The 115,343-nt window shown below is 50.6% G+C and carries 99 protein-coding genes and 2 tRNA genes (2 of these 101 running past the window's edge); 63 read left to right on the top strand and 38 right to left on the bottom strand.

Annotated features, from left to right (window positions below; translation table 11 throughout):
- A protein-coding gene (gene rnhB / locus LG201_RS03995) for a ribonuclease HII (protein WP_226770878.1) crosses the window boundary here: on the top strand, positions 1 to 331 show its 3' portion. 245 nt of this gene lie to the left of the window's left edge; the window shows 331 of its 576 coding nt (coding positions 246-576); its start codon lies off the left edge, out of view; the stop codon is at positions 329 to 331.
- 50 nt (positions 332 to 381) lie between these two features.
- Here rnhB and LG201_RS03990 read toward each other — a convergent pair whose 3' ends face one another.
- From LG201_RS03990 to LG201_RS03970, 5 genes are all read right to left on the bottom strand, one after another.
- Positions 382 to 1,092 (bottom strand): SAM-dependent methyltransferase, encoded by a 711-nt coding sequence (locus tag LG201_RS03990; RefSeq protein ID WP_226770877.1) that lies wholly within the window; start codon positions 1,090 to 1,092, stop codon positions 382 to 384.
- Positions 1,089 to 2,525: a DUF4139 domain-containing protein gene (locus LG201_RS03985; RefSeq protein WP_226770876.1), complete on the bottom strand. Its 1,437-nt coding sequence runs from the start codon at positions 2,523 to 2,525 to the stop codon at positions 1,089 to 1,091. Before LG201_RS03985 ends, LG201_RS03990 begins: the two co-directional genes overlap by 4 nt.
- Before the next feature lie 29 nt (positions 2,526 to 2,554).
- Entirely contained in the window at positions 2,555 to 3,139 is a 585-nt protein-coding gene (locus LG201_RS03980) for a Maf family nucleotide pyrophosphatase (RefSeq protein ID WP_226770875.1), read from the bottom strand.
- A 108-nt stretch (positions 3,140 to 3,247) separates the two neighbouring features.
- Positions 3,248 to 5,098, bottom strand: coding sequence for a sodium-extruding oxaloacetate decarboxylase subunit alpha (gene oadA / locus LG201_RS03975; RefSeq protein ID WP_226770874.1), 1,851 nt, complete (start codon positions 5,096 to 5,098; stop codon positions 3,248 to 3,250).
- A 35-nt stretch (positions 5,099 to 5,133) separates the two neighbouring features.
- Positions 5,134 to 6,552, bottom strand: coding sequence for an acetyl-CoA carboxylase biotin carboxylase subunit (locus LG201_RS03970; protein ID WP_226770873.1), 1,419 nt, complete (start codon positions 6,550 to 6,552; stop codon positions 5,134 to 5,136).
- A 23-nt stretch (positions 6,553 to 6,575) separates the two neighbouring features.
- Between LG201_RS03970 and LG201_RS03965 the strand changes: the two genes are divergently transcribed.
- From LG201_RS03965 to LG201_RS03870, 20 genes are all read left to right on the top strand, one after another.
- On the top strand, positions 6,576 to 7,151 hold the full coding sequence (locus LG201_RS03965) for a YceD family protein (protein ID WP_226770872.1): 576 nt from the start codon (positions 6,576 to 6,578) through the stop codon (positions 7,149 to 7,151).
- 17 nt (positions 7,152 to 7,168) lie between these two features.
- Positions 7,169 to 7,348, top strand: coding sequence for a 50S ribosomal protein L32 (gene rpmF, locus LG201_RS03960; protein ID WP_226770871.1), 180 nt, complete (start codon positions 7,169 to 7,171; stop codon positions 7,346 to 7,348).
- 73 nt (positions 7,349 to 7,421) lie between these two features.
- Positions 7,422 to 8,501, top strand: a complete 1,080-nt coding sequence (plsX, locus tag LG201_RS03955; RefSeq protein WP_226770870.1) for a phosphate acyltransferase PlsX — start codon at positions 7,422 to 7,424, stop codon at positions 8,499 to 8,501.
- Positions 8,498 to 9,451 carry a beta-ketoacyl-ACP synthase III gene (locus tag LG201_RS03950; protein WP_226770869.1) on the top strand — a complete coding sequence of 318 codons (954 nt, stop codon included), beginning with the start codon at positions 8,498 to 8,500 and terminating at the stop codon, positions 9,449 to 9,451. The genes plsX and LG201_RS03950 overlap by 4 nt, the downstream gene beginning before the upstream one ends.
- A 24-nt stretch (positions 9,452 to 9,475) precedes the next feature.
- Positions 9,476 to 10,405: an ACP S-malonyltransferase gene (gene fabD / locus LG201_RS03945; RefSeq protein WP_226770868.1), complete on the top strand. Its 930-nt coding sequence runs from the start codon at positions 9,476 to 9,478 to the stop codon at positions 10,403 to 10,405.
- 9 nt (positions 10,406 to 10,414) lie between these two features.
- On the top strand, positions 10,415 to 11,149 hold the full coding sequence (gene fabG, locus LG201_RS03940; protein WP_226770867.1) for a 3-oxoacyl-ACP reductase FabG: 735 nt from the start codon (positions 10,415 to 10,417) through the stop codon (positions 11,147 to 11,149).
- 104 nt (positions 11,150 to 11,253) lie between these two features.
- Positions 11,254 to 11,490: an acyl carrier protein gene (acpP, locus tag LG201_RS03935; protein WP_226770866.1), complete on the top strand. Its 237-nt coding sequence runs from the start codon at positions 11,254 to 11,256 to the stop codon at positions 11,488 to 11,490.
- Between the two features lie 41 nt (positions 11,491 to 11,531).
- Positions 11,532 to 12,764: a beta-ketoacyl-ACP synthase II gene (gene fabF / locus LG201_RS03930; protein WP_226770865.1), complete on the top strand. Its 1,233-nt coding sequence runs from the start codon at positions 11,532 to 11,534 to the stop codon at positions 12,762 to 12,764.
- 340 nt (positions 12,765 to 13,104) lie between these two features.
- Positions 13,105 to 13,923: an aminodeoxychorismate lyase gene (pabC, locus tag LG201_RS03925; RefSeq protein ID WP_226770864.1), complete on the top strand. Its 819-nt coding sequence runs from the start codon at positions 13,105 to 13,107 to the stop codon at positions 13,921 to 13,923.
- A gap of 1 nt (position 13,924) precedes the next feature.
- Entirely contained in the window at positions 13,925 to 14,929 is a 1,005-nt protein-coding gene (mltG, locus tag LG201_RS03920) for an endolytic transglycosylase MltG (protein ID WP_226770863.1), read from the top strand.
- Positions 14,919 to 15,530: a dTMP kinase gene (gene tmk, locus LG201_RS03915; RefSeq protein ID WP_226770862.1), complete on the top strand. Its 612-nt coding sequence runs from the start codon at positions 14,919 to 14,921 to the stop codon at positions 15,528 to 15,530. Before mltG ends, tmk begins: the two co-directional genes overlap by 11 nt.
- Positions 15,527 to 16,540 (top strand): DNA polymerase III subunit delta', encoded by a 1,014-nt coding sequence (gene holB, locus LG201_RS03910; RefSeq protein ID WP_226770861.1) that lies wholly within the window; start codon positions 15,527 to 15,529, stop codon positions 16,538 to 16,540. Before tmk ends, holB begins: the two co-directional genes overlap by 4 nt.
- 60 nt (positions 16,541 to 16,600) lie before the next feature.
- Positions 16,601 to 16,921, top strand: a complete 321-nt coding sequence (locus tag LG201_RS03905) for a PilZ domain-containing protein (protein WP_226771917.1) — start codon at positions 16,601 to 16,603, stop codon at positions 16,919 to 16,921.
- 40 nt (positions 16,922 to 16,961) lie between these two features.
- Positions 16,962 to 17,738: a TatD family hydrolase gene (locus LG201_RS03900; protein WP_226770860.1), complete on the top strand. Its 777-nt coding sequence runs from the start codon at positions 16,962 to 16,964 to the stop codon at positions 17,736 to 17,738.
- The gene (locus LG201_RS03895; protein WP_226770859.1) at positions 17,729 to 18,499 is read left to right on the top strand and encodes an MBL fold metallo-hydrolase; all 771 of its coding nucleotides are present in this window, start codon (positions 17,729 to 17,731) and stop codon (positions 18,497 to 18,499) included. The genes LG201_RS03900 and LG201_RS03895 overlap by 10 nt, the downstream gene beginning before the upstream one ends.
- Positions 18,500 to 18,546: 47 nt before the next feature.
- Positions 18,547 to 18,921 (top strand): hypothetical protein, encoded by a 375-nt coding sequence (locus tag LG201_RS03890; RefSeq protein ID WP_226770858.1) that lies wholly within the window; start codon positions 18,547 to 18,549, stop codon positions 18,919 to 18,921.
- A 222-nt stretch (positions 18,922 to 19,143) separates the two neighbouring features.
- Positions 19,144 to 20,115 carry a M14 family metallopeptidase gene (locus tag LG201_RS03885; RefSeq protein WP_226770857.1) on the top strand — a complete coding sequence of 324 codons (972 nt, stop codon included), beginning with the start codon at positions 19,144 to 19,146 and terminating at the stop codon, positions 20,113 to 20,115.
- Between the two features lie 39 nt (positions 20,116 to 20,154).
- Positions 20,155 to 20,745, top strand: a complete 591-nt coding sequence (locus tag LG201_RS03880; protein ID WP_226770856.1) for a YceI family protein — start codon at positions 20,155 to 20,157, stop codon at positions 20,743 to 20,745.
- Positions 20,746 to 20,842: 97 nt separating this feature from the next.
- Positions 20,843 to 24,424, top strand: a complete 3,582-nt coding sequence (locus LG201_RS03875) for a DUF748 domain-containing protein (RefSeq protein ID WP_226770855.1) — start codon at positions 20,843 to 20,845, stop codon at positions 24,422 to 24,424.
- A 99-nt stretch (positions 24,425 to 24,523) separates the two neighbouring features.
- Positions 24,524 to 24,763 carry a hypothetical protein gene (locus tag LG201_RS03870; protein WP_226770854.1) on the top strand — a complete coding sequence of 80 codons (240 nt, stop codon included), beginning with the start codon at positions 24,524 to 24,526 and terminating at the stop codon, positions 24,761 to 24,763.
- A gap of 68 nt (positions 24,764 to 24,831) precedes the next feature.
- Here the strand turns inward: LG201_RS03870 and ribA are convergent, their stop codons facing one another.
- The 3 genes from ribA to LG201_RS03855 form a co-directional block, all read right to left on the bottom strand.
- A complete protein-coding gene (ribA, locus tag LG201_RS03865) occupies positions 24,832 to 25,458 on the bottom strand; it encodes a GTP cyclohydrolase II (RefSeq protein WP_226770853.1) in 627 nt (208 codons plus the stop codon).
- Between the two features lie 82 nt (positions 25,459 to 25,540).
- Positions 25,541 to 26,590, bottom strand: a complete 1,050-nt coding sequence (locus tag LG201_RS03860) for a sigma-54 interaction domain-containing protein (protein ID WP_226771916.1) — start codon at positions 26,588 to 26,590, stop codon at positions 25,541 to 25,543.
- 71 nt (positions 26,591 to 26,661) lie between these two features.
- Positions 26,662 to 27,864, bottom strand: coding sequence for an acyl-CoA dehydrogenase family protein (locus LG201_RS03855; protein ID WP_226771915.1), 1,203 nt, complete (start codon positions 27,862 to 27,864; stop codon positions 26,662 to 26,664).
- Positions 27,865 to 28,254: 390 nt separating this feature from the next.
- On the opposite strand from LG201_RS03855, the gene ssuD reads away from it, so the two are divergent.
- Positions 28,255 to 29,418: an FMNH2-dependent alkanesulfonate monooxygenase gene (gene ssuD, locus LG201_RS03850; protein ID WP_226771914.1), complete on the top strand. Its 1,164-nt coding sequence runs from the start codon at positions 28,255 to 28,257 to the stop codon at positions 29,416 to 29,418.
- Between the two features lie 36 nt (positions 29,419 to 29,454).
- A complete protein-coding gene (locus tag LG201_RS03845; RefSeq protein ID WP_226770852.1) occupies positions 29,455 to 30,660 on the top strand; it encodes an acyl-CoA dehydrogenase family protein in 1,206 nt (401 codons plus the stop codon).
- Positions 30,661 to 30,735: 75 nt separating this feature from the next.
- Here LG201_RS03845 and LG201_RS03840 read toward each other — a convergent pair whose 3' ends face one another.
- The 5 genes from LG201_RS03840 to LG201_RS03820 all read right to left on the bottom strand — a co-directional run bounded on the left by LG201_RS03840 (position 30,736) and on the right by LG201_RS03820 (position 36,354).
- A complete protein-coding gene (locus LG201_RS03840) occupies positions 30,736 to 32,007 on the bottom strand; it encodes an O-acetylhomoserine aminocarboxypropyltransferase/cysteine synthase family protein (RefSeq protein WP_226771913.1) in 1,272 nt (423 codons plus the stop codon).
- 86 nt (positions 32,008 to 32,093) lie between these two features.
- Positions 32,094 to 33,314 (bottom strand): SfnB family sulfur acquisition oxidoreductase, encoded by a 1,221-nt coding sequence (locus LG201_RS03835; protein WP_226770851.1) that lies wholly within the window; start codon positions 33,312 to 33,314, stop codon positions 32,094 to 32,096.
- Positions 33,315 to 33,330: 16 nt separating this feature from the next.
- On the bottom strand, positions 33,331 to 33,957 hold the full coding sequence (locus LG201_RS03830; protein WP_226770850.1) for an OmpW/AlkL family protein: 627 nt from the start codon (positions 33,955 to 33,957) through the stop codon (positions 33,331 to 33,333).
- A gap of 300 nt (positions 33,958 to 34,257) precedes the next feature.
- Positions 34,258 to 34,839, bottom strand: coding sequence for a beta-class carbonic anhydrase (locus tag LG201_RS03825; RefSeq protein ID WP_226770849.1), 582 nt, complete (start codon positions 34,837 to 34,839; stop codon positions 34,258 to 34,260).
- A 279-nt stretch (positions 34,840 to 35,118) separates the two neighbouring features.
- Positions 35,119 to 36,354, bottom strand: coding sequence for an SfnB family sulfur acquisition oxidoreductase (locus LG201_RS03820; protein ID WP_226770848.1), 1,236 nt, complete (start codon positions 36,352 to 36,354; stop codon positions 35,119 to 35,121).
- 413 nt (positions 36,355 to 36,767) lie between these two features.
- Here LG201_RS03820 and msuE point away from each other — a divergent pair, with 413 nt between their 5' ends.
- The 17 genes from msuE to LG201_RS03735 all read left to right on the top strand — a co-directional run bounded on the left by msuE (position 36,768) and on the right by LG201_RS03735 (position 52,224).
- Positions 36,768 to 37,340, top strand: coding sequence for an FMN reductase (gene msuE, locus LG201_RS03815; RefSeq protein WP_226770847.1), 573 nt, complete (start codon positions 36,768 to 36,770; stop codon positions 37,338 to 37,340).
- Positions 37,341 to 37,368: 28 nt separating this feature from the next.
- Positions 37,369 to 38,778 (top strand): LLM class flavin-dependent oxidoreductase, encoded by a 1,410-nt coding sequence (locus LG201_RS03810; RefSeq protein WP_226770846.1) that lies wholly within the window; start codon positions 37,369 to 37,371, stop codon positions 38,776 to 38,778.
- Complete coding sequence (locus tag LG201_RS03805; RefSeq protein WP_226770845.1) at positions 38,775 to 39,578, top strand: ABC transporter ATP-binding protein; 804 nt, start codon at positions 38,775 to 38,777, stop codon at positions 39,576 to 39,578. Before LG201_RS03810 ends, LG201_RS03805 begins: the two co-directional genes overlap by 4 nt.
- Positions 39,579 to 39,587: 9 nt before the next feature.
- A complete protein-coding gene (locus LG201_RS03800; protein ID WP_226770844.1) occupies positions 39,588 to 40,469 on the top strand; it encodes a branched-chain amino acid ABC transporter permease in 882 nt (293 codons plus the stop codon).
- Positions 40,470 to 40,513: 44 nt separating this feature from the next.
- On the top strand, positions 40,514 to 41,578 hold the full coding sequence (locus LG201_RS03795; protein WP_226770843.1) for a branched-chain amino acid ABC transporter permease: 1,065 nt from the start codon (positions 40,514 to 40,516) through the stop codon (positions 41,576 to 41,578).
- 29 nt (positions 41,579 to 41,607) lie between these two features.
- The gene (locus LG201_RS03790; protein WP_226770842.1) at positions 41,608 to 42,948 is read left to right on the top strand and encodes an ABC transporter substrate-binding protein; all 1,341 of its coding nucleotides are present in this window, start codon (positions 41,608 to 41,610) and stop codon (positions 42,946 to 42,948) included.
- Between the two features lie 102 nt (positions 42,949 to 43,050).
- Positions 43,051 to 43,824 (top strand): ABC transporter ATP-binding protein, encoded by a 774-nt coding sequence (locus LG201_RS03785; protein ID WP_226770841.1) that lies wholly within the window; start codon positions 43,051 to 43,053, stop codon positions 43,822 to 43,824.
- Between the two features lie 116 nt (positions 43,825 to 43,940).
- Positions 43,941 to 45,038: a dimethylsulfone monooxygenase SfnG gene (gene sfnG / locus LG201_RS03780; protein WP_226770840.1), complete on the top strand. Its 1,098-nt coding sequence runs from the start codon at positions 43,941 to 43,943 to the stop codon at positions 45,036 to 45,038.
- Between the two features lie 13 nt (positions 45,039 to 45,051).
- Entirely contained in the window at positions 45,052 to 46,203 is a 1,152-nt protein-coding gene (locus LG201_RS03775; protein WP_226770839.1) for an AMP-binding protein, read from the top strand.
- Positions 46,200 to 46,976, top strand: coding sequence for an ABC transporter ATP-binding protein (locus LG201_RS03770; protein ID WP_226770838.1), 777 nt, complete (start codon positions 46,200 to 46,202; stop codon positions 46,974 to 46,976). The genes LG201_RS03775 and LG201_RS03770 overlap by 4 nt, the downstream gene beginning before the upstream one ends.
- A 25-nt stretch (positions 46,977 to 47,001) precedes the next feature.
- Positions 47,002 to 47,883, top strand: coding sequence for a branched-chain amino acid ABC transporter permease (locus tag LG201_RS03765; RefSeq protein WP_226770837.1), 882 nt, complete (start codon positions 47,002 to 47,004; stop codon positions 47,881 to 47,883).
- A gap of 9 nt (positions 47,884 to 47,892) precedes the next feature.
- Entirely contained in the window at positions 47,893 to 48,960 is a 1,068-nt protein-coding gene (locus LG201_RS03760; RefSeq protein WP_226770836.1) for a branched-chain amino acid ABC transporter permease, read from the top strand.
- Between the two features lie 107 nt (positions 48,961 to 49,067).
- Entirely contained in the window at positions 49,068 to 50,405 is a 1,338-nt protein-coding gene (locus LG201_RS03755; RefSeq protein WP_226770835.1) for an ABC transporter substrate-binding protein, read from the top strand.
- Between the two features lie 84 nt (positions 50,406 to 50,489).
- On the top strand, positions 50,490 to 50,744 hold the full coding sequence (locus LG201_RS03750; protein ID WP_319006035.1) for an ATP-binding cassette domain-containing protein: 255 nt from the start codon (positions 50,490 to 50,492) through the stop codon (positions 50,742 to 50,744).
- Between the two features lie 34 nt (positions 50,745 to 50,778).
- Entirely contained in the window at positions 50,779 to 50,949 is a 171-nt protein-coding gene (locus LG201_RS03745; RefSeq protein ID WP_226770833.1) for an ATP-binding cassette domain-containing protein, read from the top strand.
- 21 nt (positions 50,950 to 50,970) lie between these two features.
- Entirely contained in the window at positions 50,971 to 51,213 is a 243-nt protein-coding gene (locus LG201_RS03740) for an ATP-binding cassette domain-containing protein (protein WP_226770832.1), read from the top strand.
- Between the two features lie 93 nt (positions 51,214 to 51,306).
- Positions 51,307 to 52,224: a DUF7669 domain-containing protein gene (locus tag LG201_RS03735; RefSeq protein ID WP_226770831.1), complete on the top strand. Its 918-nt coding sequence runs from the start codon at positions 51,307 to 51,309 to the stop codon at positions 52,222 to 52,224.
- Positions 52,225 to 52,293: 69 nt separating this feature from the next.
- Here LG201_RS03735 and LG201_RS03730 read toward each other — a convergent pair whose 3' ends face one another.
- From LG201_RS03730 to LG201_RS03715, 4 genes are all read right to left on the bottom strand, one after another.
- Positions 52,294 to 53,418, bottom strand: a complete 1,125-nt coding sequence (locus LG201_RS03730) for an OprO/OprP family phosphate-selective porin (protein ID WP_226770830.1) — start codon at positions 53,416 to 53,418, stop codon at positions 52,294 to 52,296.
- Positions 53,419 to 53,869: 451 nt separating this feature from the next.
- Positions 53,870 to 54,439 carry a manganese efflux pump MntP gene (locus tag LG201_RS03725; protein ID WP_226770829.1) on the bottom strand — a complete coding sequence of 190 codons (570 nt, stop codon included), beginning with the start codon at positions 54,437 to 54,439 and terminating at the stop codon, positions 53,870 to 53,872.
- Positions 54,440 to 54,684: 245 nt separating this feature from the next.
- The gene (locus LG201_RS03720; protein WP_226770828.1) at positions 54,685 to 55,050 is read right to left on the bottom strand and encodes a hypothetical protein; all 366 of its coding nucleotides are present in this window, start codon (positions 55,048 to 55,050) and stop codon (positions 54,685 to 54,687) included.
- Between the two features lie 230 nt (positions 55,051 to 55,280).
- Positions 55,281 to 55,487: a cold-shock protein gene (locus tag LG201_RS03715; protein WP_226757312.1), complete on the bottom strand. Its 207-nt coding sequence runs from the start codon at positions 55,485 to 55,487 to the stop codon at positions 55,281 to 55,283.
- Between the two features lie 292 nt (positions 55,488 to 55,779).
- Between LG201_RS03715 and infA the strand changes: the two genes are divergently transcribed.
- From infA to LG201_RS03690, 5 genes are all read left to right on the top strand, one after another.
- A complete protein-coding gene (gene infA, locus LG201_RS03710; RefSeq protein ID WP_226770827.1) occupies positions 55,780 to 56,034 on the top strand; it encodes a translation initiation factor IF-1 in 255 nt (84 codons plus the stop codon).
- A gap of 159 nt (positions 56,035 to 56,193) precedes the next feature.
- The gene (locus LG201_RS03705; RefSeq protein ID WP_226770826.1) at positions 56,194 to 56,721 is read left to right on the top strand and encodes a class I SAM-dependent methyltransferase; all 528 of its coding nucleotides are present in this window, start codon (positions 56,194 to 56,196) and stop codon (positions 56,719 to 56,721) included.
- A 272-nt stretch (positions 56,722 to 56,993) separates the two neighbouring features.
- Positions 56,994 to 58,172: a phospholipase A gene (locus tag LG201_RS03700; protein ID WP_226770825.1), complete on the top strand. Its 1,179-nt coding sequence runs from the start codon at positions 56,994 to 56,996 to the stop codon at positions 58,170 to 58,172.
- Positions 58,173 to 58,315: 143 nt separating this feature from the next.
- Positions 58,316 to 58,391, top strand: a tRNA-Ala gene (locus LG201_RS03695).
- Positions 58,392 to 58,432: 41 nt separating this feature from the next.
- Positions 58,433 to 58,508, top strand: a tRNA-Glu gene (locus LG201_RS03690).
- A gap of 106 nt (positions 58,509 to 58,614) precedes the next feature.
- On the opposite strand, the gene LG201_RS03685 is transcribed toward LG201_RS03690, so the two are convergent.
- From LG201_RS03685 to queF, 3 genes are read right to left on the bottom strand one after another with little or no spacing between them, the layout of a single operon-like run.
- Entirely contained in the window at positions 58,615 to 60,885 is a 2,271-nt protein-coding gene (locus LG201_RS03685) for a lipopolysaccharide kinase InaA family protein (protein ID WP_226770824.1), read from the bottom strand.
- An 18-nt stretch (positions 60,886 to 60,903) separates the two neighbouring features.
- Positions 60,904 to 62,910, bottom strand: a complete 2,007-nt coding sequence (locus LG201_RS03680; RefSeq protein WP_226770823.1) for an LTA synthase family protein — start codon at positions 62,908 to 62,910, stop codon at positions 60,904 to 60,906.
- 25 nt (positions 62,911 to 62,935) lie between these two features.
- Positions 62,936 to 63,355 (bottom strand): preQ(1) synthase, encoded by a 420-nt coding sequence (gene queF, locus LG201_RS03675; RefSeq protein WP_226770822.1) that lies wholly within the window; start codon positions 63,353 to 63,355, stop codon positions 62,936 to 62,938.
- 62 nt (positions 63,356 to 63,417) lie between these two features.
- Between queF and smc the strand changes: the two genes are divergently transcribed.
- The 8 genes from smc to LG201_RS03635 all read left to right on the top strand — a co-directional run bounded on the left by smc (position 63,418) and on the right by LG201_RS03635 (position 74,702).
- On the top strand, positions 63,418 to 66,924 hold the full coding sequence (gene smc, locus LG201_RS03670; RefSeq protein ID WP_226770821.1) for a chromosome segregation protein SMC: 3,507 nt from the start codon (positions 63,418 to 63,420) through the stop codon (positions 66,922 to 66,924).
- Positions 66,925 to 67,022: 98 nt separating this feature from the next.
- Positions 67,023 to 68,414, top strand: a complete 1,392-nt coding sequence (locus tag LG201_RS03665; RefSeq protein WP_226770820.1) for a cell division protein ZipA C-terminal FtsZ-binding domain-containing protein — start codon at positions 67,023 to 67,025, stop codon at positions 68,412 to 68,414.
- Positions 68,415 to 68,417: 3 nt separating this feature from the next.
- Positions 68,418 to 70,490, top strand: coding sequence for an NAD-dependent DNA ligase LigA (gene ligA / locus LG201_RS03660; protein WP_226770819.1), 2,073 nt, complete (start codon positions 68,418 to 68,420; stop codon positions 70,488 to 70,490).
- Entirely contained in the window at positions 70,487 to 71,287 is an 801-nt protein-coding gene (gene cysQ, locus LG201_RS03655; RefSeq protein ID WP_226770818.1) for a 3'(2'),5'-bisphosphate nucleotidase CysQ, read from the top strand. Before ligA ends, cysQ begins: the two co-directional genes overlap by 4 nt.
- A 2-nt stretch (positions 71,288 to 71,289) precedes the next feature.
- Positions 71,290 to 72,186 carry a tetratricopeptide repeat protein gene (locus tag LG201_RS03650; RefSeq protein ID WP_226770817.1) on the top strand — a complete coding sequence of 299 codons (897 nt, stop codon included), beginning with the start codon at positions 71,290 to 71,292 and terminating at the stop codon, positions 72,184 to 72,186.
- Positions 72,187 to 72,256: 70 nt separating this feature from the next.
- Positions 72,257 to 73,222 (top strand): protein-methionine-sulfoxide reductase catalytic subunit MsrP, encoded by a 966-nt coding sequence (gene msrP, locus LG201_RS03645; RefSeq protein WP_226770816.1) that lies wholly within the window; start codon positions 72,257 to 72,259, stop codon positions 73,220 to 73,222.
- Positions 73,223 to 73,819 (top strand): protein-methionine-sulfoxide reductase heme-binding subunit MsrQ, encoded by a 597-nt coding sequence (locus LG201_RS03640; protein ID WP_226770815.1) that lies wholly within the window; start codon positions 73,223 to 73,225, stop codon positions 73,817 to 73,819.
- A 208-nt stretch (positions 73,820 to 74,027) separates the two neighbouring features.
- Positions 74,028 to 74,702 carry a mechanosensitive ion channel family protein gene (locus tag LG201_RS03635; protein ID WP_226770814.1) on the top strand — a complete coding sequence of 225 codons (675 nt, stop codon included), beginning with the start codon at positions 74,028 to 74,030 and terminating at the stop codon, positions 74,700 to 74,702.
- Positions 74,703 to 74,778: 76 nt separating this feature from the next.
- Here LG201_RS03635 and LG201_RS03630 read toward each other — a convergent pair whose 3' ends face one another.
- The 3 genes from LG201_RS03630 to pepN form a co-directional block, all read right to left on the bottom strand.
- Positions 74,779 to 75,681 (bottom strand): beta-1,6-N-acetylglucosaminyltransferase, encoded by a 903-nt coding sequence (locus LG201_RS03630; RefSeq protein ID WP_226770813.1) that lies wholly within the window; start codon positions 75,679 to 75,681, stop codon positions 74,779 to 74,781.
- 264 nt (positions 75,682 to 75,945) lie between these two features.
- Complete coding sequence (locus LG201_RS14355) at positions 75,946 to 76,071, bottom strand: hypothetical protein (protein WP_264193261.1); 126 nt, start codon at positions 76,069 to 76,071, stop codon at positions 75,946 to 75,948.
- 266 nt (positions 76,072 to 76,337) lie between these two features.
- The gene (pepN, locus tag LG201_RS03625) at positions 76,338 to 78,944 is read right to left on the bottom strand and encodes an aminopeptidase N (protein WP_226770812.1); all 2,607 of its coding nucleotides are present in this window, start codon (positions 78,942 to 78,944) and stop codon (positions 76,338 to 76,340) included.
- 1,359 nt (positions 78,945 to 80,303) lie between these two features.
- Here pepN and LG201_RS03620 point away from each other — a divergent pair.
- A complete protein-coding gene (locus LG201_RS03620; RefSeq protein WP_226770811.1) occupies positions 80,304 to 80,723 on the top strand; it encodes a hypothetical protein in 420 nt (139 codons plus the stop codon).
- Positions 80,724 to 80,820: 97 nt separating this feature from the next.
- Here the strand turns inward: LG201_RS03620 and LG201_RS03615 are convergent, their stop codons facing one another.
- A complete protein-coding gene (locus tag LG201_RS03615; RefSeq protein ID WP_226770810.1) occupies positions 80,821 to 81,381 on the bottom strand; it encodes a GAF domain-containing protein in 561 nt (186 codons plus the stop codon).
- Positions 81,382 to 81,503: 122 nt separating this feature from the next.
- Entirely contained in the window at positions 81,504 to 83,036 is a 1,533-nt protein-coding gene (locus tag LG201_RS03610; protein WP_264193260.1) for an iron-containing redox enzyme family protein, read from the bottom strand.
- A gap of 445 nt (positions 83,037 to 83,481) precedes the next feature.
- On the opposite strand from LG201_RS03610, the gene LG201_RS03605 reads away from it, so the two are divergent.
- Both LG201_RS03605 and LG201_RS03600 read left to right on the top strand, forming a co-directional pair.
- Positions 83,482 to 83,640, top strand: a complete 159-nt coding sequence (locus LG201_RS03605; RefSeq protein WP_226770808.1) for a DUF3309 family protein — start codon at positions 83,482 to 83,484, stop codon at positions 83,638 to 83,640.
- 418 nt (positions 83,641 to 84,058) lie between these two features.
- Positions 84,059 to 84,334, top strand: a complete 276-nt coding sequence (locus tag LG201_RS03600) for a hypothetical protein (RefSeq protein WP_226770807.1) — start codon at positions 84,059 to 84,061, stop codon at positions 84,332 to 84,334.
- Between the two features lie 301 nt (positions 84,335 to 84,635).
- Here the strand turns inward: LG201_RS03600 and LG201_RS03595 are convergent, their stop codons facing one another.
- Positions 84,636 to 84,851, bottom strand: coding sequence for a hypothetical protein (locus LG201_RS03595; RefSeq protein ID WP_226770806.1), 216 nt, complete (start codon positions 84,849 to 84,851; stop codon positions 84,636 to 84,638).
- A 161-nt stretch (positions 84,852 to 85,012) separates the two neighbouring features.
- Between LG201_RS03595 and LG201_RS03590 the strand changes: the two genes are divergently transcribed.
- A complete protein-coding gene (locus tag LG201_RS03590; protein ID WP_226770805.1) occupies positions 85,013 to 85,738 on the top strand; it encodes a Crp/Fnr family transcriptional regulator in 726 nt (241 codons plus the stop codon).
- A 49-nt stretch (positions 85,739 to 85,787) separates the two neighbouring features.
- Here LG201_RS03590 and LG201_RS03585 read toward each other — a convergent pair whose 3' ends face one another.
- Positions 85,788 to 94,331: a GH36-type glycosyl hydrolase domain-containing protein gene (locus LG201_RS03585; protein ID WP_226770804.1), complete on the bottom strand. Its 8,544-nt coding sequence runs from the start codon at positions 94,329 to 94,331 to the stop codon at positions 85,788 to 85,790.
- A 532-nt stretch (positions 94,332 to 94,863) separates the two neighbouring features.
- Between LG201_RS03585 and LG201_RS03580 the strand changes: the two genes are divergently transcribed.
- Complete coding sequence (locus tag LG201_RS03580; RefSeq protein WP_226770803.1) at positions 94,864 to 95,103, top strand: hypothetical protein; 240 nt, start codon at positions 94,864 to 94,866, stop codon at positions 95,101 to 95,103.
- Between the two features lie 185 nt (positions 95,104 to 95,288).
- On the opposite strand, the gene LG201_RS03575 is transcribed toward LG201_RS03580, so the two are convergent.
- From LG201_RS03575 to modA, 4 genes are all read right to left on the bottom strand, one after another.
- On the bottom strand, positions 95,289 to 97,289 hold the full coding sequence (locus LG201_RS03575; RefSeq protein ID WP_226770802.1) for an acyltransferase family protein: 2,001 nt from the start codon (positions 97,287 to 97,289) through the stop codon (positions 95,289 to 95,291).
- Between the two features lie 87 nt (positions 97,290 to 97,376).
- Positions 97,377 to 98,441: an ABC transporter ATP-binding protein gene (locus tag LG201_RS03570; RefSeq protein WP_226770801.1), complete on the bottom strand. Its 1,065-nt coding sequence runs from the start codon at positions 98,439 to 98,441 to the stop codon at positions 97,377 to 97,379.
- Positions 98,431 to 99,111 (bottom strand): molybdate ABC transporter permease subunit, encoded by a 681-nt coding sequence (modB, locus tag LG201_RS03565; protein WP_226770800.1) that lies wholly within the window; start codon positions 99,109 to 99,111, stop codon positions 98,431 to 98,433. Before modB ends, LG201_RS03570 begins: the two co-directional genes overlap by 11 nt.
- Positions 99,111 to 99,890, bottom strand: coding sequence for a molybdate ABC transporter substrate-binding protein (gene modA / locus LG201_RS03560; RefSeq protein ID WP_226770799.1), 780 nt, complete (start codon positions 99,888 to 99,890; stop codon positions 99,111 to 99,113). Before modA ends, modB begins: the two co-directional genes overlap by 1 nt.
- 122 nt (positions 99,891 to 100,012) lie before the next feature.
- Between modA and mnmC the strand changes: the two genes are divergently transcribed.
- On the top strand, positions 100,013 to 101,962 hold the full coding sequence (gene mnmC / locus LG201_RS03555) for a bifunctional tRNA (5-methylaminomethyl-2-thiouridine)(34)-methyltransferase MnmD/FAD-dependent 5-carboxymethylaminomethyl-2-thiouridine(34) oxidoreductase MnmC (RefSeq protein ID WP_226770798.1): 1,950 nt from the start codon (positions 100,013 to 100,015) through the stop codon (positions 101,960 to 101,962).
- Between the two features lie 22 nt (positions 101,963 to 101,984).
- Positions 101,985 to 104,081 carry a tetratricopeptide repeat protein gene (locus LG201_RS03550; protein WP_226770797.1) on the top strand — a complete coding sequence of 699 codons (2,097 nt, stop codon included), beginning with the start codon at positions 101,985 to 101,987 and terminating at the stop codon, positions 104,079 to 104,081.
- On the opposite strand, the gene LG201_RS03545 is transcribed toward LG201_RS03550, so the two are convergent.
- A complete protein-coding gene (locus LG201_RS03545) occupies positions 104,044 to 106,482 on the bottom strand; it encodes an EAL domain-containing protein (RefSeq protein WP_226770796.1) in 2,439 nt (812 codons plus the stop codon). The two genes, LG201_RS03550 and LG201_RS03545, sit on opposite strands and share 38 nt — an antisense overlap.
- Before the next feature lie 224 nt (positions 106,483 to 106,706).
- Between LG201_RS03545 and LG201_RS03540 the strand changes: the two genes are divergently transcribed.
- Both LG201_RS03540 and dapC read left to right on the top strand, forming a co-directional pair.
- Positions 106,707 to 107,801 carry a PilT/PilU family type 4a pilus ATPase gene (locus LG201_RS03540; protein ID WP_226770795.1) on the top strand — a complete coding sequence of 365 codons (1,095 nt, stop codon included), beginning with the start codon at positions 106,707 to 106,709 and terminating at the stop codon, positions 107,799 to 107,801.
- Positions 107,802 to 107,875: 74 nt separating this feature from the next.
- Entirely contained in the window at positions 107,876 to 109,075 is a 1,200-nt protein-coding gene (gene dapC / locus LG201_RS03535) for a succinyldiaminopimelate transaminase (RefSeq protein ID WP_226770794.1), read from the top strand.
- A gap of 17 nt (positions 109,076 to 109,092) precedes the next feature.
- Here dapC and miaA read toward each other — a convergent pair whose 3' ends face one another.
- The 6 genes from miaA to tsaE all read right to left on the bottom strand — a co-directional run bounded on the left by miaA (position 109,093) and on the right by tsaE (position 115,224).
- Positions 109,093 to 110,031 (bottom strand): tRNA (adenosine(37)-N6)-dimethylallyltransferase MiaA, encoded by a 939-nt coding sequence (miaA, locus tag LG201_RS03530; RefSeq protein WP_226770793.1) that lies wholly within the window; start codon positions 110,029 to 110,031, stop codon positions 109,093 to 109,095.
- Positions 110,032 to 110,150: 119 nt separating this feature from the next.
- On the bottom strand, positions 110,151 to 110,798 hold the full coding sequence (locus LG201_RS03525) for a PEP-CTERM sorting domain-containing protein (protein WP_226770792.1): 648 nt from the start codon (positions 110,796 to 110,798) through the stop codon (positions 110,151 to 110,153).
- A 208-nt stretch (positions 110,799 to 111,006) separates the two neighbouring features.
- A complete protein-coding gene (gene mutL, locus LG201_RS03520; RefSeq protein WP_226770791.1) occupies positions 111,007 to 112,842 on the bottom strand; it encodes a DNA mismatch repair endonuclease MutL in 1,836 nt (611 codons plus the stop codon).
- Between the two features lie 76 nt (positions 112,843 to 112,918).
- The gene (locus LG201_RS03515; protein WP_226770790.1) at positions 112,919 to 113,284 is read right to left on the bottom strand and encodes a putative quinol monooxygenase; all 366 of its coding nucleotides are present in this window, start codon (positions 113,282 to 113,284) and stop codon (positions 112,919 to 112,921) included.
- Between the two features lie 177 nt (positions 113,285 to 113,461).
- Positions 113,462 to 114,784: an N-acetylmuramoyl-L-alanine amidase gene (locus LG201_RS03510; RefSeq protein WP_226770789.1), complete on the bottom strand. Its 1,323-nt coding sequence runs from the start codon at positions 114,782 to 114,784 to the stop codon at positions 113,462 to 113,464.
- On the bottom strand, positions 114,757 to 115,224 hold the full coding sequence (tsaE, locus tag LG201_RS03505; protein WP_226770788.1) for a tRNA (adenosine(37)-N6)-threonylcarbamoyltransferase complex ATPase subunit type 1 TsaE: 468 nt from the start codon (positions 115,222 to 115,224) through the stop codon (positions 114,757 to 114,759). Before tsaE ends, LG201_RS03510 begins: the two co-directional genes overlap by 28 nt.
- Here tsaE and queG point away from each other — a divergent pair, their 5' ends adjacent.
- Positions 115,225 to 115,343, top strand: the start of a protein-coding gene (queG, locus tag LG201_RS03500) for a tRNA epoxyqueuosine(34) reductase QueG (protein ID WP_226770787.1). Its footprint extends 961 nt past the window's final position; 119 of the gene's 1,080 nt are visible here — the first part of the coding sequence; its start codon is at positions 115,225 to 115,227; its stop codon lies beyond the right edge, outside the window.

Raw genomic sequence — 115,343 nt, 5'->3', positions numbered from 1 at the left:
TCTATTGGCGATGAAGCGCGCGATCGAGCAATTAAGCATAGTACCAGGCCAGGTGCTCGTGGATGGGCTGCATTGTCCTAACATCAGTATTCCAGCCCAGGGGATAGTGAAAGGGGATAGCAAGGTGAAGGAAATTTCTGCTGCTTCCATTCTAGCCAAAACCGCACGTGATCATGAAATGTATCAGATGCATGCCATGTATCCACAATACGACTTTGCCAAACACAAAGGCTACCCTACCGCCCAACATCTTAAATTGCTGGCTGAACATGGGGCATCCGAGATACACAGGCGCAGTTATGCGCCGGTGAGGCGAGTACTTGGTTTATAGCGCAGCGTGCTTTGTTTTATGCCAGCTTATCTTTTTGCATTGGGCTTGATTTAGGCCTGCAATAGAAAAACCGTGGGCTGTTTATGCAGCTCTGGGAGCTCGGATTTTTTCCAATCCTTGATGCTTTTACTCACAATCAATTCCGATGGCAGGCTGATATTGCGCGCGATGCACAGCCGTGTCTCCGGCTGGCATTGTGCCAGGATATCTTCCAGTAAATGCTGGTTGCGATAGGGCGTTTCTATGAAAATCTGTGTTTCACCCTGTTTCTGTGAGTGGCGTTCTATTTCTTTCAACCTGAGTACTCGAGCTTGCTTGTCACTAGGGATGTAACCCAGGAATGCAAAGCGCTGGCCGTTGAAGCCTGATCCCATCAGTGCCAGCAGAATGGAAGAGGGGCCTACCAAAGGCGCCACTCGCACCTGATGCCTGTGTGCCAGTGCTGCGAGCTTTGCACCGGGGTCTGCAATGCCCGGGCAACCTGCTTCTGACATCAAGCCAACATCCTTGCCTGCCAGTAAAGGTTGTAGCAAGGCGGGTAGGTCTTTATCGGTGGTATGTTCGTTCAGCAACAGTAATTCCAGCTCACGTATCGGTTTGAGCGGTTTGATCGTACTGAGGAAGTGCCTGGCGGTTTTCTCGTTTTCCACCACAAAAGTGTCGAGTTTCTGCGCCAGCGCAACTACATCAGGAGGTATCACCTGATTAATATTGTCTGCGCCCAGTGTGACCGGAATCAGGTATAAAGTACCGTAGCTCAATATTTCACCTGCACCCTGTAAGTTAACGTTGTGGTACTTTCTGCTGGAATGCTGATACTCCAGCTGGCTGTATTGCTGCTGGCTTTTTTGCTTTGATGGCTTTGCTGGAGAATTTTCCAATCGCCGGGGATGGGCTCTAGCACATTGACAGTGACCGCTTCTTTCTTGGCATTTTTCAGCACAATTTCATAAGCGCTTTCAAATTGGCTGTTACCTTTGGCCGGATTCGGCAGCTTTTTGAAGTCAGTCTGCTTTTTGTCAGCAGTGACGTCAAACGCCTCCCCCAGTTTAAGCCTGACGGTTTCATTTTTCGCTGTGTGGTCGATATTGTCCTCGCCGACAAACTGGGCATTGCCTTGGCTGTCTTTCTTATAGACCCGCATGATGCCCTTGGGTAGCGGCAACCCTAGTTTGGCACTTTCCTTGTTATCGAACTCAATGAATACGCCCACTTTCAGCTTTTGACCGAGGTCACCTTGGCTGGACTGGTAGTAATAATTGGCTCCACGCAACACCAACTCTTTGCGTACAGGCACCGCTGTGGCAGAAAGCAAGGTTACTTGTTTGCTCTGGTTCTCGGCTATGGTGGTGGGTCTGTCCAGACTATATAAGTGATACTCCAGCAGGGACTCTTCAGCCATGGGGGCTGCATCTGTCATCATCAACTCATTTTTGCGCATGGCTGCCATGGGTATAGTGCGAGGCGCTTGTACGCGGTTAACATCGCCAGCCACCAATTGGAGCTTGGCATTGCGGTAGCTGGTGCCACTAGTGTTAGACAGCGTGACCCAGCCTGATAAGTCCAGTTTGTCTTCAGCCGGGTTAAGTTCAGCCACATAGTCTGCCTTCCAGCCCAGGCCACCAGTGAGGTAGCTCAGTTCTATATTCTGTGTGCCTGTGCTCTTGTTCTGCAGCTGTACGACCAGGGTGGGACGATCACGCAAATTGGCGGGCACATCAGGATAGGCAATACGGCCAGGGATGCCGGTTTCTATACGATTGCCTATCTTGAGTACGGTGCCATTGTTGGCTGCCAGCACCTGTGCCTGTTCGCTGCTCTCCGCACCGGTGGCAGGATTCACCTTAATCACCTCCACGGTTTGTCCTACGTATTTTTCTAGCAGCTTGTCGGGGCTCAGTAAATCGTAATCAAAGTTCTGTTCCAGCGTTTGCAGGGAGCCATTCAGGCTGCGCAACAAGGCGGTCTCAGGCATGATCTGTGCACTGACATCGCGCAGGGCCAGGCTGTTGAGTCCTGCTTTCAGTTGCACCTTGCGTTGATCCTTGACTAGCGCCAGATCGCCATTATAGATGGTGACTGCAATGCTCTGCTGGTCTTGCAATGTGCTGCGGATTTCCTCTGTTTCAGCGGCCTGCAAGGGCTGGTTGAATACGGCGATTAAGCTACAAGCAAGAGCGGTACGCTTGAACATGGTTGATTTCCTTTATGATTGGCGCCTTGTTAAAGCACGCTAATTCCTTCATTTTCCAGCATGCTGACCAAACGGATCAGCGGCAGGCCTATCAGTGCATTGGGGTCATCGCCATGCATGGAAGCAATGATGGCAATACCCAGTCCTTCAGACTTTGCGCTACCTGCGCAGTCATAAGGCTGTTCTCGCTGCAGATAGTTCTCAATTTGTTGATCGCTGAGCTGACGAAAGTTCACAGTATAAGGGACAACTTCTGCCTGCATATTAGCAGTCGCTGTATTGTAGAGGCAGAGCGCACTATGAAAGATCACGCTACGTCCACGCATGAGCTGTAGCTGGCGTACCGCATTGTCATGCGTCATCGGTTTGCCAAGTTGCTGGCCATCGATGGTCGCTACCTGGTCGCAGCCTATGGTCAGGCTGTCGGGATTTGTTTCACCGACTTTTCTGGCTTTGACTTGTGCCAGACGCAGGGCGGTTTGTTCCGGTCGCTCATTCGAGAGTGGCGTTTCATCCACTTCGGGTGAGATGCTGGTAAATGGCAGTTGTAATCTATGCAGCAACTCACTTCGATAGGTCGAAGATGAAGCAAGAATAAGGCGGTAGTTGTCCATGGCTGAGTTCTAGAATGCTGAGTGAAACGTAGGGAGTTAACGTCATCGTAAACGATAAAAAGCCGGACGAGGCCGGCTTTTTATCTTGATTAAAGCACGAGGGGTGGTTTAGTCAGGTTGAATTTCCAGTAGCGCTTCATCAGGGGTGACGGTATCACCCTTCTTGACGTGGATGGCAACCACAACCCCTGTTTTTGAGGCCTGGATTTCGTTTTCCATCTTCATGGCTTCAATCACCAGTACGGCATCTCCAGCACTTACCTTATCCCCGACATTCACCTTCACATCGACAATAGTGCCTGGCATGGCGGTTGTAACGCAGCCAGGGTGGGAAGGGCGGGGGCGACCGCTGCCATTGCTGGAACTGCTGGACTTTTTCTTGCTTTCGCTATTACCATTTTGGGCACCAGACACTTCAATTTCACTCAGGGTTTCGACAACCACTTCTTCGGCAACGCCATCTACGGACACATAGAAAGGACGTTGTTCTTCACCATGGTGACCACTGCCAGTGAGCTTGATATGGAATGTTTCACCATGCAATGTGACATTGAATTCGCTAGGCGCGTAACGAGATGCACTGGTCGTGACCGCATCCTTGCTTAACAAGGCTTCAGGCTTCAGGCTGCCTGCATTGCGCTCTTGCAGGAAGGTCTTGGCAAGGTCGGGGAACATGGCATACGTCAACACGTCCTCTTCACTCTTGGCCAGACCCTCAACTTCATTGCGCAACTTGTCCAGTTCAGCGTGTAGCAAATCGGCAGGGCGGCAATCAATCACATTGGCATTGCCTACTGCAAGACTGCGTACATCAGCGTTGACTGTTGAAGGCGACTTGCCATAATGACCCAGCAAGTAGTTCTTCACTTCATTGGTGACCGATTTGTAACGGGCCCCCGTCATGACATTGAGTACCGCCTGAGTGCCGACGATCTGGGAAGTGGGCGTCACCAGTGGAGGAAAGCCCAAGTCTTCACGAACACGTGGAATTTCATCCAGTACTTCATCCATGCGGTCAAGAGCACCTTGCTCCTTGAGCTGGTTGGACAGGTTTGAGATCATGCCGCCTGGCACCTGATTCACTAAGACGCGGGTATCGACACCAGTGAAATCACTTTCAAATTGCCAATACTTTTTGCGTACTTCACGGAAATAAGCAGAGATTTCCTGTAGCAGGGCGATATCCAGGCCGGTGTCGTACTCGGTACCTTTGAGTGCCGCCACAATGCTTTCTGTAGTAGGCAGGCTCGCACCTTCGGCAAACGAGGAAATGCAACCATCGACAATGGATACACCATTGTCTACGGCACGTAGGATGGACATGCTTGCCAGGCCTGAGGTTGCATGCGCATGCAGGTGGATCGGCAGGCTGGTTTCAGCGCGTATCGCCTTGACCAGATCGCCTGTCACCTGCGGTGTCAGCAGGCTGGCCATGTCCTTGATGGCAATCGTGTCACAGCCGAAGCTTTCCAGTTCCTTCGCTAGGTTAACGAAGTAAGGAATGTCATGCACAGGGCTGGTGGTATAGCTAATGGTGCCTTCTGCATGCTTGCCAACCGCTTTGACCGCCTCAATCGAAACCTTGAGGTTGCGCATGTCATTCATGGCGTCAAAAATGCGGAAAACGTCTATGCCGTTGTCGGCTGACTTCTGCACAAAGGCACGAACGACATCATCAGAGTAATGACGATAGCCAAGCAGGTTTTGTCCACGTAGCAACATCTGAATGCGACTGTTAGGCAAGGCCTTGCGCAGCTTTTTCAGGCGTTCCCAGGGATCTTCACGCAGATAGCGCACGCAGGCATCAAAGGTGGCACCACCCCAGGCTTCAAGCGACCAGAAACCAACGGAATCAAGTTGGGAGCAAATGGGCAGCATATCGTCAGTGCGCATGCGTGTCGCAATCAGCGACTGGTGACCATCACGAAGAACTACGTCTGTTACATGTACTTTTGCCATAATCTTTTTACCACTTCAAGGTGTTAATGTAAGCCTCAGATACCCTCGTGGGCAGCTATTGCAGCAGAAATTGCCGCAGCAATCAGTTCCCGGGGGAATTCTGTTGCATAGTTGGCAAGCTCAGGGTGTGCCTCTACAAAGCTTGTATCAAACTTTGCGGCACGGAAATCCGGATGCTTAAGAATTTCCTGATAATAAGGGATGGTGGTTTTTACACCATAGACGACCGTGTCGTTCAGTGCGCGTCGACCACGCTCAACCACGCTTTCCCAGTTCAAGGCCCAAACGGTCAGCTTGGCGCACATGGAATCATAGTAAGGTGGAATGACGTAACCGCTATACATGGCGGCGTCCATACGAACCCCGGGGCCGCCAGGGGAATAGTAACGCGTAATCTTACCGAAACTAGGCAGGAAGTCATTCTTGGGATCTTCTGCATTAATGCGGAATTCCATGGCAAATCCACGATACTGCACCTCGGCCTGCTTGTATTGCAGACGTTGACCATCAGCAACACGAATCTGTTCCTGGACGATATCAATCCCGGTAATAGACTCGGTCACGGTATGTTCGACCTGGAGACGGGTATTCATTTCCATGAAATAGAAGTTATTGTCCGAATCCAGCAGGAATTCGACGGTGCCAGCATTCTTGTAACCAACCGCCTTGGCCGCCTTGACTGCCAGATTGCCTATATATTCACGCTGTGCCTTGCTCAGCTGAGGTGATGGGGCAATCTCAATCAGTTTCTGGTTACGGCGCTGGATGGAGCAGTCGCGCTCAAACAGGTGAATCACATTGCCATGGCTGTCGGCCAGAATTTGTACTTCTATATGGCGTGGGTTAACCACGCATTTTTCGAGAAATACTTCTGGTTTGCCAAATGCCTTGCTGGCTTCGGAAATCACGCGGTCATAATTGCCGAGCAATTCTTTTTCATCGTTACAGCGGCGTATGCCGCGGCCACCACCACCATTGGTTGCTTTCAGCATCACCGGGTAGCCGATCTTGCCAGCCAACTTGCGTGCTTCTTCCAGGTCGGCCAAGTTGCCTTCACTGCCAGGCACGCATGGAATGCCCGCCTTGATCATGGCAGTACGTGCCTGGATTTTATCTCCCATCTGGCGGATGACTTTGGCATCAGGACCTATGAATTTGATGCCTCGACGGGCACAAATTTCTGCCAGCTCTGGATTCTCTGACAGAAATCCATAGCCCGGATGTAGTGCATCACAGCCCGAGGCAACCGCAAGATTGACTATATTGTGTGCATTTAGGTATCCCAATACAGGGTCTGAACCTATGTTGTAAGCTTCATCAGCTTTTTTGACGTGCAATGCATGGCGATCTGCATCCGCATATATTGCCACCGACTTGATGCCCATCTCGGAGCAGGCGCGGACAATACGCACGGCGATTTCGCCACGATTGGCAATTAGAATTTTTTTGATCACGGAGTAAACCTAAACCTGAAAAAATGATGCTGATTTTTGACACGGAAACCCATAAATTATATCATGCGCGCCTTATGACTGCACAAGCAATCAACGTACCCGTTATTAATAGCCTCGAGTTTGCGAGAAAAGCACTCGAGTTTCATGATATACTCCCGCTCTTGCGATTTTCTCGCTTGGGTGAATATCTGGCGTCCTCTGATGGTGCGGTAGATATTGACTTGATCGGCAAGGTCGATGCGCAGGGCAGGCCGACGTTACATCTTAATGTGCGATCGGTATTGACGCTGACGTGTCAGCGTTGCCTGGATTCATTTGAGTATGCGCTTGATCTTGATGTTGATTTTATTATAGTCAGCAACGAGAACGCGATTCAGTCGCCAGATTCAGAAGAGTATGACGACGAGGTGGACTATCTGGTTGCGGAAGCGCAACTACAGATCATAGACCTGGTAGAAGACGAGATATTGCTAGCTTTGCCTCTGGCCCCCAAGCATGAAGAAAGTGTTTGTGGAGGAACGGGCAGGGTTGAATTAAAGAAACCGAGCCCTTTTGCTGTTTTAAAAGGTCTTAAAACTGGCAAAAGCCAAAACGATTAGTTCATTAGGAGTAAATTATGGCCGTTCAACAAAATAAAAAGTCACCATCCAAGCGTGGCATGCATCGTTCACACGATTTTCTGACTAACCCAGCACTGGCTGTTGAGCCTACTACAGGCGAAACTCACCTGCGTCACCACATTAGCCCAAATGGCTACTACCGTGGTCGTAAGGTATTACCAGCCAAGGGTGAGTAATTCCCCTGTTGTTGCAGGCATATGCGCCAGCCTTTATGGCTGGCGCTTTTGTATTTAACGTCCGATTGTGAGCATGGATATAACTGTTGCTATTGACGCGATGGGTGGAGATCATGGTCCTCATGTCACCGTTCCCGCTGCGCTCAACGCTATCAAGCAAGATAGCCAATTAAACATTGTTCTGGTTGGATTGAAGGACGTGATAGAGGCAGAGCTTGCCGCTAACGATGCTTCCGTCAGCCCGCGCCTGCGTATCCATCATGCGAGTGAAGTCGTTTCCATGGATGAATCACCGCAAAGCGCACTCAAGAACAAAAAAGATTCCTCCATGCGTGTTGCCATCAATCTTGTCAAGAGTGGTGAAGCCAACGCCTGTGTCAGTGCCGGTAATACTGGCGCCCTGATGGCCACAGCCAGATTCGTGCTGAAAACCCTGCCAGGGATTGACCGTCCCGCTATTGCCGGCATATTGCCGACCCAGAAGGGCACTACCTATATGCTGGACCTTGGGGCAAATGCAGATTGCACCCCCGAGCAGCTATTACAGTTTGCCATTATGGGGGCCATGCTGGTGTCTTGTGTCGAGCATAAAGAACGTCCCACCGTAGGTCTGTTGAATATCGGATCTGAAGATATCAAGGGTAATGAGGTGGTCAAGCAGGCGGGTGAGTTATTACGTGCCAGTCACCTCAACTTCTACGGTAACGTCGAGGGTAACGATATCTACAAGGGTACGACGGATGTCGTGGTGTGTGATGGTTTTGTCGGTAATGTTGCGCTCAAGACCTCTGAAGGTCTGGCGCAGATGGTTAATCGCTTTCTGACCCAGGAATTCAAGCGTAGCTGGTTAACAAAGTTGATGGCCCTGTTTGCGATGCCAGTGCTGAAGGCTTTCAAGCGCAGGCTGGATCCGCGCCGTTACAATGGTGCCACTTTCCTTGGCTTGCGCGGTGTGGTCGTCAAGAGTCATGGCGGTGCAGACAACCTGGCTTTTCAATACGCCATCTCCGCTGCCTCTGAAGAGTCGCGTAGCGGTGTTTTGGGCCGTATTACCAAGCAACTGGAAATTGAACATCTGAAACCACCGGTGGAGCATGCAACTATTGTGGCTGATAGCGCGACAGCTGACGTGGCAGTGAAAGAAAGCTTATGACCTATTCACGTATCGCTGGTACTGGAAGTTACCTGCCAGAAAAAATCCTGACCAATGCCGATCTGGAGCGCATGGTCGATACTACAGACGAATGGATATTCACGCGTACTGGCATCCGTGAGCGTCATATTGCAGCGGACAATGAATTTACCAGTGATCTTGCATTGCATGCCTCTCAGCATGCATTGCAGGCAGCAGGCATTGCAGCAACTGATCTGGATCTGATTATTGTTGCGACGACAACGCCAGATCGTGTGTTCCCGAGTACAGCCTGTTTGCTGCAGAAAAAACTCGGCAACTCTGGAGCGCCTGCCTTTGATATACAAGCCGTATGCAGTGGCTTTATTTATGCAATTGCTACCGCAGATAATTTTATTCGCAATGGCGCGGCCCGTAATGTCTTGGTAGTTGGTGCCGAAACCATGTCCCGCATCACCGACTGGACCGATCGCGGAAACTGTATTCTCTGGGGGGATGGTGCCGGTGCTGTTGTGCTGCAAGCCAGTGAAGAGCAGGGCATTATTTCTACGCATCTGCATGCCGATGGTAGTTATGCCAAATTGCTCAACGTCCCCAGTGGTGTGTCCGAACGGGATGGCGAGAAAACCATTTATATGGAAGGTAACGCAGTCTTCAAGATTGCGGTGAACACCCTAGATGCAATCGTAGACGAAACCCTGGCGGCCAATGGGATGGAAAAGTCAGATATAGACTGGCTGGTGCCACACCAGGCCAATATTCGTATCTTGCAGTCCACCGCGAAGAAATTGGGTATGGATATGAATCGGGTGGTGGTAACCGTGGATAAACATGGGAACACCTCTGCTGCCTCGGTGCCATTGGCGCTGGATGTTGCGGTGCGCGACGGTCGTATCAAGCGTGGTGAAACCGTATTGATGGAAGCATTTGGTGGTGGGTTCACCTGGGGCTCCGTGCTGCTCAAATATTAATTTCTTTCATAAAGAAGACCTTCTATGAATTTTGCATTCTTCTTTCCCGGTCAGGGATCTCAGTCTGTAGGCATGATGCAGGGGTTTGGTGACCTTGCGGTTATCAAGGATACCTTTGTTGAGGCGTCTGATATTCTTGGCGTCGATTTCTGGCATATGGCCACCGAGCCCAATGAAGTGCTCAATCTGACAACCAATACACAACCTTTGATGCTGGCAGCCGGTGTTGCTACTTGGCGTGCATGGCAGGCTCAAGGGGGGGCAATTCCCACCGTGCTGGCTGGACACAGTCTGGGTGAATATACTGCACTGGTAGCGGCAGGCATTATATCTTATGACGTTGCGTTGCCTTTGGTGCGGTATCGCGCAGAAGTGATGCAGGGCGCTGTGGGTGAGGGTGTTGGTGCAATGGCGGCTGTATTGGGCCTTGATGATGATATGGTGCGCGCGGCCTGTGTCGAAGCGGCGCAGGGCGATGTGCTTGAAGCTGTGAATCTGAACTCTCCCGGACAAGTGGTGATTGCAGGCCATAGGGCTGCAGTTGAACGTGGTATTGAGGTTGCCAAGGCAAAGGGCGCGAAACGCGCCTTGCTGCTGCCGGTCAGCGTGCCATCGCATTGTGCGCTCATGAAGCCAGCTGCCGTTGAGCTGCAAGGGTATTTACGCGATCTTTCCTTTGCTGCAGGCCAAATCCCAGTGCTGCATAATGCCGATGTCGCGGCTTATGATGATGCAGACAAGATCAAGGATGCACTAGTGCGCCAGCTCTACAATCCAGTGCGCTGGGTGGAAACTGTACAGGCAGTTCATGCCTCAGGTGTGACGGCAAGTGCTGAGTGTGGCCCAGGAAAAGTATTGGCTGGCCTGGTGAAGCGCTCAGGTGTTGAGCTATCTTGCCTGGCATTGATCAGCCAGGAAGCGCTGGCGGAAGCGCACGCACAATTTAATAGTTAGGAGAACGTTATGCTTAAGGGCCAAATTGCGCTGGTGACAGGGGCAAGTCGTGGCATTGGTGCTGCAATTGCGCTGGAACTGGCGAAACAGGGCGCTACAGTGATAGGCACCGCGACCACTGAGTCTGGTGCTGCGCAGATTTCACAGGCGCTGGCAGACGTTGGTGGCTTGGGTCTGGCGCTGGACGTGAATGATGCAGCACAGATTCAAGCTGTACTGAAGTCGATTGCTGATCAGTTTGGCGATGTGAGCATCCTGGTCAATAATGCCGGTATTACACGAGATACCTTGCTGATGCGGATGAAGGATGCTGACTGGGATGCGGTGATTTCCACCAATCTGACTTCGGTCTACCGTATGTCTCAGGCAGTGCTCCGCCCGATGATGAAGGCACGTACTGGCAGGATTATTAATATTTCCTCCGTGGTGGGTCACATGGGAAATGCAGGTCAGGCCAATTATGCCGCCGCCAAGGCAGGCATGGCAGGCTTTAGTCGCTCGCTCGCTGCTGAAGTTGGGAGTCGGGGTATTACGGTTAATTGCATTGCTCCTGGCTTTATAGATACCGACATGACCCGTGAATTACCGGATAATGTACGTGAAGAGCTGCTAAAGCGTGTGCCAGTGAACCGCTTTGGTGATGTGGCAGACATTGCGGCAGCTGTGGTGTTTTTGTCTTCTCCATCAGCGGGTTACATTACGGGTGAAACATTACATATTAATGGCGGGATGTACATGGCTTGAGGCCATATACAACTAAGTAATTCTGTTTTTTGAATTCTTCGGGACTTTTGATAGAATAGCCCGAGCTTTTTTAAGCGACCTAAAACTTGAAAGGAATATTTTAGATGTCTGACATCGAACAACGCGTTAAAAAGATCGTATCCGAGCAACTGGGTGCAAATGAGGCTGATGTGAAAAACGAGTCCTCCTTTGTTGACGATCTGGGTGCTGATTCTCTCGACACCGTAGAATTGGTCATGGCGCTGGAAGAAGAATTTGACTGTGAAATTCCTGACGAAGAAGCCGAGAAGATCACGACTGTTCAGCAAGCGATTGACTACGTCAATTCCAACCTGAAGTAAGCTTTCTCTCTTTAAATTCTGTTTTTTTTCTTGGAGTCGCCTTGTCCAAGCGTAGGGTAGTAGTGACTGGCCTCGGCGTAGTGTCACCAGTAGGTATTGGTGTGCAGTCGTCCTGGACCAACCTAGTTGCCGGTCAGTCCGGTATCACCAATATCACCAAATTCGATGCCAGTGCATTTGCTTCGCGCGTTGCGGGCGAAGTCAAAGGCTTCGATGTGTCGCAATATCTTCCTGCCAAGGAAGCGCGCCGTATGGATATTTTTATCCAGTATGGCATGGCTGCGGCGATTGAAGCGGTTAAGGATTCGGGTATTGTCGTGACTGAAGAGAACGCTGAGCGTATTGGCGTTTCTATCGGTTCCGGCATTGGTGGGCTGCAATTGATTGAAGACACGGACGCAATTTATCAAGAGTCCGGTCCGCGCAAGATTTCGCCATTTTTCATACCCGGCACCATTATCAACATGATTTCCGGCAACCTTTCCATCATGTATGGATTCAAGGGGCCGAATGTCGCTATCGTGACTGCCTGTACTACGGGCACGCACTCGATTGGTGATGCAGCACGCATGATTGAATATGGTGATGCCGATATGATGGTGGCTGGCGGGGCAGAAGCTCCAATCACCCAGCTGGCTGTAGGCGGTTTTGCTGCAGCAAGAGCACTCTCCACACGCAATGATGATCCAGCAACTGCCAGCCGCCCTTGGGATGCTGATCGGGATGGCTTCGTCATTGGTGAGGGTGCTGGCGTCATGGTGCTTGAGGAGTATGAGTCTGCCAAGAAGCGCGGCGCCAAGATATATGCAGAGCTGGTAGGCTATGGAATGAGTGCTGATGCCTACCACATGACTGCTCCCAATATGGATGGCCCGCGTCGTTCCATGCGTAATGCATTGAACAATGCTGGACTCAATGTTGATCAGGTTCAGTTCATCAATGCGCACGGTACCTCGACCCCTCTGGGCGATGCCAATGAAACCAATGCCATCAAGGCAGCATTTGGGGATCATGCCAGCAAGTTGGTGGTGAACTCGACCAAGTCTATGACGGGGCATTTGCTGGGTGGTGCTGGTGGTCTGGAATCAGTCTTTACTGTGCTTTCCATTCATAATCAGATTTCACCTCCTACCATCAATATCTTTAATCAGGATCCTGAGTGCGATCTGGATTTCTGCGCCAATGAGGCCAGGGATATGAAGATCGATGTGGGCGTCAAAAACAACTTTGGTTTTGGCGGCACTAACGGGACTCTGGTCTTCCGTAAGATTTAAAATCAGTGCTGAGTGTTGCAGACAACCGGGGCGTGTGTGTTAAACACTTAATGCACGCGCGCTTTATGCACAGTTTTCTTGCACATGACAGTAAGATGTAAGCTTTAATCATTGTTTCTATAGAGGTTTTGTTATCCCATTGATTTTTAATGGGATAATTTTTTGCCTAAAAACTGGGCAATAGCACAAAACTCCAATGCCAGCGGTGATTTAGCCCGCCTTTCCGGAAGACATCCACAAAATTATCCACAGCTTCTGTGGGCTAATGGCTGAGCTTCTGCTTTCTTCGCTCAGGTATATGCTTTACGATGGATAGCTGTGTATTCGCCGTGATGTTTTTATGAGCTTAGCCCCATCATTTCTGATTAATGGACAACCTGGCCAGACGATTTCTCCAATGGATCGTGGGTTTGCCTATGGCGATGGTATTTTTCGCACCATACGGGTGAAGGCCGGTCGGCCTGATGCCTGGGCATTGCATTATGCCAAGCTGCGATCAGATTGTGTCAGGCTGGGGATTGGTTGTCCTGCTGAGTCTATTTTGTTGGCAGAAGTCAGGGAGTTGTTTGCCGATGCCGGGGATGGGGTAGCCAAGATAACGATTACGCGAGGTCAGGGCGAGCGTGGATATATGGTCAACCCTGAACAAGCACCAACCCGCATTGTCATGCGTACTCAGTTACCTGAGTATCCAGCGCGCAATTTTGATCTGGGAATCACCGCGCATTTATGCAGGACACGATTGTCTCATCAGCCACTGCTTGCTGGCGTGAAGCATCTTAATCGCCTGGAGAATGTATTGGCGAGGCAGGAGTGGACTGATCCAGAGATCAGTGAGGGCGTGCTACTGGATGAAAATGGTTGGGTAATAGAAGGGGTCATGAGTAATATTGTGGCCCGTTCCGGTAAAATGCTTGCTACACCTGATCTGAGCCATTGTGGGGTGGCTGGCATCACACGCCAGCGTATTATTGATTCAGCTCCAGAACTAGGCTATGAGCTTAAGATCGGCGAGTTGTCGTTATCGGGGTTGATGGCTGCAGACGAGTTCATCATGTGCAATAGTCTCTATGGTGCGTGGCAGGTGGTGAAATTCAATGGCAGAACCTGGCCAGTGTTGGGGCTAGCAGCCAATTTACGTCAAATTTTGCAGGATTAGCATGCGTTTATTGAGGTTTCTGGTTTTTTTGTTGATGCTAGGTGTCATTGGCTTTTGTGGATGGATGGCCTATTTTGTCTCTACTCCTCTGCAATTTCCTAATGCGACCCAGGAGTTTGAGATTAGGGCCGGTAGCAGCCTGCGCAGTATTTCTCAGCAAATGGTGGATAAAGAGATGCTGCAAGAGCCGTGGAGCTTCATATTGCTGGTGCGTGCCATGCGCATGGCTGGTGGTATCAAGGCTGGCAACTATTTGCTTGAGTCTGGTCAGACCCCTTATCAATTATTCATTACCCTGAGTAATGGCAATGTTACTCAGGACAGCATTACGTTTATCGAGGGCTGGACGTTTGCTCAGATGCGTCAGGCATTGAATAGCCATGAGTCAGTGCGGCATCTGACCATGGCCTATACCGATGAAGAAATCATGCGGAATATCGGCGCAGGCAATGCCTATCCAGAAGGCCTGTTTTTTCCTGATACCTATTATTTCAGTCGCGGCATGAGTGATCAGGATATTCTCAAGCGTGCCTACATCGCGATGCAAAATAGGCTGGAAGCTGCCTGGCAGGAGCGTGGGCAAGGTTTGCCCTATGCGTCGGCATACGAGGTTCTGATTATGGCCTCGATAGTGGAAAAGGAAACCGGGAAAGCCAGTGAACGGCCCCTGATTGCCGGGGTGTTTCTTAACCGATTGCGTATTGGTATGCGCTTGCAGACGGATCCAACGGTGATTTACGGGATGGGCGAGTTGTTTGATGGCAATTTGCGTAAACGCGATCTGATCAAAGACACCCCCTTCAATACATATACCCGTGGCGGTCTGCCACCTACACCGATCGCCATGCCAGGCTTGGCTGCCATACAAGCAGCCCTGCATCCGGCCAAGACCGATGCCATTTACTTTGTCGGTAAAGGCGATGGTAGCCACGAATTTTCCCGCACCTTGGGCGAGCATAATCGCGCTGTGGTGCGCTACCAGTTGAAAGGCAGAAATGCGCGGTAAATTTATCAGTCTCGAGGGGATGGATGGAGCGGGCAAGAGTTCGCATATCGATACGATTATCAGCACCCTGGAACACCGTGAGATTGAGGTTGTGTCGACACGCGAGCCAGGCGGTACAGGGCTAGGTGAAAAATTGCGTGAGCTATTGTTGCACGAGCCCATGCATGCTGAAACTGAAACCTTGTTGATGTTTGCTGCCAGACGAGAACATATTGCACTGGTGATCGAGCCTGCGCTGGAACGCGGTGCCTGGGTCGTCTCTGACCGTTTTACTGATGCTTCGTTTGCCTACCAGTGTGGTGGGCGCGGCGTTGATACTCACAAGATGGGCATACTTGAACAATGGGTGCAGCAAGCGCTGCAGCCTGATCTGACTCTGTTGTTTGATGTGCCGGTAGAGGTCAGTGTTCAACGGCTGGCAGCGGCGCGCAGTCCAGACAAGTTTGAGCGTGAAAGCCATGAGTTTTTTAGCAAAATCCGTCATGCCTATCTTGCACGGGCGGAAGCGTTTCCCAATAGATTCCGCCTGCTAGATGGCAACCGTGCATTGGATCTAGTCAGGGCGGATGTGGTGGAAATCATGAGTACCTTCGCCGAATGATCACCAGTAAGTATCCCTGGCAGTCTTCTGTCTGGCAGCGCTTGGTGCAGTCCAGAGAACGCAGGCATCATGCCTTGCTGCTCAAGGGACGTAATGGCACTGGTAAGCTGGATTTTGCCGTGGCGTTTGCACAGTCCCTGCTGTGCCGCTCTCCTGATCAGGAGGGGATGGCATGCGGACAATGTGTGAGTTGTAGCTGGTTCTTGCAGGAGGGGCATCCTGATTATCGCTTGTTGACGCCAGAACAGGACGTGCCTGCAGAAAACGGAGAGACGGCTGCAAGCAGTAAAAAGCCGATCCGCAAGAGTAGCCAGATTTCAGTTACCCAGGTACGTGAGCTGGCGGGCTTTCTCGAACTGTCTAGCCATCAGACCAATGGGATGCGTGTCATTGTCATCCACCCGGCGGATGCGCTCAACCAGATTGCCGCCAATGCCTTGCTCAAGCTGCTCGAAGAGCCTCCTGCCGATGTGGTATTTATCCTGGTCACTAGTCATCCTCAGCGTTTGTTGCCGACTATCATCAGCCGTTGCCAGCAGGTTGAAATGCCTGCGCCAGAGTTTGACGAGGCGCTGGGGTGGCTGCAGCAGCAAGGTGTGGAAAATGCATCACAGTGGCTTGCCTATCATGGTGGTTCACCCATGGCAGCCAGGCAAGATGCCAGTCAAACGGGGCCACAGCTAGACCAGCTCTTTCATAGTCTGGCGCAAGCTAAAAAGCTGGATCCCTTTATTTCTGCCACTCAATTTGCGGCTTACGGAATGGAGCAGGCGATGACTGCGCTGCAGAAGTGGCTATATGATTTGCTGGCTGTGCGGCTGACTGGTGTGGTGCGATATCACAATCAGCATGTGGCAGCTTTGCAAGCCCTGAGCAAAAGCGTAGACTTGAGCGCATTGCTGGTTTTCCAGCGTCAAGTGGATGAAGCAAGGCGCGCAGCCAACCATCCTTTGAATAATGAATTGCAGCTGGAGCATTTGCTGTTGCAATATACCCGATTATTTTCCTGAGCCCGAACCGTGACCCAACCGGACACTACAGACCAGCAGTTGGCGCCCAAGCCCAGTGTAATGTCGCTTGCGATCAAGGAAAAAGCTGCACTATACGCGGCCTATATGCCTTTTGTTAAAGGCGGAGGCTTGTTTATCCCCACCAATAAATCATTCAAGATCGGCGATGAGGTGTTCATGTTGCTCAGCTTACTGGATGAACCGGATAAGCTTAAAGTGGCAGGGCATGTCATTTGGGTGACTCCTGTCGCACATGGTAACCGGCCGCAAGGAATAGGCATTCAATTGAGCGAGAAGGAAGGTGGTTTGGAAGCTCGCAACAAGATTGAAGGTTTGCTGGCCAATGTGCTTAAATCACAACGCCCCACACATACGATGTAAGTAGTACCCCTCATTATTTCAACGGTTTAAAAGTAACACTATGCTGGTCGATTCCCACTGTCATCTGAATTTCCCTGAACTTGTGAACAATATGCAGGCTTTGCGTCAGTCCATGACGGATCAGCGTGTCGGCCATGCCCTGTGCATTTCTGTGACCTTGCCAGACTTTCCGCAGGTGCTTGCTATTGCAGAAGCGCACGATAATTTTTATGCCTCAGTTGGCGTGCATCCTGATTATGAGGACGAGCCTGCATTTACCGAGGATGAGCTGGTAGCCCTGGCATCGCACCCCAAGGTGATTGCTATTGGCGAAACTGGACTTGATTATTTTCGCCTCACCGGTGATCTGGAGTGGCAGCGCGATCGATTCCGTACGCACATTCGTGCTGCGATCCGCGCGCAAAAGCCATTAATCATACACACTCGCTCTGCGGCAGAAGATACATTGCGTATTATGCGCGAAGAGCATGCAGAGCAGATTGGCGGCGTCATGCATTGTTTTACGGAAAGCCTGGAAGTGGCCTTGCAGGCGATAGAGCTCGGCTTTTATATTTCGTTTTCAGGCATCCTGACCTTCAAGAATGCCTTGTCCTTGAAAGAGGTCGCCAAGGCCTTGCCGCTGGATCGTATTCTGGTGGAAACTGATTCCCCCTACCTGGCTCCTGTCCCGTTCCGTGGCAAGACCAATCAGCCTGCCTATGTGAGATACGTGGCGGAAGAACTGGCCATATTGCGCGGAATTAGTTATCAAGATATTGAACAAGCGACTACCGAGAATTTCTTCCGCTTATTTAAACAGGCGCTCCCGTGCAATTAACCATGCTCGGTGTCGGCTCAAGTGCTGGTACGCCAGTGATTGGCTGCCGTTGTGCCACTTGCATGTCAGACAATCCCCGAAACAAACGCACACGCTGCTCCTCCTTGCTCACGCTGGCCAATGGCAAGAATATCCTGATCGACACTGGCCCCGATCTGCGACAGCAAGCCCTGCGGGAGAGCGTAGATCACATAGATGCGGTGCTCTATACCCACACTCACGCAGATCATTTGCATGGCATAGATGATATGCGGGCTTTCTGCCAGAGGCAACGGCAGCAGATTCCTCTCTATGGCAAGCCTGATGCCATGGCGCATATTGTCAGCAAGTTTGGCTATGCCATCCGTGAGCCCAGTGATTTCTGGGATCTGCCTATATTGAGCGTGAATCCGGTGGTGGATACTTTCAACCTGTTTGATGTTGATGTAGTGCCTATCCCTATCTTGCATGGGCGGCTTGAGATGTATGGGTATCGCATAGGAAAGCTGGCCTATCTGACAGATGCTTCAGCCATTCCAGCTTCATCATTAGACTTATTGCATGATCTGGATGTGTTGCTGCTGGATTGCCTGAGGTATACGCCGCACTATACGCATTTCTGCCTTGAGCAAAGTCTGGAGCAAGCGGCCCTTATTGGTGCAAAGCAGACCTATCTGATTCATATGACGCATGAAATGGAGTACGAGGCAGTGACTAAAATGCTCCCACCGTCAGTACAGGTAGGGTATGATGGCCTCAGGATGGAGATAGCGGGCGCCTAGTCCTGCAACATAATAAGTCTATTTGATCGAGGAATAAGGAGTTGGTAATGGTGTTAAGCAAAAAGTGTTCGTTAGCAGCGGCAGCATTGTTGGCATGTATCATGGTTTCTGCGCCTGTCATGGCTGAACCCAAAAAATCCAGTTATACCGAACAGGAATTTCTGAACAGCTTCGGTAACAAAACGACAGAGGTGGTAGCCAAGGAATTAGGCCAGCCGCTGAAGAAAGAGCAGTCAGTCAAGCCCACCAATGCCTCCAATGTGCTGGGACGCCCCACTGAAAAAGGCGGCAAGCAAGACCAGGTTGAGATGTGGTACTACAAGGATCTGGTGAAATACGACGCCAAGAGAACCTATAAAACCATTGAGCTGACTTTTGTGAATGATCGCTGTGTCAATATCGCATTTTTCAATAACCGATAACGCTGATGCTCAATCTGAAAAGCCGGGATTTCCCGGCTTTTTGCTATCTATTGCCGCCTTAATCAATGATCAGTTGTCAATTTCCAAGCCTGGTACCAGCTAAATTTTCCTACTCGTTTGCAAGCCAAATCAAGCTGGAAGCGATGCCAGGGGCGGCGTGGTCAGATAGCGCTATATTCGCAATCGATTGCACAAACGACAATTAAGCGGGGATAATCGGGTATGAGCCATGCTGAACGATATCATTTTCAATCCATTAGTTTCTCCGGCCTGCAGTCAGGAAAGCGCCTGATCGTACTCGGTGGAGTGCATGGAAATGAGCCTTGTGGCACCCAGGCTATACGCCGGATTGTGAAGCAACTGGAGGATGGTGACATCGCGATCAGCCATGGCACTGTGACTTTTGTCCCGGTCACCAATCCCAAAGCTGCCCACTATTACCGGCGTAGTGGTGATCGCAATCTCAACCGACATTTACAGCCGACAGCAGACCCCGCTGAATTTGAAGACCATGTTGCCAACTGGCTTTGCCCGCTGTTGAGTGCGCATGAGGTATTGCTCGATTTGCATTCCTTTCACACCGATGGCCAGCCTTTTGCCATGCTGGGGCCGAAAAACAACCAGGGTGCCCTGGAGCCCTTCAAATTCGATGCGGAAGAGGAGTCCCTGGCCCGGCGCCTGGGTGTCAATCGCTTTGTGGATGGCTGGCTTGATACGTATGCGATTGGCGTTAAGCGGCGTCTGCAGCAAGCTGTTGAGCAACCGGTAGGAAATTCTTCCAATAGTGATGCCTGCTATGGCATTGGCACCACCGAATATATGCGTAGCCAGGGGGGGTATGGCTTGACCCTGGAATGCGGCCAGCATGAAGACCCTGCTGCTCCCGAGATTGCCTATCAGGCGATTCTAAATACATTGGCTTGGCTTGGATGTATTGATGCGCCTACACCGGATGAGGTACCAGAGCGTGAGACATTGCGCTTGTTTGAAGTGGTGGACCGTATTGATGCAGGCGACCGCTTGGCGAAAAATTGGGCCAGCTTTGATCAGTTGCAGGCTGGTGAGCTGATTGGTACCAGAGCCAATGGGGAACAATTGCTTGCACAAGAGGCTGGATACATCGTGTTCCCTAACCCAAATGCAGAGCCGGGAAATGAATGGTTTTATCTGGCAAAATCGACTTCCAGAGTTTGATATTGATATAATAATCAAAAATTTACAAAGGATACTTAAATGAATTTATCTAAAAAAATCACTATGTCATTATTGGCTTCAAGCCTGCTGCTGCTTTCAAATGGCGTATATGCAGACTGGAAATTGAATAATGAAGCCTCCAGTCTTAACTTCGTTTCCATCAAGAAAAACACGATAGGAGAAGTGCATAGGTTCAAGCAGCTGGCGGGTACGATCAATGCAAAAGGTGAATTCAATACCAGCATCAGTCTTGCCAGCGTAGATACAAAAGTGGCGATTCGTGACGAGCGCATGAATAGCATGCTGTTTGATACGGCCGCTTTTCCCAAGGCAGAAATCAGTGGCAATACAGTTAATCCATTCAAAGCGCCTAATGCCGGTGAGGCAAAAACAGAATCTGTGAAGTTGCAGCTTGCCATCAATGGTAAAAAAATAGAGCTGGAAACCAAGCTGCGCGTGGTGGGTCTTGGCAAGCAAGGGCTACTTGTGACCACAATTGAGCCTTTGCTGCTGGATGCGGCTGCGTTGGGCTATGGCGAAGGCCTAGACAAGTTACGTGATATTGCCCAGCTACCCTCTATCAGTACCGTGGTGCCTGTCACGCTGAATCTGGTGTTTGATCAGCAATAAAGCATACCGCAGGAGATCATCAACCCTGCGTGTTGTTATCACTCATTGCCAGGTCATCAGGCTGCTGTGAGTGAGCATGGGCAATAAAGGAGAGCTTATGCCAAGCAAGGCCAGAACAATAACAAGAAAAGTCAGGAAGATCATCAGCAGCCTGCCATTTATGATGGCGGTGGGATTTTTTGTTTCATACCTACTATTCGGGTATTACGCAGTGAATCCGCTGGCGCAGAAAATCTTGCCCTGGGTTGCTGAAAACAAACTGGCTAGCCGCCTCAATGTAGAGCGCGTGAGCTTTGATCCTTTACGGCTGGCGGTGACGGTGGATAAGCTGCGTCTGACTACGCCTGAAAATTCCAGCCTTGCAGGCTTTGAACAATTACATGCTGATCTTGAACTGAGGGGGTTATTTCGCTTCGCATGGCGCCTTAAGGACATCAAGCTCAGTGCACCTCATGTGACATTTGATGTGGCCCCTGGCGGCATCTCTAATTGGTCTCAACTGATTGCCAAGTTGAATGAAAACTCGGATGAAGAGCCTTCAGAAGGCATGGCGCGGTTACTTATCGACCATATCCTGATTGAGCGTGGCGATGTCGAATACATAGACCGTAATCGCGCCGAAACTTTCCGGGCAGTGCTGGAGCCACTAGGGCTGGAACTGGATGGCTTCTCCACCTTGCCGGAAGATCTGGGAGATTACACCATTCTGGCCAAACTGCCGGAGCAGGGTGGTACCCTGAAATGGAAGGGAGAGCTGGGGCTTAATCCTGTGTTATCGAGCGGAAAAGTGGAGCTGAATGGGCTCAAATTACCCAGCCTGTTAAAAGTGCTGCCGCCTGATGCGTTGCCTGTAAGGCTGGATAGCGGATTGCTCAACACCAGCCTCGATTACCAGTTTGCCATGGTGCAAGATAAGCCTCAGGCTAGCCTGAAAAAAATTAAGCTGATACTGAGTGATCTTGGTGGCACATTGCTGGACTCAAGGGATCAAAAAGGTCATGTTGGCCTGCAGCAGCTACAACTGGATTTACCTGCGCTGGAATTTACCTCACAGCCACAACCTCAAGTGGTTTTTCAGGGTGCTAGCCTAGCGCTCAAGCAGGTTTCATTGGCGCAGGATGGCAAGGCTCTATTGGAGCTGCCGCAACTGAGTGCTACAGATATCGGTTTCGACCTGTTGCAACATCAGTTAAAAGTAGCGGATCTGACACTGGCGCAAGGCAAGATGCATGCGGTACGTACTCAAGATGGTCGGTTTGACTGGCAACATTTACAAGCGGCCGTACAGAACAAGCCTCATTCTAATGAGTCTTCAGTACCAGCATCTGACAACAGCGATCAGCCTTTTAATGTTGAACTTGCCAATATCAATATTCAGGGTTGGCAGGCTGACTATCTGGATCAATCATTCAAACAAGCGCTGGCGCTCAAGGTTCAGGATATTAATCTTGATCTGAATCTGGCCAGCAATGCAGGCAACCTCAGTGTGGGTGGGCTTAACAGCCATATTGGCCCGGTGACCCTGAGCTCCGCTTTGTACAAAGAGCCAGCCGCGGTATTGACCAAACTGGCAGTGCAGGGCGGCAAGATTGATGTTGCCGAGCGCAAGGCAACATTAGATTCGATAGTATTCAGCGGGCTGCAAGCCCAGGTGCTCAAGCGGGATCAGATCCTCAACTGGCAAGCGATGCTGGAGCCTGCTATCAAGGCTGGCAGGATTCAATCTGCGCCAGCGCCTGTGAGCAATCAGGATGCCTCTGCGTGGGAACTTGCACTCAAGCGATTGGCCCTGGAGAATGGTGCCGTCCATATTGAAGACAGCAGTACTCCAACGCCTGTGCGTATGGATATTCAAGGTACCTCTCTGGAGGTTCAGGATGTCACGCTGAATAGCAAGCGTCCCCTGCCATTGCAGTTGGCGTTTCAGGTAAAGCAGGGGGGGCAGTTTGAGGCCAAAGGCACGTTCACACCGGAGCCCATGCAGGCGGACTTCAAGCTTAAACTTGCGGGCCTTTCTCTGCAGCCATTGGCACCTTATGTCAATCAGGCAGCTTTGCTCAAGCTTAATCATGGCGTTGTGAATAGCGCTGGAACACTCAAATTGCATCAGGGCAAAGCCCTTGCTGTAGCTTACAAGGGTGGATTTAGTGTCAACAAGCTGGACATTGTGGAGGAAGAGGGTGGGCAGGCTTTCCTCGGCTGGAATAGCCTTGCCACTGACAATCTGGAGCTGACGCTGTCACCAAACAAGCTGCATATTGGCGAACTGAGGATTGATCAGCCAATCAGCAAGTTTATTATCTATGAAGATCGCAGCCTCAATGTGACACGTATATTGCGCGACCAGAGTGCTCAGGCTTCGACAGTCCCTGAGGCGAAAACCACCAGCAACGCTGGGATTAAACCTGCCGCTAATCGCGCCCGTTCTGTGCCAGCAACTCAGCCCACTGCAGAGCCGGAGTCATTTCCTGTGACAGTGGATCGTATCCGGGTGGATAAAGCCAATCTGGAGTTTGCCGATCTTTCGTTAACACCGCAGTTTGGTACTTATATCAACTCTTTATCTGGTGTGATCAATGGCTTGTCGACCAATCCCAGCACGACTGCCCAAGTGGAGTTGGATGGCAAGGTGGATGATTACGGCTCTGCGCGTATCCGTGGTTCTTTGCAGCCATTCCAGGCAACGGAGTTTACTGATCTCAAGCTCGTATTCCAGAATCTGGAGATGAATCGGCTTACCCCTTATTCAGGTAAGTTTGCCGGGCGGCGCATAGATTCCGGCAAGTTGTCGGTTAACCTCGAATATAAAATCAAGCATCGCCAGTTAGCAGGCGAAAACAAGTTTGTCCTGAATAAATTGAGGCTGGGAGAAAAGGTAGATAGCAAGGACGCAGTCAATCTTCCGCTGGATCTGGCAATAGCCTTACTGGAGGATAGTGATGGTGTGATTGATATGGATCTACCCGTTTCGGGCAGCCTGGATGATCCTGAGTTCAGTTACGGGAAAATCGTCTGGAAGGCGGTTGTCAACGTGCTAGGCAAGATCGTCACCTCACCATTCCGTGCCCTGGGTAATTTGTTAGGCATCAGCTCTGACAAGCTGGAGTCTGTTGTGTTTGATGGTGGTAGTGCAGAGCTTGCCCCACCTGAGCAGGAGAAACTCAAGACCATCGCCCAGGCTCTGACAAAGCGGCCGGCATTGACGCTATCAATAGCACCAGTAGTGGATGACAAGGTGGATGGCGCTGCCTTGCAGGAACAGTTTGTGCGTAACCAGGTTGCGGCAAAAATGGGCCTCAAGCTCATGCCGGGAGAAAGGCCAGGGCCCATAGACCTGAGTAATAAGAAAGTACGTGCTGCGCTGGATAAGCTGGCGAAGGAGCAACTCAAGAGTGAACAGGTGTCTGCAATCCGAGATAGCGTTGCTTCCTCTGAAAAAGATGAAACAGTGCTGTATGCCAAGTTACAGGAGCAGTTGGTCAAAAACACTGTGGTTCAGGAACCCTGGCTCACCGCATTGGCGACAGCGCGTGCAGCATCTGTGAAAGCCTATTTATTGGAAAATGCAGGACTTTCAGCCGATCACTTGAATGTTTCTGCGCCAGTCAAGCAGTCCGGTGATGGCCAAGCGGTTAACATGAAACTGGACTTGGGAACTCAAAAGAATACCGGCTCATGACAACTTGGGCACTTTTGGCGGAAAATAAGGTCAGTTACTAACAGCTATGTAAATAAAGCGGAAGATTGAAGCCCTACTCAACCAAGGATGGAGACAATCATGAAAGTGGATATTTATAAAAGTGTGACCAGCAGCAATAAATACCTATCGGTTCAAGCTGGCTCGGATGTTTCACAACTTAAGGTGAAGGATCCTGATTATGCCAAGCTGATCCGGCAAACCTCCGATGTTGAGGTGACGGGAGATGTCCATCAGCCGGGGTATGATTCCAGTGTGATTATCAAGGATATCAAGCAGCATGGATATCATCTGCATCACGTCAAGCATGTATTCAGTTAACAAATGAGTAAGTAAAAAGAGCGGAACAACCGCTCTTTTTTTATTCTGCTTGCTAGGAATTCTCGGAGTTATAGTTCACCGAAGTCAGGGCCGGGTTCATTATGGGCGAAAAAATGGCCCAGTTTGTCGCGCTTGGTGAGTATGTATTGCAGATTGTCCTGATTCGGCTGAATCACTAGGGGGATACGCTCATTAACCTGCAAACCTGCCTGTTGCAGGCTGGTGACTTTTTCCGGGTTGTTAGTCAGCAGGCGTAGTGAATTCACCCCCAGGTCGCGCAATATGTCTGCCGCCGCGTCATAGCTGCGTTGATCAATCGGTAAGCCTAAGTGCAAATTGGCATCTACCGTGTCCAGCCCCTGATCCTGCAAGGCATAGGCGTGTATCTTGTTGGCCAAACCAATGCCGCGCCCTTCGTGTCCCTTGAGGTAGAGCAGCACACCCTGACCAAGCTCGGCAATCATGCTTTGCGCTAGCACCAGTTGTTCTCCGCAATCACAGCGATTGGAAGAAAAAATATCACCTGTGAGGCATTCCGAGTGTACGCGCACCAGCACATTGTCATTGCTGAGCACCTGTCCAGCCACCAGGGCAACGTGCTCCTGTCCGCTGGACTGATCCTGGTATACATGAATGATGAATTGACCGTATTTCGTAGGCAGGGTGGAGGAGGATATTCTGCTGATCGTGCTCATATAGGATGTTACTGTTGTTCTGAAATGCTTGGCTGTCAGGCGCAAAGAAGCAGATTAAATTAAATCTGCTTACTATGCCAGTTTATTTCAATGCGGTAATGGCGCCCATCTTGATCAGGCGTGCGCGCACTATATTTCGGCTGACACCAAGCAAGCGAGCGGTTTGTACCTGATTGTTATGGCAATAATGGTAGGCGGTCTTGACCACTGTGTCTTCTATATGGTCATAAAGGCCTTCCTGACCGGCTTCAAACAGCAAGTGCAGCGCCTGTTGCAGTGGATCGCCAAAACCCTGGCCTGCCTGTCCTTCCGTGCGCTGTCTATGCAGTTGTATAGAGGATAACTGCAGGTCTTCGCTGCGCAATACATTGCCTTTGCATATCAACAGGGCGTGATGAATCGCATTTTCCAGCTCGCGGATATTGCCGGGCCATGGATGAGATAACAGCTTACGCTTGGCATCTTCATCAATCTGCACCTCGGAATAGCCAAGGCGCCGGCGATACTCACTGACAAAATAATCAGCCAATGGCTGAATATCCCCTGGACGATCACGCAGGGTAGGCAGCTCCAGATGCGCTACGCGCAAACGGTAAAACAGATCCTCACGGAAGTGCCCTGCCAATACGGCTTCTTCGAGACGTACATTAGTGGCAGCTACCAGCCTGACGTCAATTGCGGTGGGCTTGCGCGCCCCCAGCCTGACGACCTCGCGCTCCTGAAGCACCCGTAACAGCTTGACCTGGATACTTAATGGCAGGTCCCCGATTTCATCAAGGAAAATGGTGCCGCCATTGGCGGCCTCAAACCAGCCAGTCTTGGCAGAAAATGCTCCGGTAAAGGCGCCTTTTTCATGACCGAACAGCTCGCTTTCCACCAGTGTTTCAGAAAAAGCGCCGCAATTGACGGCAACAAATGGCTTGCCTTTGCGTTGACTGAGATCATGCACATGACGCGCAATCAGCTCTTTACCGGTACCTGTCTCGCCAATGATAAGGACGTTGGCATCGCTAGGCGCAATTTTTTGAATGCGGGCGAGCAATGCCAGGGATTTTGGATCTTCAAACACCTGGGCAGTTGCCCGGATTGAAGTCGTGAGCGCTTGAGAGTTAGGTAGTGTCAACAGGTTCATTTCTTCCTCTTTCGAGTAAATGCTCTCATATTCGTGACGGGCGATTCCCATGTAATCGTTATCCAATATATTCATGAGTAAAATGATGGTGTTGGGTACTGTTGTTTCAGCGCCCATTCACCAAGCTCCTTGATCTTGTAATCGACGGGATCGTGCAGGGTATGCGTGCGTAAATTACGCCAGTGCCTGTCCAGTCGCAAGCCAGCATGGGTCGCCCTTGATCCGGCAACCTCAAACATGCGGCTGGTAATATCCAGACCTATCCTAGTGGTCAGGATTTTGGCGGATGTGATACTGACCGCTACTTGGCCGCGCTCCTCTTCTGTCAGATGATTCTGTTGTTCCCAGGCGGCATCAAAGCGCGCTGCTGCAATATCCGTCAGCGCTCTTGCGCTTTCCAGGCTGACCCAGAATTCGCCATAGTGAGCGAGTATGTAAGGATCTTCATCGGTTTGCCGACTTCCGGATCTATGCCAGGGCCGTGCTTCATTCAAGGTGTAATGCCTGGCATCTTCAAATGCTCCTTCGGCGATGCCGAGATAGATATTGGTCAGAATCAGTTGTGCCAGCAGTGGCCTCAAGCAGGAAAAAGGTGTGCTCAATGGCCCTGGGTCAGACAGTATGTCATTGTCATCTACTCGCACTTTTTCAAAGTTGACGCTTCCACTATCAGTTTGACGCTGACCTATGTTGTCCCAGTCCTGCAATACCGAAATCCCGATCCGCCCTGTGGGCACTGCTGCAACTACCAGGTTACGGCTGTCTTGATGATAAGCCGAAACAATCAGCATCTCAGAATCTGTGGCTCCAGAGCAAAAACTCTTTTGACCAGAAAACTCATGCCAATGCCCGACCTGGCGGCTGATCGTTCTTTCATCCAGCGGGTTTAATGCATTGCCCCAAAACCAGTTAAGTCGCGCCGTATGTTCAAACCATGGCCGCCATTGATCTGGCCTGGCAAATAAGCGTACCGTCGCCAGCATCAGGTGATGGAAGGCAAACACATGGGCAATCGAGCTATCGGCTTTTGACAGCGCTCTTACCACTTGCAAGGTTTCCTGCCAGTTGGCACCCAATCCACCTTGCTCTTTTGGAATAGACAGCGCTAATAAGCCGCTTGCACGCAATGCATCACGCTCCAGCTTTGGGGTGCCGCCAGTCAAATCACGCTCTGCTGCTGTGGCAGCAAATTCCGCGGCTAGTTTCGCGGCGATTTCTTTTGGGGTGCTCTCCTCAGTCGCAGGGTAGTCGTCTTGTTGTCTAGGTTTTGTAATAGCCAAAAGTTATATTCCTTACTCGCTTATATAATTTATGTAGCAGTTATCGTGCCAGTCATGGTGAAAGATTGCTGCTAGGAAGGCAGATTTTGCATTCGCATGTCAGTGCGTATTGCGCCCAAGCCCGCGCTATCAGGCTTTAGATGGATTGCGTTATCTTGTGGGATGCTGGGCTCTAATCCATCTGCGGCGAAATAAAAGAAAATATCCCGGAAATAGAGTGGCGGATTATTGCTTCCATGGAAGCAGAGCAGCACCTGTGTGCTTGTATATCAGCAATGTACAGACGGTGGTTTTATTAAACCACTAAAAATCATATGGTTATGTAATGGCATGCTCTTTGCTGAACTTAATGCTGAAGCAACATTCAAGCACAAGGAAAGTATGATGGAGATATTCTGGTTTCTACCTACGCATGGAGATAGTCGCTACCTGGGTACCAGCCATGGCGGCAGGGCGGTGACGCATCATTATCTAAAGCAGATTGCACAGGCTGCGGATCAGCTGGGATTTAAAGGCGTGTTGATTCCCACTGGTCGTTCTTGCGAGGATTCCTGGGTTGTGGCTTCATCACTGATTAACTTCACGGAAAAATTGAAGTTTCTTGTGGCGATTCGCCCTGGCATTATTTCGCCTACCGTATCCGCTCGCATGGCCGCAACGCTGGATCGTATTTCTGATGGTCGTCTGTTGATCAATGTCGTCAGTGGTGGCGATCCGGACGAGCAGCATGGAGACGGTAATTTTCTCAGCCATGGTGAGCGATATGCCGAAGCCGATGAGTTCCTCAAGGTATGGCGTGGCGTTGCTGCTGGAGAAGCGGTCAACTTTGAGGGACAATATATCAAGGTCAAGAATGCCAAGACCATGTATCCACCAGTGCAAAAGCCTTATCCGCCCTTGTTTTTTGGCGGTTCATCCGAAGCCGCAGTTGAGCTGGCTGCGCAGCAGATTGATGTTTACCTGACATGGGGTGAGCCCCTGGAAGCCGTGGCTGAGAAAATTGCCGTGGTAAGGGAGCGGGCAAAAGCCTACGGGCGTGAGATCAAGTTTGGCATACGCCTGCATGTGATAGTTAGGGAAACCTCCGAGCAGGCCTGGCAGGCGGCAGATGAGCTGATCTCCCATGTGACGGATGAAACCATTGCTTCTGCCCAGAAGGCATTCTCCCGCTTTGATTCAGAAGGGCAGCGACGTATGTCCGCCCTGCATGGTGGCAGGCGTGATCAGCTGGAGGTGGCGCCTAACCTCTGGGCTGGTGTCGGCCTGGTACGAGGGGGCGCAGGGACTGCATTGGTGGGCAGCCCAGAAGAGGTTGCTGAACGTATCAAGGAATATGCGGCCTTGGGGATTGAGTACTTTATTTTCTCTGGTTATCCACACCTGGAAGAGTCTTATCGGGTGGCAGAGCTATTGTTCCCCTTGTTGCCGATTGAGCTTCAATCCGGCACATCTGCCGTCAAGCCTAACCTGACGGGGCCTTTTGGTGAAATGGTCGCCAATGATATTGTGCCGCCGCCTTCTGCTGGCAAGCTGCAGGCCGTCAAGTAAGTTAATTCAGTGTCATATATATAAGAGGTAATTCAATTGAGTGAAGCAGGGCTATTAGCACAAGCACACCATCAGCATGATGTCTTAACACCACAGGCACAGGCAAGCAGGCTGGCAGCAGCATTTGCCAAGACTGCAGTGCAGCGCGATCAGGCAGGCGGCACGCCCAAAGCAGAACGCGATGCCATCCGTGCAAGTGGACTGCTATCGCTGCTGATTCCGCAGTCCTTGGGCGGCTTGGGACAAGGCTGGCAACCAACCCTGGAAATCGTGCGGGAGTTTGCACGCGTCGATAGCTCTGTTGCTCAGGTCTTTGGCTTTCAACACCTGATGCTGGCTACCGTGCGCTTGTTTGGCACCGAGTCTCAATGGCAGCCATGGTTTCGCCAAACAGCAGCAAACAACTGGTTCTGGGGCAATGCCCTCAATCCGCTGGATTTGCGCACTACTAGCAAGGTACATCTGGGCCAACGCGAATTCCATGGCAACAAGAGCTTTTGCTCTGGTGCTACGGATTCAGACATGCTGATTGCGTCTGCCATAGATGCTGAAACTGGCAAACTGTTGATTGCTGCCATTCCCACTGCACGTGACGGTATCACCCTGCATGACGACTGGGACAATATTGGCCAGCGCCAGACTGATAGTGGCAGTGCGGATTTTGAGCATGTGCGGGTTGAGGCGGATGAGCTGCTAACCGACCCGGGCCCGCTCAGTACGCCTTTTGCATGCTTGCGCCCATTGATTGCGCAATTGATATTTTCCAATATCTACCTTGGCATTGCCGAAGGCGCACTGGCAGAAGCCAGGCGCTATACACTCAAACAGTCGCGAGTCTGGTCTGGGTCGCTGGCCAGTGAAATTCAGTCCGAACCTTATACCTTGCTGCACTATGGCGAGTTTTGGGTAGCACTTGAAGGCGCCCGCTTGCTGACCAATCGCGCTGCCGAGTTGCTGGATGCGGCATGGAACAAAGCGGAATCATTAACGCTGCAAGAACGTGGTGAAGTAGCGATTGCGGTAACGGCTGCCAAAGTAGCCACTACCAAAGCTGGCTTGGACATCACCCACCGCATGTTTGAGGTGACTGGTGCACGTGCCACCACGGCTGCACTGCGGCTGGACCGGTTCTGGCGCAACCTCCGCGTGTATACCCTGCATGACCCGGTGGATTTCAAGCTGAAAGAGCTTGGCGATTGGGCGCTGAATCAGCAATATCCTGCGCCTTCGTTTTACTCCTGAGCATGCAATAAAAAAGCCCGGGAAACCGGGCTTTTTTATTGTCTATTTAGCAGTTGTAAGTGTACTTGTCTGGGTTTATACCTTGGCTAATGCCTGCTCAAGATCTGCAATCAGATCATCTACATGCTCAATACCGACGGACAACCTTACCATGTCGATACTGACGCCAGCGGCGGCAAGTTCTGTCTCGTTCAGTTGGCGATGAGTGGTGGTCGCTGGGTGGCAAGCCAGGCTCTTGGCATCACCAATATTCACAAGCCGCGTAAATAGTTGCAATGCATCGATAAAGCGTGTGCCGCCAGACAAGCCATCTTGCACGCCAAAGGTCAGAATGCCGGAGGCCTTGCCCTTGAGGTAGCGTTGCACCAAGCCATGCTCCGGATGGTCTGGCAGGCCAGCATATTTCACCCATTTGACCTTGGCATGTTGCTTGAGGTACTGCGCAATCTTCAATGCATTGTCGCTATGGCGTTCTATGCGCAAAGCCAGTGTTTCCAGGCCTTGCAGGAACAGGAAAGTGTTGAATGGGCTCAGTGCAGCGCCGGTGTTACGCAATGGTACGACACGTGCTCTCGCAATGAACGCAGCAGCGCCCAGTGCCTCTACATAGTTGACGCCATGGTAACTGGGGTCTGGGGTATTGAGGGTGGGAAAGCGCTCTTTGTGCTCACCCCAGGGAAAGCGGCCACTATCTACAATCGCGCCGCCTATAGAGTTACCGTGACCCCCGATGTATTTGGTCAGCGAGTGTACGACAATATCCACGCCAAAATCGAAAGGACGGCACAGCAGCGGGGTAGCGACCGTATTGTCGACAATCACTGGCACGCCGTGAGCATGCGCCACTTTGGTAATCGCTTCCAGGTCGACGACGTTCCCTAGTGGGTTGCCTATGGTCTCGGCAAACACTAGCTTGGTGCGGCTGTCGATCAACTTGGCCAGGCTTTCTGGATCGCGATAGTCGAAAAAACGTACTTCAATCCCTTGCTTGGGCAAGGTGTGGGCGAACAGGTTGTAGGTGCCACCGTAAAGAGTGGACACGGAAACAATATTGTCTCCTGCTTCAGCAATCGTCTGGATTGCATAGGTGGTAGCTGCCATGCCTGAAGCCAGTACCAGTGCGCCTATACCGCCTTCGAGCTGGGTGAGGCGGTCTTCCAGGACCGCATTGGTCGGGTTCATGATACGGGTGTAGATATTGCCCTGCACCTTGAGATCAAAAAGGTCAGCACCATGCTGGGTGTTGTCAAATGCGTAGGATGAGGTCTGGTAAATGGGGACCGCAACCGCCTTGGTTGTCGGGTCGGGGCGATAACCGGCGTGAATGGCTAGGGTCTCTGGTTTCATCATGTCCTCCTATTAGAATTTAGTGTTGTTGTTTTCTACAGTATAAATGCGGTACAAGACCGCATTTATACTGATTGCTTGTTTGCTTATAGCCAGGGATGCCTTGGCGGATTGATCTCGTTAAGGTAATAGTTGCCGATCGCGTGAAATTTCCAGCGGACCGGGTCGTGCAACGTATGGGTACGCGCATTGCGCCAATGGCGGTCCAGGTTGTATTCCTCTAGGGTGGAGCGTGTGCCGGAAAGCTCAAACAGTTTATTGCTGGCGAGCAGGGCAATCTCGGTGGTCAATATCTTGGCTTCTGCGACGGCGATGGAGGCGGCCGCTACTGTTGCTTCGCTGGGGTTGGCGGCGGCACTGCTGATCTTGTCAGCGGCACGATCCAGCAAGGCCTCTGCGGCATGCAGGCGTAACTCAAGATCACCAATCTGCTGGATGGTATAAGGGTCTTCACTGGCACGCTGGCTGTGTTTGTCATCTATCCATGGCCTGGCGTGCTGGCGAACATAGCTGATAGCCGCCTCAACGGCTCCCTGTGCAATACCGGCATCGACCGCAGCCTGGATGAACTGAGAGGTAGGGCCGCCAATCGTCGGGCGGGCAAAGGCCTGGTAAATCGGCACCACATGCTCACTCGGTACCTTGACCTGATCGATAATGACCGTCCCGCTCGCCGTAGTACGCTGACCAAAGCTGGACCAATCATTGACTACCTGCAGCCCGGGAGTGCCTTGCTCAGCCAAGGCCAGATGTGGCAATCCTGCGTCATCTACCACCACGATAGGAATCCAGTGCGCTAGCAATGCACCTGTTGAAAAGAACTTGGTGCCATTTACCACATAGCCAGCGCCATCCGGGCTGATCTTGGTCTCAAACTCTGCCACGGTACGGCTGCCTTTTTCAGAAAAGGCATTGCCGAAACGTGCTCCCTTGAGCACCAGCTCAAAGAAAAACTGCTTTTGTGCTTCGCTGGCATCCAGGATGAGATGTTCCACTACGACCAGGTGGTTTTGGGGCAATTGGCCCAGTGAAGGATCCACGGCAGAAATAATGCGGATGACTTCGCCCAGTGTGCGATAAGAAACGCCTACACCGCCATAGGCTTTGGGGATGGTAATCGCCCATAAACCGCTTTGGGAAAATGCATCCAGCTCGGCAACAGGCAGGCGCCTGTCACGATCCCGTTCAGAGGCTTCTTTCCGGAATTGTTCAGCCAGTTGATGGGCGACGCTGATGGCCTCCTCATCGCTGCTGATACGGTGGGCTATGGTTTCAAAGCGTGGTAGGGCAATGGTGTCTTGACTCATGATGATTCCTTTTTTATTAGAAACGATAGCCGACGTTGAGGGTGTACACAGTGGGGTTGATGTCTACATCACCCACCGCAGTGCCATTGATGCTGGTCTTGGTATTAATGCGGGCATAGCGGACATCAGCGCCTATGGTCCAGTGCTGATCAAAGGCATAATCCAGCCCAACTTGGAGGGCCGGGCCCCACGAGTCACGTAGCTTTAACCGCGCGCCGTTGTCCAGTTTTTCATCCGTAAAGGCGGTGTAGTTCAGACCAACGCCCACATAAGGGCGCAGGGTTGCTTCTGGTCTGAAATGGTATTGCAGACTGAGGATAGGCGGCAAATGCTTGGTTTCACCAGCACGATTACCATTGACATTGATCTGGTGTTTGAATGCCAGCCCACCAAACAGATCGATTGCCCAGTTGGGGGCAATGAAATACGCAATATTGACTGTCGGCCCTGCACGGTTATCGATGGTGACATCTGCCGTATGATCAATAATGGCACCATTATTTGATTTGGGGGCAATCAGCGAGACTCCTGCCCGTACTTGCCAAGGTGACAGATCAGCTTGATCTGCATAAGCCTGGCTCATGGTGAGCGAAGCCAGAATTAAAGGAAGGGTAAAACGGGAGTATTGCAGTTGTGGCATCATAATTCCTTTTGTAATTAGAGAAGTAATTGCAAAAGTGCCAGCCAATGGTGATGGTGTTGCACTAAGTAAGGATGTAGTGCAGATTCCATGCCATGGCTAACATCATGATTTTTAATAGATGTTAATTTTTACAGGCGTTCATATATCAGCATCCTGCTGATATTGTGCTTGTATATAAGTATGGTGAATAAAAAACGGCACCTTTATGCAAGGTGCCGCTCAGTCAAAGCCAGCGCTATCGTTAAGTCAGGAAAGTTGATGTGGTTGCAATTTTCATTAGGAAGCGTGGCCCCCCAGAGTTTAATTGACCACCTTACCTGCAGCTGTGGCTGCAGGTACTTCATTCAGTTTTCCGGTTTTGACATCATAGATATAGCCGTGGATAGGAATGGTATGCGGGACCAGAGGGTGAGATCGGATACGCACCACATCTTCCAGCACGCTATCTGCCAGATCCTGAATGGTCAGCCAGTGGATAAATTTCCCTTCAGGTGCCCCAGGTCCTTTGCCATGGTCATGCCAGCCCTGGCTATCCACACTGGCGGTTTCCAGGCTTTGGCTGAGCAAATCACTGATGATGTCATTAGTGAAAGTTTCCATGCCGCAATTGGTGTGGTGAATGACAAACCATTCACGCGTGCCCAGCAGTTTGTAAGAAATCACCAGTGAGCGGATGGCATCGTCACTGGCTCGGCCGCCAGCATTGCGGATGACATGCGCGTCACCTTCGGACAGTCCGGCGTATTTCGCAGGGTCCAACCGCGCATCCATACACGTCAGTATGGCAAATTGGCGGGCTGGCGGCATGGCCAGATCGCCTTTGGAAAAGTCATGGCTATAACGCTGGTTCGCATCTAACACTTCTTTCAGTAAGGTACTCATATCGCGAATCTCCTGTTGGCAGCATCTATATGCTGACGTGGTTTTGGGGGTACCTTTGCAGCCGTCAAGCTAGAAGCATTCTGAGTCATTCATCTCAAGAACAGTGCATCAGATGCCGAACGTTGCAGGGTATACAGTGCGCGCCAATCCGGGCCTTTGATCAGGTGCGGGATGCGTGCTTACAGTAACCTCCAGCCAGGTTGGCATGCGCTATTGCCGTGTAGCTAGCGCATGCCCAGATGGCGTGTGTCATGGCATCAGAGCACGCTTGAAACAATGCTAGATCCAAGGGTGCCGTGGTGGATTGACGCCATTCAGCGCGTAATTACCCACGGCATAGTATTTCCAGCGTACCGGGTCATGCAGCGTGTGAGTACGGGCATTGCGCCAGTGTCGATCCAGATTGAACTGCGCCAGTGTCGACCGTGTGCCTGCTAGCTCAAATAGCTTGCTGCCAGCATGCAATGCAGTTTCCGTACTTAGTACCTTGGCTTCTGCTACCGCAATAGAGGCTGCTGCTACCGTTTCTTCATTCGGGTTCTGCTGGGCGATATCAATAAACTCTCCGGCACGTTTGAGCAAGGCATCGGTGGCGTGCACACGGATCTGGGTATCGCCTATATCCTTGATCGTCAGGGGATCTTCATAGCCGTGCTCCAGATCGGTATCTATCCATGGACGCGTATGATTACGTACGAATTGGATGGTGTCACGCAGGCCTGCCCGTGCGATGCCGGTGTCCACGCCTGCTTGAATGATCTGCGCGATTGGCCCCATGGTAGTGGGACGATCAAATGCCAGATGGTGTGGAAGCACATATTCAGTGGGTACAAAAATCTCTTCCAGAATGGTGGTGCCGCTTGCCGTTGTGCGTTGGCCGAAGCTGGACCAGTCGTCAATAATGGTTAGGCCTTTGGCGCCTTTTTTGACAAAGGCGACGATAGTGTCATCGTGCTCGTTCTTTGCCACTACGGGTACCCAGTCTGCAAGCAGAGCCCCGGATGAGTAGAATTTTTTGCCGGAGAGCAGATATCCACCCTCTGTTGGTTTGATCCGCGTCTGCACGTCGCTGACGGATTTAGTACCAATTTCCGAGAAGGCATTGCCGAAGCGCACGCCTTGTAATACCAGAGCAAAGAAAAACTGCTTCTGGAATTCACTGCCATCCAGGCGTATGCCTTCCACCATATATAGGTGATTTTGCGGGATCTGGCCTATGCTAGGGTCAGCCTCGGAAATAATGGCAATCACTTCTGCCAGGGTGGTGTTGGAAACAAACGCGCCACCGTATTCCTTGGGAACAGTAATGCCCCAGAGGCCGCTTTGCGAGAACAGGTCCAACTCTGCACGTGGCAAGCGACGTTCTGCGTCGCGAATGCCTGCTTCCTTGGAAATTTCTGCTGCAACGCGTTTAGCCACTTCTATGGCTTCCGCATCACTCTTAATGATATGCGCCTGCGGGCGGGTGATTTCTTTAGTGTCTGCGTCTTCCAGCAGTACCGATGTATCAGTCATGGATAACCCTCAAAAAAATGGTTAAGGCGATATACACGGGATGTGACTATCTGATACTACACACTGCATTTAACGTGCCACGAATCCATCCGATTGATTCTTAACAATATTATTTATAAATTATGTCCGGTGTGCACCTATTCAAACAGCAGGTTGCTTTATGGGTGCTGATTAATCAGCATACTAGTAGGGGTATTCGGGGTATTTAATAGAAATCTGCTTCATTGTGCTGCTGATATACAAGCAGTTGTTCAGCATTCAGCATGGATATCAACATGCATTTGGATGAGGAAATTTATATAACTGTCTGAATTTTATATATTTTTAATGCTGGCACGGATGCTGCTATCTACTAATTGTTATTTGCATGGGCTGAAACCATTGCAAAAAAGAATAAGTAGACTGGAGTCATTATGAGCAGAAAACTGAAACTGGTTGCCGTTTCCGGCAGTCTCAGTGATCCATCGCGTACTACCGTATTACTGCGGGCCATTGTGCATGAGCTGCAACAGCACTTGCCCATTGAGCTGCATGTGATCGAGTTGAAAACACTGGGGCCGGTACTCGGTAGCAGTTTGAGCCGTCTTGATCTCCCCAAGTCTGCAGTGGATGAAATCAGTCTGATTGAGGAAGCAGACTTGCTGGTCGTGGCGACTCCAGTCTACCGTGCTTCTGTCACCGGATTGTTCAAGCACCTGTTTGATTTTGTCTATCACGAATCGCTGATCAACACCCCGATTCTACTTGCGGCCACAGGTGGGAGCGAGCGACATGCACTGGTGATTGATCATCAATTGCGCCCCTTATTCAGCTTCTTCCAGGCCCTGACATTGCCCCTGGGTGTCTACGCCAGCGAAGCGGATTTTGAGGAATACGAGATCAGCAGTGAGGCGCTTCAGGCGCGCATTACCTTGGCAGTAGGCAGGGCATTGCCATTCCTCACCCAGCTCGCATCCGCCACCACCAAAGAGTCGGTGGAGGCTTGATGATCAACCTCAGCAGCTGGAGTCACTGATGTCTAAAGCTATTCGATTTAACGCTTTCGAGATGAATTGCGTGGGTCATCAGTCGCCGGGTTTATGGAGACATCCGCGTGATCGCGCCTGGCAGTATAAAGACCTCGAATACTGGACTGATTTGGCCAGGATATTGGAGCGAGGTATTTTTGATGCCATTTTCATTGCTGATGTAATTGGTTATTACGATGTCTATCATGGCAATAACGACCATGCGTTTTTGCAGGGCGTACAGATTCCGGTCAATGACCCCCTGCAACTGGCCAATCCGATTGCATTGGCAACCAAGCACCTGGGAATAGGCATCACCGCGTCAACTTCGTTTGAGCATCCGTATACCTTTGCTCGCCGTCTATCGACGGCTGACCATCACACCAAAGGTCGAGTAGGCTGGAATATCGTCACGTCCTATCTGGAAAGTGGGGCCAAGAACATTGGTCAGGGTGGACTCAAGCGCCACGACAATCGCTATGAAGTGGCTAACGAATACCTCGAAGTGCTTTACAAGCTGTTCGAGGGCAGCTGGGAAGAAGGTGCTGTGGTCAGGGATCGTGAAAACGGGATTTTTGCGATCCCAGAGAAGATCCATGAAATTGGGCACAAAGGACAATACTTTGAAGTGCCGGGATATCACTTATGCGAACCTTCGCCGCAACGTACGCCAGTACTGTTCCAGGCGGGTGCCTCCAATGCTGGCAAAGATTTTGCTGCTGAGAATGCAGAGCTGGTGTTCATTTCCACACCAACGCAGGACATCACACGGGCTTATGTAGAAGATATCCGCAACCGTGCTGCGGTAGCTGGACGTGACCCTGGCAAGATCTTGATTTATGCACTGGTCACTATTGTGGTCGACGAAACCGATGCCAAGGCCCATGCCAAGCTCAAGGAGTATCAGAGCTACGGGTCTTATGATGGCGCCTTGGTATTGACTTCGGGCTGGACAGGCATCGATTTCGGTCGCTATGCCCCTACCGACAATGTACGCAAAGTCGAGACTAATGCCATCATTTCCGCGGTTGAGCATCTGGCTGAAGGCGGCAAGACCTGGACGATTGAAGAGCTGGCCAAATGGGCCAGTGTGGGCGGTCTTGGCCCCCTGTTTGTTGGCTCGCCAGCGACGGTAGCTGACCAGCTGGAGCAGTGGATGGAAGCAACCGATCTGGATGGCTTCAATCTGGCCTACGCAGTCGCCCACGAAACCTTTGAGGATGTGGTTGAGTACTTGGTACCCGAACTGCAGCGGCGTGGTGTCTATGCCACAGAGTATAAAGAAGGCACGCTGCGCGAAAAGCTGTTTGGCGATGGCCCCTATCTGCCATCCACACATCCGGCCGCACGCTATCGAGACATTGAACGCATCAAGCGCAAGCAGCAAGCATGGCAAGCCCAGGAGAAATCGGCATGACGACCCTCTCTCATGCAGGCAACATTATCCTGGATGTCAGGGATATCTCCTTGTCTTTTCAAGGTGTGAAAGCTATCACCAGTCTTTCGTTTTCCGTGCAGCGCGGTGAAATATGCGCGCTGATAGGGCCCAATGGTGCGGGCAAGAGTTCATTGCTCAACGTACTTAATGGCGTTTACACCCCTGATTCTGGTGAAATTCATTATGAGAGTGAACATTTCCACAAGGTGCATCCATTCCAGGCTGCGCAGCGCGGGATAGGACGCACTTTTCAGAACATCGCGCTCTTCAAGAAGATGAGCGTGATCGACAACACGCTCAGTGGTCTGTCACGGCATGGACGATCCAACTTTATCGAACATGCATTCAAACTTCCGCGGGCACGTCGAGAATCAGCTGAGTTCCTCGAGAGAAGCGAAGCCGTACTTGAGTTCCTGGAATTACAGTCTCATCGCTACACCATGGTTGGGAACTTGGCATACGGCTTGCAAAAACGCGTGGAACTGGCGCGTGCATTGGTCGCATCACCGCGTTTGCTGTTGCTGGATGAGCCGATGGCGGGCATGAATGCCGAGGAAAAGCAGGAGATGAGTCGTTTTATCGCGGATATCAATCGTGACCTTGGGATCACGGTGGTGCTGATTGAACATGATGTGAGGGTCACCATGGATCTGTCTGATCATGTCGTGGTACTCGATTACGGACGCAAAGTGGGGGATGGTACCCCGGCAGAAGTACAAGCAAATCCCGATGTGATCGCCGCCTATCTGGGGGCAATCACACCGGGCTCGGTGCATTAAGGGAGATGCATGATGCTTTTCCTTGAAACCCTGATAGGTGGATTGCTTGCAGGCACTATGTATTCATTGGTTGCCATTGGCTTTGTGCTGATCTACAAGGCTAGCGGCGTATTCAATTTTGCACAGGGATCGATCCTGCTGTTCTCTGCATTGTTATTCGTGACCTTGCATGAAGCCGGAGTGCCATTCGTTGTTGCGATACTGCTGACCATTCTGGCCTTGGTTCTGCTCGCCATACTGATCGAAAAACTCGTATTGCGGCCCCTGACCAATCGCAGTCCAATGACCTTATTCATGGCGACGCTCGGACTTTCCTACGCCATAGAAGGCATCGCGCAAGGCGTGATGGGGGCGACGGTTCATGAACTGGATCTGGGCATTGATGATGTGCCTATATTCATCGGTGATCTGCTGGTCAGTCAGTTTGATCTGGTGGCTGCGGTGACTGCCGTGATCCTGGTCACTGTGCTGGCGCTGCTATTCAACCAGACCAGGATAGGTATTTCCTTGCGTGCTGTGGCAGATGACACCCGGGCCGCATTGTCGATCGGGATCAATCTTAATCATATCTGGCAGATCGTCTGGGCGGTTGCCGGGATGACAGGACTGGTCGCTGGGATACTCTGGGGCGCCCGTCAGGGTGTGCAGTTCTCATTATCCCTGGTGGTGCTCAAGGCATTACCGGTACTCATTATTGGAGGATTCACTTCCATTGGCGGGGCGATTGCCGGCGGCTTGATTGTCGGTGCATCCGAGAACCTGGCCGAGGCCTATATCGGGCCGGCTATTGGCGGTGGGATTACCGGGTGGTTTGCCTATTTTCTCGCCTTGGCTTTTCTGTTTATACGTCCGGCTGGACTCTTTGGCGAACGTGCCATTGAGCGGGTATAGCGCATGAATATTAGCCAGATGATGATATGGACACCCACCACACTATGAACGACACAACGATACTGCCGCGCACTGGTCGCCTGGATGCTCATTTGGCTCCCGTAGTGATCAAGGATGGCAAATCCCTTTATGCCTGGCTATGGCTGCTGGTGCTTGCTGCCATACCCTGGGTGGGCAGTGAATACTGGATTAATGCCATCATCATTCCATTCTTGATCCTCGCACTTGCGGGAATGGGTCTTAATCTGCTGACTGGTTATGCAGGGCAGACTTCGCTGGGCTCAGGTGGATTTATGGCAGTGGGGGCTTTTGCTACTTATGCATTTCTCACCCACCTGCATCTGTCTTTCCCGGTTGCCATCTTCCTGGGTGGCTTGATAGCGGCGCTGGTTGGCCTAATCTTCGGTCTGCCCAGTGCCAAGATCAAGGGCTTTTACCTCATGGTGAGCAGCTTGGCGGCACAATTCTTGCTCGAATGGGTGTTCGTGAAGTTCCCGTGGTTTTACAACTACAGTTCCTCAGCGACCATTTCATCTCCCTCCATTGAAGTGTTCGGCCTGGATATTTCCAGCGCGCAGGGAAAATACTATTGGATATTAGGGGTGGTGGTATTGCTGACCTGGATTGCCATCAATCTCACGCGCAGCCAGACCGGGCGCAACTGGATGGCGATCCGTGACATGGATACCGCTGCTGCGGTCATCGGCATCCGTGTCAATCACAGCAAGATACTCGCGTTCGCAGTCAGCTCTTTTTATCTGGGGGTGGCCGGAGCGCTTTGGGTCTTCGTCTACCTTGGGTCGGCAGGTGTGCAGAGTTTCAGTTTACAGCGCTCATTCCAAATCCTGTTCATCATCATCATCGGAGGGCTGGGCAGTATCAGCGGGAATTTCATCGGGGCGGCCTTCATCACGCTATTGCCACTGGCCCTCGACTTCGTCTCACAAACCCTGTTTGCCGGGATGGTTGATGCGGGAGTGTTGCAGAACATCCAGAAATTCATCTTTGGCACATTGATTATCTGGTTCCTGATCAAGGAGCCAGAAGGGATTGCACGGCTGCTGACGAATGCACGCAGCAGATTATCCGTCTGGCCATTACGTTTTTGAATAACAAATATATTTTCAAGGAGTTAACCATGTTTCAGCGTCCTCTTCTTCTTAACACAGTGCTGGCAGTGGCCGTGACCGCCACGCTGGGCCTCGGCACCGCGGCAATCAGTCAGGCCGCGGATCAATATGTGCCACTGCCTACTTACCGGGTTGGGCCATACGCTTCCAGCGGCACTTTGTGGTGGGCGGGGACATTGGACTATTTTCGCTACATCAATGAGGTTGAAGGCGGTATTAACGGCGTCAAGATCAACTACGAAGAGTTTGAAACGGAATGGAGTCCAGACCGCACTGTAGAGGTATATGAGCGGGTCAAGAAAGGGAAAAATGGATCTCCGCTGGCATTCTTCTTTACGCATAGCACACCTGCTTCTTATGCCTTGATCGAGAAGGCAGCCATCGACAAGATTCCCTTGATCGACCCGGCTGGTGGCCGCACAGAATCTACTGATGGCACTGTGTTTCCTTATGCCTTCCCGCTGTTGTTCAATTACTACAGCCAGGCATCTACCGGTATCAAATACATTGCGCAGAAAGAAGGCGGGCTCGACAAGCTTAAAGGCAAGAAGATTGTGACGGTGTATCACGACTCTGCATACGGGCGTGAAACCCAGGCTGCGATCAAGCTGCTGGCCGAAAAGTATGGCTTTGAGAATATCCAGATTCCGGTAGCAGACCCTGGGAATGAACAATCGCCACAATGGCGTCGTGTGCGTGAAATCAAGCCTGACTGGGTATTCCTGCGTACCTGGGGCGTATCCACCCCAGTCGCAATCAAGACTGCTGCACGGTTCGGCATACCTGTTGACCACATCATCGGCGATGTATGGGCAGGCTCCGAAGCTGATGTGATCCCAGCAGGTACTGCTGCGAAAGGCTATCAAGCCTTGGCTCCTTATCCTGGTGGTGCCAGTTTTGACATTCACCAGAAGCTGAAGAAGCACATCCTGGATACGGGCAAGAGCGACCTGCGCGACAAGAAATTCTTTGGTGCCGTGTATTACAACATAGGCCTGGTCAATGCGGTGCTGGCAGTGGAAGCCTTGCGCACCGGATACAACAAGTTTGGCAACCGCCCCTTGAATGGGGAAGAAGGACGCTGGGCGTTCGAGCACTTGGTGATTGACGATGCACGTTTGAAGAAGATTGGTTTCTACGGCCTGCTGCAGCCTCTGCGCATTACACCAGAAGATCATGAGGGCGGCGGTGCTGCACGCATCCAGCAATGGGATGGCAAGCAGTGGCAGCTGAAAACCGACTGGATTCAGGCTGACCGAACACTCCTGCGACCATTGGTTGAGGCGAAGTCTGCCGCCTACGCCAAGGAAAAAGGCATTACCCGTCGTGATCCGAGCAAGGAAAAGTAATGTTCAAGCAGTACGACCGCTTGATGTTGAGATTGGGAGACATAAAACGATGACGATAGCCCCCGTGATGACCGCATCAGCCGTGCCAACCGGAGTGATGAAATGAGTGCCATTGCCAACCCTTATGCCGAGTCCGTTGAGCTACTGCGGGTGGATGACATTGAAGTCATTTACGACAGTGCGGTACTTGCGGTCAGCGGCGTATCGCTGACCGTGCCCAAGGGCGCGATCATTGCGTTGCTGGGTGCCAATGGTGCCGGAAAAAGCACCACGCTCAAGGCCATCTCCGGACTGGTGCGCGCAGACCGGGCAGAGGTGAGCAGCGGCAGTATTCATTTCCAGGGGCAGATGAGCACTCATACGCCGCCTCATGTACTGGTGCAGCAAGGGATTGTTCACGTGCTGGAAGGCCGTCATGTGTTTGCTCACCTGACAGTGGAAGAGAACCTGCGTAGTGGAGGATTTGTGCGGCGACCCAGCAGGCAGAGCCTGCAGGCAGGGCTGGAGCGCATTTACACCTGGTTTCCACGGCTGAAGGAAAAACGCAAAGTGCAAGCGGGATATACCTCTGGCGGTGAGCAGCAGATGGTTGCGATTGGGCGGGCGTTGATGACCAACCCATCCATGGTGCTGCTCGACGAACCTTCGATGGGGCTGGCTCCTTTGATCGTACAGGAGATATTCGAGATCGTGAGCCAGCTCAATGAAAAAGAAGGCGTGAGTTTTCTGCTGGCTGAGCAAAACATCCCGGTTGCGCTCAAGCACGCGCATTACGGGTATGTGCTGGAGACCGGCAAGATCGTGCTGTCTGGTACTGCGCAGGAGTTACTGCAGAACACGGCTTTGCAGGATGCCTATCTGGGCAAGAAACAATAAGGATTCATCAGCCTGAGGTGCAGGATGAGCTTGATGATAGATACAAGAGAAGCAGTTGGAATGGAACCAAAGCCTGAGTGACAGGTTTTTCTCACATTTTTTTGAAAGGATGAACAATGAGCACGAATAAGGAAGATATCAAGTTTGCCTACTGGGTACCGAATGTGAGTGGTGGCCTGGTGGTCAGCAAGATTGAACAGCGCACCAGCTGGGACATTGATTACAACATCAAGCTGGCACAACTGGCGGAAGAAAATGGCTTTGAGTATGCATTGAGCCAGATCCGCTTTACGGCGGGCTATGGGGCAGAGTTTCAGCATGAGCCAGTGGCATTTTCACACGCCTTGCTTGCAGCAACCACCAAGCTCAAGGTGATTGCTGCGATTTTACCTGGCCCGTGGAATCCTGCCGTTGCCGCCAAGCAACTGGCAACTATCGATCAGCTTACCAAGGGCAGGGTGGCGGTCAATATTGTATCCGGCTGGTTCAAGGGTGAGTTTACTGCCATCGGCGAGCCATGGCTGGAGCATGATGAGCGCTATCGTCGTTCAGAAGAGTTCATTCGTGCACTCAAGGGCATCTGGACCACGGACAACTTTACGTTCAAGGGTGATTTCTATCGTTTTCATGATTACACCCTGAAGCCCAAGCCATACAACACCAATCCACATCCGGAAATATTCCAGGGCGGTAGCTCCAGAGCCGCACGGGACATGGCTTCCAGGGTATCTGATTGGTATTTTACCAACGGTAATACGGTCGAGGGTATCAAGGCGCAGGTCGATGATATTCGAGCCAAGGCAGCTGCCAACAATCACAAGGTCAAGGTGGGCGTGAATGCATTCATCATTGCGCGCGATACGGAAGAAGAAGCGCGTGCGGTATTGAAGGAAATCATCGACAAGGCTGACCCGGAAGCGGTTAATGCCTTTGGTGATGCGGCCAAGCAGGCAGGCAAGGCCAGCCCTGAAGGCGAAGGTAACTGGGCCAAATCCAGCTTTGAGGACCTGGTTCAGTACAACGATGGCTTCAAGACGAATTTGATTGGTACTCCGCAGCAGATTGCTGAACGTATTGTCGCTCTCAAGGCGGTTGGGGTGGATCTGGTGTTGTCTGCCTTCCTGCACTTCCAGGAGGAAGTGGTGTATTTCGGCGAGAAGGTGCTGCCACTGGTACGCGAGCTGGAACAGAAGCAGGTAGCCTTGGCGGCATAAATCAAGGAAAGATATGGCAAACGATACCTTACCGCACTGGCTGATTCATCATGCCTCGATCCAACCCAAGCGAGTTGCCTTGCGCCACAAGCACTTGGGCATCTGGCATGAGCAAAGCTGGAAAAGCCTGCGTAGCGAGATCGGGCAGTTGGTAGATATCCTGGACAAACTGGGATTTGGTCGTGGCGACACGCTGGTATTGCTGACCCACCCGAGGCGCGAGGCTTTACTGCTTTCACTTGCTGCGCAATGGTTGGGCGGCATTGCCGCTCCGCTTGACCCGTCGCTGGAGGATGATCATGTGGCCTTGCTGCTCAGGTATCTGAATCCCGTATTTGTCTTTGCCGAGGGGCAGCGGCAAGTAGACCAGACCCTGGCCAATAGCCGCCAGGATGTCAACGTGATCTATGCGGAGGATCGCGGCCTGTCTGCCTATCCCCAAACCGCGCTGCAACATTACGCCGAGTTATTGCGCATTACCCCGGCTGCCTCCAGAGCCCCGGTTGCCGAGGCAGGGCAATCAGCATTTGCGTTGTATCGTGTGAACGGCGAGCGCAATGTGCAGGTAGAGCATTTCCACCATGACGAGCTGTTGGAGGAAGGGCGCCATCTGGTATTTGCTGAGCGTCTGAGCCAGCATGAGGAAGCCTTGGCGGCAAGGGTCTTTGCCGCCAGTGGTCATTTGCGTTATCTCTTGTCGCCCTGGCTCACCGCTGGGTTCACTCTCAACTTTCCTGAAAATATTGCCACCCGGGATGCAGACCGACGTGAACTGGGACCGACACTGGTGGCCGGTACGCGTGAAACCTATCAGCGGCTGGAGTCCCTGGTGAGGGAGCGGCTACCAGTACCGAATAGCCTGACAGGCCGGCTGGTGACCTATGCCTTGAGAGCTGATGGTGATGTTTTTCAGCGCTTTCTGGGGTATTGGCTGGTCAAGCGACCATTACGTGACGTGATTGGTTTCTCTCGTATCCGTGTGCCACTGCTGATTGGCCCAGCCTTGCCTGTCGATTCGCTGCAGTTTTTCAAGACACTGGGGATTCACATCCGCACCTGGGATAAAGTCGCCAACTGGCGCACCTTGTCTACCACCACTTCCAGGCAACTGCCCTCCGTGCATGATACGGATGTAGAAGCCGACAACATCACGAAGGCATCATGATGGGTGCAACTCCATTACTTGAGTTACAGCGTATTTCGCTCTCTTTCAAGGGCGTCAAGGCGATCACTGATATCAGCTTTACGGTAGAGCAAGGGGAAATTTGCGCGCTGATTGGGCCTAATGGTGCGGGAAAGAGCTCATTGCTCAATGTGATCAACGGGGTTTACCAGCCTGATCAGGGCCTGATTGGCTTCAATGGTCAACGGTATCAAAAGATGCAATCACACCAGGCCGCCGTACAGGGCATTGCCCGGACTTTTCAGAATATTGCCTTGTTCAAGGGAATGAGTGTGCTCGACAACGTATTGACTGGGCGCAACCTGAAAGTGAAAAGTAGCTGGATAGAGCAGGCATTTCATATCGGCCGTGCCTTGGCAGATGAAATCAAACAAAGACAGAAGGCCGAGGAAATCATTGATTTCCTGCGCATCAATCAGTGGCGCAACAGCATTGTTGGCACCTTGCCTTATGGTCTGCAGAAGCGGGTGGAGCTGGCACGGGCATTGGCATCTGAGCCCAGGCTTTTATTACTGGATGAGCCCATGGCCGGCATGAATCGTGAAGAAAAATCCGAGATGAGCGCTTTCATTCTGGATACCCAGCGCGAGTTCGGTACCACGGTGGTGCTGATTGAGCATGATATCGGCGTTGTGATGGGCTTATCCGACCACGTGGTGGTGCTGGATTATGGCAAGAAAGTAGGGGATGGCACGCCGGATGAAGTGCGGAAAAGCCCTGAGGTGATCGCAGCCTATCTTGGTACAACACATTAAAAATAATGCATAAGGAAATGAAATAATGGAATTTTTCCTTGAGGTGTTGACTGGCGGGTTATTGGCTGGGCTTATGTACTCACTGGTTGCGATCGGGTTTGTACTGATCTACAAAGCCTCTGGCGTATTCAATTTTGCTCAGGGCTCCATGGTGCTTTTTTCTGCATTGACCTTTGTCAGCCTGTTGGAGCGGGGCGTGCCATTCTGGGTAAGTTTTGCCGTTACTTTGCTCACCATGATTGCCTTGGCCTGGGCAATAGAACGCGTAGTGTTGCGGCCCTTGGTCAACAGGCCGCCAATCACGCTGTTTATGGCGACATTGGGGCTCAGCTACATCATCGAAGGCGTAGCGCAGGCTATGTGGGGCGCACAGGTACACGGGCTTGAGCTGGGTATCAGTGATGCGCCACTGGAAATCGGCGGCATGCTGCTTTCACAATTTGACCTGTTCTCTGCGGCTACGGCAGGCATTCTGGTGTTGTTTCTCTCTCTGTTGTTCAACAAAACCAGGATAGGTATTTCATTGCGTGCGGTGGCGGATGACCAGCTTGCGGCGCTTGCCGTGGGCATCAAGCTGCAGAGGATATGGATGATTGTCTGGGCAGTGGCCGGGTTTGTCGGGCTGGTAGCCGGATTACTCTGGGGCGCACGTCTTGGCGTGCAGTTCTCCTTGTCCCTGGTGGTACTGAAAGCGTTGCCGGTACTGATTATCGGCGGCTTCACCTCCATTGGTGGTGCCATTGTCGGCGGCTTGATTATCGGCGCTTCCGAAAAACTTGCTGAAGTCTATCTTGGTCCCATCATCGGTGGCGGCATCGAAAACTGGTTTCCTTATGTCCTGGCATTGCTGTTTCTTCTGGTCAGGCCAGCAGGCATTTTTGGCGAACGCGCCATTGAACGGGTATAGGCACAGAGCATGATCTACAGAGAATCCGGACAATTCATCACCTCTTACCAGGCTGATCATCGAATATTCAAGCTTTATCAGCAGCGCTGGGCCTTTTATGCCTTGCTGGGTTTTGCATTCGTCATCGTGCCGTTTATCGGCAACGATTACTGGTTTAGTGCCATCCTGATCCCATTTCTGGTGCTGTCATTAGCCGGCTTGGGTCTTAACCTGCTTACCGGCTATGCCGGCCAGATATCTCTGGGTTCTGCTGCGTTCATGGCGGTGGGTGCATTTGCTGCGTATAACTTCCAGGTGCGCATAGAGGGCAGTCCCTTGCTTGTCGGATTTGTATTTGGCGGTGTGGCTGCTGCCATTGTGGGCGTGATATTTGGCCTGCCTAGCCTGCGGATCAAAGGGTTTTATCTGCTGGTTTCCACGCTGGCCGCACAGTTTTTTGTCACCTGGGTGCTGACGCAATTTGGCTGGTTTTCCAATTACAACGCGTCCGGCGTTATTTCAGCGCCTTCATTGCTTATCCTTGGTCATGACTTCAGTTCCCCGGCAGGACGCTATCTACTGACGTTGGGCGTGGTGACTGTGCTGGCTTTCTTCGCCAGGAATATCGTGCGCAGCGAGCTTGGGAGGCACTGGATGGCCGTACGTGACATGGACACGGCTGCGGCTGTCATTGGCATTCCCATCCTGAAAACCAAATTGCTGGCTTTTGCCATCAGCTCTTTCCTGCTTGGCATTGCAGGTGCGCTTTGGGCCTTTACTTACCTGGGAACGGTAGAGCCGCACGGCTTTGATCTCAGCCGGTCATTCCAGATCCTGTTCATCATCATTATTGGTGGCATGGGCAGCATTCTGGGGAATTTCCTGGGCGCAGCCTTCATCGTGCTGCTGCCTATACTGCTTTCCAATCTTTCAGCCAACTTCCTTGCAGGCGTGGTTGATCCAGGACAACTGGAAAACCTGCAGAAGATTATTTTTGGTGCACTCATCATCTTCTTCCTGATCAAGGAGCCCAATGGCTTGGCACGGTTGTGGCAGCTATTCCGTGAACGCGCCCGTATCTGGCCATTAAGGTTCTGAAAGCCTGACAACAAGTGATCATTATTATCAGGAGATCGTTTCAATGTGTTGAATATGAACGAATTAATAAAATACTTTAAATTTCAATATTGATTGAGGAATACACCATGTTGTCTATCATTAAAAAGCCATCGGCCCTGATTGGCGCGCTTACATTAGGCCTTAGTCTGCTGAGCGGAACAGTACAGGCAGCCAATGAACAGTACTTTCCGCTACAAAGCTATCGTGTCGGCCCTTATGCCGCAGGCGGTACTGGATTTTTTGGCGGCTTCATTGATTATCTGCAATACGTCAATCTCAAAGAGGGAGGGGTGAATGGCGTCAAGTTCACCTGGAGCGAATGCGAAACAGAATATGTGGTTGAAAAAGGCGTGGAGTGCTATGAACGCCTGAAAAAAGGCTTGAATGGTGCACCTGCTGCGGCCACAAATCCGCTGTCAGTAGGCATTGCCTATGCCACGCTGGATCGTTCTGCCACCGACAAGCTGCCGCTGATTACCATCAACCATGGTCGTACCGACTCTACCGATGGCAGCGTGTTCCCTTATGTGTTTCCTTTGCAGCTCAACCCCTACAGCGAAGTCTCTGCCATTATTAATTACATTGGCGACAAGTCTGGCGGTCTCGACAAGCTAAAGGGCAAGAAGATCGTCACGCTGTTCCATGGTTCGCCTTATGGCAAGGAAACCAATCCTATCCTGGAGTTGCTGGCCAAAAAATATGGTTTTCAGGTCACCCTAATCGAAGTTCCACATCCAGGCAACGAGCAACAGTCGCAATGGTTGAATATCCGCCGCATCAAGCCTGATTGGGTAATTTTGCGTGGCTGGGGCGTAATGAACCCAGTTGCACTGAAAACTGCCCAGAAGACGGGTTTCCCGGCTGATCACATCATCGGCAATATCTGGAGCAATTCAGAGGAGGATGCAGCCCCAGCAGGTGCTGCTGCCAAGGGCTTTATCTCCATTACTACGCATCCATCCGGGACCAATTTCCCGGTATTGCAGGATATAGACAAAACAGTGCTTAAGGCTGGCAAAGGTAACCTGCAGGATAGCAAACGCTTTGGTACCGTTTATTACAATCTGGGAGTAGTGAACGGCATCCTCAACGTGGAAGCAGTGCGTGTTGCACAGGCGAAGTTCGGCAAGCGTCCATTGACCGGCGAGGAAGTGCGTTGGGGCTTTGAAAACATCAAGCTGGATGATGCCAGACTCAAGCAATTGGGCGCATATGGCCTGGTACAACCTCTCAAGCTTTCTTGCTCTGACCATGAAGGCGGCGGTGCTGTACGCTTCCAGCAATGGGATGGCAAGCAGTGGAAGGTAATCTCGGATTGGGTACAGGCGGATCGCAAGCTGCTGCGTCCTATCATCGAAGAGTCATCCCACAAGTATGCCAAGGAAAAAGGCATTACCCCGCGTGATTGCTCCAAAGAGTCTTAATTAATCAGGCATTAAGCCATGGTACTGATGAGTGTTTATGAAGTTGACGCTTATTAGTACCATGGCCCGATCTGGTGTTCGCTGATGCCCATGGCGGTTGAGGCATCAGCGAAAACTTGCAATATCTTGCAAGTCAACCAAATAGAAGTGATTTATGAGAAAGTCATCCTGGCTGTAAGGAATGTCTCACTCACGGTAAAAGAGGGGGCCATTGTGGCCTTGCTGGGTGCCAACGGCGCCGGCAAAAGCACCACGCTCAAGGCCATCCGGACTGGTCAATGCCGAACGTGGCAAAGTGGCGCACGGAAGTATCCATTACCAAGGACAGAATATCACTAACACTCCCGCTTCAGATTTCGTGCAGCAAGGGCTGGTGCAAGTACTTGACGGCCGCCATTGCTTCGCGCATCTGACTATAGAGGAAAACCTCCATACCGGCGCTTTCGTACGTAAGCCATCGGCAAAGCAGATTGAACAGTTGCTGGAAAAAATCTACCACTACTTCCCGCGCCTGCGTAAATTGCGTAAGAACCAAGCTGGATAACCCTCCGGTGGGGAACAGCAAATGGTGGCCATAGGTCGCGCATTGATGGCTAACCCGAAACTGGTATTGCTGGACGAGCCATCCATGGGGCTGGCGCCACTGGTTGTGGAAGAGATTTTCGAGATCGTGCATACCCTGAACCGGGAAGAAAACGTGAGTTTCCTGCTTTCTGAACAAAACGCTATCATTGCCCTGCAATATGCTGACCATGGCTATATTATTGAAAGCGGCAGGATAGCAGCGGAAGTGACATCTGAAAAGTAAAACGCAGCGGAAATCTGGATACTTTGTATTTCGGAAAATAACTCAGTTTATGTCATGATCTAGCTTGTTTTAAGACATAACTTAGAGACAAATATGACAATTTTTACTGTAAATTCGCAAAATCAATTGATAGAGGCCCCAAGGGTTTTACTTGAGCGAGAAATACAACTCGAAGAGTGGTTACATAATAGTCCGTGGGCTATTGCTAATGAAGATTTATTGATCATTGGCCGTCAAACTAAAGCAAATATCGCAGAAAACAACCGTTACCCTGATTTATTAGCGCTAGATAAAGACGGAAATATTGTTGTAATTGAGCTTAAAAAAGGTAAGGCACCGCGTGAGGTGATTGCCCAAATATTGGAATATGCCGCATGGGCATCACAATTATCCGCAGATCAGATCAAAGAAATTGCAAACATCAATTTAAATTCTGATGTTTATGCCATATTCAAAGAGTATTTTGAGGTAGATGAAGTACCTATGTTGGGTAGTAGCTTAAGATTATTTATTGCTGCAGAGGAGATTCCTCCCACCTTATCGGAGGTCTGTCGGTTTCTCAGACAAAATTTAGGCTTAGATATTTCTTGCGTCATTTATGAGGCTCACAGCGGAGAGTCTGGGAGTTTATTGGTCGATTCAAGCTTGGTCGTGGGAGGCGAGAGATTGGCTGGCAAAAGTTCTAATATAAATTCAGCGTCAAATGCCAATAATTGGAATGGCGATACTCCTGTTAAGGAGATTATCTGGAATGCCGTGCGCCATCTTTCTCACAACAATCATGATTTTGTCTTTTCTCCTAAAGACATCATTTCTTATCTCAGCACTGAATATCCGGATGTCAACAAAAGTACGATTCGCTGTCAAATCGCCTCGGATTGTGTCAATCATCCCTCTCGTCATCATTGGCCTGGAGGCATTGATCGATATTGGCAAATACAAAAAGGAAAGTATCGGTTATATAATCAGCTGGACGATCAGTGGTCCAATCCAATCAAAGTCACCAATTAATTCAATTAATAACGCCGGCCGGTCGTCATTCAAACTGGCCGGTGTGTTTTCTAAGCGTCTAATCTTGGCTTAAAAGAAGTGCGCCACATGGAAGCGTACAGCAATGCCATCAATATCAGGCAGCCCCTGATTGAGTTTTTCTTTGTAGTAGTAAGCATCAACGCGGATATTGCTGCCATTAATCAGGTAGCTGGCGCCCAGGTCATAGCGCTTTCTATCCAGGCCAGCTAATGCAACCGCATTGGTATCATCATTCTCGAAGCGCTCATAGACAAACTTGGGCTGGATTTTGCCTATGCCGATTTCCTGCGGAAAGGTATAGCTGCCAGTGACGAAGAAACCCTTGCCCTTGGCAATATTAGGATCCTGCGTGTTGTCATTGTCGTATTTGTAATATGAACCCTCGGCCCCGACCACACCGCCTCCGCTGATGGCTTTTTCCAGCCGGCCATCCACATTCCAGTAACTGTAATTGCCAGCATTGGCAACGGTGCCTGCGCCATCTTTCTGGTAACGATAAGATGCGCCCACCGCCAGGATATCCTTGGCACCATCATAGCTGGCTACGTTGTAGAACCCAGGTTCTGGATCCCAGAAGTTATAGGATAAACGGCCAGAAAATGAAAGGTTATCAGACTGGTTTGAAGTGCCTGAGCCACTGCGTCCCTCAAAAGCACCAATATGGTACTTAAGTTTCTGGTTGAGCAGAACGCCCCACACGGAAGCGCCATTATCACGGCCGCCCAGTCTGTTAGGAGCCTGTTCCGAGAACGGGAAGTCAAATGTAGGAGGGTAGTAAGGGGCAGAGGCTGAGGCGCGGCTGGCAGGCGGCAGGAAGCGTCCAATGAAGATATTAAAATACTCGTTAAACTCCAGTCCAAGACGCGCATCCAGAATGCCAATGCGGTCATCGGCATCTTTCTCGGTGTTCAACTCAAAGGAAACGTATTTGTGCAGTTTTCCGTTGGTGTAAAGTCGCGCACTTTCAAGATCAAAATCATTGGATCTGTCACTGCCATTAGGCGCTGCATCCTTGACTGACTTATAGCTGGCGCGTGCTGCCACCCCGATATTAATGAACTGGTCATCATTACGGGAAAAAGTGGGATCTGCACTGGCAGGAAGCGCGGCCAATGCAAGGCTGACCAAAACAAACGCTTGACTCCAGTGGCGGGGAAAATGTGAATGATTCATTTATATATACACCCTGATAATTAATATTGGTTGGATGCGTTTACAGGTTATGCCCTGATAAAAATCAGTAACTTAATCCAGAGTTTGAAAACGCTACAGGGTGTATAGGCATTTAGTATGCCAGTTATTTTTTTATATAATAATCAATATGTTGTGGATAATTTTGTCATTTGGCATTGCTTTTGAAAAAGCAAGATGAGGAATGCATGCTGATGGAAAAGCAGGGTTTGCCAAGGTGGGCGAGGTGAAACGCCGGGAAAATTGCATCTATGGGCTTGTTGATATATCAATGCCTGGAATGCCGCCCTTCACCAGTGATTGCCTTGAACAGGGAAAGGGGTATAGCCATTGCTTGAGCGCAAAGAGGCCAGGGCATTCATCGCATCTGGCTATGCTGCAGTTGATGAGAAAGCAGGGCTGATTGATTAGCAGCAAGTCAGCTTAATTAAGCTCAGCCTGCGGCAGATAAATGTTGATATAAAATCAGGCAGCCTATTGTAATAAGGATGGCCCCCCCTAGAATTTCTACCGTTCTGCGAGATGCTGAACCAAGCATGCGGCCCAACATGACGCCTATGGTGACCATGATAAATGTGACGCAACCGATCGCAATGGCCACAGGCACAATATCCACATCAAGAAAGGCCAGGCTAACGCCTATGCTCATGGCATCAATGCTGGTGGCAAAGGCCGTCATCGCCAACAAAATAAATGAGTGGCTATTTTGCTTTTGTGTGGCCTCCGGGGCCGACTTCACACCGGACCAGACCATGCGCAGGCCTAGTGCTGCCAGAATGCTAAATGCAATCCAGTGATCCCATGCAGTGACATAATCCGAGGCTACGCGGCCCAAGCTCCATCCCACTAATGGGGTAATTGCCTCGATGACACCAAAAATAAGACCAGTGCGCAATGCTTCAAACAAACGCGGCCGATACAGCATGGCGCCCTTGCCAATAGACGCTGCAAAAGCATCAGCAGACATGGCCAATGCGAGGAAAAATATGGATACGATACTCATGATTCTGATTCAGACTTGGGTTGGGCATGTGCAAATGGCTGTCAGACCGCCCAACCGAGCGTACTGACAACCATTAGTCTCGCCAACCAGAATGGCTACCCGCACCACGACAGTCGTCGATTATGTTGATACGGGCGCTTCGAATGGAAGCAGGCTACTCCCTAAAGGTGGAGCGATTTTACTATATATCGCCTAGGAGCACTATCTTGTAATGATGACCAGCATAGGATATGTACGGGGAAACATCAGGTGGACTTGCTTGACGGGAGCTCATTCATTTTTTGCTTGAGCTCTTCTCGCATCTGATCAACAATTTTCTGCTTATCCTCGGCACTCATATTATTAAAATCCTCCTTGCTGATGCCATGGCTGTTCAGCCAATGCCATTGCAGTCGTTCACTATCGGACATATTCATATACTCCTCTAGCTCCCTGGCCGCTTCGGATTGTACATAGCCAGTTTTGTTATTGGAGGAGAGCGACACTATCGTGGATGCGGATGGTGCAGATGCAGAGCCCTCTGTCGATTCTGCGGTATTATTTTTCTGAGAAGTATAAGAGGAGGTATTCAGGCTTGATAATACGGTTGTGAGATAGCTGGATGTGTTCATGGAGTATCCCTTCTTTCGAGGTTTAGTGAATACAGCATTTTTCAGGATTCACTTTAGCAACGACTTGAGGGGATTAATTTGATGAACAGCATGGTAATCATTCGCCATATCTGTCAATTACAGAAGGGGATGGATACTTGAGAAGTAAGGCTGTTTACCTTATTCCATATGTAGCAGGCAATAAAAAACCTCGCATCACATACGAGGTTTTTTTGACTTACAGCCTAAAACTATTCAGCCTTGATGTTACCAGCTTGCTTACCTTTAGGACCATCAATCACGTCAAAGCTAACACGTTGGTTTTCTTTGAGGCTCTTGTAGCCAGTATCACTAACAATTGCTGAGAAGTGAGCAAACAACTCCGCACCACCTGCATCCGGAGTGATGAAACCAAAGCCCTTGCTATCATTAAACCACTTCACTACACCTGTTGCCATAATCAATTCCATTCATAATTCTCTAAAGGGGAGGCACCCCAAAAGTTTGTATTTCAAAATCTTAAAAAATATCAAAATATCAAAGTTCAAACACCTAGATGTCTTTTTACGTATTAATTTTAGTGAAGTCAAGAAGTAATTAAAATAATTGGATAAATATATCTTAAATTTGCTTTTGGTATATGGGAACCTCTATACTAATGAGGAACATCATTACTATTCCCTCGCAAAATCACCAGCCCCCCAAGATTATTGCTGCACAGTAGTTTTATCTACAATCTTGGAGACACATTTGGCTAAAGAAGAACTCATTGAAATGCACGGCGTAGTGATGGAAATCCTACCAGACTCACGATATCGCGTCACACTGGATAATGGTCACACACTGGTGGCTTATACAGGCGGGAAGATGAAAAAAAATCATATCCGCATCCTCGCAGGCGACAAGGTCACACTTGAGCTGTCCCCTTATGATATCAATAATGGTCGTATTACTTTCCGCCATCTTGCCACCAACAGTCCGGCTCCAATGCGTAGAAGGCGATAGGGTTGCAAGCATTTTAAGCGTCCAATAAAGCCCTTGTATGAAGGGCTTTATTTATTTCCCCTCCCACAGACTCTCAAGACCTCCCCTGGATCTTGTAATGGCAGCACTCATTCGAAATAATGAACCACACCTGCTCACAGCAAATCTGTACACTCAATCATGCATGAATATAGCCCGCAGCCTTCTCACTGGGTCATCCAGCACAGCGCCCACATTAAGCCTGAGGGAAAGATACTCGACCTTGCTGCAGGTTCAGGGCGGAATGCGCGCTGGCTGGCTGCGCAAGGCTTCCTGGTTGAAGCTGTAGATCGCGATAATGCCGCTTTGCAAACAATGCAAGGCCTGCGCAATATCAACCTTACCCATCTGGATATGGAAAATGGCGAGTGGGTGTATGGAAATAGCCAATTTGATGCCATTGTCGTCTGCCGATATCTTCATCGGCCCTTACTGCCATGGCTGGTGCATAGCCTGGTGGCTGGAGGAGTGCTGATCTACGAGACATTCATGATGGGGAATGAGGCTTACGGATCACCGAAAAATCCAGATTTTTTATTAAACTCCAACGAGTTGCTAGATACATTCCAGCCATTGTTAACGGTCATTGCGTATGAGGAGGGCTTGTTGCAAGAAACGCCAACACCAGCAGTATTACAGCGCATTGCGGCCATTAAGCTGACAAGCTGAACCAATTCTTGAACGGCATTTTAGCTGCCAGTAGCCTCTCTGACATGTGAGCCTCAGCTTGGATATTCCCATCATGCATTACCCAATGCCCAGTACCAATCAAGAGATCACCGTATGCGTTGAAGCAGAGCTCATATGTTCAGCCTAAGCATCACTGTCATTAGCTCAACCCTCCGGTATCTCATTAATTAAGCCACGATAGCAGGCGAAGTGATTTCATTTCAGCCACCACCAGTTATAGTAGGCGTACTTGGTGATCATAGGATTTTGAAATGCGCTTTATTAAGGGTGTAAGCAACACGGTACTTGGCTCTCTGGGGGTCGCAATGTCCTTGCATGCCGTGGCGAATGAGGCGTGGTTGATCGTACCGCAGACTGAGTCAGTCAATATCGGTCAAAAACTTTCCCTGCAAGTGATCAAGCCTCAAGCTGCAGGCAGCTGGCCAGCTATATTGCATCTCAAGCTATCAGGCCCCACGGCCTCTGAGGTCATTGAAGTTACGCTGGAAGACACCGCCGAAAGCAGTTATCCCGGACGTGTTTACAGCGGTGCCCCGGGGCAGGATTTTGTTGGGCTGGTACGGGCAGAACTAGTGGATCAATCATCAAACCGTGTGCTGCTGTTATCTAGCAATGATGACGATACGGGCCCTGTATTGGCCGTGAAGGAGAGCCCTGATGCCACGCCAAGCAGCAATGTTGCCGCGCCTCAGGTGCTGATTGCAAAGCCAGAGGATGAGCCCGCAATATCGCCTAATGAGTCCACCTATTTTCTGGTTGGTTCCAGCCATGATCAAGGTGCCGATGCCCGTTTTCAGATCAGCTTTAAATACAGACCCTTTGAACCACAAGGCTCTGTCGCGCAATTTGCCCCGTTCCTGAGCAATCTATACTTTGCTTATACGCAAACGACGTTATGGGATATTGGCGGAGATTCCAGCCCGTTTCGCGATACAAGCTACAGGCCCAGCCTGTTTTACCGCTGGGCAGGGGAGTCACGCGGTATTTTTCCTGACGAATGGCGTGTTGGTGTGGAACACGAGTCAAATGGTCAGGGCGGTGTGGATTCCAGGTCATTGAACATCGCCTATGTTCGCCCTAGCTGGTATCTGGACTTGGCCAATGGCAAGCGCCTGACACTGTTTCCTAAAATATATGGATACATTGAAAAAGATGACAATCCTGATATTCAGAAGTATCGCGGCTATGTCGACTGGCAGGTAAGGTATGGTCGAGATGACGGTTTAATGATTAATGGCCTCTATCGACAGGGTAATGCTGGCTATGCAACAGGGCAGATCGATGTGTCTTATCCCTTGAGCGATAGAATCCTTTCGCGCATGGGTACCTTTGCCCATTTGCAGCTATTTTCCGGCTATGGAGAAACCCTTCTTGATTACAATCGGGATCGAGATACGCAAATTCGTTTAGGTATCTCTATTTCAAGATGAGGGACGGTTTAGATGTTTTATTTAGAGCAGTCTGCGACTGGATGAGTGATCACGTGTTTAGTAAAATATACACTTATCCAAATAAATTCAGCTTCGGTCATTGACAGGCTATGCCGTCATCATTAATATAGCGGCTCTTTTTCGGGGGTATAGCTCAGCTGGGAGAGCGCTTGCATGGCATGCAAGAGGTCAGCGGTTCGATCCCGCTTATCTCCACCAAAAAAGGGTGTTCAGTACATGTACCGAACACCCGACGATCAGTCCCCATCGTCTAGAGGCCTAGGACACCTCCCTTTCACGGAGGCGACCGGGGTTCGAATCCCCGTGGGGACGCCAGAAAATGTAAGTTATTGATATTAATAATATTGCATGCATTCGATGTAGTTCGAATCAAATAAAGAAGCCCGCTTTCTGCGGGCTTCTTTATTTCTACTAAAAGGCTTTATTTCTTGAAAAGACGGCGAATCGCTTTACGCCCGAATTTCTTTTTCAGGCCTACTTTAAGATCGTAGATATGAAAAGGCAGCCGGTGCTTGAACGTAAACTTTTGATTAAGCGCTTGTAAATACATGCCGACCAATTGTTCGCGACTTTCCCAAGGCAGCTTGACGCACACCCTGGTCAGATCAGACAGGCGTTTTCCCAACACTGTAGGGTGATTGAAGAAATGGGCGCGGTTAGTATCGATCAATGAAAACTCCAACAGCTCATTTGCCTGTTTAGTCACCAGGATATTACCGCCAGACAGATCCCTGAAAAACACCCCTTTGTCGTGCATGTTCAGCAAGTAGCGAGTGAGTTGAGGGAAAATCTGCATTGCGGTCACGCCCTCATATGTCTGCTGCCCGGCATTGAATGCGGCAAAAATATCGCGGATGGAGAAATCGGTGGGGACGAACTCACAAATATAGAAATTTTCCAGCAACGAGCGGTCGCCGCGCTTTTCAAAATATGCCACAGGGGCGGCAGCCTCAACCCCGCGACGCAAGAGCTGATTGGTGCCATTCCAGCTACGTTTTGCCTTGGATAGTTTGAACTGGTCTAACAGTTTTTTATGCAGATGCATCTTGACCGGTTGTTTGACCACGAGCTTGCGATCAGGATGTCGTGGATCCGGGATGGTCCATATGGCATTGCGCGCATTGCGTAGCAGGGCCTCTTTGGGCGGTTTGCCAATCAGTGCCGGGTTGAGTGCCTGATGCAGTAGCTGCGCTTCTGTTTCATCGCTGGCGACATAAATACCGCTCCAGCCGTTTTCATTAAAGGCGTGATGTGATTTGTCCTCAACATGCCGCTGGATGGAAAGATTGCCGAACAGGCTTTTTTCTTGCTTCAAGTCCACACTCCTGGAAATAGGCCATTGCAGATAAATAGGGGATTCGCTGGCAAGTGCAATTCTTGCGGTTGGCTGGCTGCCATCCCTGTCAGTGTAGTGGGCGTCACTTAAATCTTGCAGTGCATAATGATCGGCCAGTACAGCGCCCTTGCCATTAGTCATCCAGATAGCATGCAATAAGGTATCAGCGGAGCTGAAGGCATGAATTTCCAGTCCATGACTGGTACGTAACGGGCCCAGGTAATGACGGCCGGGAATCATGCCAGAAAAGGTTTTCATGGCATAAAAACTGGGGCGCGGACGGAACTGGTCAATGTTCCCGGTCACGCTCGCATAGTGCGTAATGCGCTCAATAGCAGGATAAGTGCCGCTTCCATCGTCAATCAAGCCCTCCCTGTGACAGATCAAGGGTCCCCAGAATGCTTTGCTGAGCGCGCCAGAGGCAGCGCACAGGATCAGGTAGCGGGTCAGGTAATCAGCCTGTTTCTGCTCGCCATCCGGCAACAGGCGCAATATACGTGGCAGCGTCCAGAACGCAGACGGCGACATGATCTCGGGTACGTGATGATCTGTCGTGATTTTCTTCAGTAAGCGGGCTTTTTTTACCAGGTTAAATTTAAGTGCGGTGGCCTGCCTGTATTTGAGAATGCGATGGTCATAGCGTTCAGGCTCAGTGGAGCGCTCGCAGAACAAGTTATTGGTATGCACATCCGGCAATTGCCCAAGCTTGTGCAGGATATCGAGCAGGCCAATGTTGTATAGCGGTTCGAAGTCACTGATATTGGGGCCTGCCAGCTTGATATGGCGGCTTTTGACCTCCTGATAGGCAATTTCCCAGGCTTTGAGGAAGCCGGGAGTGGTATAGCCCGCCCAGCGTTTACGATTAATGGTGGAACCCACTTCAATCAGACTGATGCGCGAACCGAATTGCCCCAAGACTTGCTGGAGGAATCTGCGCCAAGCGAATTGCGCGGGCTGGTTTTCCATATCAATCGCAGCATCAAACGGCTGCACCAAATGCAGCATGACGGAAAAGCCATCATTCAGCAGGCGTTCCAGGAAGCGTGAAGCATCTCCATTGATATCAGCATAGCTAAAATCCAGCCTCACCTGCTTGATACCTAATTCTTTCAACCTCGCTACGACATAATCATCTACCAAGAGGTCACCAGAGGTGGCAACCCCAACACCGGCAAAGTCTACTGGCACATCATGTGCCATAGGGGGCAGGTGGCTATCTGACACCATCATCTTGCCCTGGAGGATGTAGCTGAGGCCCTTGCGAATGATTTCCCAGGTCAGCATGGAGGGCTGAGGCAGTCTTGCTTTGGGCGGCCCCTCAGCAAGGGGTGTTTCAAGTTTATTCGTGGTATCCATAGTCAAGCTTGTTTATTCTTATTCTGCCGTTGGCAGATGGTAGCGTTGTTCTCTGTAAAGCAACGCTGGGAGCAGGGAGTTGGCCAGTGCGCGCTGTTCCATGTCCTGCGGGCCGTTGGGCACACTGGTGAATTTCTTGTTCTTGACATCCCATGTGCCGTGCGCCGGTGCTTTTTCCGGGCGCAATACCACCACTTTGTTGCCCTCCATCCAGGCGAAATTCTGCTCAAATTGCATCATCGCACGCCCAATAGGGTCACCACCTTCCCGGCTTATATCCCTGCCTGTCATTGGATGCTCAGCTTCTATGCCCATGAGTGAAAGTGCGGTTACCGGCAGGTCTATCTGGCTGGCCACGGTTTGGATTTTCCGCGGTGTAATGTCTGCCCCCAGAATTAATGCAGGAATATGAAAGTGCTCAAGTGGCACCATGTCATGTCCATGCACGCGGATGTCGTGGTCTGCCACCACGATGAACAAAGTGTCTTTCCAGTATTCGCTCTGTTGGGCCTTCTTGAAAAACTGGCCTAAGGCATAGTCTGCGTATTTGACGGCGTTATTGTCGGTGGCCTTGACCGGGTCGTGCAAGGCAATCCGCCCATCCGGGAACTCAAATGGCGCATGATTGGAAGAAGTAAATACCAGTGTGAAGAAAGGCTTGCCACTTGCATGACTGGCGCTGATCTCTTCATGCGTCTTGTTGAACAAATCCTCATCAGAGGCTCCCCAACTGCCAACAAACGCCGGATTGACATAGCTATCCTGGTCCTGCTCACGCTGGAAGCCATTTCCCATGAAAAAACCGACCATATTGTCAAAGTGCGATTCCCCACCATAGATAAATTCCGTGCTGTAGCCTTTTGCTTCCAGCAGGGATGCGATGGTGAAGAAGTTGCGCTGGGATAAAGACAGCTTGACCACGCTTTGCGCGGGTGTAGGCTGAAAGCCGGTCACAACTGCCTCAATGCCTCGTACTGAGCGAGTGCCAGTGGCATACATTTGCTCAAACCACCAACCTTGTTCTTTCAACTTCTCAAGCTCGGGAGTGACAGGCACACCACCTAATGACTGCACAAAAGTGGCGCCCAGGCTTTCCTCCAGGATGATCACCAGATTCAGAGGGCGGTCACGCTGGCGGGTAGGCTTGAGGTGGGTTAGCGTGGGCAGCGCTTCATTGGCTGCTGGGTTAAACCCGGCATCAAAACGCTGGCGGGTTTGCTGTACCAGACGGAAAATTTCCTCCTCTGGCATATTGCCGTAAATGTCGCTGGAGGTGTTTTCATGCTTGAGGCTGTAAATCGCGTGAATCAGTGACCAGGGCGAGTCCAGTATCAGGCTGTTGACCATGGAGTCGGTAGTTCTGGCAAACATGGCAGGATTGGCTGGCCTATGGCTGATAGTGCCGCGAATGACCAGTGCAGTCAGCAAGAAAATCAGTGGCCAGAGCCATAGCTTGAGCCTGGACCAACGTATTTCCTGGCTCAACCATGGCCGCATGAACCAGCCCATCACCAGTGCTGTGATGGCGGTGCCTATAACACCCGCAAACAAGTGGATCTTGAAGCCTCCCCATAGCATGGAGAGTACTTCATGCGGATACTTGAGATACTCAACAAACAGGCGGTTGGGCCTGGAGTCGTACTCGGCAATAAAGCCGGGAGTGGAAAGCTCTAATAGAATGATGGCACTCGTACACAGCACAACCCAGAAATAAGTAAACCGACGCCAGTTTTTCCAGGCGCTACCAAAAGCAAACAAAGGAGCCAGCAATACCGCTGGCAACCACATGAGGCCGATTTGTATGGTATCCACACGCAGGCCATGCAACAGCACCTCCTGCCAGCTTGCTACTGCTGTGACACGCTCCAGTTGCCAAATGACCAGGCCTGCTCGCGATAAGGTGAATATCACCAGCGCGACCAGCGTCATGACCACGAGGGGGGCGTATGGACCAAAAAGACGCGCAAAGTTCCAGGTGCTGGCGCGTAATCGAACGGCGATATTTGCTTGCTTGGCGTAGGCCATCTAGAAGAGTTCCATTCTGAGGGAGTTAGCCACGAATATTGGATTGAGTATCAAATTGCGCCAGTTCGACGCGAGGGTGTGACTGCCAGCCTGGTTTACGATGCTCTGCCACAACATTGGTAAAAATCCCGCCGCGTACATAAAACTTGGCAGTAAGCCGCATGAATCGTGGATCGGTGGCAGCTACCAAGTCATCCAGTATCTGGTTGGTCACCGCCTCATGGAAGCATCCTTCATCACGGAAAGACCACATATACAGCTTCAGGCTCTTCAATTCAACGCAGGTCTGATCAGGAATGTAGTCCAGATATAGCACGGCAAAGTCAGGCTGACCTGTTTTGGGACAGAGGCAGGTAAATTCTGGTATCTCCATATGGATATGAATATCACGGCCGGAGTTAGGGTTGGGGAAGGTTTCCAAAGCTTTGCTGGGTTGACTAGACATAAGGGCTACCGTATAAATCGGGTTCATCGAAAAAGTGTCATTATAGCCAAGACCTTCACCAATTGCGCCTTACTCATCTCAAGCTTGCCGGTTTTAAATCCTTTGTCGACCCGACTACCTTGCATATACATGGCCAGCGCGTAGGCGTGGTGGGCCCTAACGGCTGCGGCAAGTCCAATGTCATGGAATCCATTCGTTGGGTATTGGGTGAATCCAGTGCCAAGGAAATGCGCGGCGAATCCATGTCCGATGTGATTTTCAATGGTTCCGGCAATCGCAAGCTAGCCTCACGCGCCAGCGTTGAGCTGATCTTTGATAACAGCCTGGGCGGAGCCAATGGCGAATGGTCGCAATATGCAGAAATTTCGGTCAAGCGCATCATAGAGCGAGAAAAAGGCTCGAGTTATTTTATTAATAATACGGCGGTGCGCCGACGTGATGTTGCCGACTTGTTTCTGGGTACAGGGCTTGGCGGGCGTGCTTATGCCATCATTGGCCAGAATACGATTTCCCGCATTGTGGAGGCCAGGCCTGAGGAAATGCGCGTTTTCCTGGAAGAGGCCGCAGGAATTTCCAAGTACAAGGAGCGCCGGCGCGAGACAGAGTCCCGCCTGCGCGATACACGTGAAAACCTGCTCAGGGTTGAAGACATCCGCCAGGAAATGGGCAAACAGATCACCCGGCTTGAGTCGCAGGCTGCGGTGACTATTCAGTATCATGACTTACAAAGCAATCTTAAGCTTGCACAAGGCCAGCTTTGGCTGCTCAAGAAAAGGGATGCAGCCAGCCAATGGGAAAAATCCCAGGCCACGGTAAGCAGACTCAGTATCGAACTGGAAGCGCAAATGGCTGCCCTGCGCCAGAGCGAAAGCCATGTTGAACGTTTACGCTTACAACACAACGAAGCCTCTATGGCTTTGCAGTCAAGCCAGGCCATGTATTACGAAGCCAATGCCGAGGTGTCCAATCTGGAACAGCAAGTGCGGCATACCCATGAGGCTAGGGACAGACTGCAGGCACAGTTGCAGCAAATAGACGGGCAGTCGCAGAAGCTTTCCATACAAGCCCAGGAGTTCAAGCACAAACTGCAGTCTTTGCAGACTGAGCAAGAGGTAGCGAGCAGCCAAGAAATCTCGGCGACCACATCGCTGTCGGCCTTGCGACAACAATTGCCTGAGGTGGAACGTGCGTTTCAATCGGCCTTGCATATCCATTCAGTCGCTCAACGCGCCCTGAATGAGGCTGAACAGGCGATTCGCCTGGAGCAGGCCAACCTTGAACATGCCCAACGCAACCTCGCGGAGGCCAGTCAACGCTTGCAAAAACTGCAGCGGGAACAACGTGAATTGCAGGCTCCGGACGAGAGCCAACTAAGCACACTGGAAGCTGAATCCACAGCGGCGTTAGCGCTACAGCAGCGTACCGAGCAGGATTTGCAGCGCATTCGCCAGGATGAGCAGGCACTCAGCGAGTCTATACGTGCACTGCGTGAAAACCTGCTGAGTGGGGAACGCAGCCTGGCTCAGTCAGAGGCACAGATTGCCTCCTTGACCAAAATACAGCAATCACTAGGACGTGAGCAGCAGCTTGAAGGCTGGCTACGTAACGCAGGATTGCAAAACAGCCAGCGCCTGTGGCAAAAGCTCAAGATAGCACCAGGCTGGGAAACCGCCGTGGAGGCGGTGCTGGGGGCCAGGCTAAATGCCATGGTGGAAAAACCTGACGCCATCAGGCTAAGCTTGCAATCGCGCCCGCCTGCGGCCTTGGTATTTGCCTATGCGCAAGCCTCAGCGTTCCCTGCGGCCAATCCAGGGCTGCTCTCCGTTGTACAGGCGGAGGATGCAGATTTGCGTGGGGTATTGCAAGACTGGCTAAGCCATGTGCTGATTGCGGACAACCCATCCGAGCTTGAGGAAAAACGCCAGCAATTACAGCCAGGACAATGGCTGGTGACTAAGGACGGTGATATCCATACGCCGCATAGCCTGAGTATCCATGCAGGCAACTCGATGTTGCATGGTGTGCTCGAACGCCAGCGCGAGCTTGATGCACTCAAAGCCGGATTGCCCCAGCAACAGCTCGCCGTCAGCAATGCCAGAAGTGAATTGCAAGAGGCTGAAGTGCGCTTGCAGCAGGCTCGTCAGCAACAACAGCAACTACAACAGGAATTACGTCACAGCAGCCAGTCGCAACACCAACGTACTCTGGAAATCCAGCGATTGACCCAGCAACGCCAGCATATCCTGGAACGTCGTAATACCTTGCAGCTGGAGATTGATGCCCTGACAGACAAGCAGACAGCGCTTGATCTTGCCAGCAAAGAAAAGCAGGCCCAGATACACACGCTGCAATCTTCCATCAGCCAACTGCAACAAGACAGGCAGGCGAGTCAGTCCAAGCGTACTGCGGCCGAGGGCGAGCTCAGTCTTGCACGAGTGGCCCTGCAAAAAGGTGAACGTGAGGCTCAGGAAAAAGGCTTCAGCCAAAAGCTGATTACCAACAATATCAATGACATCACCAGCCGTCTTGGCGCTATGGAAGATGAAGAAAAAAGCCTGAAGTTACGCCGTCAGGAGACGGAACAGTTACTGCAGGCCGCACAGATGGAGACGCTGAAAACCAACCTTGAGCATGCGCTGAATCTTAAACAGCAGCGCGAGCAGGCGCTGGCTGGTGCACGTGATGCAATTGCCGGGACAGAAAGCGAATTACAACAGCAAGAACGGGCCCGCATGCAGCATGAGCAAGCGCTGCACCCACTGCGAGACCGCCTGGAGCAATCTCGCCTGACTGAACAGCAAGCCAGACTGTATTTTGAGCAATGCCAGCAAAACCTGGAGCAGGGCGGCTTGGACGAAGGCGCCCTGGTACAAGGATTGACGGTCAATACCAAAACTGTTGACCTGGAACGCAGGATAGCCTCCTTAAGTAGCCAGGTAGAAGTGCTTGGGCCGGTCAATCTGGCTGCCTTGCAAGAGCTTGAGGCAGAGAAGGAGCGCAAGCATTACCTGGATAGTCAATCTACAGACCTGGAACTGGCCATTACTACGCTGGAAGATGCCATACGCCGTATTGACAAGGAGACCCGCAGCCGCCTTCAGCATACATATGATGAAGCCAACCGTAATTTTGCCGAACTGTTTGCCGACTTGTTTGGAGGTGGTCAGGCCAGGCTGGAAATGCTGGGAGATGAAATCCTTGATACGGGCATGCAGGTGTTTGCACAGCCACCTGGCAAGAAGAACAGTACGATCCATTTATTGTCTGGTGGTGAAAAGGCCCTGACTGCCTTGGCACTCGTATTTGCCTTGTTCAGGCTCAATCCTGCCCCGTTCTGTCTCATGGATGAAGTGGATGCGCCGCTGGATGACAGCAATACAGAGCGTTTCTGCACACTGGTTAAAAAAATGTCAGACCGTACGCAGTTTTTATTTGTAAGCCATAATAAAATAACGATGGAAATGGCTCAGCAACTGATTGGGGTTACCATGCAGGAGTCGGGTGTCTCCCGTGTTGTGGAAGTGGATATTGATACCGCTTTGCAGATGCACAATGAGATGACTGCATGAGAAACGACTCAACAGTACCTGTAAGGTACATCCGAATAGCCCTGGAATGGATAACGCCAGGGTCAACACTCAGATCAAAAAGCGTGGAGTAACAAAAAATGACTGATCTACATTGGGCCTTAATTGCACTGGGTGCAGTGATTATTGGAGCTGTTCTCATCTTTAACTGGTGGCAGGAGCGAAAATTAAAGAAGGAAACTTCCAGCCGCTTTGACGAGCCGCGCTACGATGCCTTGATGGAAGAAGACCAGGCTGTTCGCAATGAGGAGTTCCAGATAAATACCAGCGCAATTCTCAAGGAAGAGGTTGAGCATGCCGATGAAGACGGCTGGCATCCGGCGGATCAGCATGAGCAGGACCATGCACACTACGAGATCGAGCCAGAATATGTAGTGCCGCAAGAAACGGATGCCACGGATGATGCCAGCCACTTGACAACGCGCTACGAAGAGCAGGATGCCCAGCCCCTTGAAGAGGTGTCGATACCACCATGGCAGGATGATGCTGTGGAAGATGCACCGGTTTATGCTGCTGAGACGGCACCGGATTACGAGCCCGAATACACGAACCATGCTGATGGTAATGTGGAGCCGGAATACACCGCACCTGTATCCGCGGCACCAGCACCGATCATTCCGCAGGGAGGCGTGACACTACCGCGTGAAATCAGCCAGCAGATTGACTTCAGCGCCATTCTGTATCTGGCAAAACCTGCTACAGGCAGGGCATTACGCGAATTCCTGCTATCCATTACCGATATCGACAAACCGGTCTATGCCTATGGCCTGGGCGGTGACAATCACTGGTATCTGCTCACGCGTGAGCAGGAGTCGGCGTCATTCAATAGCGCCGTGTGCAGCCTGCAGCTGGCTGATCGCTCGGGCGCTGTTTCTACCGGTGCATTGTCTCGTTTCCATATGGCAGTGGAAGAATTGGCACAGTCTTTAGGCGCTGAGATTGAGTGGCTGCATGCCGACAATCCTTTGCAGTATTCCACCGAGCTGGATCAGTTCTGTATCGAAGTGGATCAGATGGTGGGTTTCCATCTTACCCAGGGCGGTAGCGGCCCATTTACCGGTACCAAGTTCCGCGGTTTGGCCGAAGCCGGCGGATTAACCCTGGGCGCTGATGGTGGGTATCACTACGAAGTAGAGGGTGATGCGGGTGAAAGACAGGTGCTGTTTTCCGTGGTTAATCATGATAATCACCCCTTCAGCCCAGAGATGCTGCGGTCATCCGTGATCCGCGGTTTAACTTTCCAACTGGATATACCGCGCGTGAAAAGTTATGCCGAGGCGTATAACCACATGGTGTTATTGGCACGACAAATGGAACATAGCCTGGGTGCACACCTGGTGGATGATAAGCAGCGTGAGCTGGGCGACGTGCAGATCGACAAGATCCGCCAGCAGATCAAGTTGATCCATGACAAAATGCAGACGCGTGGCATTGCACCGGGTGAACCCTACGCCTTGCGCCTATTCTCCTAAATCATGAGTGGGCACGAACAACAAGGCGGCTTGTTTTCAGAAACGCCGTCAGCTGAAGCCAGCATTCAGCAGCAGATACAAGCATTGCGCGATGAAATCCGCCGCAATGATTACCAGTATTACGTGCTGGATGAACCCAGCCTGCCAGACAGCGAGTATGACCGCTTATTTCGTGAGCTTCAGGCCCTGGAAACTGCACATCCAGACCTGATTACGCCAGACTCGCCGACCCAGCGTGTCGGCGGCAGCCCATTGAAAGCCTTTGATAGCGTGACACACCGTGTTGCCATGCTTTCACTCAATAACGCGTTTGAAGATACGGAACTAGCGGCTTTTGACAAGCGTGCACGGGATACCCTGGGCGTAGCGAGCATAGAGTACGCGGTCGAACCGAAGTTTGACGGCCTGGCCATTACTCTCACCTATGAACATGGCATATTGACTCAGGGAGCAACCCGTGGCGATGGATATACGGGTGAAAATGTCACGAGTAATCTGCGTACGGTACGTTCCATCCCCACCAAGCTTGAGGTTGCCAATCCGCCAGCCTTGCTTGAAGTACGTGGTGAGGTGCTGATATTCAAGCGCGATTTTGAAAAACTCAATCAAGACCAGCAAGCCAAGAGTGAAAAGTTGTTTGCCAACCCACGCAATGCGGCGGCTGGCAGCTTGCGTCAACTTGATCCACGGATTACCGCGACCAGGCCGCTGACTTTCTTTGCCTATGGAGTTGGTGCAACTGAGGGCGTGCCGGTGTTGAGCAGTCATAGTGCTGCCATGGATTATCTGGTCAGCCTTCAATTACCGGTGTGCAAAGAACGCGCTGTGGTCCATGCCCTGGATGGCTTAATCCATTATTACCAGAGCATAGGCAGTAAACGCAATGACTTGCCCTTTGACATTGATGGTGTGGTCTATAAGGTCAACAGCATAGGCCAGCAAAATGAGCTGGGATTTGTCTCACGTGCTCCGCGCTGGGCAATTGCTCATAAGTTTCCTGCGCAGGAAGCATTAACCGAAGTATTGGCGATTGAGGTGCAGGTCGGCCGCACAGGCGCGATCACGCCAGTTGCGCGCCTCCATCCTGTGTTTGTCGGCGGCGTGACCGTGACTAATGCCACCTTGCATAATCAGGATGAGATAGACCGCAAGGATGTGCGCGTGGGAGATACAGTCAGTGTGCGCAGGGCCGGAGATGTCATCCCTGAGGTGGTGAGTGTCATCCTGGAGCGCCGCCCTGAAGGAACAAAGCCCTATCAATTGCTGGAAAGCATACAGCACGTATGCCCGATCTGTGGCTCCCATGCCATACGGCTTGAGGATGAGGCGGCTGTTCGCTGCACGGGTGGTTTGTTTTGCCCGGCCCAGCGCAAGCAGGCCATCTTGCATTTTGCCTCTCGCCGCGCAATGGATGTAGAGGGACTGGGAGAGAAACTGGTAGACCAGTTGGTGGACAATCATTTAGTACAAAACCTCGCGGATGTGTATACCAAGTTAAACCTGGAGACGCTCTCCAGCCTTGATCGTATGGCTGAAAAGTCGGCGCAGAACCTGCTGGATGCGCTACAGGTCAGCAAGCGCACAACCCTGGCGCGCTTTATCTATGCACTGGGGATTCGTAATGTCGGCGAGGCAACTGCCAAGGATCTGGAGCGCTACTTTGGCAAGCTTGATGCACTGCTGATTGCCAGTGCTGAAGATTTACAGCAGGTGCCAGACGTAGGTCCTATCGTGGCGGAGTCTATCGTTGAATTTTTTCTGGAAAGCCATAACCAGGAGGTGATCGCGGCCTTGATTGCCGCAGGAATACACTGGGAAGAAACCTCAGGCAAGCAAACCGCTAGCGGAGCTTTAACCGGCAAAACCTTGGTCTTGACCGGTACGCTGCCCACGATGTCTCGCGAGCATGCCAAGGAGATGATAGAGCAGGCTGGTGGCAAAGTGAGTGGCAGCGTGTCCAAAAAAACCCACTATGTAGTAGCGGGCGCCGAGGCTGGCAGCAAGCTGGAGAGAGCTCAGGAGCTGGGCGTGACCGTGCTTGATGAAGCTGGGCTAGTGGCGCTCTTGGCAGAATGAATAATATCGAGCTCTCCGCATTGATTGCACTTTCCCGCAAAGCGGGCGCGGCTATCATGGAGATCTACCGCAGCGATTTTTCCGTGCAGCACAAGGGCGATCAATCTCCGCTGACCGAGGCTGATCTTGCGGCCCACCGCATCATTGCAATGGGCCTGGCAGCGCTTGCTCCCGCCATTCCCCTGATTTCAGAAGAGGCGGAACTTGCGCCTTTTGCTGCCAGGCAATCCTGGAAACGGTATTGGCTGGTTGATCCCCTGGATGGGACACGGGAGTTCGTCAAACGCAATGATGAATTCACCGTCAATATCGCCCTGATCGAGCAAGGGGTTGCGACCATGGGCGTGGTCTATGCGCCGGCGCTGGATATCTGCTACTTCGCCGATAGCGAAGGTGCATGGAAACAAGAAGGTGATGCGCCTGCATCCCCCATTCAGGCACGCCCCATGAGTTTAGAGCAGATTACCCTTGCTGTTAGCCGGTCTCATATTGGCAGCAAGACACAGAACCTGATCAATAACGTCAGTCATCGCCATGGCACACCTGAGATTATCGCCATGGGCAGTTCACTCAAGATATGCCTGATCGCCGAAGGCAAGGCCGACTTGTATTTGCGCCTAGGGCTCACATCAGAGTGGGATACGGCAGCAGGCCAGTGCGTATTGGAACAGGCTGGTGGCTATTTGGTCGACAGGCACGGCCTGAGGCTGCAATACAATCTCAAAGATACCATCCTTAACCCCGAGTTCTTTGCTTGTGGCTCCACGCTGCATGACTGGAACCAATACCTGGATTGACCATGAAGAATGTAGCAGTTTCCTTGTTGCTGTGTATTTTGAGCGTGCCTGCCTGGGCGGCAGATCCAGCTGATCCTTGCTTTAAGGCCTTGAGTGATGATCAACCGGAGCAAGCGATTGTCCTGGCTGACCAGTTACTCACCAAGCAAAGGCAGCAACGCAATGTCCTGATCTGCAAGGGGAGGGCGCAGCTTAATCTTGGACAGGCTGAGGCGGCCATTGCCACTTTCAGAGAAGCAGAGCCTTTGGCCAGTAATCCACAGGAAACCATGATCAGTTTTATCTTCAAGGGAAATGCTTACAAAGCTGCAGGGAAATATGCAGAAGCCCAGGCAAGTTATGAGCAGGCATTGAAGTTGGCTAACAGCGAAAAGAGCCAGAAATTCCAGGTGATTACCCATACGCTGGCTGGAGAGGCGCTGGAGTTGGCCAAGCAACTCCCACAAGCGCTGAAGCACTACCAGGATGCGCTTGCCCTCGCAGGCAATAACAATGAGCGGGCAGAGGCCAATGCGCATATTGCAGGCGTTTATAGTACTCAGGGCAATTACAATGAAGCTATTCCCCATCAACTTAAAGCCGTCGTAATGGAATTGAGTGACGGGACGTTTGACGAGTATGCCAATGCCGCGATTGAGCTTGGACATATGTATATCCTGGCAAAAGACTACGTGAGCGCAGAGAAAAACCTGAATCGTGTCATTGAGAAATCTCGTAGTGCTGGGGATGGATATTGGGTAGCCAAGGGGTATTACATGTTGGGGCTTAGCTATATTGCTTCTTCACAGCTCGCGCAGGCCAAAACCACACTCAAACAGTCCGAGGAAATTGCCCTGGAAATAGGCGCTGAAAAGTTGGCGGCAGAAGTGAACCAGCAGCTCAAAAGCCTATCTGAGTAATAGGCGCTGATGGGGGTCGGGTAATTGACCTGACTCCAGGTCTGCGACCTTTTGCTCAAAGGACACGGACATGCTTATAGGCAAGCCATCAGACATCAACCCTTCAGATATTACACCGCAGGAGATATTTCATCGGCGCCGGGATATCATCAAAGCGGCCGGGCTGGGTGCCATCATACTAGCCAATGGAGGCTTGAACCCAGCCGCCCTTGCTGCGGAAATAGCCCACAAACCCAAAATCCCCGGCTTTCGTAAAACCACTTATGGTGACAGTGAGAAGCTGACGCCCTATGAAGATGTCACCACCTATAACAACTTCTATGAGTTTGGCACCTCCAAGGAAAATCCCGCCGCCAATTCCGCGCTATTCAATCCATCGCCCTGGAGTATTTCCATCGAAGGGGAGGTAAGCAAGCCTCGCAAAATCAGTCTGGAAGAGCTACTCAAATTAGCGCCACTGGAGGAGCGTATCTACCGTATGCGCTGCGTTGAAGGCTGGTCTATGGTCATTCCCTGGGTAGGACTGCCGTTGTCAGCCCTGATCAAGTGGGCAGAACCTCATGGCAATGCCAAGTTTATTGAATTCATTTCCATGGCAGACCCTAACACCATGCCAGGGGTACGGGCTCCCTTGCTGGATTGGCCTTATCTTGAAGGGTTACGCATAGATGAAGCCATGAATCCCCTCACCATTCTGGCGGTAGGCTTATATGGGGAACAACTGCAGAATCAGAATGGCGCACCTGTGCGCTTGGTGGTGCCTTGGAAATACGGCTTTAAGGGAGGGAAGTCTCTGGTACGCATCAGGTTTGTTGAAAAAATGCCCCAAACTACCTGGATGCGCGCAGGCCCGAAGGAATATGGATTTTATGCCAACGTGAATCCCGAAGTTGAACATCCACGCTGGTCGCAAGCCAGTGAGCGACGCATAGGTGGCGGATTATTTTCCAGGCGGGTGCCCACCCAAATGTTTAATGGCTATGCGGAGCAAGTAGGGCAGCTCTATAGCGGCATGGACCTGCGCAAGCATTTCTAGATGGCATTGAGTAAGCAAACCCAGAGCCAGATCAAGCGCAGCCTGTTTATAATTGCGCTCTTGCCTTTGATCAGGCTGATCTGGCTGGGCAGCCAGGATCAGCTGGGTGCAAACCCGGTGGAATTCATAACGCACTCAACCGGCACCTGGGCATTGGTTGCCTTGCTGTTGAGCCTGGCAGTCACTCCAATGCACAGGTTACTGGGCCTGAACTGGGTTATTCCTCTAAGACGCATGCTGGGGCTTTATATGTTTTTTTATGCCTCCCTGCATTTTTTAACCTATCTCTGGCTTGATCACTGGTTTGACTGGCCTGAAATCAGTCAGGATATCCTCAAGCACCCTTACGTGCTGGTTGGCTTCCTGGCATTTATTCTCAGCATTCCATTGGCTGTTACTTCGAATGATGGCATGGTGCGCAAACTCAAACATCGCTGGAAACAATTGCACAGGCTGGTGTATCCGATTGCCATACTCGTTGTGCTGCATTATGTATGGCTGGTCAAAAAAGATATCTCGCAGCCATTAATATATGCAGGCATTCTGACCATTCTCTTAGGATGCAGGTTGATGTATCAAAAGAGATTAAAAACATAAATTTTTTAAATTAAATAATAAATCAATAATTTAATGTTAATTATTAATGTATTTTATTAAATAAATCCGGCATTTTCATTGCGATAAGGCTTCAATTACGCGAGAATAAGCCTCCAAAAATCTTCTATCCCCACCGCCAACACTCATTGGCTGGAACATTAGGGCCCGCTCATAAGGGTCTCTTATATCAATAAAAAGGAGTGTGCATATGCAATACCAGATAGATATTTTCTTGACTTCCCTAAATCAATTCTGGACCCAGGTAGTCACTTTTTTCCCCAAGCTACTTGCTGTGATCGTCATCCTGGCTTTTGGCTGGCTATGTGCCAAGGTCGCCTGTCTTGGTGTCAAGCGCGTGCTTGAGCTGACACAGTTTGATAAGTTTGCAGACCGTTCAGGCCTGGAAGCATTCCTAAAGCATGGTGATTTTGACCTGACCTTGAGTGGTGTGATCAGCCAGGTGGTTTACTGGCTAGTGATCCTCTTGTTTGTGATTACGGGTGCCAACACATTGGGGCTGAATGAAGTGGCTCACATGCTCAACAACCTGGCGAATTACCTGCCTAAAATCATTGTCGCCATCCTGGTGCTGATTTTTGGTACCTTGCTTGCCAGGTTTGTGAATCGCCTGGTATTTGCTTGGCTGCATGGCATGAAATACGAAAGTGCGCTCAAAGTCAGCACGACGGCAGAGTATGGCATCCAGATTTTCGCCTTGTTTGTTGCATTGGAACAACTGGATATTGGTACCCAATTACTCACTGCATTGTTTGTGATTGTGTTTGGTGCCATTTTTCTGGCACTCGCCATTGCATTCGGGCTGGGTGGTAAGGAAAGGGCAGCAAAACTGATCGAGGAAATGCAGTCCAAGCGCTTGAAATAATCTGATTCAGCAAGAAAAAAGCCCCGCAAGGGGCTTTTTGTTTTAGGGCGTAACTAAACGTAGAGCTTGTGCTGGCTTACACCGTTTCTTCCAGCTTTTGATGGATACCCGATACAGATTTAGTATGTCGACTAATTACCTGGGTATCTTTCAAATGCTGCTCAATAATATCCAAGATATTGGTATCAATGGTTTCATCAAACTTGCGCGCAAATAAGTGTTTGCTTGCCAGCAGAGCGCTTGCATCATTGGTGGTGAACTCTCTTGGCCGTAACTTAATGGTACCCATGGGTACCCAGTCAATCGCCCGTTTATCATCGTTGACAATGTTGGCTGAGTAGCTCGTATTCATGATCACCGTTTGAAAGAAGCCTTCATCTGCGATCAAGGTGTTCTTGTAAAATTTCACAAATCGACTCACCTCCGGGCTTCGAGTGAGAAACTCACAAAACCCTCGACTCAATATCATCCACTGATTGCCAATATACGGCGTTACACCTTCCATAAATGGCCTTTTTTGTGCAGGAAGGGGAGAGAAGATTTGGTCTGCCTCTTCCACACAATAATCCTCGATTCTATGCAAAGTATCGGGCCGCACCGTCGCTTGGTTGGCTATTTTCATAAAGTCATTTCCGATATTGTCATTTAAAAACTCATGAATATAGGACTGGGTCTTTAGAGGGAAATCCTGGCCACTGAGATTAATAAAGAATTCCCAATCCACTCCCATGGTCAGGAGTTGCTTGATGCCTCTCAATTCAGCATCCACCAGGCTATACCCCCCCCACAACATTTTCTTGCTTTGCAACATGGCAACATTGGGATAGCTGGCTAGGAACTGCTTCAACTCTGTTTCCAGCTCCACGCCTGACCGTTGGTCTACGTGAATGAGATAGTAGTTGTCCGGATCGTAAATAGCCTTGAATAGCCGTTTAAACTGGTCAGGAAAGCGATGAACCAGGATGAGGTATGCAATCATATTGAGGTCTCTTTTCTCCAACCCGTATCAATCACGCTGAGCATGGAAAATGAAACCAATCACATGGTCATAAAACGGGGTGGAATATTTTGGTAGATTGAAGAGCATGCACTGAAGCGCACTCTGAATGAATGTAGCATTCTGGGTAGGTTGTCATGCCCAAATGCTGTGGTCTGGAAGGATTCTAGTGCGGAGAGATTTTGTGCTTTAACGATTAACTATCGCAAGCATCTTGCGTAACATTTGAAGGTGAAGGTAAAAAAATCAGGCAGGCTTGTTGATGTTGAAAGGAACCGGGTTATCCTTTTGTTTCTTTTCTGCTTTCTTTTCCTTAGGCGTTTTAAGAGGTTTCTTTTTATCCATCTTATTACTTTTCTGGTCTTTACCCATGATAGCTCGCGTTAGGTTAAAAATTCAGCATACTCTCTAACCAAGGAATAGTCTTAATATCTGAAAAATATACTTTTTTTCGATTATCTTTCGCGACTCAACTCTATCGATCGTCAATGGTATATAGGCAGGATTTATCGGTAGCGTATGGTTTGCTAGCGCAGCCGACTTAGTCAGAGTGCTCAGCTGGATAACATGGCCCACCTCATCATGAAGCGGGCCATGCTGTTTCAATTAACCTTCGAAGTAGAGCCTTGTCAGTAGCTTTAGCCCTTCAAGCATTTACTGACAACCTCAAATACATCGCTGGAAAGGCTGGCTGAATCCATGATGACTTGCAGGGCCGCTTTCATTTGTGTTTGGAGCAGGGGAGTGTAAAGCCGCCATTCCCTAAAAGGCGTGACCTGCCGCGCTGCAATTTGCGGGTTAATCGCATTCAATTCAATAATGGCGTCTCTTACGAGCGCATAGCCCTGGCCGCTAGGATCGTGGAATTTCACCGGATTATTAATGGCAAATGCTGAATAAAGCGAACGCACGCGATTGGGGTTTCTGATATTAAACTCTGGATGTTGGCGTAGCGTTGTGAAGTCATCGAATATGCCGTCTCTGTTGGCGATCGCTTGTAGAGAAAACCATTTATCAACAACGAGTTGATAGTCTTTAAATCGTTGATAGAAAGCGCTGAAGACTTCGTCTCGTTCAGGCTTGATACTGTCTGATAAGCAGGATAGGGCAGCGACACGGTCTGTCATGTTATCGGCATGCTCATAATGTGCCTTGGCTCTAGCGGCGCATCCGGTACCATTGGTCACGGTCAATAGTGCCAGTACGGTATTTTGTAAGGACCTGCGTCCCATTGCAGCTGGTGAAATGGAGAACTCGCCCAGATTGCGATTATCTTCATATAAACGGGCTAAGGCATCCTTATGCACACGCTTGATGGCTTTGAGAATATGCGTACGCGCAGTGTCAATTGCCGCTGGATCAATCACATCCTGTGCTTGCGCAATGACGGAGAGTGAGGGTAGAGACAAAGCCCTTGCCAGCAGGGCCTTGTCACCGTGATTTGAAATTCCCTGGTCAATCAGGAGCCCGAAATCATCGATGAATTGAGTGATATCAGTTTCAGGATCAGCGATGACACGCTGGATAGTCCGCAGTGCAATGGTTTGTCCGGCTTCCCATTTGTTGAATCCGTCAGTATCTTTGAGCTGCAATAGACGGAGGTCATTGTCACTCAAGTCGGTTGTTAATTTCACAGGTGCAGAAAATCCGCGCAAGATGGATGGCACTGGGCGTGTACTAACATGGTCAAAAGTAAAGCTTTGCTCACGCATATTGATTTCAAGGACTTGCGTGGCATGCGTTTCATTACCTTGCTCGTCGAGCAATCCGACAGCCACAGGTATCAGCAGTGGTTGTTTCCCGGTTTGGCCTGGACTGTCTGCTTGCGATTGGATGAACGTCAGGGTAAATTGATTCGCCTCAGGTTGATAGCGGCCAGTTACCTGCAATGACGGAGTCCCGGCCTGCTTGTACCACAAGAAGAATTGCGACATATCTCGCCCTGATGCATCTGCCATGCACTGTACGAAATCATTGCAAGTGACTGCATGTCCGTCATAGCGATCAAAGTAGAGGTCTGTTGCCTGCCGGTAAACACTTTCTCCCAGCAAAATTTGTTGCATCCGAATGAGCTCGGCGCCTTTTTCATAGACCGTCATCGTGTAGAAATTGCTGATCTCGATGAAATGATCGGGCTGAACAGAATGGGCAAGGGGGCTGGCATCCTCGGGAAATTGAAAACGGCGCAGATGATCCACATCATCTATACGCTGCACGGCACGAGAGTTCATGTCAGCACTAAACTCGTGATCTCTGAATACAGTCAGGCCTTCCTTCAGTGACAATTGAAACCAGTCACGACAAGTCACCCGGTTTCCGGTCCAGTTGTGGAAGTATTCATGGGCGATCACTCCTTCAACGCTCAAGAAGTCTGTGTCAGTAGCGGTTTCTTGATGCGCTAGCACCAGCTTGGTATTAAAGATATTGAGCGATGTGTTTTCCATTGCGCCCATATTGAAGTCACTCACTGCCACGATATTGAATAAATCGAGCTCATACTCACGCCCATATGTATCTTCATCCCACTTCATGGATTTTTTCAGCGACTCCATGGCGTGATCACATTGTTCCTCGTCACCGGAGCGTACATAAATATGCAGGTCTACGATACGCCCGGACATGGTTTTGAACTTATCTTCTATACGAACCAGATCACCCGCAACCAAGGCGAAGAGATAACAAGGCTTAGGAAAGGGGTCGTTCCAGGCGGTATAGTAGCGCCCATTATCAAGATCGCCTGAGTCAGTCAAATTGCCGTTGGAAAGAAGCACCGGGTATTGGTGTTTATCACCTTCAATGCGAACGGAAAACGTGCTCAGCACATCTGGACGATCCTGGAAAAAAGTAATTCGACGGAATCCTTCGGCTTCACACTGTGTACAAAATGTTCCCTGAGACTTATATAGGCCTTCAAGGGCAGTGTTTGATTCAGGATGAATTTCAGATGTAATAGTGAGCCTAAATTGCTCGCTCACATCTTCAATAATCAACTGATTATCAACTAGGCTGTATCCATCAAATGGCGTGCCATCAATCTCAATGGAGAGAATGGTCTGATCCTGTCCATTTAATATCAACTGCTTTGAAACACTTGCAGGATTTTGAATGTACAGAACTTCTGACTTCACAATCGTCTTGTTTTCAAACAACTCAAACGTCAGGTTGACATGCGATGCCTGATAAGGAGCAGGCTTGTAATCTTTGAGATAAATCGTTTGTGGCGTAATTGCAGTATCTGGAAGCATGAGCAAGAATTTCTTTATTGTGCGTTGTAAACAGTATAAAAGAGATTGTGTAGCCTAATTTGGATAAATGTTACTAAAAAAGGGGATGTCTCCAGTCATTCAGTGGATCGCTCCAGAGCACGCATGAGCGACAGGCGTATAAATGAATTGTATGGAGCTTCAATACTGGTGAAGGAAGGCAACCACGTAAAATCCTATTGCAGCCATGACGATGTTCGTCATATTCAAATACTCTGTAATTGTATGCACACTAATTAAATCCTTATTCGTGTTTATAAATCTAGTACGAAATTTACTTGCTGATTCTTTTTTAAGCCGTCTGAGCTGAAAAATGTACTTCTCTATGAAAAGATTAAGCGCGATGGAAATAACGGTGCATATCAATAAGACGGGGAGGGAGTAGTAGAAAATATCAGGATATTCAGTAACATTGGTGGTAGCAATGGCTAAAACTGGGCAAATGTAACCTGAGGCTGTGATAGCAAAACTGGTATACACAAATTTTTTTGCTTTTTCGCTATGTGCGATCATGCTTCAGGAATTTTCAATCGTACAAATTAGTATACTCAAATTCTGCAAGCGTATGGGCGGCTTTAAGCCTTTACCTCAAGCTATATCCTGAGAGCCGTTTTCTGCGTGGCCTTGATTACCCATTTATTTTCCGCTCTATCGACAAAGAGCCTTGGCAATATCTTGAGCACATAAAAACCCCTGTCGGGGTTTATCCTAATGTGTGGATTCGTACAGCTTAACTATACATATTGGGCAGAAATTACCGTCAACTAATGCAGTCCGAACTCTGGCGTAATCTACATTTTTGCATTTGAACTCAACAACAACGCGATCATTGAGGTATATCTTTCCGCAAGGTGTCACCTGATCTCTTGAAGAATATTCATCAGAATTGGGTTTACCGTACCCCGTAAACACGTGATAGAAACTGCTCAGGTCTTTCACAAGTGTGAATTTTGCGACTAAGTTTTCTTCTCTTGCACTGGTTTCATTATTCATTAGCTCCTAGGAGGACGCGATAGAACAACAGCATCAAATGACTGTTGGTAATAAGAGCTTACAGGATATGTAAGAGAACACATATGTCATTTCACACAGAAGACATCGCACCTCATAGAAAACAGCATTAGAACGATGGTTTAGGGATTAAAGAAGTAACTCGTAGAGCTGGCGGCTCAACCTCGTCCATTTTTAGAATTTTGTATAAGTATCAATAAAAAATTTTCAATAAAAACAATTGGGTGTACTATTCCAGTTACAAAATCCTGTTATATTAATTAACAAGATTTTGTAACTTTCATGACCAATATCAAAATGTTGTAGATTTAGTAATCGGGAGGATATCTCGTGAACTCAGATCAAGAGCCACAGCTTGCTGGCCGCAACGTCAAAGGCTTAATGGGAGGATGTTACTCTGACATCTCTATCTGGCCAACTCCCGAACTTGGTGCTCTCCCGCCTGCTACCCTTAAGCAATATCTTCGAAGAAAAAAAGCTGTTGAGCTTTACCTTTTAGGTTCTTCAGGGAAATCTATAGCTAATGAGTGTCAAATTAGGCTCAATCACATCTACCGCCTCATCACTGAGCGGTGCCTGGCACTTCACCCGGATGGGCTTATTTATGGCTGGCTAGGATTAATTCCAAATTTACGGATTAAACAATATAGCCGTACTAAGAAAATCCACATTGATGCTAATGGTCGACTGATGACAACCATGATTTCATTTTGCCCATTGATTTTACATAATATACATTATGCGAAGTGAATGAGCTGGGTAAGAGGGCTATTCCGCAAGGGTCTTAGGAAGCAAAGCATCTATTAAGGTGTGATAACTTCCTAATATGTGTCATCCAAATCCCTGATCAAGCCTCAACAGGAATCAACTCTGACACCAATGGATCTTCCAGGTGCGTGTGATGATACATTTTCAGGCTGACCAGGCGTGCAGTCAAAGCCTTGGAAGTAATATCAGACAAGCCTTGTAACGCTTTGCGTTGATATAAGTTCAGGCCGCCGGGCTTGGAGTCAATGACACAGACGGTGCCAATATTCTCGCCTGCTGGCATGGTGATCGGAAAGCCAGCGTAGAACCTGATATTAGGATCTCCAGTGACTAAAGGATTATCAAAGAAACGATCATCCTGGGATGCATCCATTACTTCCAGAATTTCATTACTTAATATCGTTTTGGCACAAAAGGCATATTCTCTTGGCGTTTGAGTCACCTCACTCGGCAATCCCACCTTGGCTTTAAACCATTGCCGATTTTCATCTACCAATGAAATCAGGGCGATAGGTTTTTCGCAAATATCACTTGCTGCCTTCACAATCGAGTCAAAAAGCGTTTCGTAAGGTGAATCCAAAATCAACAATTGATGCAGTGCTTTAACGCGGTCTTGCTCAGTTACTGTACTTATAGCCATGAGAACTCGCTTTCAGGGGGGGGGGGGGGGATGCACCACACACATCGGATATGGGTGGCTTACTTTCCGGGAAATATATCATGCTTTAGAAAAAGGGGATTTATGATGGCGAGGATTTTTGATTAAACCACATCCCGCATCAAGAAAAATGCATGATGCTGGGAGTAAAGCTGGCTGCCCTTCTCAAGTACAGATTGATAGATACGTGCTGCCCTTAACCCCTCCTGGGTATGGTGCATCAAAGGAGCGATTAGCCTGATTAAAAGATTCATGATGTCATCCTGGCTACTAGACTCATTCATCCGATCCAATGCATCACCACCCTGCTGCCCCATTATTTCCTTTTGGACTGGATCATAGATACCTTCAATCAGGCTGGAAGCTTGATGATTTATCGCACGAAGACAATCAGCACTGAGGTGACTTAAACGCTTGGCATAGTCCTTACTCTGTCCCAACCAATCTATCAGCACTTGCAGCTCATAGCCTTGAGGTAATATATTTTCACGTTGCATGGTTAGCCACAGGCCGCTGCGCTGCACCATGGCAACGTCCCCAGTATCAGTCCATCCTTCTTCATATAACTGCATCATCAGTGCAGGAGCAGATGGATGGCTTAGCCATTTCGGCAATATGCCACGCTCCAGACAATCAATACGATGGATACGTTTCAGGGCGTGCATTCGGGGTTGCATTAAGCATAGAAACTCCTTTTGCAGATCAAAATTCTCAACCATGGCAGGAATATCCATGCCCACTTTATGCAATTGATAACCAGAAGCCACGCGTGCTAATAACGCCTGGCGCGCTGCAAGCGATGGAGCATCAGCCAGCAATGGCTGCAGCATTTTGACCGCACTCGCCGAGCAAGCATCTTCCGTTGTGGCACCAAGAGTGAAGTAATGAGACTTGATGTTCATCTCATTCAGCTCATAAGCTGCAACCAACATGGCAAGAGACACCTGCTGGTAGCCCAGGTTGAAACCTATTATTTCCGGTAAATACTGCTCAACATTTTGCCCCAGTGCCAAGCGAATGACCCCTTGCATATAATATTGATCATCAAGGGTTCGCCAATCCCGGCATTCATTGTCATCGAGCAAACGCTGATACTGGACAACCTGATTCCGATACTCATTGCCCTCCCCCACGATATTGAGATAAATCTTGCACAATGGTGCATACCTGACATCTTGCCAGCGCTTGAGGAATCCAAATAGCCAGGCCCCATCTGTCATACGGGTAGGAGCCATAGTATGCAGAAAATGTAACGCATGGGATTTGCTGGTGAAATATCGACGCGGTGCACCTTGACGTCGTGAGTGTAAGTATGCTCTATAGTCTTTGTTCACTTGGCTAGAGCGTCGCTCAAGCCATGGCTGAATATCTTCTATGTTCTCGGAAAATGGGAAAGGCCTTAGTTTTGCTTGCTGCAAATGCACATCCAAACAATGCCTGGCTGCATTCCTGGCTTGCTTACTCAAGTGCGGCTGAATTAGTGCATGATATAAGCTACGAGTGTGGTTTATCTGAAGCAGATGTTGAGCATGTCTTTGAGGCTTACGCTGAGTGCTGACATCGTAGAAGTATGTTGGAAATTGCAGACTTGAAATGGTGTCAAATCCACGCTTTACCCTGAATGCAATCTCTTCCATTTTCCATGCCCCCTGCATTGCCCAATTAGTTCTTCCTGAAGAAATAGTATCCTTAAGACCAATGAAGGGCAGTATCAGATGTTGGCTTGCCATAGCGTAGGATAAACATGACAAGCCATGGAAATGTTACTCACTGGCCCCTATTTTTACGCATAATTAGTAGAGGCTTTATGCATCAATGACAGCATTCAACTAGACCAATTGAACTAGATCATTGCATCCTGAAAGGTCACCCTCTTAAATACCTAAACTACATTACATAATGTGAACGTTCCCGGCTGTCAGATATGACTGACACTGGTTTCAGTGAGCGACGGATAAACGCGAAAATGACGCATCCAGTATATTGAAACCGTCATTTGATCCAAGCTGCTAACCTCAAGGCTGGCAGAAACAGCGGCCATACGCCGCCCTCAATAACCTATTAAAATTCGGAGGGGCATTCATGCCAATTTCTACCATTTTATTGATTCTCTTGATTCTGCTGCTTGTTGGCGCCTTGCCTAGCTGGGGCTATAGTCAAAGCTGGGGCTATGGCCCAAGTGGTGGCCTGGGCTTGGTGGTGATTATTTTGGTCATTCTTTTACTCACTGGCCGCATATAGCGATGATGTGTCAGTGCATCCGCTGATCTGAACTAAAAACCCGCTGATGCGGGTTTTTAGTTACTGAATGCTTGGTGATGTTGATCGAATTAGCCTTAAGGTACAGTAGCTAAAACCACTGTTTAAATATTCTCAGGCTTTAAGCTTCGCCATAATCAACTCATAGTTTGCTCACAGACTTAGCATCAGCGATTCGGCAGTGCGCGTTCTATTCGACCTAAAACTCATTCCTGTAAAAATGCATCTTTCCCGCCAAAAAGTAACCCGTAGATCTTTGCATATTAAGCGCCATATCACAAAAAGTGATAAAAATGATACTTTGCTGAAAAAATTGTTTACTATTTAGTCTATTGGTCAACAGAGCGCTGGCCAATGCCTTCCTTACCCACGCATAAAAACCTGAAAAAAAGGGATCGTGATGAAAGCTATTGTGGTTGCTATGAATACTTCTCGAAACCGTTATGCAGTCAAAGTTAAAGCGACGAATCGATATAGTGTGTTTGAGGTGTTGGAGCCATTGAATTTGGCTTTTCATGAACAAGTTTCAGGTTGCATTCATCAACCCGGTAAACAGTTTCTCATGACAAAGTCGGGGATGATGTTTACGGTCAATGTGGGATTGGTAAACATTGATCAGGTTGAAGCCATCAGCTGGACGCTCAATAACCACGCTCTTGGGGCACATCATGTCTGATTTTTGGCAAGTAGCTCTGATTGTTCTCATTCTGATGAATGGACTATTCTTGTTTTGGCTAATAGTGCCTTTATATATGCCATTCTGAAATGCGATACCCTCACCCTCCCTACTATCTATTTGCTGATCAGCAGCTAGATGCCATCCTTTTTTCTTGGATTTGCATCTATGCTTAATGGACGTATGCTTATTAAATTGACCAGCATGAAAATGCTAGTAATGTGCCTATCAGGATCATTGTAAAAGAGAAGATAAAAATCGCTCGACCAGTGTTTTCCGACATTAGTACTCCTTATCGCATTTAGTTCACAGTCAGTGCTATGGGTATTTTCTTCCAGTGGCACAACATAGAAAACTCTTTTCTCGCCATATCGATCACCATAGAAATGCCATCATTGGCTTCATATCTTATTTTTGCGGTGAGATGGTCTACAAAGTAAGGCTCTAGTCTTGGATTAAAGATGGCGATAATTAAAAAATTATCCGAGATATGTGCGTTATTTCTATTGTTTTTCATGTAAAAACCCTCACTCGTACGTACTACTTCTACCCCCTAATAATCAGAGTGTCTATTCGATAGCGCACATATGAATTTATTTATCAGAGCTATACTGTAGGTGAATATGCCAATAACTTAATAAAAAAATAACATTAATTCAAATACTTGGGATTATGACCATGGACAACTCAATTATTCAGTCACCCTTACAGAATCAATTGCTTGCTGCTTTACCTAATACGGAGTTTGATCGATTAGCCCCTAATCTTGAGCTCTGCCATATGGAGTTAGGAGAAATTCTTTGTGAGTCGTGTGAGTTGCCTACCCACGTGTTTTTTCCTACCTCCAGTATTGTGTCGCTCTTATATCAATTGGAGGATGGATCATCGGCAGAAATAGCGGTGGTCGGCAATGAGGGCATCGTGGGCATTTCTTTATTCATGGGCGGAGAAACAACCCCTAGTCGAGCAGTGGTGCAGAGTGCAGGCTATAGCTATCGTCTGAAGTCGCAACACCTGAAAAAAGAGTTCAACCGTACCGGCCCCATGATGCATTTGCTGTTGCGCTACACCCAGGCATTGATCACGCAAATGACCCAGACTGCGGTGTGCAATCGTCATCATTCTGTAGAGCAGCAGCTATGTCGCTGGCTATTATTAAGCCTGGATAGACTGAATGATAACGAACTCAAGATGACGCAAGAGCTGATTGCCAATATGCTTGGAGTACGTCGAGAGGGCGTCACTGAGGCTGCAGGCAAGCTACAGCGGGCTGGATTCATTGAGTATAGCCGGGGACATATCAAAGTGTTAGACCGGCCAGGTTTAGAAAAACGTGTGTGCGAATGCTACAAAGTGGTCAAGCTGGAGTTTGATCGTTTGCTTCCACTACACCCAAAGTTCTAAGCAAGTCAGGTAAACCATTGCAATGGCCAACCTGCGTTAAGCATTGCTTTCAACAGGTGATAATGAGGGTATGCATCCCACCATTTAATGGCACTTCTACCCCACCATTGATTAACGCCAATCCTGCTCCATTCAAGGTTGCGCTAGTGATGCCTGATCCAGTATTGGATAGATTGTCGACGCGAATATGGTATTGAGTCGCTTGTACATCAATATCGGCTTCATACAGTTTCCATTCAGCAGGCATGCAAGGGAAAATTACCAGCGTATTGCCTGACCGCCTGATGCCCAGAATACCCTCTATTCCCGCTCTATACATCCATCCGGCAGAGCCTGTATACCATGTCCAGCCTCCTCTTCCTTTATGAGGAAATACCGAATATACATCCGCAGCAATCACATATGGCTCTACTTTATACCGCTCGACCTCAGCAGGATTTCGGGCGTGATTGACAGGATTAAGCAGGGAAAACAGCTCGGCCGCCTTTGTGCCATGCCCAAGCTTGGCAAAGGCAAGAATCGTCCACATGGCAGCATGGCTATATTGACCGCCATTTTCGCGCAACCCTGGGGGATATCCCTTGATATAGCCAGGGTCATGCTGCGTCTGGTCAAATGGCGGCGCAAATAACAAGGCCAGTCCATGGTGTTTATCTATCAAATATTGCTCCAGAGATGCCATAGCAACTGCAGACCGTTCAGTATCAGCGGCGCCGGAAAGTACGGCCCACGATTGTGCGATCGAATCAATCTGGCATTCTGTATTGTGCCGGGATCCTAGCCATGTACCATCGTCAAACGTGGCGCGACGATACCACTCACCATCCCAGGCTTCCTGTTCAATTGCCTGTCTCACAGCTTCGGCACTGTCAGTCCAGGCAGTCGCGCGTTGCTGGTCCACCAAGGTTTGGCGATCCAGTGCCAGGGGCGCAAATAATCTGAGCGTGTGTATCAGTAACCAGCCCAGCCATACACTCTCCCCCTGCCCTGCCTCACCTACCCGGTTCATGCCATCATTCCAGTCACCGGTCCCTATCAACGGCAATCCATGCTCACCTGTCCGCTGCAAGCATAGCGCCAGGCCGCGAGCACAATGCTCATACAGCGAAGATACTTCATCTGCCAGCATGGGTTGGAAAAAGCTGTCGTGTTCGCCTTCATGTAGCGCTGCTCCATCCAGGAACGGGACATTTTCTTCCAGAATCGCAGCATCTCCCGTAGTGGCAATATAGTGTGCGGTGGCAAAAGCCAGCCAGACACAGTCATCCGAGATGCGGGTACGCACCCCTTGACCGGACTGAGGCTGCCACCAATGCTGCATGTCGCCTTGCACAAACTGCCGCCCTGCCGCACGCAGCAAATGGGTGCGGCAGGTGGCTGGTGAAGCAAAGGTCAATGCCATGCAGTCCTGCAACTGATCACGGAATCCATACGCCCCACTGGCCTGATAAAACGCCGATCTCGCCAACACACGGCAGGCCATGGTCTGATAAAGCAGCCAGCCGTTCAGCATAATATCCATCGCGCGGTCTGGTGTTTTGACCTGGATGCTGCCCAGCAGGCTTGTCCAGTTATCAGTGACCTGCTTCAAGACATGATCCAGATCCAGTTCACGATAGCGGGCGACTAAAACACGGCTTGCCTCTACAGACTCACACTGGCCAAGCAGTGACACAACTTCTATTGATTCTCCTGCTTCAAGATAAAAACTCTGTTGCAGCGCTGCACAAGGGTCCATCCCGGCACCCACGTTAGCGGACAGTGTCAGGTTGGCAGTCAAGGCATCAGGCGCTGAAAGATCGCCCCCACGCCCAATAAACTCTGTGCGATCCGCTGTCCAGTGGGTTTGCTTGCCATTAAGATCAGCAAAAGCGATGCGGTTGGCGTACCCAATACTCCAGGGATTTTTCGCAAACATGGCGCCGGTCACGGCGTCAATCTCCGTCATGACAAATGGTGCTGAGGCGCCACGGGAAGTTCCCAATATCCACTCTGTATAAGCGGTGACACTTAGTCTGCGCGCTCTTCCCGACAGATTGCGAATCACCAAACGTGAAATCTTGACAGGATCATTCAGCGGCACGTATTGCAACAGCGCAAACTCAAGCTCATGTGCGTTATGTTCAAACTTGCTGTAGCCATACCCATGTCGCGCAATATAGGTACCCTCATCCCGAAGAGGCTGTGCTGTTGGGCTGCATATCTCGCCCGTGATGTCATCCCGCACATAGAACACCTCGCCGGAAGGATCCATCACCGCGTCATTCGACCATGGCGTGAGCTGGTTTTCGCGGCTGTTATCCGCCCAGGTGTAGCCACTGCCTGTGGCTGACACCTGAAAACCAAAATGTGCATTGGCAATCACGTTAATCCAGGGCGCTGGTGTTGTGATGCCTGCATTCAAAACGGTGACATATTCCGTGCCCTCCTGGTCAAACCCACCAAACCCATTGAAAAACTCCAGGTCGCCTACCTCCAATAAATGAGGGACTGGTATTTTTTCAGCTCTGCTTAATCTGGGAGCCTTGGCTGGTAGGGCTTGGGGTAATAATCGTGCACATTGCTCGGCAATCAATCCGCGCCTTGCCAGCAATGAAACCCGTGCCACCGAATATAACAAGGCGCGGTATTCCATGCTCATCAAATCCGCACGCAGTGTGTATACCATGCCTTTTGCAAGCTTTTCACCGGCGCGCCTTCTGGCTTGAAAGGTACGCACGGCAGTCTCAATCGCCACCTGCAGATCCTGGATATAAGACGATGCTCTATCATTGATAATCACCAGATCTACATAGAGCTGTTTCATCCGCCAATACTGATGGGCACGCAGTAACTCATGTACCTGTGGCATATCTTCAATTTCATCAATGCGCAACAACACAATAGGCAAGTCACCAGAAATGGAATGTGGCCATAATCCCGACTGGGATCCGGCGCCACGCATCATCGCATCCGGGTGTGCCCTGAATCGCTGGTCCATATACAAAACAGGGGCGGCCAGTCGCTGGAAATCGGCTGCGGCTTCAGGTGCCACATCCAGATATCTCAGTTGCACTTGTGCCTGTGTCCAGGCCAGGGTTCGTGCCCGATCAAATGCGCTGCGGTCATGATGCTTGTCTATCAAGTCCAGCAGCTCCTCGCGCGAAGATGCCATCACCGTCCAGAAAGCAAGCTTCGCCACTTTGCCAGGGGCAATCCGCAGGCGATTTCTCAGGGAGAATATGGGATCCAGCACTGTGCCTACGGTGTTGGACAGATTTGCCCCACCGCTGATCACCGCAGCTGATTTCAACGTGTTGCCACGCCCAATAAAACGGGACCTGTCAGATTCATATTGAGCTGCTGTCGTCACCTCCCCCTCAATCACGGCAAAGTGCGCTGCCCAGATTTGCGGGTCATTGGGCGCGCGCAATCGGCGTGTTGCCAACAATGCGCCAAACTCGGGAAGATACTCCGTGACCACAAACATCTTGGAAAACGCGGGGTGGGCTCTATCATTCGCAGGCGTCGCCAATACCAGCTCAATATACGATGTCAGCTCCAGCTCATAATGGCGACGGCTACTGTTGGTCAGGGAGACACGGCGAACCTCGGCATCATCCTCTCCAGAGACCAGCACATCCATATGCGTGACCAGGGAGTTGCCGCGCCTGATGAACTCTGCATGATCCTCACTGAAAATGATTTCGCTACTGTCCATACGATGCTGGGGCTTGGTGCTGATGTCTTTCCCGTCAGCGGTCCAGATAGCATCGGTCGCGATATCCTTGATAAAGATACAATATCCATCAGTTTCACGTGTGACATCCTCTTGCCACCTGGTTACCGCAATATCGCGCCAACGGCTATATCCGGCCCCTGTTGCCGTCAGCATGACGGAATAAGACCCATTGGACAGCAGGTGCGTAACCGGGCTCCCGGCAGGCTTGGTAGTGAATCTGCGTACAGCCGGTGCGCTATCACTACTTTCATCCATGGATGCACTTACTTCCTCTGCGCGAGGATGGGCAATCGCAATATCCCTGGGCATGCGCTCCTGCAGTAAAAGCTCGCATGCCTGAATCATAGGTTCACGATGAAAGCGGCTACGCATCTGGCCATGATGCAGGCTATTGGCAATGGCGACGATGGTCATTCCCTGATGATGGGCCATATAGTTACGCACAATCGCCACCTCTTGATCCTCCCGCAGCCTGGCTCGGGTGAAATCAAGGGCTTCGTAAAACCCATACCGCCCTAACGCGCCCATGCTGGCAAGATGCACAAAGTTTTCCTGTGCGCCATTGGGGTCTATCATGGCGGCAAGGCCGGTCGCGTAAGGTGCAATCACCAGATTGTCGGAAAGTCCTCGTTTGAGACCAAGCCCCGGCACGCCAAAATTGGAGTACTGATAGGTAAATTCAATATCGCGCGCGTTGTACGCGGATTCAGATATCCCCCAGGGAACCTCCAGAGACTGACCATAGGACTGTTGCCGCGCGACAATCAGCTTGTTGGTCTGTTCGAGCAAGCTCCCAACAGGGGCGCGCATGACTAGAGATGGCATCAGGTATTCGAACATGGAGCCAGACCAGGAAATCAAGGCAGAGCCGTTGCCCAATGGGGTAGCAGTGCGGCCAAGGCGGAACCAGTGTTTGGTGGAGACATCGCCTTTGGCAATGGTGAAGAGGCTGGCCAGTCTAGCTTCTGACGCTAAAAGATCATAACAGCTGGGATCAAGATGGTTATCCTGCAGGCTATAGCCGATGGATAATAGTTTGCGCTCGGGCTCGATCATAAACGCAAAATCCATTGCCAATGCCATTTCACGCGCATTTGCAGCCATTGTCTGCAGCCTGTCGTTAAATGCATCAGAAGATGGCTGTAGCAGAGCCTGATCATCATGATGGGCGGCTACTGACTTTGCCAGGGCATTGACCCAGATAACAAGCTCCGGGGGATTGTCATGATCACTGACCGGGATCAAACCCTGAACGACCACTGCCGTTTTATCGGTTAAACGCTTCAATGCGGGCAGCATGGTCATGACCTGGGTGTCGTGTAGATGCGTGGCAATTTCTTCAAAACGGCAGAAAAGCTCCTTACCACTGTCATCATTGGCCACGGATGAAGCCAGGAGCGCCTCACGTGCCAGGGTGAAATGGTCCAGTATGCCAACGCTGGCATTAGCGGCATGGGGCACATTGACCCATTCTTCACACGCATTTGCCAGCGCAATCAGGTGGCCAGCCAGGTTGCCACTATCAACAGAAGAAATATAAGGCGGGTCCAGCACGCTCATATCCAAAGTGCCATACCAATTGAAAAAATGGCCTCGGTGTTTCCTCAGTTGTTGCATGACAACAAACGTCGCTTCCAGGCGCTCCAGGGTCTCGATGGTGCCAGACCAGCCAAAATCTCTCGCGGCCACGGTGGAAAGCAGATACAAGCCCATATTGGTGGGGGAGGTTCTGTGGGCAATGATGGGGTTTGGCGCTTCCTGAAAATTATCAGGAGGCAGCATATTGTCCTCTGGCGTGACAAATCGCTCAAAAAAACGCCAGGTGCGTCTGGCAGTGAGGCGTAGCGCATCCGCGGTGAGATCGTCAATATGATCATTGTTGACAACCACTGGCGAATAACTAGCACAAAAGGCGAGAAATGGTGCGATGCCCCAGAGCATGGCAAATGGTAATACCAAGGGCCAGGACACATGCGAGAATGAGATTGCGCTGGCGCAAAGACCCATCGCAAACACTGTACTGCCCGCCATCTCACGATAAAACCCCATGACCGTTAACGAGGGGCTGCTGGTCGACTGGGCCGCCGTTGTCCATTCCAGCAAATGTCGGCGCGTGATACCCAATCTGATCCAGGTTCTGATGATGGCATCCGCCATTCTCCAGGACTGATCTACCAGCAATGCAATTGTGAGGAAATGATGTGAGGCGGCTTTTCCCAAATCCCTGCCAAGATTGCTGATATGTTTGCGCAGATGTATATCGCGGCGATGCGGTAACACGGACAACAAGATCGGCATGTAGCCAGGCAATGCCAATATCACCAGCAGGAACAGGATGGCTTGTATACCCAGGGCAAAGGGTAAAAACCAACATGCCACCAGCAGCGTTAGAAAACTCGGTGCCACCAGTGAGCGTCGCAAGTTATCCAGCATTTTCCAGCGCCCGATGACCGGTACAACATACGCAGGGCCCCAGCCCAATGCCCATGGCAACAATTGCCAGTCTCCCCTTGCCCAGCGATGCTGGCGCTTGGCAGCCACATCATAGCGACAGGGTGAGTCTTCAACGACCTCAATATCCGAGGCAAGGCCAGCCCGGGCAAATATCCCTTCAAACAGATCGTGACTCAACATCACATTTTCCGGTACCCGGGCAGCCAGGGATGCTTCAAATGCATCGACATCGTAAATGCCCTTACCTGTGTACGACCCCTCACCGAACATATCCTGATAGACATCAGAGCTGGCGGCGGCATAAGGGTCCATACCGCCTGGCGCTGAGAATATCCGCTGATAGAATGATCCATCACGGTCTAACGGTAATGAAGGCGTTACCCTGGGCTGGAGAATGGCATACCCCTTTACCACGCGCCGCTCCGCAGCATCAAAGATGGCCTGATTCAGCGGATGTGCCATTTTTCCAATCAGCTTGGCAACGGTATCTCGTGGCAACTTGGTATCCGCATCGAGCGTGATGACATAGCGCACACCATCAGGAACCTCTGAGGAGATGCCCCCTGTCGACATAAACGTGGTATCCGTTGCTCCGCGCAACAGGCGATTCAGCTCATGCAACTTTCCGCGCTTTCGCTCCCAGCCTATCCAGCGCCCTTCACTTGCACTGAATACCCTGCGTCTATGCAAAAACAAGAATCTTGGCGTTGTCAGTATTGTTCCGCCATCCACACTATATTTCTGGTTCAATTGTTCAATGGCTGCCAGGGCTAGCGCCAGCAATGGTGTGTCTGACAGTATCTCTTCCTGGTCAGCATCCAGTCCATCAGAGAGCAGGGCAAAATAAAGATCACCGCCAACGCCTGATAAATAGTGAACCTCCAAACGTTCTACATGCGCAAGAAGATCAACTTCATTGGTCAGTAAAATGGGCATGGCAATGAGGGTGCGGCAGGAGGATGGAATCCCTGAGGTCAATGCCAGGCCAGGTAAAGGCATGGCAGAGAAGTTCCAGACAATAAAACGATTCACCAGGCTAGTCGCCGCTTCACTCGCAGGAATAAATCCAAGCAAGGCAATTGCAAGGCTGGTCATAGACCCCATATCCAGCATGCCTAACAACTGCAAGCCCACAGCAAGCAATACCATCGTGGTCATGATGATGGTGCCGATATAGCCCGCAATGCCCAGGCGCAGATTGAAACGGCTGATCAACAGTCTCGCAGGCGGCTTGAAATGGATGGCTTGCTCCAGCATCAATCTACCTTCAGCAATCAGATAGTAACCAGGATCACAGGCTCTTTCTGCATCCGTCACGTCCTGAGCTACATCCTGGGGGTGACTGCACAATCCGAGAGTCACTTCGACAATTTCAAGCTCTGACAATAATGAGCCACGCGCCAATTGCTCAATAGCGCTTCTGTATAAATTCCGCGTGGGGAAATCCATGGCAGAAAAATGTCCATCCCTGGCCAGGCATTCATCAATCAGGCTGACACTTTCAAACAATGCGGCCCAATCAATATCCGAGATCAGGCGCATGCTGGTAATGACATTGCGCACACTGACATTGGAGGCGCCCTCGCGTTGCTGTGTTTTCTGCACTACGCCATCAATGGAAAGCCCTTGCCTCCTTGCCATTTCTTCCAACCATCCCATGGCAGGCATGCTACGGGGATCTTGATCCCGCAAGCGTTTGACCAAATGTACAATAAATGTATCAGACAAACCCGCTGATGATCGGCTGGAAATTTCTTTATCCAGTGTGGCGCGTGCATGGTCCGGCTGTAGTAACTTTTCGGCCAGTTCCTCAGCATCAGCGCGGGCAGAACGCCCCACACTGATCTGCTCTGCAAGTCGGCGTAAATTTTCAATCAGCACGATACGTAAAGTAATGGCAACAGCCCATAACTCACCTATGGTTAAAGGCTGTATGCGTTGGTAAGCCTGAATGAATCGACGTAAGGTGTCTGGATCAAAATGGCTATCAGTATGGGCAACAAAGGCCCAGGCCAGGCCAAATACTCGGGGATAACCAGCAAATGGGCCGCTGGCGAGTTTGGGCAATTGGCGGTAATACCCGGGTGGCAAATCATCACGAATTTCGCGGATTTGCTCTTCAACAATATGGTAATTATCCAGCAGCCACTCGGCCGCATGCACCACGCCACGACCACTTTCCAGCTCTGCGGCGCTGGCGTGATAGGCTGCAAGCAATACCTCCGCATTATTATTCAATCGCTTGTGCAAGGACATCACCGGAACAGGGGTGGTTGTTACCGCCTGCGCTGCGGCTAGACTTTCCGCATGAAACTCCAGACGCTCGACTCCAAACAGTTCTTCCCTGATTGGTGCAAGGTCATTCCATGGAGATGAATTGCCACGATGTCCAATCGCATAACGGGATATGAAATTCATAATGCCCTTAAGTCTGGATTGGCTGAAATAAGGCCTGATGGCTGAGAAATGCTGGACTGGTAAAGGAGAGAAACTGACTCAGTTGGTGAATTCAGTTTAGGCCTATTTCATGCGTCCTACCATGTATTTAGACAAATACTTCTGCCCCAAAAGACTACACTCGCCTAACCTAGCACTCATTCATGGAGGTTGTTATGTGGTCTAGACGTCATGCACTGATCATTCTCATTATGATTGCCCACCTGGTCTGGTTTTTATTGTGTACAGGGATCTATTGGACAGAAAAATATAGCCTTATGTAAGGCCGTTAATCGACGATGAATCGATGCCAGCATGATTGAAATATCACCGTGTGTAAGTGTGGTAACAGACGGTGAAGGATTAGATTTACTTCTAGGATTACCAGTGCGGGACAAGTTTGGTACCCATACGCAATTCATATTCTGGATTGATATCTACCCATGAGTTCTTACTTTAATTTCGCACCCAACTGATATTCATCATGATGGGACTACAGATAAAGGAAACTCAGATGAAATGGCATGAAGTTGAAAGTAACTGGAAAGAGTTTGTGGGTGGAGTGAATCAGAAACTGGGCAAGATCACTTCGGTTCAACTGGAAATAATGGCAGAAAATAAAACCTATCTGTCCAATAGAATGCAGGATTTATGCGGCCCCTATCCAGGCCACTACAGCAAGAAAGATCTCCATCAAAAGCTGGATGAAGCAGACGATACGAGTGAAAGTGCTCTCACCCAAAGCAAGCATTGAAATTGATGCTGGCTTTGCGCCGACATTGCTCCCTCTTGTTTGACGATTCCCATGCTCATGGGCAAGTCTGCTGATATAAAAACTCCCGCATCTGCGGGAGTTTTTATGCTGCTGCAAGATTGCCGTGGATGAGCTTAAGTATTTGGAAGTAATCAACAATTATAAATAGCATGATCTGTGCTACCTCATCGTGGCTCATGGCTTGCAGGTGAATCGAGCTTGAGCTGATCAAAGGGAATCCCGTGATCAATCAACTGATACGCACCCTGCAGACTTAAATGGCTTTCGTCAAAATATAGGGCTTTGCCTTCCATTATTGCCGGGCAATATCCAGACTTACAGAGAATATCTACCGGCTTAATTGCATGCAGATGTTGACCATAAGGCAAGCTGTCCAACTGCTTGATGATGAATGCATTGCGTTCGGCATAATATTGAGCACTCGTCATTTCTTCCAGGTTGAGGCGTGATTCATGATGAAAGATAGTCAATGGTGTCAATGCCTTGCTGATATCCATCGGCAACTCAGGAACCGGATACAGCATATAAACCGTTTTCCCGGCCTTGAGCAGGCGATGGATCATCTCCTCGTAACTTTTCCAGTAAATCTGCCGCAACTCCTGCGCTGACCGGCCAGCATAGATTTCACTGAACTTGTTGGCAGGACTTTCATCCGTGATGCCAGGGTAATGATGCCCAAGCTCGCCAAACAGGAATCGCGTGTAGCTGAACCCTATTAAAACATGACTGATATCGTGCTGATTTTCCAGGTATTGCAGCGACTCATTGATCCACTGCGAGCAGCCTGGCTGTATGGCTTCAAATTGCAAGGCAGGAGGGCAGCCACTGAAGCTCAGGTGCAGCATGCCCTGCCCGCTTGGCTTAAGCCTGTCGGCCAGGGCGTAAGCCAGTTCAACCGTATGGCTATCGCCAAAACTTGCCCACCGTACATGCTGGCCGAAATAACGGCAGCTCTGTTCGGGCTTTAAAAAATCGACACCGCCAGTATGGCATTCCTCACGTTTGGGGCTGGATTCCACGCTTTTGGCTAACTCATGGTGATCAAACCGATATGGAAACCCTTTGAAGAGGATCCCGGACAACCCGATCAAGAGCATCAGCGCAATTGAAAAAGCGGAAAGCTGGAAAATACGTGTTCTACCAAACCTGGACTTGTTCCTGAAAGGTTGTTCTATAAAGTAGTAGCTCAAAATTGCCAGCAGCACACTGATGCCGATAGCGATCCAGAACATGCCGGCACTAGGCTCAGCCAGATGCTTCATGCGCAGAAATGCAAACAGGGGTTGATGCCAGAGATACAGTGAATAGGAGATCAAGCCTAAGCCCACCATCAGCCTGGAAGATAGCAACCGCCCGACCATCGTCTGTTGGTTGCTGTATGCAATCACCATGCAAGTGCCAAATACTGGCAACAAGGCATACAGCCCCGGAAATGGCGTATGTTGATCCAGTGTAAAAATCGCCAGTATGATCAACAGCAATCCACATCCGCTACCAACCTGCCTGCCCCATGGCGGCAATGGGCTGTCAGCTACCCGGGAAAAGGCAAGCAATGAGCCAGCAAATAACTCCCATGCGCGACTGAAAATCAGGTAAAAATTGGCATCAATGGCCTGTTGCACGAGCAGATATTCAGAGCATACCAATGACAACAGAGACAAGAAAGCGATCAGCCATGCCAGGCGCGAACGGCCGATAAACCACAGCATGGAAACCAGCAACGGGAAAAACAGGTAGTACTGCTCCTCCACTGCCAGGCTCCAGGTATGCAGAAGCGGCTTTTCATCGGATGCGGTAGAAAAATAGCCGCTGGTCAGGTAAAAAAATATATTGGAACAGAAGCTTGCCACCGATATCAGGCTTTTGGCATACGCTTGCAGCAAGGAGGACGGCATCATGGTGTAAGCCGCGATGCTGGTGGCAATGAGCACTACAGTCAGTGCTGGGAGGATGCGCCTGGCGCGCCTCTCATAGAAATTGACGATGGAGAAACGCCCTGCTTCCACCTCGTCCAGGATGATGGTTGTGATCAGATAGCCACTGATCACAAAAAAGATATCCACGCCGATATAGCCACCACTAAATCCCAGTAGCCCGCCGTGGAACAATAATACAGCCATCACGGCAACGGCTCTCAGCCCATCTATCTCCCGCCTGTATCTCAACGCTGCCCCTTTAATTCATTCTGATTGATAGGCAAGTCATTGCTGAGATAGTTCTCAGGGGGCTATTTTGCTCATGGATGCAGGTAATTAAACAGCAGGCAGGATATGAGCCTGACTAGTATCGAGCTTGAAGGCCAGCACTTGCCCAACTTCAAAATGATGATGACCAGCGACTTGGAGTTGGAATACTTCGCTAGCACCATCCACCCTGACAAACAGGCGAGCAAGGTTTCCCAGACGTAATATCTTGTTGATGCTGCCGTGCAGGGTGGCCGTTTGATCCTGACCAACCACTTCCAAGGCATTCGTGGGCAATATCCAGTACAGATAATCGTGGCTACCAGGGCCAACTGCCTGCGTGATTGGGAGATTGAGCAAGCACTGTCCCAGCTTGAGCGTGACTGTGCTCTCTGTCCTGGCGACTAGCTCACTGCGCAATATATTATGCAATCCCACCAGCTCAGCGACGCGACGGCTGGCAGGTTGACGAATAACGTGGTCTGGTGCGCCACTCTGCAGGATACTGCCATTGTCTATCAGCGCAATTCTGTCTGCCAGCATGCTGGCTTCATTCAAGTCATGCGTCACAAGGATGATGGGAATGTTCAGTCCGGCCTTCAGCTCGGCAAGCTGGATATACAGGCTTTCACGCGTGATGCTGTCAAGGGCGGAGAATGGCTCATCAAGCAGCAGAATCGAGGGGTCTGCTGCCAGAGCCCTCGCCAATGCCACGCGCTGTTGCTGGCCACCGGACAGCTCTGCGGGTTTGCGCTTGGCATAATCAGAAAGGTGAACCCTTTCCAGCCACTGTCGCGCTTGGTGGTTTTGTGCATCGCGTGGTAGATGATGCAAGCCTGCAGCGACATTGTTCAGTGCGCTCATGTGTGGAAACAAACCGTAATTTTGCGGTACATAGCCGACACGGCGTTGCTGCGGAGTCAGGCGAACCTGCTGGTCAAACCAGGTATTGTTCCCCAGCTTGATGGAGCCAGACTGTGGATATTGCAAACCTGCGATTAGCCTCAGTATCGTGGATTTTCCACTGCCGGAAGGCCCCAGTAGCGCCAGCAACTCGCCTTCAGCACAGCGCAGTTCCGCTTCCAGGGCAAAAGGTCGCTGCAATGCAACTTTCAACCATAGATCAGAGCTCATGATAGCCTCCCCTTCGACCGAACTTCCTGGACAGGCTATTCGCCAACGCCAGCACCACCACCGAGAATACCAGCAGCATCAATGACATATTGCCTGCTGCAGCAAAATCCAGCGCCTGCACACGGTCATAAATACTAATGGCAATGGTCTTGGTCTCGCCCGGCAGGCTGCCTCCTACCATCAACACTACGCCAAACTCCCCCAGCGTATGGGCAAACGTCAGCACGATCGCAGTGAGAATCCCCGGCCAGGCCAGTGGCAGCTCTACCGTCAACAACATGCGCAGGGATGACATGCGGCAGCATGCCGCCGCATCCCTGACATCCTGCGGGATAGACTCAAAGCCACGCTGTATGGGTTGTACGGCAAACGGGATGTTGACGATAATGGAGGCAAGCAATAAACCTGAAAAATGAAACACCAGCAGATGGCCGGTAGTCTGCATCAGCCATTGTCCCAGCCATGACTGGTTTCCCAGCCCGACCAGCAAGTAATACCCTACCACGGTAGGTGGCAACACCAGGGGCACTGCCAGCAGCGCTTCAGCCACTGGCTTGCCGAAAAATCTACGATAAGCGAGGAAGCGTGCCGCGAACAATGCGACGGGTATCAACACAAGAATCGTCATGGCTCCCAGCTTGAGCGAGAGCCATAAAGCCGTCCAATCCATTAATTGGCTTCACCAGGTAAAACGAAACCATAGCGACGGAAGATTTCCCGGGCGGCAGGCTTCTGTAAATAATCATAAAAAGCCTTGGCGGTGCTGTCTGCATTCTTCAGCAACACCATGCGTTGTTTTTGTGGGCTATGCCAGCTCTCGGGAATTTCAGCATAATTCACGGTATTGATGACCTGTGGTGACTTGACGAGGGAAAGCGCCACAATACCACCATCGGTAGAGCCGCTGGTAGCAAACTGGGCCGCTTGTGAAACGTTTTCACCCAGCACCAGCTTGGACTGAATGTCTTCCCACAGGCCTGCATGCTTCAAGATTTCCACGGCACGGCGCCCATAAGGAGCATGCTCAGGGTTGGCAATGGCAAAACGTTGCAGCTTGCCACTCTTGAGTGCAGCCGCCAAGCCCTTCAGCTCACTATCCACGCCCAGTGCAGCATTTTTAGGTGTCACGATCACCAAATGGCCGGTAGCGTACAATACGCCTTCGTCCCTGGTCAGCCCGGCAGTGGAAAGCTTGAGGACATAGTCTTCATCTGCTGAAAGAAACAACTGGAAGGGAGCACCATTGATAATCTGCGTGGTAATGGCGCCGGATGCGCCATAGGTCACGGCCAGCTTTTCACCGGATTGCTGCTCAAACGATTTGGACAACTCCTCCAGAACAAACTTGAGGTCTGCCGCGGCTGCAATATTGGTAGGCGCTGCATGCGCCACTGCCGTGAATAGCACGAGGTACAATGGCGCCAGAATGCGTGAAAAAGCGAATTTCATATACGTTCTTTCGGAGATGAAGTGAATGTTTAAAAGAAGTGGGATGGAATAGAACTCAGTAAAAGCATTATCTTTTTGCAAATATAACGAAATTATATAGACCTCGCCACAAAAATAGAACCATGTCCCAACAAACAACTTCAGCATCCTGCACGGCAAGCTTGCAGTGGCAGGATGGTCAGCCCTACTCCACCCTGTATGGTGACGTTTACTTTTCGCGTGCCAGTGGGCTGGAAGAAACGCGTCATGTATTCCTGCGACATAATCAATTGGCTGAACGCTGGCATGCCATGCAGGAAAATAGCTTTACCATTGCTGAAACTGGTTTTGGCACAGGGCTCAATTTTCTCTGTGCGTGGCAACTGTGGCGTCATCATGCCCCGGCGCATGCCCGGCTTCATTTCGTCAGTACTGAAAAATACCCATTATCCTGGGCTGATCTTGCCCAGGCACTGGCACTGTGGCCAGAGCTGGATCCATTCACTCAGGCACTGCTCACGCAATATCAGCAGTTGGCACCAGGCTGGCACCGGATGATTTTTGATCAGGGGCGTGTCAGTCTCACCTTATTGATTGGTGATTTACTGGATACGCTACCAGCATTACACGCCAGTGTGGATGCCTGGTTCCTTGATGGATTCTCCCCTGCCAAAAATCCGGAAATGTGGCAGCCAGCCTTGTTTGAACGGATGGCGACACTTTCACACCAGCACACCACGTTTGCTACCTTCACTAGCGCAGGTGTGGTCAAGCGTGGATTGCAGGCTGCAGGGTTCGAGGTAAACAAGGTGCCAGGGCACGGCAGAAAGCGGGAAATGCTATGTGGGCGGTTTAGCCACAGGCAGCCACCATTTCATGCCAAGCCCACACAAGCGATTGTCATTGGCGGCGGCATTGCTGGCACCTCCAGCAGCCGCGCCCTGGCTGACCGTGGCTGGCATGTGACCCTGATAGAACAGCATGCTCATGTGGCACAGGAAGCATCCGGAAATCCACTGGGGATACTGTATCCCAAGCTGGCACGCAAGGACGTGCCGCTTGACCGCTTGTCGCTCGCAGGCTATCTACACAGCCTGCGATTATTGCAGCAACTGGATATACCCCCTGATGCCCATGCTCGCTGTGGCATGCTGCAACTGGGCCATGATGCGGCTGAGCTGGATCGCAGTCATGTTATTGCTGCACGCCATTTTCCAGCTGATTTGGTTTATATGGTCGACCAGGCGCAAGCCAGCCTGTTGGCGGGCGTTCCGCTGACACATGAGGCGATGTTCTTCCCTGAAGCTGGCTGGGTAAAGCCAGCCGCATTTTGTCATGCCTTGACCCAGCACCCGAATATCCAGGTGCTCATCAACACGCAGGCCATCCAATTGAAACAGGTAGGTGATCTGTGGCAGGTGTGGGATCAACATCAATTGCTGGCAGAAGCCCCGGTACTGATTATTGCAAATGCCAACCAGGCTGCCAGTTTTGACCAGGCTGCCCACTTGCCGCTATCACCTGTACGCGGACAAATCACACAACTCCCCCAGTCAGGTATCAGTGCACACTTGAAAACCCTGCTCTGCACCGATGGCTATATCAGTCCCTCAGTGAACGGGGAACATTGCCTGGGTGCCACGTTTACCCCAGATGATATTGGGCTGGAGTTACGCTCAGAAGACCATGCGCAAAATCTGGAGATGCTCCATCGTATGTCTCCTGATCTGCATCAGGCATTGTCATCCCAAGCGCCACAAGGCCGCGCAGCCTTGCGTTGTACCACCATCGACTACTTGCCGATGGCAGGTCCCCTGCTTGATCATCTCGCGCTAAAAGCACAACCGCCACGCCATACTGCTGCCCCTGAAAGCCTGCCCTGGCTAAAGGGCTTGTACGTCAATCTAGGCCATGGTTCAAAGGGACTGACCACCGCCCCCCTGGCCGCAGACATGCTTGCCAGCGCCATTTCAGGAGAGCCTGCCCCGGTGGATGAGGGTTTGCTGGCCGCCCTAGATCCGAATCGTTTTCTATTGCGGTCGCTGGGACTAAAACGGCTGGTGCAGGGCCTGGCTTGTTACCCATTGATTTAAGCGAATATGGTTTAATTTAACAATGAATCCTGATCAACTTTTCCATTCAGCCGTCAATGCACATCGAAACGGACGCTTGCCAGAGGCAGAAACGCTGTACCGCCAGCTGCTTTCCCTAAAACCCAGCCATGCGGATGCCTTGCATCTGCTCGGGGTGCTTTGCCATCAGACCCGTCGCCATCAGGAAGCCACAAGCTTCATTGAGCGTGCGTTGGCACTGATACCAAATAACGCGGATTTTCATAACAACCTAGGACTCGCCTTGCAGGCCTGTGGCCAGCTTGATCAGGCAGTCAGTCACTTCAATCAGGGGTTGGCAATATCGCCACGAGATACTGATCTGCTGGCTAATCTTGCCTCGGCTTACCATGTAGCAGGTCAATTGCCAGAAGCCATTGCCAGCTACAGAAAAATACTGCATCTCAATCCCCGCGATCAGGACGCTATTGCTGCCTTACCCCACGCCTTGCAAGCATTGGGTATCCAGCAACAACAGCGAGGGGCTTATGCTGCAGCAGAAAAAACCTATGCAGAAGCAGTCACTTTGCAGCCACAAGATGCAGCACTGCATTACAACCTCGGCAACGCTCAGCGTGAGCTTGGCAAGGCCGCAGAAGCCGCTGCCAGCTATCATCGCTCAATTGAGCTGTCTCCCCATGATGCCGATAGCCACAACAATCTGGGCAATGTTTTGCGAGAACTGGGGCAGCTGGAGCAGGCCATGGTCTGCTATCAGCGTGCGCTGGCGCTTGATCCCCTGCTGTATCACGCAAAAGTACACTTGGTACATCAAAAGCAGCACGCTTGCGATTGGCAAAATATTGAAGAGGATATTGCTCAAATCCGGGAATGGGTAGCGACCGCACCGCAGGTGCAGATATCCCCTTTTGCTTTTCTTGCCATGCCAGGAACCACTGCAGCAGAACAACAACAGTGCGCAGAGAACTGGACCAGGCAGCGTTATGCCAAGCTCATGCAGGAACCTGCATTGCTTGGACCAACTGCTGCGCGCAAGGTTGATACAGGCACTCAACTACGGATAGGCTATCTGTCGGCAGATTTTCGCCTGCATCCACTCGCCTCCCTGATCACGGAAATGCTTGAGCTGCACGATAGAGACAAGGTCGAGGTATATGCGTATTCGTATGCCGTGGATGACCACACTCCCGCACGGCAACGTATTGAACAGGCTGTGGATCACTTCATTGATATCCGCCCGTTGTCCATCCATGAGGCTGCGCAGCAGATTCATGCGGATCACATAGATATCCTGGTTGACCTGACCGGCTATACCCAGGGTAGCCGTACCGGCATTCTGGCACTGCGTCCAGCACCGATTCAGGTATCGTGGCTAGGCTTTCCCGGAACCATGGGCGCGCCCTTTATTGACTACATATTGAGTGATGCCTTCATCACACCGGCAGCACAGGCCTCTTACTATACGGAGCAGCTTGCCTTGCTGCCCACGACATACCAGCCCAATGATAGGCAGCGGCCTATTGCCAACACCCCATCACGTAACACATGTGGACTCCCCGAGGATGCTTTTGTATTTTGCTGCTTTAACCAGAGCTTCAAGATTGTGCCGCAAGTATTTGCCAGCTGGATGCGCATACTGCAGGCAACGCCACAAAGTATCCTTTGGTTGCTGGAATGCAATGCCAGCGCCAGAAAAAACCTGCAGCAAGCCGCCCAAGAACAGGGGATCGACCCAGCACGCCTGATCTTTGCTCCGCGAGTCCCTATGGATCAGCACCTGGCTCGCCATGCACTTGCAGACCTGTTTCTGGATACCGCGCCTTACAATGCCCATACCACGGCAAGTGATGCCTTGTGGATGGGATTGCCATTGATCACATGCTCAGGCGACACCTTTGCCAGTCGCGTTGCTGGCAGTTTATTGCAGGTAGCTGGCTTGCATGAGCTGATTACATTCGACCCCGCTCATTATGAAACGCTTGCCATCAGCATTGCTCAAGACCAAGCCCTGCTCAATCGTTATCGGGAACGTTTGCAAGCAACAAGAGATAGCAAGCTGTTTGATACAGCGCGTTTCACTCAAGCACTGGAAGCGCTCTACCTCAGGCTACAGAAAGCACCCGCGCATCAGCTGACTTAACTTTGATCTGAGGTACTTCATTGGGCAAGCTACTGAGCATGGCCATGGCGGCAATATTGATATCCGCCACCAGAATACTGCTCATCATGCCGTCAGTGTCAAACACAGGAGTAGATACGGTCAGGCAGAAGTCTTCCGTTGCGGTTGAAAGGTAGATGCTTGAAATGTAAGGGTTCATGGAATCCTTCACGGCATTGTAATAAGCCTGCAAGCTACGGTCGGCACCTGCCCCGCCCGCTTTGATCTTGCCGTACATATTGGGATTGATCCAATTGGCATGGCGCTGGCTGCCATCCACATTCAGTTCAAACACCACCTCAAAAAACGGGTAATCGGCAAAACAACCATCCAGGCAATGGGCATCCTGAGACCTTGGCAAGGTTTGCAGCATCTTCAGTGCATTGAGGGCTCGTGATTGCCAGTCTGAATATTCCTCGCTACGCGGCAATACCAATCTTGGCGGATTGGATTCCACCACCACGATACTCCCTATATTGGATTTTCCTATCTTCTTTAACGAGGCAGCACGCTCTGCCGCCGCCACGCTGTTGGATATAGCTCCCTGAGAGCCATTGACGACCGCGATCGACACGCTAGCCACCGGGTGATCCTTGCCATCTTCAGTGGTAAAAAATCGCCGTTCAAGGTCGCTGCTATCGTAAAGGTGAACCGCCAGTGCCTGGAAGTGATTGATGACGTTGAGTAGTACGTTCACCAGATTGTGGTCTTCATGATCGAGGATCAGCACAAAATCATCGCCACCAATATGCCCGACCAGGGTGCCAGTTTGATTGTGAAACTCTTGCCGCACAATTTCAGATAACAAGCGAATCATGGCATCACCGCGGATAAAACCGTATCGATCGTTATATGCCTTGAAATGATCCAGATCGATATACACCAGATGGGTAGTCGGGTTGTTACGCAAGCTCACATCCAGTGACTGGCGTAATGTAGGGCCAGTGGTGAGCTGGCTTAATGGGTGCATATTGCCGGAACTGGTCTTGCGGTTAATGATTTGCGACATGATTTCCAATGGGTGGATGATCCCGACATAGACCCCATCGTCGCTTACCATCACCCACGGTTCAATTTCACCACGCTCCAGATATAGTCCGCGTGCCAGCTGGGAAGATGGCATGCGCGAGGTAATCATGCGGGGCAAGGCATCGCAATAATTGCCCAATGCATCACTACGGTGGGTAAAGACCTTGCCGCGCTTGAGCAGCCCGATTGGACGCAGGTTGTCCAGAACAACCGCACAGGCAATATCCGGGTTATCTATAAAAATCTGCCTGGCCTGGTCTATCGGGGTGTTGACCTCTATGGTGATGCCGCGGCTGACAAACTCACTGATACGGAATTCATCGGGAATGGGCGATCGATGGGATTCGTCGCGTATCGGCAGTGCCGTCACTGTTTCTGTCGGATTCAATGCTGGCTTGGCAAAATAATAGCCCTGGGCATAGACCAAGCCAAGATCCTGGCAATAAGTGATATCTTCAACCCGCTCCAGACCTTCTGCAACGATCGTGCAGCCCAGGCGCTGTGCCATGGAAATAATCGCCTCAAGCAGCACGGTACGGACACGACTCCCCTGTGCCTCATGCACAATGGTGCGGTCTATCTTGATAAAGTCCGCCCTGACTACCGCTAACGTACTCAAGCCATTGAACCCGGATCCCATGTCATCCAGCGCGATTCTCAGGCCCTGCATGCGAATAGCATCACAATGCTTGGCAAGAAGTTCAGGAGACACCTCCTCACTTTCAATAATCTCCACCACCACATCGCGTTGTTCTATCCCATGCCGATCCAGCGCATCCAGCATGAGGTCGAGCCAGTCATCGCGCATAATGGTTTGCGGCAGTACGTTGATGAACAATGGAGTGCCATGTGCAATGGCATTAGCTTTGCCAGCCAGTGCCAGGTTCTGGCATACCATATCCAGTTCCACTTCCCGGCTGACCTGACGCGCAAGGCGAAAGGCCTCTTCGCCAGTGAGGATATTGCCATTGGGATCCTGCAATCTGCACAGGGCTTCATAGCCAAAAATCTTGCCATTTTGCGTAAAGTCGACAATCGGCTGGAAATGCATCTGCACATGCTTGCTCAAGTCGTCCAGCAGCCATGGATGGCGCATGCGGGCATAAAAGGTATTGAACGGCATAATGTTCGCCATCCAGGTTGTGATATCCACCTCGCCTTTCGGCAGATACCAGACATAGGAGTCATCCAGCACAGACTCTGGAAACTCCTGTGCCAACTGGGTTAGCGTCATCAGTAAGGCCTGGTTATCCTTGCAGCTATACCTCAGTACAGCGTCCTGTGACGTAAGGCCTGGTTCACGGACATCGCCGTGCTGTAGGGATCGATTCGGCGTTTTAATGTAAAGCAGCATGTGTGCACAATACAAAGGAGTGAATATTGTGCAAGCTAATGCAAACCTTGTGCCATGCTGAACAGGCTGATATCACGACATCCAGACCAGTAAATGCCTCAGTTTGGTGCGGTGCATGACCACTCTCAGGTTGACTGCACCAGCATCAGGCCCAGTGGGCACACCAAGCCTGTATGACTAAGGCTTATGGTAAAGTAGCCTCATATAAAAACAAGGGATGCTTCATGGCAGCAATCGATATCACTCCTATCCTCAAGTTCATGGTGGAAAAAAACGGCTCGGACCTGTTTTTCAGTACCGGAACGGCCATCCATATTGATGTTGAAGGCAGGACGATGCCGATTAACACACAGGTAATGGCACCGGGAATGGTCAAGGAGATTGCTTATGCCCTGATGTCGCCAAGCCAGCAACAGGAATTTGAAGCTACGCTGGAAATGAACTTTGCCCTCAGCATGCACGGCGTGGGCCGCTTCCGTATCAATGTGTTCAAGCAGCGTGGCGAAGTGGCCATGGTAGTACGTTATATCAAGCACCAGATCCCCAGCTTGGAGTCACTAGTCCTGCCGAATGTCTTAACCGAGCTCATCATGCGCCAGCGCGGCCTGATACTGGTGGTAGGTTCAACTGGGTCAGGCAAGTCCACCACCCTGGCTTCCATGATCAATTACCGCAACGAGAATTCAGATGGGCATATCCTCACGCTGGAAGACCCGATTGAGTTTATGCATGAACACAAGAAATCTGTGGTCGACCAACGCGAAGTGGGCATCGATACCCTGACTTTTGAGAGTGGCCTGAAAAATGCCATGCGACAAGCGCCAGATGTGATTTTGATTGGCGAAATCCGAGATATGGACACCATGAAGCACGCGATTGCCTACTCGGAGACCGGCCATCTCTGTCTGGCGACCCTGCATGCCAACAATGCCAACCAGGCCCTGGAACGCATATTCTCATTCTTCCCACCCGATGGCAGGCAGAATATCCAGCTCAGTCTGTCGTTGAATCTTGGTGCGGTCATCTCGCAACGGTTAGTCCCTGGCATTGAAACCAAGCGTGTAGTTGCGACCGAAATCATGATCAACACCCCCTATATCTCTGACCTTATCCTCAAATCCAAGCTGGACGAGATCAAGGAAGTCATGGCGACCAATACGGACATCGGCATGGGCACATTTGACCAGTCACTATTCAAGCTATATAGCGAAGGCAAGATCACCGAAGACAATGCCCTCGCCAGTGCTGATTCCAGAAATGACCTTTCCCTCAAGATGCGCTTTTCGGCAGAGTCTGCTAAAGGTGGATTTGGTGACTAGCAATTCAGGGTAAGGCTATACGGCAAGTCTTGGTGAGTTTCTATAGGGCACAGAGTTGGGTTTATAATGCAGCTATGAACTCAGACTTGAATAAACTCCAGCCCTACCCGTTCCAGCGCCTGCGTGAGCTGTTTGCAGGCGTGACGCCAAACCCAGAATACCAGGCCATCAATCTTTCGATTGGTGAGCCAAAACATGCTACGCCTACCTTAATCCAGCAGGCACTGGCGGATAACCTGGCTGGGCTTGCAACCTATCCCACGACGCTGGGCATAGCTGCACTACGCGGGACGATTGCTAGCTGGTTAGCCAAACGCTATAGCATTCCGGCACTCGATCCTGAAACAGAGATCATTCCCGTCAATGGCAGTCGTGAAGCCTTGTTTGCTTTTGCCCAGGCGGTGATTAGCGATACAACGCCGGCTCCCGTGGTGGTCAGCCCCAACCCTTTTTACCAGATTTATGAAGGTGCAGCCTTGCTGGCAGGCGCTGAGCCGTACTTCCTGAACACACTGCCAGACAACGATTTCAGCATGGATCTGGATAGCGTGCATGAAAGCATCTGGCAACGCACCCAATTGCTTTTCCTGTGCTCTCCTGGCAATCCTTCGGGCAAGGTCATGAGCCTGGCGCAATGGAAACAGGCATTTGAGCTTTCTGACCGCTATGGTTTCGTGATTGCAGCAGACGAATGTTATTCGGAAATCTATTTTGATGAGTCCAGCCCACCTATTGGCGCATTGCAGGCGGCCAATCTTCTAGGTCGTGACTACAGCCGCCTGGTTATTTTCAGTTCACTGTCCAAACGTTCCAACGTACCCGGGATGCGCTCCGGCTTTGTTGCCGGGGATGCCAAGATACTGGAAAAATTTCTGCTGTATCGCACTTATCATGGCTGCGCCATGAATCCTGCAGTACAGGCTGCCAGCATTGCGGCATGGAAAGACGAAATCCACGTGGTGGAAAATCGTCGGCTTTACGCGGAAAAATTTGCAACCGTCACTCCCATACTGCAGGAGGTACTGGATGTGGCAATGCCTGATGCCGCTTTTTATCTTTGGGCACACACCGGGCAGTCAGATACTGAATTTGCGCTAAGTCTTTACCGTGATTTCAATGTAACGGTGTTACCGGGCAGCTTCTTGGCACGCGAAGCACATGGGATTAACCCTGGGCAAGGATTTATCCGCATTGCGCTTGTGGCTGGGCTTGAAGAATGTGTGGAGGCGGCAGACCGTATACGCCAGCTGACTTCTGAACTCCGTCCACAGTAAGTAATCAGGGATTTTCCTTAAAGAAAATCCCTGATAGCGGTTTGCGTCAACTTGAATAATGCTGGATCCAGGCAATCTATTTCCACCGTATCATCCATGCCGCGTAACCAGGTCAATTGACGCTTTGCCAGTTGCCTGGTTGCAGCCACTCCCTGATCGCGCCATTCGGCATAGCTGATAGTCTGTGCCATGTAATCCAGGGTTTGTCTGTAGCCCACGCAACGCATGGAAGTTGTATCGGCATGCAGTGATGGGTATGTTTTCAGCAATTGTTTCACCTCCTCCAGCAAGCCATGCTGCATCATCTCTTCAAAACGAATGGCGATCCGCTGATGCAGGACAGCCCGGTCCGATGGCTGCAACGCCAGCTTCAACAGGCGGTAAGGCAAGCTTTCCAGTAATTGCAGACTGAACAGTTCAGACATAGTCTTGCCGCTGATCTGATATACCTCCAGCGCCCGCTGTATGCGTTGAGAATCGGCAGGCTGTAACCGGGCAGCCGTGTTCGGGTCAATCTTGGCTAGTCTTGCATGCATCTCTGGCCAGCCTATCCGCTCTGCATCGGCATCAAGCTGAGCACGCACCTCGGGATTTGCTTCAGGCAACCCACTAAGACCTTGCTGTAATGCCTTGAAATACAACATGGTTCCCCCAACCAGCAGGGGGGTTTTACCCCTGGACGTGATGTCAGCCATCAGGCGTATAGCATCGGTACGGAAGTGCGCAGCTGAATAAACATCCGTTGGCGCGATGATATCAATCAGGTGATGCGGTGCCTGCGCCAGGATATCCTCGGTGGGCTTGGCGGTACCTATATTCATATCCCGATATACCAGCGCCGAGTCGACACTGATGATTTCCACCGGCATGGTTTGCACCAGTTCAACTGCCAGTCCTGTCTTGCCGCTAGCAGTCGGGCCCATGAGAAAAATGGCAGGTGGAAGTGCAACGGACATGGATGGGAATCTTGCCAAAGAAAAGGCGCAAGTGTAGTACAGATGCTAAAGGCTGCCTATAGAAGCAATAAGGCCAGGCATGTAGCCTGGCCTTAGACACTACCAACCTGTTCTAAAAATTAAGCCAGGTTGTGCTTGCGCTTGCGAGTTGAAATAAAACCGATTACGCCCAGACCAAGTGCCAGCATGCCATAAGTGCTTGGCTCAGGCACGGCAGCAATCACAGTCACGCCATCCAGATAAGAACCATAAGAAGGTGCTGCTGTTGGGCCCAGGGATACAAACTTGAGCTGGGTATTGGTACCAGTGGCGACCAGATCTTCAAATGTATATTCAACCCAGTCACTCTTCGCCTTGGCTGAAGAGTTGATCAGCTTGGTATCACCCCAGTAAACCTCAAATGTGCTCTTCAAGCCGTTTGGTGTGTCAGGACGACCAGAGAAAGCAAAGCTCAATGTATAGCTACTACCGGCGGTCGTGGTCAGGTTCTGCCAAACACTGGTCAGGGAGGTAGAGTTCAGTTCCAGATACTGGATACCATCATAAGCCTCAGTATTGAAACCATTGTAACCACCTTGCGTTGCACCCTTCTGGATTTCAAATACGCTGCTGGAGTGCCAGCCAGTCACGCTATTAAGAAAAGTCCAAGATGCATTGCCAATATTGTCTGCTTCAAAACTACCGTTTTGTACGATATTGGCCGCCTGTGCACCAGCGCTTGCAAATACCAGTACAGACAGTAAAGCAATGCTCAATTTTGTTTTCATTTTTCTTCCCGAGTTTAAGTTAAGTGGATTAGTTAAAATTTGTGTGGCGCCATCTAATACGCAACATCTATTCCACTAATGCCCAGCTTGGGTGCGAATAAAATTAACTTAATAATCAGCAGGATGAGATAAATATGAAAAACAGAAATGTGGAAGGTGATGAAAGTTTGGCAACTGCAGAATAGAGAGTGTCAAAGTTTCATCAGATTTATTTACCGCGCATGAACATCTTGTCCAATTCATGCATAGTCACCTGGAACCAGGTGGGACGCCCATGATTGCATTGACCGGATCGCTCGGTGGCTTCCATATCGCGCAATAAGGCATTCATCTCGGGAATGGTGAGGATGCGATTTGCCCTGACCGCCGCATGGCAGGCCATGGTTCCCAGCAACTCATTGCGCCGCTCGGTAAATGCACGACTGGCCCCATACTGGCGTAAATCAGCCAGTACATCACGCGCGAGGGCCACTGCATCGGCATCCTTGAGCATGACCGGAATGGAGCGTACCGCCAGCGTGGTGGGCGAAAGCACGGCAATATCAAACCCGAGCTGCTGTAATCCATTATCTGGAGAGGATTGTTGCTCCTGCACGGTCGACACTTCCAGTCGGTCTGCATGGAAGCTGACCGGCAACAGCAAGGGCTGCATGGGCACCCTGCTGGCGTCCAGGGCATTCTTGAGTTTTTCATACATGATGCGCTCATGTGCCGCATGCATATCCACCACCACCAGGCCCTTTGTGTTCTGTGCCAATACGTAAACACCATGTATTTGCGCAACTGCAAAGCCGAGTGGGTATTCCTGCCCTGGCTCAATATCACCATTAGCCAGATGCGGCATGGACTCTATTGGAATTGCTAAGTCAGAAGGCCTTAATGTCGGATCACTACGCTGCAAATCGCTAAACAGGGTTTGGTAAAAGCCGTTGGCGGGCTCGTTGGCGCGTAAATCAATATTGCTCTGAAATCTTGGATATGCCGGACTGGTAGCCTGTTGTTGCAATGGAGGTTGATCCACCGCAGCAAGATCCGGGGTTAATGAGCTCGCCATGCCGACGGGCGTGGCCAAGGCTTTGTGCAAAGCATGAAAAATGAATCGATGCACAGACTGCCCATCGCGGAAACGCACCTCGGTCTTGCTTGGATGCACATTCACATCAACCAGTGCAGGATCCAGCTCAAGAAACAGCACAAATGCCGGATGACGGTCATGATGCAGCACATCCTGATAAGCTTGGCGTATGGCATGGCTGATGAGCTTGTCACGCACAAAACGACCATTTACATACACATATTGAGTGTCTCGCGCATGACGGGAGAATGTCGGTTTGGCAGCCATGCCCCACAAACGCAAGCCTGCGGCTGACTGGTCCACATAAAAGGCTTCAGCGAAAAAATCAGCACCCAATACTTCTTCAAAGCGCTTTTGTGCCTCACTTGCCGCCAGGCGCATCATCGCCCTGCCATTATGCTGGAGCAAAAAAGTCACATCTGGCCGGGATAGTGCAATACGGCGAAACGCTTCTTCGCAGTGACCAAACTCCGTGTTTTCGGTTTTAAGAAATTTTCGCCGGGCAGGCGTATTGAAATAAAGATCCTGAATATCGACGATGGTGCCTTTATCAAGCGCTGCAGGCTCGACTTCCGTCAGGTAGGCACCTTCAGAGGCAATGCGCCAGGCATGTTTATCCTGGACATGGTAGCTAGTGACCTCAGTGCGGGAAATGGCCGCTATGCTAGCCAATGCCTCCCCACGAAATCCAAGGCTGGCAACACGCTCAAGATCATCCAGGCTGGAAATTTTACTGGTGGCATGCCGCGTCAGGGCTAGCGCCAGCTCGTCTTTTACAATGCCACCCCCATTATCGCTGACGCGCATCTGTTTGATGCCACCGTTCAGCAGAGCAACGACAATATCGCTGCTACCGGCATCCAGGCTGTTTTCCAGGATTTCCTTCAGTGCGGACGCTGGACGCTCGACCACTTCGCCCGCGGCAATCTGGCTGATTAACTGGTCTGGTAAAAGCTTGATGGCTGGCATGCTGGTGCAACACCCAGTGAGGGTGAGATGATGATCAATGGGCTATTTTACCTGCTGCATGCCCGACTTCGCCAACTTAAAGTCCGTCTATAAAGCGCAGGCCATATTTCTTTACTTCTGGATCACCGAGGACTTCAGATTCCAGGCCTACTTTCTGTGCCAGCAGGTCGACAGGCACAAACTCCGGCTTGCGTATCAGCAACTCATCCGCCACTTGATGAAGGGTCTGCACTGCATTACCCTGCAAATGCGCATCACGCCCTGCTTCGCTGCTGAATGTATCAAAAATCACATAAGCATTTTCTGCTTGCCTGAAGGCATACCAGGTTTTGGTATCGTCCTCCTGTTTGACGGCAGGCAGGGTTTGTTTCAGAAATCTTTCAAGCTCTAGTCTTTTTTCAGGACGGGCTTCCAGTTTGATATACAACGCATATTTACTCATTACTTATTCCTTTTTACTGCATTCACTTACTGCACTTACTTAAAATACGCACTATTCATGTCATATTGCCAATCACAGTGCCACGTGTGGCTATATTCAGGATGATACTCCGCTGCGTCTGCTTATCAGATAAATATCTGAGTCCCTAAGGCCTCGCAGGTTCAAGTATCTCTGGGCTTATTTTTCTACAATTCTGGTTTTTGCCAAGGGCGGATTGGCAGCAAAGTACTTTTTGATCCCCGACAATATCGAGTTCACGAGCTTGTCCTGATGTCCATTGTCGTTCAGCCTGCGTTCCTCATCAGGGTTGGTAATGAAGGCAGTTTCAACCAGAATGGACGGAATATCAGGAGATTTAAGTACCGCAAACCCCGCTTGTTCAACATGGCGCTTGTGCAGTGTGTTGATGGTGCCGACATGATCAAGCACAAACTTGCCCAGTTTGAGGCTATCGTTGATCGTAGCCGTCTGTGACAAATCCAGCAAGGTGCGGGCAAGATAAGGGTCTTTAACATCCAGGCTGACACCACCGATCAGATCCGACTCGTTTTCCTTCTGGGCCAGCAAACGTGCCATGGCACTAGTGGCGCCGGTCTCAGACAAAGCAAAGACTGAAGACCCCTTGGCCTGGGCACTGAGGGCTGCATCAGCATGGATGGAAACAAACAGGTCTGCCTGCATTTTCCGCGCCTTCACCACACGTCCATGCAAGGGAATAAAGTAGTCCCCATCGCGCGTCAGTACACCACGCATATTCGGTTCAGCATCCACCGCAGCCTTGAGTTTTTTGGCAATCGCCAGCGTCACATTCTTTTCATAAGAACCCTTGGCTCCCTTGGCTCCCGGGTCTTCACCACCGTGGCCAGCGTCAATCGCGATGGTAATCAGGCGCGCATCAGGTTTTTTATTGATGCCAGGGATTGGTAATGCAGGGGCTTTTTCAGTCGGCAGCTCTGGGTTGACATCTGCAATCGAGGGAGACTCTGGTGCCACCTGCAACTCAGGCAAGGGCGTGGCCACAGTGTCGGGTTTGCCACGCTGTTCCAGCAGACTCATCAAGGGATCCAGAGCAGGATAAATATCCAGCACCAATCTATCCTTGTATTCGCCCGCAGGGGGAAGCGAGAACACCTGCGGCTTGATTTCCGCTTTCAGATCAATCACGATACGCACCACACCGGGCTTGAAGTTAGCCACGCGTACCTGGCGAATATAAGGGTCGTTGGCGTTGATCTTATCGGATAAGGCTTTCAGCACTACACCCAACTCGACCTCATCCAGATCCAGCACCAGGCGCTCAGGATCTTTCAGCATGACCATATGGTGTGTGATGGGCTTGCTGGATTCCAGCGTGATGCGGGTATAGTCTGCAGCAGGCCAGACACGGGCTGCGGCAATCTGAATGCTTTCTGCTGCATTGCCGGGCATAACCATGCTCCCCAGCAATGCCATCAAGAGCAGCAGGATACTTACTATACGGACTTCAGTTTTTCCAGGCATTGCGTTCCAGCATCAGTATTGGCAGTCAATTGGATATGCCGCGCCAGCCCTTCAGGCCGGATGCAAACATCAATATCAGGGGCGGGCAATAATTCCTGCGCCTTTTCCGGCCATTCGACCAGACATAGGGATTGTGGATTGAAGTAATCCCGAAATCCGGCAGCATCCCATTCTTCCGGATCAATAAATCTGTACAAATCAAAGTGATATAAGTTTAATCTAGAAACCGAATAAGGTTCAACCAGTGTGTAGGTCGGACTCTTCACTTTTCCTTCATGGCCCAGGGCGCGCAGAATGCCACGCACCAAGGTGGTTTTCCCAGCACCCAGGTCACCATGCAGATATAAGTTGAGCCCAGGCTGCAACACCTGTGCCAGTTTGGCACCAAATGCAAGTGTCGCTGCCTCATCGGCCAAGGCCAGTGTAAAATCTTGTGTCATATGTCTCAAACTTTAAACAACCTGGAAGATCTAGCTGCCGATATCAAGCGCTGGGGCATTGAGCTCGGGTTCGGTCAAATCGGCATTACCGATACCGATCTCTCGGCTGCCGAAGAACG

Origin of the sequence: Methylobacillus gramineus, assembly GCF_020532675.1 — a bacterium.
In the GTDB taxonomy this organism is placed as follows: Bacteria; Pseudomonadota; Gammaproteobacteria; order Burkholderiales; family Methylophilaceae; genus Methylobacillus; species Methylobacillus gramineus.
This window is presented reverse-complemented; position numbering and strand designations above follow the sequence as displayed.

Excerpts from the sequence above, each read along its gene's own strand:
- LG201_RS03985 (WP_226770876.1), bottom strand. The coding sequence starts at position 2,525 with ATGTTCAAGCGTACCGCTCTTGCTTGTAGCTTAATCGCCGTATTCAAC.
- LG201_RS03980 (WP_226770875.1), bottom strand. The coding sequence starts at position 3,139 with ATGGACAACTACCGCCTTATTCTTGCTTCATCTTCGACCTATCGAAGT.
- oadA (WP_226770874.1), bottom strand. The coding sequence starts at position 5,098 with ATGGCAAAAGTACATGTAACAGACGTAGTTCTTCGTGATGGTCACCAG.
- LG201_RS03965 (WP_226770872.1), top strand. The coding sequence starts at position 6,576 with ATGATGCTGATTTTTGACACGGAAACCCATAAATTATATCATGCGCGC.
- rpmF (WP_226770871.1), top strand. The coding sequence starts at position 7,169 with ATGGCCGTTCAACAAAATAAAAAGTCACCATCCAAGCGTGGCATGCAT.
- plsX (WP_226770870.1), top strand. The coding sequence starts at position 7,422 with ATGGATATAACTGTTGCTATTGACGCGATGGGTGGAGATCATGGTCCT.
- LG201_RS03950 (WP_226770869.1), top strand. The coding sequence starts at position 8,498 with ATGACCTATTCACGTATCGCTGGTACTGGAAGTTACCTGCCAGAAAAA.
- fabD (WP_226770868.1), top strand. The coding sequence starts at position 9,476 with ATGAATTTTGCATTCTTCTTTCCCGGTCAGGGATCTCAGTCTGTAGGC.
- fabG (WP_226770867.1), top strand. The coding sequence starts at position 10,415 with ATGCTTAAGGGCCAAATTGCGCTGGTGACAGGGGCAAGTCGTGGCATT.
- acpP (WP_226770866.1), top strand. The coding sequence starts at position 11,254 with ATGTCTGACATCGAACAACGCGTTAAAAAGATCGTATCCGAGCAACTG.
- pabC (WP_226770864.1), top strand. The coding sequence starts at position 13,105 with ATGAGCTTAGCCCCATCATTTCTGATTAATGGACAACCTGGCCAGACG.
- mltG (WP_226770863.1), top strand. The coding sequence starts at position 13,925 with ATGCGTTTATTGAGGTTTCTGGTTTTTTTGTTGATGCTAGGTGTCATT.
- tmk (WP_226770862.1), top strand. The coding sequence starts at position 14,919 with ATGCGCGGTAAATTTATCAGTCTCGAGGGGATGGATGGAGCGGGCAAG.
- holB (WP_226770861.1), top strand. The coding sequence starts at position 15,527 with ATGATCACCAGTAAGTATCCCTGGCAGTCTTCTGTCTGGCAGCGCTTG.
- LG201_RS03905 (WP_226771917.1), top strand. The coding sequence starts at position 16,601 with ATGTCGCTTGCGATCAAGGAAAAAGCTGCACTATACGCGGCCTATATG.
- LG201_RS03900 (WP_226770860.1), top strand. The coding sequence starts at position 16,962 with ATGCTGGTCGATTCCCACTGTCATCTGAATTTCCCTGAACTTGTGAAC.
- LG201_RS03890 (WP_226770858.1), top strand. The coding sequence starts at position 18,547 with ATGGTGTTAAGCAAAAAGTGTTCGTTAGCAGCGGCAGCATTGTTGGCA.
- LG201_RS03885 (WP_226770857.1), top strand. The coding sequence starts at position 19,144 with ATGAGCCATGCTGAACGATATCATTTTCAATCCATTAGTTTCTCCGGC.
- LG201_RS03880 (WP_226770856.1), top strand. The coding sequence starts at position 20,155 with ATGAATTTATCTAAAAAAATCACTATGTCATTATTGGCTTCAAGCCTG.
- LG201_RS03875 (WP_226770855.1), top strand. The coding sequence starts at position 20,843 with ATGCCAAGCAAGGCCAGAACAATAACAAGAAAAGTCAGGAAGATCATC.
- LG201_RS03870 (WP_226770854.1), top strand. The coding sequence starts at position 24,524 with ATGAAAGTGGATATTTATAAAAGTGTGACCAGCAGCAATAAATACCTA.
- ribA (WP_226770853.1), bottom strand. The coding sequence starts at position 25,458 with ATGAGCACGATCAGCAGAATATCCTCCTCCACCCTGCCTACGAAATAC.
- LG201_RS03860 (WP_226771916.1), bottom strand. The coding sequence starts at position 26,590 with ATGAACCTGTTGACACTACCTAACTCTCAAGCGCTCACGACTTCAATC.
- ssuD (WP_226771914.1), top strand. The coding sequence starts at position 28,255 with ATGGAGATATTCTGGTTTCTACCTACGCATGGAGATAGTCGCTACCTG.
- LG201_RS03840 (WP_226771913.1), bottom strand. The coding sequence starts at position 32,007 with ATGAAACCAGAGACCCTAGCCATTCACGCCGGTTATCGCCCCGACCCG.
- LG201_RS03835 (WP_226770851.1), bottom strand. The coding sequence starts at position 33,314 with ATGAGTCAAGACACCATTGCCCTACCACGCTTTGAAACCATAGCCCAC.
- LG201_RS03830 (WP_226770850.1), bottom strand. The coding sequence starts at position 33,957 with ATGATGCCACAACTGCAATACTCCCGTTTTACCCTTCCTTTAATTCTG.
- LG201_RS03825 (WP_226770849.1), bottom strand. The coding sequence starts at position 34,839 with ATGAGTACCTTACTGAAAGAAGTGTTAGATGCGAACCAGCGTTATAGC.
- LG201_RS03820 (WP_226770848.1), bottom strand. The coding sequence starts at position 36,354 with ATGACTGATACATCGGTACTGCTGGAAGACGCAGACACTAAAGAAATC.
- msuE (WP_226770847.1), top strand. The coding sequence starts at position 36,768 with ATGAGCAGAAAACTGAAACTGGTTGCCGTTTCCGGCAGTCTCAGTGAT.
- LG201_RS03810 (WP_226770846.1), top strand. The coding sequence starts at position 37,369 with ATGTCTAAAGCTATTCGATTTAACGCTTTCGAGATGAATTGCGTGGGT.
- LG201_RS03805 (WP_226770845.1), top strand. The coding sequence starts at position 38,775 with ATGACGACCCTCTCTCATGCAGGCAACATTATCCTGGATGTCAGGGAT.
- LG201_RS03800 (WP_226770844.1), top strand. The coding sequence starts at position 39,588 with ATGATGCTTTTCCTTGAAACCCTGATAGGTGGATTGCTTGCAGGCACT.
- LG201_RS03795 (WP_226770843.1), top strand. The coding sequence starts at position 40,514 with ATGAACGACACAACGATACTGCCGCGCACTGGTCGCCTGGATGCTCAT.
- LG201_RS03790 (WP_226770842.1), top strand. The coding sequence starts at position 41,608 with ATGTTTCAGCGTCCTCTTCTTCTTAACACAGTGCTGGCAGTGGCCGTG.
- LG201_RS03785 (WP_226770841.1), top strand. The coding sequence starts at position 43,051 with ATGAGTGCCATTGCCAACCCTTATGCCGAGTCCGTTGAGCTACTGCGG.
- sfnG (WP_226770840.1), top strand. The coding sequence starts at position 43,941 with ATGAGCACGAATAAGGAAGATATCAAGTTTGCCTACTGGGTACCGAAT.
- LG201_RS03775 (WP_226770839.1), top strand. The coding sequence starts at position 45,052 with ATGGCAAACGATACCTTACCGCACTGGCTGATTCATCATGCCTCGATC.
- LG201_RS03770 (WP_226770838.1), top strand. The coding sequence starts at position 46,200 with ATGATGGGTGCAACTCCATTACTTGAGTTACAGCGTATTTCGCTCTCT.
- LG201_RS03765 (WP_226770837.1), top strand. The coding sequence starts at position 47,002 with ATGGAATTTTTCCTTGAGGTGTTGACTGGCGGGTTATTGGCTGGGCTT.
- LG201_RS03760 (WP_226770836.1), top strand. The coding sequence starts at position 47,893 with ATGATCTACAGAGAATCCGGACAATTCATCACCTCTTACCAGGCTGAT.
- LG201_RS03755 (WP_226770835.1), top strand. The coding sequence starts at position 49,068 with ATGTTGTCTATCATTAAAAAGCCATCGGCCCTGATTGGCGCGCTTACA.
- LG201_RS03750 (WP_319006035.1), top strand. The coding sequence starts at position 50,490 with ATGCCCATGGCGGTTGAGGCATCAGCGAAAACTTGCAATATCTTGCAA.
- LG201_RS03740 (WP_226770832.1), top strand. The coding sequence starts at position 50,971 with ATGGTGGCCATAGGTCGCGCATTGATGGCTAACCCGAAACTGGTATTG.
- LG201_RS03735 (WP_226770831.1), top strand. The coding sequence starts at position 51,307 with ATGACAATTTTTACTGTAAATTCGCAAAATCAATTGATAGAGGCCCCA.
- LG201_RS03730 (WP_226770830.1), bottom strand. The coding sequence starts at position 53,418 with ATGAATCATTCACATTTTCCCCGCCACTGGAGTCAAGCGTTTGTTTTG.
- LG201_RS03725 (WP_226770829.1), bottom strand. The coding sequence starts at position 54,439 with ATGAGTATCGTATCCATATTTTTCCTCGCATTGGCCATGTCTGCTGAT.
- LG201_RS03720 (WP_226770828.1), bottom strand. The coding sequence starts at position 55,050 with ATGAACACATCCAGCTATCTCACAACCGTATTATCAAGCCTGAATACC.
- LG201_RS03715 (WP_226757312.1), bottom strand. The coding sequence starts at position 55,487 with ATGGCAACAGGTGTAGTGAAGTGGTTTAATGATAGCAAGGGCTTTGGT.
- LG201_RS03705 (WP_226770826.1), top strand. The coding sequence starts at position 56,194 with ATGCATGAATATAGCCCGCAGCCTTCTCACTGGGTCATCCAGCACAGC.
- LG201_RS03700 (WP_226770825.1), top strand. The coding sequence starts at position 56,994 with ATGCGCTTTATTAAGGGTGTAAGCAACACGGTACTTGGCTCTCTGGGG.
- LG201_RS03685 (WP_226770824.1), bottom strand. The coding sequence starts at position 60,885 with ATGGATACCACGAATAAACTTGAAACACCCCTTGCTGAGGGGCCGCCC.
- LG201_RS03680 (WP_226770823.1), bottom strand. The coding sequence starts at position 62,910 with ATGGCCTACGCCAAGCAAGCAAATATCGCCGTTCGATTACGCGCCAGC.
- queF (WP_226770822.1), bottom strand. The coding sequence starts at position 63,355 with ATGTCTAGTCAACCCAGCAAAGCTTTGGAAACCTTCCCCAACCCTAAC.
- LG201_RS03665 (WP_226770820.1), top strand. The coding sequence starts at position 67,023 with ATGACTGATCTACATTGGGCCTTAATTGCACTGGGTGCAGTGATTATT.
- ligA (WP_226770819.1), top strand. The coding sequence starts at position 68,418 with ATGAGTGGGCACGAACAACAAGGCGGCTTGTTTTCAGAAACGCCGTCA.
- cysQ (WP_226770818.1), top strand. The coding sequence starts at position 70,487 with ATGAATAATATCGAGCTCTCCGCATTGATTGCACTTTCCCGCAAAGCG.
- LG201_RS03650 (WP_226770817.1), top strand. The coding sequence starts at position 71,290 with ATGAAGAATGTAGCAGTTTCCTTGTTGCTGTGTATTTTGAGCGTGCCT.
- msrP (WP_226770816.1), top strand. The coding sequence starts at position 72,257 with ATGCTTATAGGCAAGCCATCAGACATCAACCCTTCAGATATTACACCG.
- LG201_RS03640 (WP_226770815.1), top strand. The coding sequence starts at position 73,223 with ATGGCATTGAGTAAGCAAACCCAGAGCCAGATCAAGCGCAGCCTGTTT.
- LG201_RS03635 (WP_226770814.1), top strand. The coding sequence starts at position 74,028 with ATGCAATACCAGATAGATATTTTCTTGACTTCCCTAAATCAATTCTGG.
- LG201_RS03630 (WP_226770813.1), bottom strand. The coding sequence starts at position 75,681 with ATGATTGCATACCTCATCCTGGTTCATCGCTTTCCTGACCAGTTTAAA.
- LG201_RS14355 (WP_264193261.1), bottom strand. The coding sequence starts at position 76,071 with ATGGGTAAAGACCAGAAAAGTAATAAGATGGATAAAAAGAAACCTCTT.
- pepN (WP_226770812.1), bottom strand. The coding sequence starts at position 78,944 with ATGCTTCCAGATACTGCAATTACGCCACAAACGATTTATCTCAAAGAT.
- LG201_RS03615 (WP_226770810.1), bottom strand. The coding sequence starts at position 81,381 with ATGGCTATAAGTACAGTAACTGAGCAAGACCGCGTTAAAGCACTGCAT.
- LG201_RS03610 (WP_264193260.1), bottom strand. The coding sequence starts at position 83,036 with ATGGAAGAGATTGCATTCAGGGTAAAGCGTGGATTTGACACCATTTCA.
- LG201_RS03605 (WP_226770808.1), top strand. The coding sequence starts at position 83,482 with ATGCCAATTTCTACCATTTTATTGATTCTCTTGATTCTGCTGCTTGTT.
- LG201_RS03600 (WP_226770807.1), top strand. The coding sequence starts at position 84,059 with ATGAAAGCTATTGTGGTTGCTATGAATACTTCTCGAAACCGTTATGCA.
- LG201_RS03595 (WP_226770806.1), bottom strand. The coding sequence starts at position 84,851 with ATGAAAAACAATAGAAATAACGCACATATCTCGGATAATTTTTTAATT.
- LG201_RS03590 (WP_226770805.1), top strand. The coding sequence starts at position 85,013 with ATGGACAACTCAATTATTCAGTCACCCTTACAGAATCAATTGCTTGCT.
- LG201_RS03585 (WP_226770804.1), bottom strand. The coding sequence starts at position 94,331 with ATGAATTTCATATCCCGTTATGCGATTGGACATCGTGGCAATTCATCT.
- LG201_RS03580 (WP_226770803.1), top strand. The coding sequence starts at position 94,864 with ATGAAATGGCATGAAGTTGAAAGTAACTGGAAAGAGTTTGTGGGTGGA.
- LG201_RS03570 (WP_226770801.1), bottom strand. The coding sequence starts at position 98,441 with ATGAGCTCTGATCTATGGTTGAAAGTTGCATTGCAGCGACCTTTTGCC.
- modB (WP_226770800.1), bottom strand. The coding sequence starts at position 99,111 with ATGGATTGGACGGCTTTATGGCTCTCGCTCAAGCTGGGAGCCATGACG.
- modA (WP_226770799.1), bottom strand. The coding sequence starts at position 99,890 with ATGAAATTCGCTTTTTCACGCATTCTGGCGCCATTGTACCTCGTGCTA.
- mnmC (WP_226770798.1), top strand. The coding sequence starts at position 100,013 with ATGTCCCAACAAACAACTTCAGCATCCTGCACGGCAAGCTTGCAGTGG.
- LG201_RS03550 (WP_226770797.1), top strand. The coding sequence starts at position 101,985 with ATGAATCCTGATCAACTTTTCCATTCAGCCGTCAATGCACATCGAAAC.
- LG201_RS03545 (WP_226770796.1), bottom strand. The coding sequence starts at position 106,482 with ATGCTGCTTTACATTAAAACGCCGAATCGATCCCTACAGCACGGCGAT.
- LG201_RS03540 (WP_226770795.1), top strand. The coding sequence starts at position 106,707 with ATGGCAGCAATCGATATCACTCCTATCCTCAAGTTCATGGTGGAAAAA.
- dapC (WP_226770794.1), top strand. The coding sequence starts at position 107,876 with ATGAACTCAGACTTGAATAAACTCCAGCCCTACCCGTTCCAGCGCCTG.
- miaA (WP_226770793.1), bottom strand. The coding sequence starts at position 110,031 with ATGTCCGTTGCACTTCCACCTGCCATTTTTCTCATGGGCCCGACTGCT.
- LG201_RS03525 (WP_226770792.1), bottom strand. The coding sequence starts at position 110,798 with ATGAAAACAAAATTGAGCATTGCTTTACTGTCTGTACTGGTATTTGCA.
- mutL (WP_226770791.1), bottom strand. The coding sequence starts at position 112,842 with ATGCCAGCCATCAAGCTTTTACCAGACCAGTTAATCAGCCAGATTGCC.
- LG201_RS03515 (WP_226770790.1), bottom strand. The coding sequence starts at position 113,284 with ATGAGTAAATATGCGTTGTATATCAAACTGGAAGCCCGTCCTGAAAAA.
- LG201_RS03510 (WP_226770789.1), bottom strand. The coding sequence starts at position 114,784 with ATGCCTGGAAAAACTGAAGTCCGTATAGTAAGTATCCTGCTGCTCTTG.
- tsaE (WP_226770788.1), bottom strand. The coding sequence starts at position 115,224 with ATGACACAAGATTTTACACTGGCCTTGGCCGATGAGGCAGCGACACTT.